We start from the raw sequence: 113,530 nt of genomic DNA, 5'->3' as shown, positions 1-113,530 counted from the left end.
TATGAATAAAAAAGTGCTTGAGGAAGAATTCTCAAGTGAACTTGGGGATTACAATGCAGGTAAGATCATCGAAACACTGGAAGTCACAAAGCCTGAAAAACAAAAATAAAAAAGACCTCTTAGGCGGGTATTCCGCTTAAGAGGTCTTTTTCTATTTTAAATAAACTTTTTTGCCCGTTCCTCTGACAAATTGCAATAAGTTGGTTATCCTCAACTCAATGAAGGGCTGTGCAACTGTTTTGATAAAATTGCTGGAGAGTACGCTTGTAAGGACTGCCGTTAATAGCAAGAGAATCACTAAGCTCTGATAGTCCGCAAGCACATCCTCAAGACCGAATTGTCTCAGCGTTTTAATAATAAACCCATGAAGCAAATACACGTAAAATGTCCGGGTCCCCCATTTTGTAAAGAAGAACCGTTTTTGCGGAACGAGCGCTAAAAAGCTGAAGGTCGCTGCAAAAGCGAGTACATACCAGCCGATGCGGGAAAGTCCGCTTACTAGTGTAACATCTCCAAATGAAGAATACGGTTTTGAACCAAACAAAATCGAATAGTCAAAATCGATGCCTGAGCAGATGACAAACACGGCCGTAAGCACTCCGAGCGCGATTTGTTTGCCTCGTTTTGATTTCAATAATTCAAAATGATGTTTATTCAAATAAAATCCGACAAGGAACATCGGTAAAAATACAAATGTCCGTGAAAGACTCAGCGTATTGCTGATAAAGTCTAAATAGCCGATTAACACGGCAATTCCGCAGCTGACAAACAGTGCTGTTAGCTTTGAAAGCTTTGAAAATGGATAAAGCAGGAGGTTCCAAAAAAATAAGCTTACGAGAAACCATAGCGACCATTGCGGATCAATCGGATTCATATTTGCCATGCTTGCATCTTGTATCATGTAATAGAAGACAGAATAGATGATTTGGAAAATTAAATACGGAATAATCAGCTTGACCGCCAGCTTTTTTACATACCCCGCGCGTTTAAAGCCTTTTGCGAAATAACCGGATACAAGAATAAAGGCAGGCATGTGGAATGTGTAAATGAACTTGTAGAGGTAGAGCATAAAGTTGTTATCGTGAATAAATGAACGAAGAATATGACCGAATACAACTAGGAATATCAATAAGAATTTTGCATTATCGAAATAACTGTCCCGCGATTTACTCATAGCATCACCTTCTCTTTCATCAGTCACTAAGAGATTATTCCCTGCTAGTATGTATTTTAAAATAAAAGATGTAATAGGAACCTGAAAAATGGCTGATTGTTAGGGCGATGTAAAGTGTCGGTAAGGATCGTCGAAAATGTCTTTGTTATGTAATCAGACTGAAATTTTCTGAAATTTATAGGGCGAATGAAGGAAGTTCCCGCATTTTGTAGAAATATTGAGGGATAGGTTTTGAAGAAGGAGTGTACACGTATGGAAACTCTTGATGTCCAGACAAGTTCGGAGCTGCGGGAAGAACTGAAGCGCCTCAAAGAAGATAATGCCCGGCTGAAAAAGGAATTGAAGCAGCATCAAGTGATTGTCAACAATACGCTCGATGCTATTTTTATATGTGATAATGAAATGCGAATTGTTCAGGCGAATGAAGCAACAGAGAGGATGCTTCAAGTGAATTCGTCAGATTTGAAAAAGCGTTCTGTTTTGGATTTCTTATTTTCAATTCCAAAGGATGAACTGAATCTTGCCGCGAAGAAATTCTTTAAAAAAGGCTTCCTGTGGAAGGAGGTCCCGATTAAGCTTGATGGAGGGGCGACAAAATATATAGAGTTCCTTGCTAAAAGAGGCATTGGCGAGAATTTATTTTTTGTTGTCATGAGAGACATATCTTCAAAGAAAATTCTGGAGCGCGAATTCTCTATGAATGAACAGCTTTTTAAGGACTTGTTTGACAGAGCTGTTGACGGAATCGTTATTTTTGATAAAGATGGCGGTTTCATTGATGCTAATTTGTCCTTTTGTAAAAGCTTTGAAATCAATCATAATGAGCTGTCTCATTTATCGTTGTATAAGTTCATAGACGGCGGCTCTCAAAAAGATCTCGACAATATCTGGAAGACGCTCAACCGCAAGGGGAAAGCGAAGGGAGAGCTGCCCGTCAAGCTTCGATCAGGAGTTCAAAAGCTATTTGAATTCACGATCACTTCTAACATTATCAGCGGATTTTATATGTCTATTATGAGGGATATTACAGAGAAGCGGTCGATGGAGTTGCAGCTCTTTAAAAGTGAGGAGCGCTTCAGAGAAATTTTTGAAAATGCGATGGATGCCATTATCATCTGGTCGGATGATGGAAGAATCGTGAAGGCGAATCAGTCAGCCTGCAAAATTTTCGAGCTGCCGATGAATTTGCTGTTGAAACGAAAGCTGTTTGATTTTCTCGTTGACTCGCAAAAGAAATACAGCATAACAAAGAAGAAATACGTAAAATACGGAGAGATCAGAGAAGAGCTGCTGTTTCAAATGGGGAATGGGCAATTTAAAGAACTTGAATTCACTTCAAAGCGGACAATATTAGAGAATCAGCACTTAACGATTTTAAGAAACGTCAGTGACAGAAAGCGGATGGAAAAGGAACTTCGTGAAAGTGAACTGAAATTCAGAAAAGTATTCAACGGCTCAATGGACGGCAATGTATTGTTCGATAATCAATACAGGATCATTGACGCCAACCCGTTAGCTAGCCATATTTTAGGCTTGTCACATGAAGAGATCAAACAGCACAGCCTGTTAGATATTATTTCTTCATATGAAATAGAAAATGTTGCATCATCGGCTAGGCAGATTCATTTTGATGAAATGGACAACGAAATTCCATTTGTGCTGAGCAGCAGTGACAACAGGAAACTCGAATTCTCTTTTAAAAAAAATATCATTCAAAATATGAACCTGGCTATTTTTAAAGATGTAACAGAGCGAAAAGAACTTGAGGAACGTCTGCGTAAGTCAGATACCCTTCATGTTGTCGGCGAACTCGCTGCCGGTATCGCTCATGAAATTAGAAATCCGATGACAGCTCTTAAAGGCTTCATTCAGCTCCTGAAGGGAAGTGTGGAGGGAGACTACGCCCTTTACTTTAACGTAATCACCTCAGAACTAAAACGCATCGAATCCATCATCACTGAATTTTTGATTTTAGCCAAACCCCAGGCTATTATGTATGAGGAAAAACACGTTACCCAAATTATGAGAGACACTATAGACCTTTTAAACGCGCAAGCCAATCTCAGCAATGTACAAATACAACTTGAGTTAATGGATGACATTCCGCCGATTTATTGTGAACCGAATCAGTTGAAACAAGTTTTTATCAATATATTAAAAAACGCGATCGAAGTGATGCCTGATGGAGGGAACATTTTTGTGAGGATAAAGGCATTGGATCAAGATCATATTCTCATTTCCTTAAAAGACGAGGGAAATGGAATGACAGAAGATAAATTAAAACGCCTTGGTGAACCTTTTTATACAACAAAAGAACGGGGAACTGGACTGGGGCTTATGGTAAGCTATAAAATTATTGAAGAACATCAAGGCGAAATTACAGTAGAGAGTGAAGAAGGGAAGGGCACTGTCTTCCATATTACGCTTCCCGTCAGACAGAATGCTGAAGAAAGAAGGATTGATGAATGAACTACTACACGACAGCTGAAACACCGCTCGGGGAACTCATCATCGCTGAAGAGGATGGCCGGATTACCCGTCTATTTCTCAATCAGGATGATTGGATGGAGTGGAATGAAACCGTTCAGAATACAGAGCGCAATGAAACGGCTTATTTGACAGAAGCGAAAAAACAGCTCCATGAATATTTCGCCGGCGAAAGAAAAACCTTCTCGCTGCCGCTGAGCCAAAAAGGAACTCCTTTTCAGCAAAAAGTTTGGGCGGCGCTAAAGATGATACCGTATGGAGAATCCCGTAGCTATGCTGATATCGCTGAAGCGATCGGCAGTCCGAAAGCGGTACGCGCAGTCGGACAGGCCAATAAACGAAACGATCTGCCAATTTTTGTCCCATGTCACAGAGTGATCGGCAAAAACAGCGCGTTAACAGGGTATGCCGGAAGTAAAACAGATCTCAAAGCCTTTTTGCTGAACATCGAGCGAATCTCCTATAAAGAAAAATAAAACATATGGCACGTTCCCTTTTTTCGCGGCCGACATATCATTTTATTAAGCTAAAAAAGTTGGTCTGATGAAAAAGGAGGACAAAGCAATTGAAGCCGAGCCGCTCTGAGAAAATAGCTGTTTTTGCCCAACTGTTTGAGAAACTGCATATCTTATCAAGCGCTCAAAAAGATGAAATCATTAATATCCATAAAAACAAACAAAAAAACCGCTGACTCGGCCCGGCATGAGCAAAGTTCAGCGGTTTTTTAATGAATTTTTTCGCCTCTAAACAGCTGTTCAATTTCTTCTGCATAGCTGCCGGTCATAATCCCTTTTTCTGTGATGATGCCTGAAATGAGATCATGGGGTGTAATGTCAAATGCGGGATTAAAGACGGGCACATCCGGTGGAGCGATTCGGACTCCGGAAATCCGCCTTACTTCCTCGGGATCACGTTCCTCTATCGGAATATCTGCACCGCATTTCACCTTCGTATCAAATGTAGATAAGGGTGCAGCAACAAAAAACGGAATATCCAATGCGTTTGCTAAAATAGCGAGACCGTATGTGCCGATTTTATTTGCTGTATCACCGTTCTTCGCAATGCGGTCGGCACCGACAATGACAGCGGAAATTTGTTTTTCCTTCATCGTATGGGCAGCCATGCTGTCTGTGATCAGAGTGACATCAATACCGCCCTGCATAAGCTCCCACGCAGTCAGGCGCGAACCTTGAAGCACAGGTCTTGTTTCGCAGGCATAGATGTGCAGCCCCAAATCCTTCTGTTTGGCCAAGTAAAATGGAGCGAGCGCCGTTCCATAGCGGCTTGTTGCGATAGATCCGGCATTGCAGATCGTCATAATCCGGTCGCCTTTTTTGAAAAGGTGTAGGGCGTTTTGGCCGATCATCCGGCACGTTTCCTCATCCTCGACCTGAATCTGGATCGCTTCGTGGACAAGGTTTGTTTTTGCTTCATTTACGGAAATGGCGTTTTCGATCGAATGACGCAGTCTCTCAAGCGCCCATGATAAATTAATGGCGGTAGGCCGCGACCTGTTTAAATACGCTTTGATATCATCGAGCTTGTGGCGGAATTCCGTGACATCATCTGTTTCGATATCTTTTGCAGCAAGCGCAAGTCCGAAGGCAGCTGTAATACCGATAGCCGGGGCGCCCCTTACTTTGAGGGTGACAATCGCGTCAAATACATCTTCCTTCGTCGTCAGCTCCAGATATTCCGTCACATCAGGCAGCTTTTGCTGATTTAAAATGGTAATGGCTGTTTCTTTCCATTCAACAGAACGTGGAACAGCAAATGAGTGGATCATGATTAGATCATTCCTTTACAAGTAACTTAAATGATTCAATAACATCCGTTATCGTTTTAAATTCCGAACGTTTTTCGATAAAGGCTGTACCGGTTTCCAGTGCGAGCCGTTTTCTGCCGATTCGTTTATCGAACGGTACAATTGCATCCAGATCAGCTACATGGGCAAGACCGATCGCGCGGCGTATCAGCTCACAGCCCGCAAATCCGATCGCCTCTTCTAAAATATGACTGAGCGTATCAGAAAGGTAACCGTCGATGTTGGCGTAAACATCCAGACTGTCCTTTTCCCAGGCTTCAGTGAATGTTTTTTGAAATGTTTCCCAAACCTGCTTGACATGTTCATATAACATCTTTCTGTCACCGCCTTCGCGGCCGAGTGCGTTCAAAAATAAGTTGGCGATAAATTGGCCTATATCAAAGCCGATCGGTCCGTAACATGCAAATTCAGGATCAATCACTTTTGTTTCATGTTTGCCTGCAAATATACTCCCTGTATGCAAATCTCCATGAATCAGCGTTTCTACCGATGTTAAAAACGACTTTTTCAGTTTTGTGGCTTCGATTTTGACGTTGTCATTATTCCAAAGCTTTTCGACATAAGGACGAAGCTCTTCTTCAAAGTCATTTGTGTCATGGTCAAAGAAAGGGTCTGTAAAGACAAGCCTTTCCGTTATGTCACACAGCTCAGGATTTGCAAACTGTTTAACAAGCTGTTTTTTCACTTTAGGTTCAAGCGCGTAATCTGATGAGTAGAAAAGTGTTTTTCCTAAAAATTCACCGATGTGCTGTGACAGCTGGGGATACTTTTCACCTTCAATGAGTCCTTTTCTTGCGATTTCCAGATGAGAAAGATCCTCCATCACAGTAACGGCCATTTCTGTATCAGAATAAAACACTTTTGGAACCAGATGCGGCACGTGCTCGCCTTGGCGGATGAGAGCGCTGCTTTCGATTCTTGCACGATCGATTGTCAGCGGCCAGCTTTCTCCGACCACTTTTGCATAAGGAACCGCTTGTTTAATAATCAATGCTCTGTCATGTTCTTGATCATAAATATGAAAAACGTAATTTAAATTGCCGTCGCCGATCTCCCGGCATGTCAGCGTGCTTTTGCTTGGAAATAAGCCAAGCTTCACCGCCAGCGCCACAGCGGAGCTTTCATTTAGCGTTTCGTATAAAGGTGTCTTTGTGACTGCCATTGTCATAACCTCCAATTATCTCATTTCTTGATATGTTTGCAGCTGAATGGCCGTAAAAAAGCCTCCTTCTCAGAGAGAAGGAGGCTTAACATGTATGTCCGCCTCTCTTATCTCTCAGATCAGATCTGATGGAATTAGCACCGTGCCTTAGAGACGAGCGTCTCGGCGCGAAAAAGATGCGCCCCATTTCACAATGGAATTACGGTCGGTTGCTGTTGGGGTCAAAAGGCCAATCCCTCGCCCAACTCTCGATAAGAGAATATATTCACTTGTTAAACAATTCTAATTTATCAGTTGATGAACATAGTAACAGGTGTTTTAGTGAGTTGTCAAACAATTTTTTAATATAAATCTTTTCTGAGATCATCAAAAACAGGTATACTCTTACGGACCTCAACGCTCTCCTGAAGGTCGATTTCCGCTCGGACAACACCTTCTTCCCGGCCGCCTTCAGCAAGTACGCGCCCCCATGGATCAATAATCAGGCTGTGTCCGGCAAATTCATTATCGGGATTTGAACCGGTGCAATTGCAGGCGGCGACAAAGCATTGATTTTCAATGGCCCGGGCAATAAGCAGGCTTTTCCAATGGTCAAGGCGGGGGAGAGGCCATTCCGCGGAAATAAACAGCACGTTGGCGCCTTTTGTCGTATGTTTTCTGATCCATTCTGGAAAACGGATGTCGTAACAGATCAGTCCGGAGCTTTTGACACCATCAAGCTCAAAGTATCCGTCATCGGTACCGGCTGATAAATAGACATGCTCATCCATCAGCTGAAAAAGATGGGCTTTTCTATACTCTTTAATGATTTGTCCTTCCTGATCCGCGATGTACATTGTATTATAAACATCAGAATGATCTCTGACAGCCACCGAGCCGGCGACAATATGAACGCCGTATTTTTTTGCTGTTTTCTTGAGCCAGCTCTGAGCAGAACGGCCGTCTTCATCAGCGAGCTCATCAAGGTTGGCCAAATCATATCCGGTCGTCCATAATTCTGGAAGAACAACAACATCAGCATGTTTGCTTTCTTTTTCAATAAAAAAATCAGCCTTTTTTATATTTTCAGAAGGTTTTCCGTATGAAATATCAAATTGAAGACAAGATACCGTCCATTTCATCTTTTTACCACCCCAAATTTTTCTTTACTTTTTTATTTTAACCATATATGATGATGGACTATCATTTCAAGATTTTTTTAGAAGGTGAGAATAGATGAATTTTGAACAGTCTCATGTATTGAAGGAATTGCCTAAGCAATTCTTTGCTTCTCTAGTGCAGAAAGTGAATCGAAAGCTCGCAGAAGGACACGATGTCATCAATCTCGGACAGGGAAATCCGGATCAGCCGACTCCGAAACATATCGTCGAAGAAATGAAACGGGCTGTTGCTGATCCTGAAAATCATAAATACTCAACTTTTCGCGGCTCACATAGTCTAAAATCAGCCGCCGCAGCATTTTATAAAAGAGAATATGGCATTGATCTTGACCCGGAAACTGAAATCGCTGTATTATTCGGCGGAAAAGCTGGTTTGGTTGAGCTCCCGCAATGTTTGTTAAACCCCGGTGATACGATTTTAGTTCCTGATCCGGGCTATCCTGATTACTGGTCAGGTGTCATGCTTGCAAAAGCGAAAATGGAAATGATGCCGCTCGTAAAAGAGAGGGCGTTTCTCCCTGATTACAGCAGCATCTCTGCTGAAGTGAGGGAACAGGCGAAATTAATGTATTTAAATTATCCGAACAATCCGACCGGGGCTGTTGCTACTTCTGCATTTTTTGAAGAAACCGTGAATTTTGCGAAAGAAAATGAAATCTGTGTCGTACACGATTTTGCTTACGGCGCTGTAGGGTTTGACGGGAACAAGCCGTTAAGCTTTTTGCAGACTGAAGGGGCAAAGGATATCGGCATTGAAATTTACACGCTGTCAAAAACGTATAATATGGCAGGATGGCGGGTCGGCTTTGCCGTCGGAAACGCTTCGGTCATTGAAGCGATCAATCTTTATCAAGACCATATGTTTGTCAGTCTTTTCAAAGCGACCCAGGAGGCAGCTGCAGCGGCGCTGCTAGCTGAACAAACATGTGTGGCGGAGCAAAATGCCCGCTATGAGAGCAGGAGAGACGCTTGGATCACAGCATGCCGGGACATCGGCTGGGAGGTGACAGCTCCGGCAGGTTCATTTTTTGCATGGCTGCCTGTACCTAAAGGCTATACGTCTGAGCAGTTCTCAGACCTTTTGCTGGAAAAAGCGAATGTGGCGGTCGCCGCTGGAAACGGCTTCGGTGAATATGGCGAGGGCTATATTAGAGTCGGACTGCTGACAAGCGAAGAAAGACTTAAGGAAGCCGCTGATCGAATTGGGAAACTGAATTTGTTTACCCGAAAAAGCATTGACAAGATTCTGTAACGGTGGGATAATTCAAAATAATTTATAAAATCTATATTTTCTTATCAAGAGCAGGCAGAGGGACGAGCCCGATGAAGCCCGGCAACCGACTTTGTAAAGCACGGTGCTAATTCTTGCAGCTGGCGGCTGAGAGATAAGATTCGGACGAGAAACGAAACCTCTTTAGACGCGGATGGCTGTTTGAAGAGGTTTTTTTATATGGATGAAAATGAAAGGAGCTCTGGCATGAGTGAGTTATTGGCAACATATCTCCTGACAGAACCGGGAGCTGAAATAGAGAAAAAAGCAGAACAAATCGCGACAGGATTGACAGTAGGCTCATGGACAGATCTGCCTCTGGTGAAACAAGAGCAAATACAAAAGCATAAGGGGCGTGTGCTGAAGGTCGAGGAAAGAGAAGGAACTCCTGCATCAGGTAAACAAGCGGTCATCACAATTGCCTATCCTGAGATCAATTTCTCACAGGACATCCCGGCTCTGCTGACAACAGTGTTTGGCAAGCTGTCGCTGGACGGAAAAATCAAATTACTTGATCTGCATTTTTCAGAAGCATTTAAGCGCACGCTGCCGGGGCCAAAGTTTGGCGTATACGGCATCCGAAAGCTGCTGGGAGAGTTTGAGAGGCCGCTGTTAATGAGCATTTTTAAAGGGGTTATCGGCAGAGATCTGAGTGACATTAAAGAACAGCTCAGACAGCAGGCGCTTGGCGGAGTTGACTTGATTAAGGACGATGAAATTTTCTTTGAAACAGGTTTGGCGCCTTTTGAAACAAGAATTACTGAGGGAAAGCAAATATTGAAAGAAACATATGAACAAACCGGACATAAAACACTGTACGCGGTGAATTTGACGGGCCGCACGGCTGATCTGAAAGACAAAGCGAGACGCGCCGCCGAATTAGGGGCGGATGCGCTTTTGTTTAATGTCTTCGCTTACGGCTTGGATGTCATGCAAAGCCTTGCGGAAGATCCTGAAATCCAGATTCCGATTATGGCACATCCAGCGGTTAGCGGGGCATTTACGTCATCTCCTTTTTACGGCTTTTCTCACGCCCTTTTGCTCGGAAAATTAAACAGGTATTGCGGTGCCGATTTTAGTCTCTTTCCGTCTCCATATGGTTCTGTTGCGCTTCCAAGAGAGGATGCGCTGGCGATTCACGAGGAATGTGTAAGAGAGGATGACTTTAATCAAACATTTGCCGTTCCGTCAGCAGGCATTCATCCCGGCATGGTGCCGCTTTTGATGCGGGATTTCGGCATAGATCATATTATTAACGCCGGAGGAGGCGTACATGGACATCCGAACGGCGCCCAAGGCGGGGGCAAAGCGTTCAGAGCCATAATTGATGCGGTTTTAGATGCACAGCTGATTGATGAAAAAGCCGAGCAATGCAAAGATCTAAAGCTCGCGCTAGATAAATGGGGGAAGGTTGAAGCTGTATGACTCAAAAGCCTTTAATTATTTGTGATTTTGACGGAACCATCACAATGAACGACAACATTATAAGCATCATGAAAACATTCGCTCCGCCAGAGTGGACGGCGTTAAAAGACGGCGTGCTTTCCAAAACACTGTCGATCAAGGAAGGTGTCGGTCGGATGTTCGGCCTTCTGCCAAGCCATTTAAAAGAAGAGATTACAAGATTTGTATTAGAAGACGCGAAAATCAGAGAAGGATTTCAGGAATTTGTTGCATTTATCAATGAGAACAAGCTGCCGTTTTATGTCGTAAGCGGAGGAATGGACTTTTTTGTATATCCATTGCTTGAAGGCATTGTGGAGAAAGACCATATTTATTGCAACCATGCGTCATTTGATAATGACTATATTCATATTGACTGGCCTCATTCCTGCGACGGAACATGCAGCAATCAATGCGGGTGCTGTAAGCCGACTGTGATACGTGAACTTTCTGAACCGAATCAATATATCATCATGATCGGTGATTCGGTTACAGATGTGGAGGCGGCAAAGCTGTCTGACCTTTGCTTTGCAAGGGATTATTTATTAAACGAATGCCGAGAACATCATTTGAATCATCTTCCGTATCAAGACTTTTATGAGATAAGAAAAAGTATTGAGAATGTAAAGGAGGTACAGGAATGGCTGCAAAACAAGAGCGTTGGAAAGAACTTGCTGAAGTAAAGCGGGAATTAGCAGAAAGAGATTGGTTTCCGGCGACGAGCGGCAATCTGTCTATTAAAGTTTCTGATGAGCCTTTCACATTTCTCGTAACCGCAAGCGGAAAAGATAAACGAAAAGAAACAGCTGATGATTTTCTGCTGGTGAATCAAAACGGAGAGCCCGCAGAAAGAGGGCATTCACTGAAGCCTTCAGCAGAAACGCTTTTGCACATACATTTGTACAATAAAACCAATGCCGGCTGCTGCCTGCATGTTCACACAGTAAACAATAATGTGATATCAGAGCTATACGGAGAACAAAAGAAAATTACATTCAAAGGCCAGGAAATCATAAAAGCGCTCGGCCTGTGGGAAGAGAATGCGGAAGTGTCTATACCGATCATTGAAAATCCGGCTCATATTCCGACGCTTGCGGCACTGTTTGCAGAAGAGATTTCAGAAGATTCAGGGGCTGTGCTGATCCGGAATCACGGTATTACAGCTTGGGGAAAAACAGCATTTGAAGCAAAGAGAATACTCGAAGCATATGAATTTTTGTTCAGCTGCCATTTGAAATTGAAAACACTCCAGCACCAGCTGGTTACATAAAAGGGAGGAACTGAAATGGCGACAATTCGAATTCATGATGAGGCAAATACAACGATTGAAAATCAAGAGGAAGTAGCAAGCTTTTTGGACAGTCAAGAGGTGATTTATGAACAATGGGATATCGCGAAGCTCCCCGACCAGCTTTCAGAGAAATATAATTTGACAGAAGAAGAAAAACAGCAAATTCTTAATACCTTTGAAGCTGAAATTAAAGATATCTCGGCCCGCCGCGGCTACAAAGCACAGGATGTTATTTCCTTGTCAGACAACAATCCAAAACTTGATGAACTGCTTGAGAACTTTAAAAGAGAGCATCACCATACAGACGATGAGGTCCGTTTTATCGTAAGCGGACACGGCATTTTTGTCATTCAAGGCAAAGACGGCATGTTTTTTGATGTTCGTTTAAATCCTGGAGATTTAATCTCCGTGCCTGAAAATATCCGCCATTACTTCACGCTTCAGGAGGACCGCAAAGTAGTCGCGGTGAGAATCTTTGTTACAACTGAAGGCTGGGTTCCGATTTATGAAAAAACAGTATGATAAGCAGAAAAAGCCCCGTTCGATGAACGGGGGCTTTTTTTAGTTATTGCAAACGCCACTTTTCATATTGTGACATTTCTTTTTTGATCAGCATCCAAATCAAACCTAAAACCGTTGCATCGTCAATGATTCCAAGACCGAGAATCATATCTGGAATGATATCGAGCGGCATGGCGATATATAAGATCGCGGCAGTTAAAAGCAAAAGGGTTTTCACCTGTGAACGAGGGTAGTCACCGTTTCTCCAATCACGCAGCATTTGAAAGAAAACAGTCATATGCTGTATGCATTTTTTTCGATTTTTTCTTTTTAAAATCGCTTTTCCGCCTGCCGCACCGAGCAGCATTGCTTTCTTTTTCTTCATATAGCATACCTCCTGCTTGGCGGCTGTGTTTAAGATTTTCTTTATTTGGGTATTATTCTTTTAATCCTATCAATATATCTATTATACCTGAAAAAATAACTTATTTAATAAAAATATGTTTACAAATAAAGTATAATCTGTAATAATGCACAATAACCCAATCAAACTTGTTTCCTATTTCTTAGCGGCGAGGGGTGAATTGAATGGGCGGTTCTTCTAAACAAGAAAGATTGTTGGTGTCTATTGATGAAAAAAGAAAGTTAATGATAGATGCCGCTAGAAAGCAAGGATTTACAGGGCATGAAACGATCAGACACAGCCAGGAGCTGGATTGCTTAATAAATGAATATCACCAGCTCGTGCATAAAAACGAATATTCCCACGGGATTCAAGGCCTTGTAAAGAAATTAGGCTTGTGGCCCCGCAGAGATGTTATGCCTGCATATGATGCAAATAAATAGCGGTGTTATCAGATGGATATATAAAGAGAGAGCTTTTTCCGAAGCGCTCTTTTTTTCTGAGAAAATACATATGTAAGAGGGGATTCGTGAAGGAGTTTACACGGTTCTAAATGAAGCAAGACAGCCTTATTCTTTATTTATACCATTTCAGTGATGATTATCATCTGAAATCAAGTGACGCGGAGAAGGAAAATGAAGTGCCTCGAAAGGGTTTTTAGTATTCTTCTGGCACTGCTGTGGGCTTTATTAACACTCTTTTCTGGGCAGGTAAAGTCGAGTGGCAATGTCCAATAAGAAAAAAAAACCTCCTGACATGGTCAGGGGGCTAAGAAGCGGAAACGGGAAGGGTGATCGTCACCTCTGTGCCTCTTCGAACTTCACTGTCGATATGAATAGAGCCTCCGTACATCAGCACAATCCGTTTACATACGACAAGGCCAAGACCGGTTCCTTTTTCTTTAGAAGTAACAAAAGGAAGGAAGATGTGGTCAAGCATTTCCTGTGAAATTCCTTCACCGTTATCCACGACTTTGATAACGGCCTTTTTATCCAAAGCTTCCAGAGAGATCGTCAGTTTTCCTCCTTCAGGCATTGATTCGAGGCCATTTTTTGCTACATTTAAAATTACTTGTTTAATATGATCTTTAGTACAGTTTACGAGTAAAGGCTGCTCAGTTAAATACTGAAGTTCGACTTCAACATTGTATAGGTTGCCCTCAGAATAGATGATCGGCATAATTTCACCGATAATATCCTGAAGCGAATTCAACTCCCATTTTTCAGCTGTCGGCTTGCCGAGAACGAGAAATTCACTCACAATTTGATTAATACGCTTGATCTCCTGTTCGATAATGGAGAAGTAAAGCTGATCTTCATCACCTTTATATTTCTTCTGCAGCAGCTGAATAAAGCCGCTTATACCGGTGAGCGGGTTGCGAATTTCGTGGGCTGTGCTGGCAGCAAGCGTCCCGATCAGTTCTAATTTTTGCGCCTCATTTTCCGAGCGCTCCAGCTGTGTCTGCCGCTTCAGCAAATAATACAGCACGAGAATAAAAAGGATATTCAGCAGGACAATACTGCATGAAAGCGGGAGCACAAGGCTTTTTGTCAATTCTTCTATTGTCACCGGGTTTGGATATACTTTCATATTCCAACTGATATCATCCAAATATCCACTGACAGGTTTCAGATCATTTGCATGGAAAGACTGACCGCTCGTAAAAATTGTTTTCCCGTCTTGGTTTACAAGTTTGATATAAACATCAGGGCTCAGTAAATTAATCAGGTTTTTTAAATAATCAATTTGAATAGCTGCGACAAGATAATCTGTCACATTTCGCTTTGAGTCCAGAATAGGGACACAAATTGTAAAAATCGGCTGGCCTGTAATTCTGCTCGAGTAACTATCTGAAATGACTGTCTTTTTTGTTTTCTTCGCTTTTGTAAAAAATGATCTGTCTGCCAGGTTTACTTTCGTTTTTAATTCTGTCGTGCTTGCAGTGACATCTCCTTTCGCATTTAGTAAATAGAGACCGGAAAATCTTGGTTCTGAATCAAAGGCTTTTTCCAAAATCGACTGCATTTTCTTTATGTCAACCGGTTTGTCAATGGCGATAGACAAGGAGGTCATTCTCGCCTTTGTTTCTCCGATTAAATAATTGATTTTGTTGCGGTGAAGGTTCAGCATTACACTCGCTTCTTGCTTATGTCTTGCAGCTATTGTATCTTTTTCTTTTTCATAGACGAAAAAGCTGATGACGATTGCCGGAATCACGACCAGGATGAGATAAAGTTTGACTCTCCCGCAGGCGTCTTTTAATATTTTCAATTTGCATCGCTCCAACATACACCTGATTAGAGGTATTATATCATTGTTTCTTCTTCTTTAATAAGAAAAAATAACCAAAAAAATTAGAAAAAGATGTTGAACAGCTTATTATATAAAAAAAGAAGAGAAATATTGGAAAGATTTTTATTGACATTTCGCTCTTTGTTTATTAATGTTTCTCTGTAATGGTTTCTAAAAGGATGATTGAGACATGACAGAAAAATCACTGAAGTTATTTATCGTGCTGTCGCGCGCATATCGGTCTATTAACGATCATATGAATAAGCATATTCATAAGCACGGACTGAATCCGACTGAATTTGCTGTGCTCGAGCTGCTGTATCATAAAGGTGATCAGCCGCTGCAGCAGATAGGAGACAAAATTCTTTTGGCTAGCGGGAGCATCACTTATGTTGTAGATAAGCTGGAACAAAAAGAACTCCTCATTCGGAAAGCGTCACCTACAGACAGACGAGTGACATTTGCACAAATCACTGAAAAAGGCACCAGTCTTTTGGATGATATTTTTCCTAGTCATGCTGCTGAAATTGCTGAAATGATCAGCGTATTAAGCGAAGAAGAGGTAGAGATGTGCACGGAAATGTTAAAAAGAGTAGGATTAAACGCAAAACAGTTTTATAATAAGTAAAAAAAGGAAGCCTGATATGTCACAAGGCTTCCTTTTTTACTATTTTTCATTTGTTTCCGCTGCGCCTCTCGGTAAGATGAGAACTTCAACGCGTCGGTTTTTGCCTCGGCCTTCCGCAGTTTTGTTGGAAGCTACCGGTTTATACTCCCCGTAGCCCTTAGCACTGAACACTTTTGCGTCGAGCTTAGGGTTTTCAATCAGAAGCCCCATAAAGTTTACCGCTCTCATGACACTTAAATGCCAGTTTGATTGGAATTCAGAGTTTTTAATTGGCATATTATCAGTATGTCCGCTGATAATGATATTTCTCGGCGGATTAATCACAAGAAGGTTGGATATCTCTTGTGCAAGCGAAACATCTTCCTTACGGATGGTTGCTTTCCCAGAATCAAAGAAGATGCTGTCTTTAATCGTAATGAGAAGGCCTTCACTAGTCATCTTTGTTTCCAGCTGATGTTCCAGCTTTTTATCTTTGATGAATTTGTCCACCTGGCTTTTTACACTTTGAAGTTCTTTTTGATCAGCAGCTTTTTCTTTTTCTTTCTTGTTTTTCTCTTTCTCTTCTTTATCCTTTTGAACTTGATCAATTCCGTCTTTCTCTTCTTCAGGAGGGGTGGCGCTGGAATAGTCCATTACACCGGTGCCGCCTGTAAAGACTTCATTAAATGATTTTGAAAGCATCTTAAATTTAGCTACGTCAATTGAGCTGCTCGCATACAGCACGATAAATAATGCCAGGAGAAGAGTTAGGATGTCGGCATATGGAACGAGCCATGATTCATCAACGTGTTCGTCCTCATGCTTCTTCTTCTTTTTTCTCGCCATTTTGCGCCTCTCCTTGTTCTGCAAATTTCAAGCGGTCCTTCGCAGGAAGATACATTAAAAGTTTTTGTTCGATGACTTTCGGTGCCTGTCCTTCTAAAACGGATAAAACACCTTCAATCATGACTTCACGCAGTTTTACTTCTTGTTTTGATTTGCGTTTTAATTTGTTTGCGAAAGGATGCCATAATACATATCCCGTAAAGATACCGAGAAGGGTGGCAACAAAGGCAGCGCTTATGGCGTGGCCAAGCTCATCTGTATTGTCCATATGAGAGAGGGCGGCAATCAATCCGATTACAGCACCGAGCACGCCAAGTGTCGGCGCGTAAGTTCCTGCCTGTGTGAAAATTGCGGCTCCGGTTTGGTGCCTGTCTTCCATCGCTTCGACTTCCTCAGTCATGATATCTCTGATAAATTCTGCACTTTGCCCGTCAACAGCCATGCTGAGCCCGTTTTTCAGGAAAGCGTCATCTACATCCTCAATGCTTGCTTCTAAAGCAAGCAGACCCTCGCGGCGTGCAAGCTGGGCCCATTCAGAGAACTTAGGAATGAGCTCCTCTATTGTGAGCTGCTTGTTTTCTTTAAATAACACTTTGAACAGCGCCGGCACTTTTTTAATTTCTTTTGTTGGGAACGCAATAACGACTGCTGAGATTGTCCCAGCGATAATAATTAAAATGGCAGCTGGGTTTGCAAGCGCGCTGAAGCTGACGCCTTTCAAAACCATCCCCACGCTCAATGCTACAAAAGCAAGAATAATACCGATTAACGAAGTTTTATCCATAGTTTTCACCAAATCCTTTTTTACTAGCTTGTCTATGGTTAATATCGGTTTTGGTGTCAGGAACTTTAGGGAGATTGTGAATTTGTTCATGAAAAATTCAAGGAAGAGGTATAGAAGGGAGAAATAAACAATAGCGGCTTTTCAAAATTGAAATTGGCAGTTTGCTTGCAAGCTGTTCTTCAGACGGTTTCTATTTAATAATAGAAATAAATATCCACTATTTAGAAACATGTGCCATCCCTCGAAGAAAAGAAATGTTTTGAGGGAACGAATAGTATGTTCCAGAAATGTACAAAAAAAGCGGCTTCCTAAACAGGAAACCGCTGCATCTTATTTTGCTTGTACTTTGATTGTACGATCTTCTGCGGTCACATGAAACCTTGTGATTTCACTATTGTCAAGCAGCAGATCGGTCATTTTATCTTCAATCCGTTCTTGGATGGTTCTTCTAAGCGGACGTGCGCCGAATGAAGGGTGGTAGCCCAGCTCAGCGATTGTTGCTTTCGCTTCGTCTGTCACGCTCAAGCTGATGCCGCGTTCTGCCAATGTTTCTTCAAGTTCTCCAAGTAGCAGGCTGACGATTTTTACCAGATGTTCTTTTTCCAGTGAGCTGAACTCAATGATGCTGTCAAAACGATTGAGAAACTCTGGTTTAAAGAACATGCTCAGTGAATCTATCAATGTTTGTTCTTCGATGACACTGTCATCTGATTGGAAACCGACTTTTGTTTGTTTTTCGCCGGTACCCGCATTGCTTGTCATAATAATCACAGTGTCTTTAAAGCTTACGGTTCTCCCTTGGCTGTCTGTCAGACGGCCGTCTTCCATAATTTGCAGGAACATATGCTGAACATCAGGGTGTGCTTTTTCAATTTCATCCAATAGCACGATGCTGTATGGGTTTCGGCGCACTTTTTCTGTTAATTGCCCAGCTTCCTCATGACCGACATATCCAGGCGGTGAACCGATGAGTTTAGATACTGCGTGTTTCTCCATGTATTCGCTCATATCAAGACGAATGATAGCATCTTTTGTACCGAATAATTCATCTGCAAGTGTTTTGGAAAGCTCTGTTTTTCCTACGCCGGTAGGACCGACAAAGAGAAAGGAGCCTACTGGTCTGTTTTTGGCTTTTAATCCGGCGCGGCTTCGTCTTACCGCTTTTGCCACTTTTTGAACAGCGGTTTCTTGTCCGATCACCCGTTCTTGAAGTTTTGCTTCAAGCTCTTTCATTTTCGTTTGTTCGTCTGCCTGCAGTTTGCCGACAGGGATGCCGGTTTTTTGCTCAACAATATCTTGAATCTGCTCAGCTTCTACAGTGACATCGGAATGAGCGGAAGAGCTGTTCCGTTTTTTCTCCAATGCGATTTCTTCATCACGGAGTTTTGCAGCCAGTTCATAATTTTCTTCTTCAAGTGCTTTTGTTTTTTCAGCTTCAATCGCTGTTAAGCGTTCAGCGGCATCTTCATCACTCACCTCATCAATTAATAGGTTAGCTTTTGAACCTGCTTCATCTAATAAGTCAATTGCTTTATCCGGCAGGTGCCTGTCCTGAATGTAGCGGGATGATAAAGTCACACATGCTTTGATTGCTTCATCACTGAATCTCACGCCATGATAGGCTTCGTATTTGTCTTTGATCCCTTGCAGAATGAGGACGGCCTGTTCAATTGAAGGCTCTTGCACCATGACAGGCTGAAAACGTCTTTCAAGTGCTGCATCTTTTTCAATTTGTCGGTACTCTTTGAGTGTTGTCGCACCGATGACTTGCAGCTCGCCTCTGGCAAGGGCAGGCTTGAGAATATTGCCCGCGTCCATTGATCCTTCTGCAGATCCTGCGCCAACGAGAAGATGAATCTCATCAATGAACAGAATGACGTTTTTTCGTTCTTTCAGCTCAGTAATCAGCTGTTTCATTCTCTCTTCAAATTGTCCTCTGATCCCTGTGTTTGCAACAAGGGAGGCAACATCAAGCAAGTACAGCTCTTTGTTTTTCAGTTTGTTTGGAACATCACCTTCAGCAATTTTCAAGGCGAGTCCTTCGGCGATGGCGGTTTTCCCTACACCGGGCTCCCCGATAAGAACCGGGTTGTTTTTGTTGCGGCGATTTAGAATTTCGATCACTCGCGCAACTTCTTCGTCACGGCCGATGACGGGGTCAATAAGACCGGCTTTTGCCCCATTTGTTATATTTTGAGCCAGCTCATCAAGCAATCCCTTTTTCTCGCTTTGTTTTGCTGCGCTTTGTTCTTTAGGCTGGAATGCCTGTTCAAACGGAAATCCGAAAGATTGAGGACCCATGCTCATTGAAGGTTTACGGGTCAATTCGTTATAGCAAGTTTCACATAGAACCATATGTTTATGAACGGAATTTATTTGCATGTTAAGGCGAATCGTCGCTTCGTTTTGATGACAATGTTGACAACGCATTTGCCAAAACCTCCTTAAAAATTTGATCTTCTTTGACCAATGATTGTGAATAAAAAGGCCGTTTGATTTTGACCTTCTTTGACTATAAGTATACGCCAAACATATTGGTTCTCAAAACAATATGCTTAGATCAGTCTGACTATTTGACTAACTCTGACCAATGGCTTTTGAAAAAAGGTTGGTTTAGTTGGCCAACTTTGATTATTAGTATACTCTGACCTTCTTTGACTTTCAAGTCTTTTGCACATCATATTTTTGATTGGTTTACACAGTAAAACATGTTTTCTTCGTCTTTTCAAGGAACTCGTCTCATAGGGTATAAAAAGGCATATATGGACAAAACTGCGGTTCGTTCGGAGGGGAGAAATGGAACAATCTAAAGGGTCTGCAAATCAGCTTGCTTTTGTGTATGTGGGCACAGTAGTCGGAGCTGGATTTGCGACCGGCAGGGAAATTGTTGAATTTTTTCTGAAGTTCGGCTGGTTCGGCTTATTTGGTATTATCGTCAGCGGCGGAATGTTTACGTTTCTTGGTGCTAAGCTGATGATTATTTCTAAGCGAATCAACGCCAAGTCCTATCAAGAAATGAACATTTTTTTATTCGGGGCGACGGCTGGGCGGATTATCAATGTATTTATGCTGTTTATTCTCCTTGGAGTAACGTCTGTCATGCTTTCTGGAGCAGGGGCGCTTTTTGAAGAACAGCTGGGAATGTCCGCTCAGATTGGGATGCTGATGACAGTCGGATTGAGCTTAATTGTAATGACGAAAGGAGTAAAAGGCATTTTTGGTGTCAATGTGTTTGTTGTTCCTCTTTTGATCATCTTTTCTTTGATTGTGGTGGCTGACTCTTTTATTTTCAGTGAATCGCGAAACGCAGCTCAGTGGGTTTGGCCGCACCGCTGGGACTGGCTGCTGTCAGCATTTTCTTACGGTGCTTTGAATTTATCGCTTGCTCAAGCGGTTTTGGTTCCGCTTGCGAATGAAATGCCATCTGAAAAATTGATCAAAAAAGGCGCTTTAATCGGAGGCATGATGCTGACGATTGTCCTATCTGCGAGTTTTCTGTCTTTGTCGACTCTCCCGAATGTATTTTTGTATGATATACCGATGGCTCAAGTGGTTTTTCTCTTTGCGCGCTCTGTCCATTTGATCTATTTGCTTATTATTTTCGGTGAAGTATTCACATCAGTGATCGGCAATCTATATGGATTGGAAAAGCAAGTACAGAGCTTTTTGCCGATAAAAAGCAAATATATCTTTGCAGCCATTATGATTACTGCTTATGTCACAAGCCAAATTGGATATGGTAAGCTGATTTCAACTATTTATCCTTTGTTTGGCTATGTGAGTCTGGCCTTTATCGGCGCCTTGATTTGTAAAAAGGCTCCCCGGCAGCGAAGTTTGTAACAGACATATATGAGGGAAGCCAGCTGCTGACTTTTGTATTGTCAAGAAAAACAACATTATGGTAAGATAGCAGAAGTGAAAAATTGAAGAAAATCCGTGCGATAGCGGGAGAGGTTCTAGCTACACCCTCTATAAAAAACTAAGGACGAGCTGTATCCTTGGATACGGCCTTTTTTATGTTTTTCTAGAGCACCTTCCGAAAGGTGTTTTTTTGTGTGAATCAGTTGTAGCGATGTCTCTCGCCGACGTTTTTATTGCGGAGAAGGAGAGGAATCATGAAAAAAGAAAAAGCAATTGTCGTATTTAGCGGCGGTCAAGACAGCACCACCTGCTTACTGTGGGCTTTGAAAGAATTTGAAGAAGTCGAAACAGTGACTTTTCATTATAATCAGCGTCATTCACAGGAAATTGACGTGGCAAAATCCATTGCGGAAAAACTTGGTGTGAAAAACCACTTGCTTGATATGTCATTGTTAAATCAGCTTGCACCGAATGCCTTGACAAGAAATGATATTGAGATAGAAGTAAAAGACGGCGAACTGCCATCTACATTTGTTCCAGGCCGCAATTTGGTATTCCTATCCTTTGCGTCTATCCTCGCGTACCAAATTGGAGCGCGCCATATTATTACAGGAGTTTGCGAAACAGACTTCAGCGGTTATCCCGACTGCCGTGATGAATTTGTGAAATCTTGCAATGTAACGGTAAACCTGGCGATGGAGAAGCCGTTTGTGATTCATACGCCTCTCATGTGGCTTAATAAGGCAGAAACGTGGAAGCTTGCAGATGAGCTTGATGCGCTTGATTTTGTAAAGAACAACACGCTGACATGCTATAACGGCATCATCGCAGACGGCTGCGGAGAATGTCCGGCATGCCATCTTCGCTCAAGAGGATATGAAGAATATATGGCGATGAAAGGAGAACGTGCTTAAATTGTTATCTCAAATTTATCCGCAGGTCCAGCATCCTTATTCATTTGAACTGAATAAGGACATGCACATCTCAGCTGCTCATTTTATTCCCCGGGAAAGTGCGGGGGCATGCAGCAGGGTTCATGGGCATACGTATACCGTAAATATCACTGTTGCCGGCGACGAACTTGACGATTCCGGCTTCCTTGTCAATTTCAGCCTGCTCAAAAAGCTTGTGCACGGAAACTATGATCATACGCTTTTAAATGATCATGAAGATTTTTCTCAGGATGACCGATATTCGCTGCCGACAACTGAAGTTGTGGCAAAAACGATTTATGACAACGTACAGGCTTATTTAGACACATTGGAGAATAAGCCGAGCTGTGTACAGGTGTTTGTCCGTGAAACACCGACAAGTTATTGTGTCTACCGTCCGAAAAAGGGTGGTTTGAATGGCTAAAGGAATTCCTGTATTAGAAATTTTCGGCCCGACGATTCAAGGGGAAGGCATGGTGATCGGACAGAAAACAATGTTCGTCCGGACTGCTGGCTGTGATTATTCATGCAGCTGGTGTGACTCCGCCTTCACTTGGGATGGGTCTGCTAAAAAAGATATTCGCTGGATGACGGCTGAGGAGATTTTGGCAGAGCTTAAAGACATCGGGGGAGAAGCGTTTTCTCACGTAACGATCTCAGGCGGCAACCCTGCGCTGTTAAAACAGCTCGATGCTTTTATCGAACTGCTGAAGGAAAACAACATCCGTGCAGCGCTTGAAACTCAAGGGACCATTTATCAGGATTGGTTTACGCTAATTGATGATCTGACAATTTCTCCAAAACCGCCAAGTTCCAAAATGGTCACGAACTTTCAAAAACTTGACCACATTTTGACTTCACTGAAAGAGAATAACAGACAGCATGCTGTCAGCTTAAAGGTTGTCATTTTTAATGATGAAGATTTGGCATTTGCCAAAACGGTGCACAAGCGTTACCCGGGAATCCCGTTTTATTTACAGGTCGGTAATGATGACGTGCATACGACAGATGACCAAACATTGATTGCACATTTGCTTGGAAAATATGAAGCGCTTGTTGATAAGGTAGCGGTTGATGCGGAACTGAACCTGGTTCGAGTGCTTCCGCAGCTGCACACCCTGTTATGGGGCAACAAACGAGGCGTATAATAGAAAGGAAGATGGATATGACGACTAGAAAAGACTCAGAATTAGAGGGTGTCACACTGCTTGGCAACCAAGGAACAAATTATTTGTTCGAATATGCGCCGGACGTGCTGGAATCCTTCCCAAATAAACATGTGAACCGTGATTACTTTGTGAAATTTAATTGTCCTGAATTTACATCTTTATGCCCGAAAACCGGTCAGCCTGATTTTGCAACAATCTACATCAGCTACATTCCTGATGAAAAAATGGTGGAAAGCAAATCATTAAAGCTGTACCTGTTCAGCTTCAGAAATCACGGTGACTTCCACGAAGACTGCATGAACATCATTATGAACGATTTGATCGAATTAATGGACCCGCGCTACATTGAAGTATGGGGCAAATTCACGCCAAGAGGCGGAATTTCCATTGATCCGTATACAAACTACGGAAAGCCGGGCACGAAGTACGAGAAGATGGCTGAGTATCGTATGATGAATCATGATTTGTATCCGGAGACGGTTGATAATCGTTAATTATTCCGTTGTGTGAAACGGAGTGAGGTCACAGTAAAAACCGAACATTCAACGTACATTTTATGCGTAAATGTGACCCGGTCACAATTTGGCGGCCCTCTTGTGACCACACCGTGACCGAAAATATACAAAAGTGTGACCACGATCCCTGTCTTTTTGACGGGGATTTTTTTTGCGCGATTCGATTCGTTAACGTCTCGGTAGCGTCTTCGTGCGTTAGTTTGTCGCATTGTTAGTGAATAGTTTCGCTCGTGTTTCGTTAAAAAATAGTATTAATTTACTGTATTACGCGGATTATGAAGATATTCGGCCATAGTTCGGAGGCGCAGACGTTAAGGTATATCGGCATTACTGCGGAGGAGATCGAGGCTGCGTATGAGGCTATCGAGGTATAGGGTCTGCACTAACGAACCGCACCTACTGCGGATGGCCGCCCGAAACTCAGGGGGTTGCGTACTGTTACGCCTGTAATACGGGCATGGGGGCACTAGGTTATAGCGTTATTACATAAGAGAGTAGTGAGTTAAACCGCGTCAGCTCAACGACTCCAGCAATATGTGAGCGTGTCATTATCGGGACACATTGCGTCCAACTGATAGATGCGTGTAACACCGACGAATTACTAATATGCAGTATCTTATACATTGCATGCGGCATATGGCGGTCGGCGGGGTGTTGGTGTGGCGCGGCTTCAACGTTGCATAAAATACATACGATTTGTTACGTAGGGTAATCGCCTGCTAACGTTGATATACCAACGTTTATAATTGTTATTGAATTTAACTCAACTTCATTATGTTAAATTCGTTATTCATAAACATGAATGAAATATACAATCGTATTTAAACGGAGAATAAATAAAAAGCCGCCGACCCCCCAAGTGCCCCCGCCAAGGCCGGCTCATCTGCTGTTCGGAACTTGCGCGCAAAATTTTGAACTCGAAGGGCGAACGAATTTCAAGACAAAAAAAGACGCCGATTATTCAGCGTCCTCTTCCGTTTCTTTTACTTCGAATAATTCTTCGTATTTGGCTCCGGTTGCTTTCATTATCGATGCGACATGCCAGTCGTAGTGTCTTTCGGAATTATCGAACCGAGAAATCGACGCCTGCGGAACGCCGGATCTACGTGATAATTCGGATTGCGACCAGTCTAATCGCGAAAGAACCGAGCCAAGACGAGGCTTTACCGTAAGTTTCATTTCGACCACCTCTGCGACAGAACTTGTCTATTGTAGCTGTTGGTTATCATCGATCATTAAGGCTGCTTTTTATCGCGTTTTAAAGCTGCTGACAAAAGTTTCACCGTCGTTCTCTGCGTTCACGATAAGCTGGGCACTTTCACTGATACGCTGAGCAATGGCCTTTTGCGCTTTTCCCTCGAAGCTGTATAAAAGAGCTGAATAAACATCGTTTAATTCTTCCTGCAGCGAATTCATTTCGAACTTTGGTTTAAGGTTTTTGCGAACCGTCTCAAGCTTGGTATTTGCCACTTTCGTCATGCCTGTTTTTAACATTTGACGCTGCAGCTGTTTTTTCATTGGATCATCTTTATGTTCTAAAAGGTTATCTAATGTCGGCATTGCTTTGTCACTCCTATAATCTCAGCCAATTGGCAAGCATCTGATCTTTTTCCTCAAAATCGTCGGCAATTTTATTCAAGAAGCCGCCTATTTCCTCAAGGTCTCTAATCGCTGTCTGTAGGGAATCTATGTATGATTGTTCAGCCTGTGTATCGTAAAATATCGGTCCTTTATCGTAAGATTGGGCGATATCCTCCAGTGTATTTGTTACATCCTGCGCATTCAGTTGATCGTAAAAGCCATATCCAACTTGACCGTAAAATTCCGTTTTTAGTTCAGCAACTTTTTCATCGTGCTCTTGATAGGCATTTTGCGCTTCTTTTTTCATCATTCTCAGATCCTCGACCATCGCGTCAACTTTTTCGGCCAGTTTTTTCGCGCTTTTGGGCGTTACTTTAATGGCATCCCCGCCGCCGATCGCACCAGCCGGCAGCATTGCGTTCAGATTTTTATCGTACACAAGCTCATCACCGTTTACGTTCGTGATATTTCCGTTTTCATCAAATATAAAGTTTGCCTCATTTAGACCGTGTGTATCTGGATTGCGAACAATAACTGTGCCTATAAAGTAGGCGAGGTTCTTAGTGATTTGGTCCCCCCATTTCCCGCTAAGTCTCTGTTCGCGACTGAATTGCGATAGTGCAGGATTTTTTGTGTAAATGGTGGTTCCATTGTGGCGATCATACTCGTTCCAATAACCAGCTCCGACCATATCATCCGGGTTGATGATAGACCTCACGTAAGGGTCGTACAAGCCATCATTTATTTCTTCTTGCTTATGATCAGTATGTAGTTTGACGACAGAAGGACTGTTAAACGCGACCGCATAAATGTCATTATTGACCGCACTGTATTCGGCTTCTGCACCGCCAAGCGAATGGCCGGTAGTTGAAACAATCGTTGAAGTTCCGTTATACTTTTTTTTAACTTCCTTAACGAGCTGATCTGCTTGGTCGATTTGCGATGTTTTCGTAATGAGTGTATAGTTCCCGGTTGTAAGCAGCGAGTCTTGAGAAGGTGTGCCATTGTATTTTCCGAGTGTTTTAGACGTGTCTTTCGCATCTTTTTTAATGATATATTGACCTTCTTTAGTAGGATCGATTCCCATAACAATGTTGCCGCCATCGGCTTTTACACCATCACTGATCGAGTCTTTTGCGAGATCGGTACCTGCGAAGGCTACGACAACATTTTGGGGATTAGCTGATTTTACCCACTTGCCGTTTTTTGTCTTTTGACCCAGCGAAAAAACAACGCCATCAAGTCCTGTATCGTTATCCCTTTTAATTTTTTCTACGTACCAATACGAATTCTTTTCGGTTTGTATTGGTTTTCCAGACTTCATTAGATCGTCCAACCGTTCGCGGTCGTAGGCCTCTCTATTAAGAATGAAATAAGTTTTATCTGATACATTTGGCACTTTTATGTCTTTGGTCATATACATCGCCTCTTTATTTTTGTAAAATTAGGGTATGAAAGGGTTGGTTTCTTTGAAAAAGAAAAAGTACATAATTATCCTTATTTTAATAATTATAGCAGTTGGAGGATTTATTATGAAGTATCTGCATGATCAAAAAGAAAAAGAGATTGCTTTTGTTAAAGAAGCTCAAGAACATATGGAGAAGTTTTTGTATGAAAATTACAAAGGCGTTAAAGATGTTAGTTTTTCTGACGACTACTACATAAGTCCGATGGGGGGTATCAGGGTAGAAGGATATTTAAACGGAGATAAGGAAAGTAAATTCCAAGGAATATATGATCCTCCGAATAAGGAGATACAGTCCTATACCATCTATGATGATGAAATCGAAAAAACTAAAATTGAAAAATAGATAGCCCGCTCAATCGAGTCGGGCTTTTGTTTTTTTTCTAATATTGTGTATTTATTTTTTATTAATGCCCTCAATAGCTTCCGCAATAGTCGACCATTTTTCAAGGCCGCGGGCTGTGTATGTACCTTTTCCAATAATCGATGCATGCACCTCATATGTAGAATTAACCTTGAATACTGGGACGTTTAACTTCCTTTCTTTAAAAAGAAGCCACTCTTGTTTTTCTTCTTCAAACATCATTTTCTTCTTCTACCTCAACTAAACTTAAAATTTCATTGATATCTTCAATGTTAAAAGTGTTGGCGATTCGCTCAATATGTCCAAAATTAATATTTTGTCTTTTCCCATTAATCAATTCGCTAAGCGCAGCGTGTCTGATTCCGCATTTGTCAGCGAGGCTTCTAAGTGAAAGGTTTTCTTTTTCCAAGATTTCTCCGATATTCACACTGACTTTTTTCATTTTTGCCCTCCAAGTGCATTTTTTTCTTGTCTTTACGTAATAGCGTACCGTATAATCCTAACTAATATGGTACTCAAAAGCGTAACAAAATCTCGAGGAGGAATACAAATGCAAATTCGTTATGTTCGAACTATTGTGGGATGGTTCAATGTGTACATTTCAGGAACAGAACAATTCGTTAACTTAAACCCAGAAGAATTCGCCGCACTCTTGCCGCAAGTGTCCCGGAGAGCATTCGCAGGCTGCACCGAAAGCGGCGTCACGGCAGCGCGAGAACTATTCGGTGAGGAGGTGCAGTCGGCATGACGGATACATTTCAACCGAAAGCAGTAAAGCTGCATTATCACGGGGAAACATTCGATACAAAACAGGAAATACACGAAATCTCTGACGCCTGGTTAATTGCGGCCGATATTATTGGAACATGCTCGGATGACGGTCTGGTGTTTTACGATACTGACCGGTTAGAAAAAAGGAGCGACGGATACCATCTTTATGAAAACAACTATCCTCGGTTTTTTATGGTAGACACGTCAAAGGTAGGCGCAGACCTCCGCAAAATCGATGTTTCTGAGCTCGCAAATATGTCGTTTACTGATTTAGTTCGAATTGGTTTTAATTTGGGGAGGGAAAACTATGGAGAAATTTAACGTTTCTAAAGCGGCAGTTAAAAAAGCAACGGTACGTCTCGGCCTATCAAAAGTGCAGGCACAAAACGTATTACCGAAATATGCGCAAGGCGCCGCGTTCGTTTGGTCTCTCGATACAACAAGCGGCAGCCAAGCCGTTTACGACAACTATAGCGAAAGAGTCCGCCTTGTAATTGCGGAAAATGGTACCGTACTAGACGTTTTCCCCATTGATTACGCGCTACAGTCACTGCACAACTTATCGGACGAGGTACGCCAATCGCTTAAGGAGTCGACTAAAGAGACTTTGATCGCGAAAAAAGACGAGACCCACCGCAAATGGTGCGAAGCTGAACTTGCTTTTCACGAAAATAGTTACGAGATCGCTAAAGTGCGCTTCGGATTAATCGACGCAAATATTGAAGAAGCCGCGACGTTAAGCAGTCGTTTAGCCGGACCTTTGCGCGGATAACAAGCGACTGCACCAAGACAGATCAGCACTCAGAAAAGAACGGACTGAATTAGAGCGTGCTTTTGTACCTTATATCTAAGACTCGAGGGGGAAACGAAATGGAAAAAGTACGGCTAGTTCGACACGGATCGACAGACTTCCTATATAAAGAAATTCATGACGCCTATCTCATCGCAGCGGATACGGTAGCATTATGCGACTTTGATGCGATGGGCGGCGGCAGGTTTGCGTTTTACGACACTGGCGGCCTATCGCGGAAGGATGACGGTTATCACTTATACGACGATGTACATCCGGCGTCATTCGCATTCGAGTTTACTAAGACGACGGCGGCCCTAAAGAAGCTCGACGGACGGGAATTAGCGAATATGAGTGTCACGCAGTTCGTGCGCCTGTTCTTCACCGGAGGCGACTGCGATTGTTTAATAGGCGAGACAGCTCAGTATTGGGGCGTTAAAGCGGACGGGCTGACGTGGCTGTCGGCGGAAGCCCTGACCGGCAGGATAATCGGCCGGCAACGCGAAGAACGGAATTATAAGATCGAAGGACAGTCGGCATCCGTCCATGACGTTCCAGAAAAGTTAATTGACGAATGTTCCGAAGTTTAAAGCCGGTTTGTCGCCGGCTTAATTTTTTTGTCCATTTTCCGAAGTTTCTACGCAACTAATAGTGAAACGGAAACTTGTGAGGTTCTTATTATACTAAGTGCAACTTAGGAATCTTAATGTAACTTTCAAAGAAAATGCAAAAAATATAGAAGATGGCTGAGTATCGTATGATGAATCATGATTTGTATCCGGAGACGGTTGATAATCGTTAATGTAGAGGCTATTCTGACCTAGACGTGTGTCATCACACGTCTGTTTTTTATTTTTAAAGTACCTCAGTTACGCGTTATTGAAATTTGTACACCCTGATTATTTTTAAAAAAAGACGAGCGAATTCGGGGGAGAATTCTGCTCGCCGCTTTCTAATGAAAAGACGGGATGCTGGATGGCAACTCGTCTGTTTTATTATAAAATATCGAACGTATGTTTGTAAAGGTGTCTTTTCTAAAGAAATGGTTCACATAACTGGTCAGAACTGATTCATTGTAAACATTCGCTAAGGTATGCTAAGATGCATGGACGATAAAGGAGTGATAAGAAAGTGAAGACTTTGCGATTAAACGATGTAACGCTAGAAATGGCTGCATATCAAGAGGAGAACGAGCCGAAGCGCAAAATTGCTCTTACGCTAAATGTGACGAGTGAGACTTACCATGATATCGCTGTCCTGTTATATGAAAAAACATTTCATGTCGAGGTTCCGGAACGAAAGCTTGACTTTCAGGGGGAAATCACAAATTATTCAACGTCATTGACCAATCTGTACGAGCCAGAGTCCGTCAGTGAATTCTATATAGAAATAACGGAAATAGACAAAAACGCCGATTCATAATCGGTGTTTTTTTGTGTGTAAAAAGCTGCCGGACGGCAGCTTTTGAGAAAGCGAATTTCATATGTAAGGTGTTTCAGTGTCTGACGTGCAGTTTTTGCGAATAAATGTGGGATGAGGAGGATTAATAGGAGTCTCTGATGATCTTATAATTTTTATGATTAACAACTGTCAATGAATCTAATTCAAGATCACGATAATTATCCATTATCGTGACATCAACGATAACAGAATTTTCATTCACTTTTTCGACAACACCGGTTAATCCGTTTTTAAATTCAATCACGTTTCCAACCTTTGCGATTTTCACAAGCTTCCTCTCCTTTAAACATAATAATGCCTTTTGAAAGTATTTTGCAGTATTTTCATTGAGAAGTAAAGCGATAAGGAGTTTTATCTCCCTAATGAATTGTCCTGGCGCTGTAAAGATGATATATTGATTTTCGTTAAAAGAAAGAAGAGGGGGGAATTTTCGTTGCGTCCCGAAGAGATAACCGAAATGATTGAGCAGCTGCGCATCGGCGCAATAAATGAACTGAGAGTCCAAAAAGAGCATTTCCTCGATTTTAGAGCCGTCTTATCTAAACAAGACGATTTTAAACATTTCCGAGGGATTGCCCAGCAAGGCGGAGATGTCATCTTTCAATACTTAGAACAGCCAAGAAGCTGAAGGTTTCTCCTCTGTGAGAAGCCTTTTTATCATATATGACAGAATACAGGCTGTTTATTACGTTCTTCCGTAATAAGTGTAAATAAAATGTAAAATATTAAAACTGGATAAACATGTTACGAATTAACAAGATTTATAGAATATCAGCCTATTTTTCTTCCATTAACCAAGTCTGTATTCCGTTATATTCCATCCAGGTGTCTCCTTGGGAGAGTTGGAAAATCTTTTCCCGTGAAATTGATTTGTTCTCTTGTTAAGGTAATGAAGTGTTTTTTGAGCACTTTAAGGAGGAAACTGTATGACAACAAAATTCACGGCCCTGGCTGTTTTTCTTCTTTGTTTCATGCCTGCTTCGAAAATTGAACATACACAAGCTTCACTGCTGAGCACGAAGAAAACAAAACATGAAGAAGTAAAGCTGCTTACACCTATAAATCAAGATACAGACACATCTTTCTCTTCACTGTCTGCTGATAAAGAGAAGAAAAACATAAAGCCGATCAGGCTATCAGCGAACACTGAAAAAAAAGACGAAAAATCGCAAACGGATGATCAGGAAGAAACATATTCGCAGTCCGAAAAAGAATTGCTTTCTCGTCTCGTGCACGCAGAGGCTAAGGGAGAATCCTATAAAGGCAAGGTCGCTGTTGCTAGCGTTGTACTGAATAGAACGGAGAAAAAAGGTTTTCCTGATACTGTAAGAGGGGTTATTTATCAAAAAAACGCCTTTGAACCGGTCGCAAACGGAAGCATCAATCAAAAGCCTGATAAAGAATCAATTGATGCTGCCAAAGAAGTGCTGTCTTCAAAAAAAAGAGAAACTGATGCTATATTCTTTTATAATCCGAAAACAGCGTCAGATCATTGGATTCGTTCGCGAAAAACTGTAGAAAAAATCGGCAGACACGTTTTTGCTATATAAGCACAGAAGAGACAATTTGTCTCAGCTGTGCTTTTTTTATATATGACGAGTAAAAATAAAATAATTTTTAAACTTGTCTCATATGATGTTGGTAGTACAAGAGACAAGGAGAGACATCATGAATCGATTTATAAAAGGGATCATTCTTTTATCCATTGCCGCCTTTTTTGCTGAATGCCTTGAATTTGTCGTGAATATGATTTTAGCGCGAGAGCTTGGCGAGCATGGGATGGGGCTTTATATGAGTATTTTGCCTACGATCTTTTTAATCATTGTCATTGCCAGCCTGGAACTGCCCATCTCAATTTCTAAATTCATTGCCGAATCAAATCCTAAGCTCCATGAAAGCATGCTGAGGCACGCATTCAAAATGACAGCCGTTTTTACAGCGTTTTCTACTGTTGCTGCCAGTATTGCGCTCCCGTTTATTCCTGTATTTGATACTTACAACCCTTTTATTAAAGGGATTGTGACCGGCTTAATCCCTGTTGTCGCCTTTACTTCAATCGCCAGGGGATACTTTATGGGTGTGCAACAAATGGGGAAGATTGCAGTCGCCAATGTCCTGAAAAAAATAATCCAGCTTTTGTGTTTGTTTCTCTTTTTTCAATGGTACTCATTTGAGTTGGACATGGCCGTGCTGATATCCTTGTTTGTCCTCGTTGTGAGTGATGTAGTCGTGCTTGTTTATTTATATTCACAATTTATTATGGCAAGGCGGGCGATATCCGGCCAGCAGCACATTCATTTGCGCGGAAAGGATGTAAGAAAAAGACTGCTTGCCGTTTCCATTCCTACAACAGGATTGCGCATTTTTCATGCGGTTGTTAACGCCATTGAACCGTTTTTAGTAAAAGGGGCGCTTTTGGCTGCGGGTGTTGCCGGGACAGCGGCGATTGATCAATACGGAATGCTGGCGGGAGTGGCTGTGACGATAGGATCGTTTCCTGCTTTTATTGCCCATTCGTTAATGATCGTTATGATACCGAGTATTTCGGAAGCTTATGCACTTTCACAGTATGATGTTGTATTAAAAAGACTGAAACAGTCGATTTTCATTACGTTTGGTTATGGCATACCGGCTGTCTGGATCATGTTTCAGTTTGCGGAACCTCTCACACATTTGTTTTTTCACTCGCCTGAAGCAAAATATTACTTACAGCTGTTATGGCCTTACTTTCTCTTTCATCTTTTTGTCATGCCGCTGCAGGCGTGCTTAATCGGGATGGGGTTTGTAAAAGAAGCTTTTTATCACAATGTGTGGAGCCACATCGTTGCGTTAAGTATGATGTATGTGCTGGGCTCAATGGAGAATTTGCAAATGCTTGGAATTATCCTTGGGATGAACACCGGCATGATTTTGCTGACGAGCCTCCACTATGCCACGATCTGCAAAGCGCTGCAGGTATCTGTCTTTCTTATGGGAGGAAGCAGGACGCCGCGAATTGAAGGATGATACAGAAAAAGCAGGGGCAGGCTAATGGAAAAGCATGAAAGGAAGATTTCCATGTTGACGAAGCGCTTGCTTATTGTATGTCTTATATCTTGGGGAATGATTGCGTCGTTTCCTGATGTGGCAGCCGCTGAAGACAAACAGCCTGCAGCTCCCGCTGTTTTCCTGATGAAAACGATAGAAGGAGAGGATATCCGGGTCCCGACTAAAGGGCAAAAAACCATCCTGCATTTTTGGACATCATGGTGTCCGCCATGTAAAAAAGAGCTTCCCCAGTTTCAATCATTTTACAATGCACATCAGTCCGGCAGCGTAAAGCTGGTAACGGTAAATTTAGTGAACTCAGAACAGAATCAGAAAGCGGTTGAAGATTATATTAAAGCAAACAAGCTCACATTTCCGATCGTTCTTGACTCAAAAGGGGAATTGATGAAGGAGTATCACATCATTACGATCCCTACATCATTTTTGCTAAATGAAAAGGGAGAAATCGAAAAAACAAAAATTGGACCGATGACAGCGGAACAACTGAAAGAATGGATGGAAGAATAGCTGGGAGCGTAGACTCTCAGCTTTTTTAATATGATGAAAAAATCGCAAGGTATTAATGATAATTATTATCAAAAAGAAATTAAAATAATTATAATTGAAATTCTCATTGCTCATGCTATAATAAAGAAGACATCAAGAAATAACGGACATAAAGCTGCCTTAAGGGCGGCAATTTTATTTTTATAAGAGAAATGAAGATGATATACATTCTCAATTAGAGGGGAGAATTTGATATGAATGAACAAGTTACCATTCAACACGAGCCAGATGAACCATTAAAGACAGAGCGGAAAGAGAAAAACTGGCTGCAGCATGCTGAGCTTATCGCGGCACTCGTGTCAGGCGCTCTCATTTTAGCTGGCTGGCTTTTATCCGGACATCAAGTATTATCGGTAACGCTTTACTTGCTGGCTTTTGTGATCGGGGGATTTGCGAAAGCAAAGGAAGGAATCGAAGATACGCTCCAATCCAAAACGCTTAATGTAGAACTTTTAATGATTTTCGCTGCCATTGGTTCTGCACTGATCGGATACTGGGCAGAGGGTGCTATTTTAATATTTATTTTTTCCTTAAGCGGCGCTTTAGAAACTTACACGATGAATAAAAGCAGCAAAGATTTAACATCATTAATGCAGCTTGAGCCTGAAGAAGCTACACTGATGGTCAATGGAGAGGCCAAAAGAATTCCGGTTTCGGACTTGCGGGCCGGTGATATGATTGTGATCAAACCTGGAGAACGAGTAGCGGCAGACGGTGTCATCGAATCGGGCTCAACAAGCATTGACGAGTCAGCATTAACAGGTGAATCAATGCCTGTAGAAAAAAACACCGGGGATGACGTATTTACGGGAACTGTGAATCGCAACAGCTCCTTGACCGTCCGTGTCACCAAAGCAAATGAAGATTCGCTATTCAGAAAAATTATCAAACTTGTTGAATCTGCGCAAAGCAGTGTTTCACCGGCACAGGCTTTCATCGAACGTTTTGAAAATGTTTATGTGAAAGGTGTGCTGATCGCAGTAGGGCTTTTGTTATTTGTGCCGCACTTTGCGCTGGGCTGGAGCTGGAGTGAAACTTTCTACCGCGCAATGGTGTTTATGGTTGTCGCTTCACCTTGCGCGCTTGTCGCCTCTATTATGCCGGCTGCGCTGTCCTTGATTTCAAATGGCGCCCGCAACGGCATGCTTGTGAAAGGGAGCGTCTTTCTTGAACAGCTGGGCTCTGTTCAAATGATCGCCTTTGATAAAACGGGTACAGTCACTAAAGGCCAGCCTGCCGTTGAGGCGATCAAAATTGCAGAAGGATTCAGTGAAAAAGAAGTGCTTGAAGCTGTCTATGCCATCGAAACGCAATCAAGCCATCCGCTTGCTCAAGCAATCACAACATACGCTGAAGGTCGTGGTGTGAATCAATCGGGCTATCTATCTATAGAAGAAACATCAGGATTTGGCGTAATGGCAGAAGTGTCAGGTGCGAAATGGAAGATCGGCAAAGCGGGATTTATCGGTGAGCAAATGGCGGCGCAATTTATAAAAGAAACGTCAGCAGATGTCATTCAAAATGGCCACACGGTTGTATTTGTGAAAAAAGATGACCAAATAGCCGGTTGTATCGCTCTGAAAGATCAAATCAGACCTGAAGCAAAAGAGGTCATGGAAGATTTAAACCGGCTTGGGATTAAAACGGCCATGCTGACAGGAGATCATGAGGACACGGCTCAAGCGATAGCGAAGGAAGCCGGAATGACAACTGTAGCGGCAGAATGCCTGCCTGATCAAAAAGTGAATGAAATCAAACGGTTAAAAGAAGAATTCGGAAAGATTGCAATGGTCGGTGACGGAATCAATGATGCGCCTGCACTCAAAGCGGCGGATGTCGGCATTGCAATGGGCGGAGGGACAGATGTCGCTCTTGAGACAGCTGATATGGTCCTCATGCAAAACGATTTGAAAAAGCTCGTCAACATGTGCCGTTTGTCACGCAAAATGAACAAGATTATCAAACAAAATATCGTGTTTTCTTTAGCGGTGATCTGTCTGCTGATTTGTGCAAACTTTTTGCAGGTAATGGAATTGCCCTTTGGCGTGATTGGTCATGAAGGCAGTACGATTTTGGTTATCTTAAACGGATTAAGACTTCTTAAATAAAACCGGCAGTCCAATAGGGCTGCTGGTTTTTTATGTATCAAACTTTTCCTTCTTTTTTGTCATGTTCCGATCTTTTCATAATAAGGATGAGAGCGAGGATACAGCAAAGGAAGCCCGCTCCACAGCCTATGATAGAACTGTAATAATAAAAACCGACCATCTTCATACCGATAAAAGGAGCGGAAATTCCCAAAACCGTTAAGAGCATCACTGCTTTTCGTCTGAAAAAATTCATCAGCAAAACGGAACAACTCCCTGCGATTGAATTCTACTGCCAGTATACAGGAAGCGGGGCAGGAAACAAAATACAATCGAAAATGGAGACGCCGTGAAAGGCAAATACCTGTAAAACCTGTTACAATAAAGACAGAACATTGCATTGCAAATGGCAGGGAGGAACAAAAAGTGAATAGAATACAACGCGTCTCTTCATGGCTGAAGGAAGCGGGGCATACTGCCGCATTTATTCATACGAAAGAAAATGTTTTTTACTTAACCGGTTTTTACACAGAGCCGCATGAAAGATTGATGGGTTTATTTATTTTTCAAGAAGAGGAGCCTTTCTTTGTTTGTCCTGGAATGGAAGCCAACCAAGCCCGCAACGCAGGCTGGAATCATGAAATCATTGGTTATGCGGATCATGAAAATCCGTGGGAGCTGATCGAGAAAGCCTTGAAAAAGCGAAACATCAGTATACATACACTTGCGGTAGAAAAGGATTCAATCTCGCTATCGCGCGCAGAACAGCTGAAGCATTCAGCCGGCGGGGCTCAATTTGTATCAGCTGAAGAAACACTTAATCAATTTCGTTTGATTAAAGATGATAAGGAGATTCGTTCGCTGAAAGAGGCGGCAAAACTTGCTGACTACGGTGTTGAAGTCGGCACAGCCGCTTTGCGGGAAGGCATCAGTGAAGTGGAAGTACTCGCTCAAATCGAATATGAATTGAAGAAAAAAGGTATTCAGGGCATGTCGTTCTCCACAATGGTTCTGTTTGGAGAAAAATCAGGCCAGCCTCACGGAAATCCGGGGACAGCTACATTGAAGAAAGGGGATCTTGTTTTATTTGATCTCGGTGTTATTCTTGATGGATACTGCTCTGATATTACAAGAACGTTTGCATACAAGAGCATTAATCCGAAGCAACAGGAGATTTATGAGACTGTGCTTCAAGCTGAAAAAGCAGCGGTTGAGGCAAGCAAACCCGGTGTCAGAATCGGTGATCTAGATTTAACGGCCCGCGGAATCATTGAAAAAGCTGGATATGGAGATTATTTTCCTCACCGGCTGGGACACGGACTCGGAATTTCTGTCCATGAGTACCCATCAATGAGCCAGGCTAACGATACGCTTCTGCAGGAAGGCATGGTCTACACGATCGAACCGGGGATTTATGTGCCTGAAATCGGCGGTGTTCGCATTGAGGATGACATTCATGTAACAAAGGACGGAGCGGTTGCTCTGACTCGATATCCAAAGGAATTAACGATACTGCCGTAGCAGGAAGTAAAAAAGGACTTTGTTCTCGACATCGTCCTTTTTTATCTGCATTAAATAAAGAAATCATCAAATGTACGGAATGGTTTCACCTCATGTTTTTGGTTGAGAGGTTTTACAGCAAGACAGCTGCTGCCGACAACAGTCAGACATAATCCAATTAAAATGAAGAAACCCATGTGTGATCTTCTCCTTTCAGCTAATAACAAACATATGTCTGGTATGTTCATATCATATTGTATGAAACGCATTCCAGAGCAAGGGGATTTAGAAAGAAGGGAATCTATGGCTAATATCAAAGACATTGCAGAAAAAGCCGGTGTCTCCGTTACAACGGTTTCCCGCGTTATAAACCATCATCCTTACGTCAGCGAAGACAAAAGAAATAGAGTGCTTGAGGCGATGGAAGCATTGGAGTATACAAGAAATATTCACGCTATGCATTTGTCGAAAGGATATTCAAACATGATTGGTGTTGTTTTGCCGACGATTAATTTGCCTTATTTTGCAGAGCTGATCGCAGGTATAGCTGACTCAGCGGCAGAATCCGGAATTCACCTCTCTTTATTCCAAACAAACTATGATGTTCAGAAAGAAATGGTTGCGCTGTCCCAATTAAAACAGCGTCAGGTGGACGGGTTGATTTTTTGTTCAAAGGCGATTGGTGATAAAAAACTCATGGAATGGAAAGGCCCAATAGTGCTTTGCCAGAATTCAGATATCGGCCGTTTTCCAACCATCAGTATTCCTCACCAAGAAGCATTCCGGAACGGCTTGGACTATTTAATTGCCAAAGGGCACAAAAAAATAGCCATCTGTTTGGCAAGAAAAAAGGGCATGAACAGCTATTTTCGAATCAAAGCCTATAAAGATGCATTGGAAGAGATTGGAGAGGTATTTCGGGAAGACTGGATAATTGAGAAAGCGATCACCATTAATGATGGAAAGGCACTTTTCCATAAGTGGAACAAGTGGAGAGAAAAGCCGACAGCTATTTTTGTTGCCAATGATCAAGTTTCAGCAGGGCTTTTGCTTGAAGCGGAAAAACAGTGGGTATCGGTACCTGGTGAACTTGCCATCTTAAGCATTGATAACCATGAAATCAGCCAATTGCTTAGTATCACAACGATCGATATTCAAACGAAAAAAATGGGCAAGCAGGCGTTTGCTATGCTGGAAAATAGAATTCAGGGACACCCGATTGAAAGGAAAGTTCTCGATTACCGTCTCATCGAAAGATCGACTGTTTAGTGAAAGCGTTGAAAAAAGGTTTGACGTGCATTCTGTTCGTTATGTACGATATGAGGTATTGAATGACAAAGGAGCTGAGGATCATGAATGGGTCCTTCACAGTGAAAAAGGTACTGAATAATAACGTCTTAATTGCTTCTCATCATAAATACAGCGAAGTCGTTTTAATCGGGAAAGGTATTGGTTTCGGAAAAAAACAAGATGATCTCATAGAAGATAAAGGCTACGAAAAAATGTTCATTTTAAAGGACGAGAAGGAACAAAAACAGTTTAAAAAGCTCCTTGACTATATTGATGAAAAACTCGTTGCTATTGCAAACGATGTCATCTATCACATCAGTAAGAGGACAAACCACTCATTAAATGAACATATTCATATTGCGCTGACAGACCATATCGCATTTGCCATCAAAAGGCAGCAGCAGGGCTTTGATATGAAAAATCCATTCCTCATGGAAACTCAGTCACTATATCCTGAAGAGTACAAAATTGCCGAAGAAGTCATAGATATGGTCAATGAAAAAGCGGGAATCTGCCTTCCAGAAGGGGAAATCGGTTTTATTGCCCTGCATATCCATTCAGCTCTGACAAATCGTCCGCTGGCCGAAGTCAATCAGCATTCGCACTTGATGGCGCAGCTTGTTGAGGTGATTGAAGACTCGTTTCAAATGAAAGTAAATAAGGAAAGTGTCAACTATTTGCGGCTGATCCGGCATATCAGGTTTATAATAGAAAGAATCAAACAAGAAGAACCAACTAAAGAACCAGAAAAATTAATGTTATTATTGAAAAATGAATATCCGCTATGCTACAATACAGCTTGGAAATTGATTAAAATCTTGCAGCAAACATTGAAGAAACCAGTTCATGAGGCGGAAGCGGTTTACTTGACGCTTCATCTGTACCGATTAACCAATAAAATTTCATAATTCAGTTTATCCTTATAACGTGTTACTGATCCGATCAGGCATGAGTGATTGAGGGAAAAAAACGGGAAGTTCATTCTCGTTCTTTTGTGCACCCCATTTTGCTCATGCCTTTTTGTTGTGTAAAGGGACAAATGTAAACGGTTAAACTGGAAAACTTGCGCCTGTGAATTCGTTGTCATGATTTTGAGCTGTAAGGTCAAACTAGTAAAAAGAGGAGGTCAATTCTTATGTTTAAAGCATTATTCGGCGTTCTTCAAAAAATAGGGCGTGCGCTTATGCTTCCAGTTGCGATCCTTCCGGCTGCGGGTATTTTGCTTGCGATTGGGAATGCGATGCAAAATAAGGACATGATACAAGTCCTGCATTTTTTGAGCAATGACAATGTTCAGCTCGTAGCAAGTGTTATGGAAAGCGCTGGGCAGATTGTTTTCGATAACCTTCCGCTTCTTTTCGCAGTAGGTGTAGCGATCGGGCTTGCCAACGGCGATGGAGTTGCAGGGATTGCAGCAATTATCGGTTATCTGGTAATGAATGTATCCATGAGTGCGGTTCTTCTTGCAAACGGAACCATTCCTTCCGATTCAATTGAAAGAGCCAAGTTCTTCACTGAAAACCATCCTGCATACGTAAACATGCTTGGTATACCTACCTTGGCGACAGGGGTATTCGGCGGCATCATTGTCGGTGTGTTAGCTGCATTATTGTTCAATAAATTTTACACAATTGAACTGCCGCAATATCTTGGTTTCTTTGCGGGCAAACGTTTTGTTCCCATAGTTACATCAATTTCCGCACTGATTCTGGGTCTTATTATGTTAGTGATCTGGCCTCCTATCCAGCATGGATTGAATGCCTTTTCAACAGGATTAGTGGAAGCGAATCCAACCCTTGCTGCATTTATCTTCGGGGTGATTGAACGTTCGCTTATTCCATTTGGTTTACATCACATTTTTTATTCGCCGTTCTGGTATGAATTCTTCAGCTATAAGAGTGCAGCAGGAGAAATTATCCGCGGAGATCAGCGTATTTTTATGGCACAGATTAAAGACGGCGTACAGTTGACAGCAGGTACGTTCATGACAGGTAAATATCCATTTATGATGTTCGGTCTGCCTGCTGCAGCGCTTGCGATTTATCATGAAGCAAAACCGCAAAACAAAAAACTCGTTGCAGGTATTATGGGGTCAGCGGCCTTGACATCCTTCTTAACAGGGATTACAGAGCCATTGGAATTCTCATTCTTATTCGTTGCTCCGATTCTGTTTGCGATTCACTGTGTGTTCGCCGGACTTTCATTCATGGTCATGCAGCTGTTGCATGTCAAGATTGGTATGACGTTCTCCGGCGGTTTAATTGACTACTTCTTATTCGGTATCTTACCGAACCGGACGGCATGGTGGCTCGTCATCCCTGTCGGCTTAGGAATTGCGGTCATTTATTACTTCGGATTCCGATTTGCGATCCGCAAATTTAATCTGAAAACACCGGGACGTGAGGATGCTGCGGCTGAAACAGCGGCATCTGGGAAAACTGGTAAAGCAGGAGACCTTCCTTATGAGATCCTTCAGGCAATGGGAGACCAGGAAAACATCAAACACCTTGATGCTTGTATCACTCGTCTTCGTGTGACTGTAAACGATCAGAAAAAGGTTGATAAAGACCGTCTGAAACAGCTCGGTGCGTCCGGGGTGCTGGAAGTCGGCAACAACATTCAAGCTATTTTCGGACCGCGTTCCGACGGTTTAAAAACACAGATGCAAGACATTATTGCGGGGCGCAAACCAAGACCGGAACCGACGGCATCTGCCCAAGATGAAGTAGGTCAACAGGTTGAGGAAGTCATTGCAGAGCCTCTGCAAAATGAAATCGGCGAGGAAGTTTTCGTTTCTCCGATTGCCGGGGAAGTTCACCCGATTACTGATGTTCCTGATCAAGTTTTCTCAGGAAAAATGATGGGTGACGGATTTGCGATTCATCCTTTTGAAGGTATTGTTGTATCACCGGTTCGAGGGAAAATTCTAAATGTGTTCCCGACAAAACATGCGATCGGCCTGCAATCGGACGGCGGAAGAGAAATTTTGATCCACTTTGGTATTGACACAGTCAGCCTAAAGGGCGAAGGATTTACGTCTTTCGTATCAGAAGGAGATCGCGTTGAGCCTGGACAAAAACTTCTTGAAGTTGATTTGGACGCAGTCAAACCGAATGTACCGTCTCTTATGACACCAATTGTATTTACAAACCTTGCTGAAGGAGAAACAGTCAGCCTTAAAGCAAGCGGCTCTGTCAATAGAGAGCAAGAAGACATTGTGAAGATTGAAAAGTAAGGGTGCTAGTACGCTGTGCTTGTCAGATGACAAGTACGGCTGTATGATATAATATTGTGAAGTAATATAGCTTTAAGTTAAAAGGAGAATGATAAAAATGGCACAAAAAACATTTAAAGTAACTGCAGATTCTGGAATCCACGCTCGTCCTGCGACAGTTCTTGTACAAACTGCAAGCAAATACGATGCTGACGTTAATTTGGAATATAACGGCAAAACAGTTAACCTTAAATCTATCATGGGTGTTATGTCTCTAGGTATCGCTAAAGGCGCTGAGATCACAATCTCTGCTGCTGGCGCTGACGAAAACGATGCTCTTAACGCTTTAGAAGAAACAATGAAAAGCGAAGGACTCGGCGAGTAATGCAAGAGTTAAAAGGGATTGGAGCTTCAGCCGGTATTGCGATTGCAAAAGCGTACCGGCTTGAAGAGCCAGATTTAACGGTTGAAAAGAAAAATATCTCAGATTCTGAAGCGGAAGTAAGCCGTTTTGATAAAGCGATTGCACGTTCAAAAGAAGAGCTCGAAAAAATTAAAGAGCATGCTCTAAAAGAACTGGGTCAAGATAAAGCTGATATTTTTTCTGCTCACCTTTTAGTCCTCAGTGACCCTGAGCTTCTAAACCCTGTGAAAGAAAAAATCAGCACTGATTCAGTGAATGCTGAGTTCGCTTTAAAAGAAACGTCTTCTATGTTTGTTACCATGTTTGAATCAATGGACAACGAATATATGAAAGAGCGTGCAGCAGATATCCGGGATGTAACAAAACGCGTAACAGGCCACCTGCTTGGCGTTGAAATTCCAAACCCAAGCATGATTTCAGAAGAGGTTGTTATTGTATCTGAAGACTTAACACCATCTGATACAGCCCAATTAAACCGTGAGTTTGTAAAAGGCTTCACAACTGATATCGGCGGACGCACATCTCACTCTGCCATCATGGCACGTTCTCTTGAGATTCCTGCTGTTGTTGGTACGAAAGCGGCTACAGGCACAATCCAAAACGGTGTGACTGTTATCGTTGACGGTATTAATGGCGACGTCATTATCGATCCATCTGCGGAAACTGTAAAAGCGTATGAAGAAAAACATAATGCTTATTTGGCTCAAAAAGCTGAATGGGCGAAGCTTGTCAATGAACCGACTGTATCAAAAGACGGGCACCATGTAGAGCTTGCAGCTAACATCGGTACTCCTGATGATGTGAAAGGCGTTCTTGAAAACGGCGGAGAAGCAGTTGGCCTTTACCGTACAGAATTCCTTTACATGGGAAGAGATCAGCTTCCTACAGAAGACGAGCAGTTTGATGCTTACAAAACGGTTCTTGAGCGTATGGAAGGAAAATCAGTTGTCGTGCGGACACTTGATATCGGCGGAGACAAAGAGCTTCCTTACCTGCAGCTTCCTAAAGAAATGAACCCGTTCTTGGGTTACAGAGCGATTCGTCTTTGTCTTGAAGAGCAAGAAATCTTCAGAACACAGCTTCGCGCGCTGCTTCGTGCAAGTACATACGGAAACTTGAAAATCATGTTCCCTATGATTGCGACAGTTAATGAATTCAAAGAAGCAAAAGCGATTCTTCTTGAAGAGAAAGAAAAGCTAGTAAAAGCGGGACAGACTGTATCTGATGAGATTGAAGTCGGTATGATGGTTGAAATTCCGTCAACTGCTGTCATCGCTGATCAGTTTGCCAAAGAAGTGGATTTCTTCAGTATCGGAACAAACGATTTGATCCAATACACAATGGCAGCTGACCGTATGAATGAACGTGTATCTTACTTGTATCAGCCATACAACCCAGCTATCCTTCGCTTAATTACACTTGTAATTGAAGCGGCACACAAAGAAGGCAAATGGGTTGGCATGTGCGGAGAAATGGCAGGAGACGAGATTGCGATTCCAATTCTTCTTGGCTTAGGCTTAGATGAGTTCTCAATGAGCGCAACTTCCATCCTTCCGGCAAGAACACAAATCAGCAAATTGTCTAAACAAGAAGCTGAGTCATTCAAAGAGAAAATCTTATCTATGAGCACGACAGAAGAAGTTGTCGCGTTCGTAAAAGAAACATTCAAGTAATATACAAAAACCAGACGGCCTCCGGCCCGTCTGGTTTTTTTCATAAGTAAGGGCGAAGAAGGGCACAATAACATGGCTAGGAGGGATAAATATGTCAAACCAATTTAACGCAGGAGATACGGTTTACGTGATCTACAGAAACCCGCACGCCGCAAATGTTGCCCACATAAAAGAAGCTGAAATTGTGCATCATCCACATCATGAAGGTGAGTTGTCATTGTTTATTTATGAAACCTATCATCCGTTTGCTGAGGACGATGCTGTATTTGCAAGTTATGAAGAAGCCACATCACTTTACAAAGAGCTATTTGACAGTGATCCGTATGAGTAACAAGGAAATCATTACAACTCATATCCTTTCCGTCTTATGAGAAAAGTAATGGTAGTAAAGGAAAAGGATGTGGCATGATGCATAACCCATTTGTTCCGCAGCTTGTGTATATTGAACCGAGAGCGCTGGAATATCCGCTTGGCCAAGAATTGCAAGAAAAATTCGAGAAAATGGGTATAGAAATTAGGGAAACGACATCCCATAACCAGGTCAGAAATATTCCTGGGAAAAACCATCTTCAACAATATCGCAACGCGAAGTCAACTTTAGTCATCGGTGTCCGGAAAACATTAAAATTTGATTCTTCAAAACCTTCGGCTGAATATGCCATTCCGTTTGCAACGGGCTGCATGGGGCATTGTCATTACTGTTACCTGCAAACCACTATGGGATCTAAACCGTATATCAGAACCTATGTAAATGTCGAAGAGATATTAGACCAAGCGGATCAGTATATGAAGGAACGCGCACCAGAGTTCACAAGATTCGAAGCCTCATGTACGTCAGATATTGTAGGAATCGATCATTTGACACACACGCTCAAACACGCCATTGAACATTTTGGACAAAGTGAGCTCGGCAAACTCCGATTTGTAACAAAATTCCATCATGTCGATCACCTATTAGACGCAAAGCATAATGGGAAAACGAGATTTCGATTCAGTATTAATGCTGACTATGTGATTAAAAACTTTGAGCCGGGAACCTCACCTCTTGATAAACGGATAGAAGCGGCAGTAAAAGTTGCAAAAGCAGGATACCCGCTAGGTTTTATTGTTGCTCCGATTTATATTCATGAAGGCTGGGAAGAAGGATACAAACATCTATTTGAAAAACTTGATAATGCTTTGCCGCAGGATGTTAGACAAGATATCACTTTTGAACTAATTCAGCACCGCTTCACAAAACCGGCCAAACGCGTGATAGAGAAAAATTATCCGAAGACGAAGCTCGAATTAGACGAAGAAAAACGACGTTATAAATGGGGCCGTTACGGAATCGGAAAATATATTTATCAAAAAGATGAAGAGCATGTCCTTCGGGAAACACTTGAATCGTATATTGATACTTATTTTCCTAACGCGAAACTCGAATATTTCACTTAAACGGGCTGTTGTGATGAACAGCTCGTTTTTTTATGAACTTGTCACCACTTTACCGTATTGGCCGGCGCTGATCTTGATAAAAAGGACATGTGCCCGATGCTTGTCAACAGTCAGCTCCTGCATTGTCTTCAATCAGCATTTTCCGATTCCAAGCTTTCAATAAGTGAATCATTCAGACTCTGATGGCCGCATCCTCAGTATTCTGCTGTTATCATATACATTTGTTTTAGGATGATCGTCACCCTCCTTGTGTGATTTATAATTGATCAGCTTGAATTTGAAAGTAAATATAATTCAAATTTCACACAATTTATTTTTTGATTATTCATTTTTAAAATAAAAGGGCCGATATAGACATTAGGAGGGGATGGGTTTGTTTAAAAAACTTCACATGAAAATTGCTGTATTTGTTTCGATTATGCTAATCGTCACAGTTGTTCTATTAATGCTGTCTTCTTACTTGACGCTAAAGCCGATGATTACAGAGGATGGAAAAAATACAACGTCAAATGTGACGCAGTCACTTGAACAAAATATTGAATTGCAATTAAAGAGTTATGCCATTTCGCTATCAAGATTTGCCACTGGGGAATTAACTCATACATTTGTTGCAAAACCAAGTAAAGAAGCTTCTCGGCTGTTTAACGATGATATGAAACAAATCAAAGATAACGATAATTATGTTGCGATGGCTTATGTAGGCACCGCAAAAAAAGAAATGTTTACATATCCGAAAGCCGATTTTACAGATGATTATGACCCAACAACAAGACCATGGTATAAGCTTGCAGCTGAAAAACCGGATCAAGTTGTTTGGACTGAACCCTATAAAGACGTCGTGACGGGAGACATGATTGTTACCGTATCAAAAGCGGTCCTTGATGGGCGAAAAGTGATCGGGGTTGCCAGCTATGACTTGAAACTCTCAGCTATCCAGAGCATGGTCAATAAACAAAAAGTGCCTTACAGTGGATTTGCCTTTTTAGCTGATGCAAGCGGCAATTTTTTAGCCCATCCGTCAAATCAAGGAAAAAATATATCAGAGGATCAAACACTGAAAACCATTGCATCTGAGAAAAAAGGGATACAGGATGAAAATGGGAAAATGGTTGTGTACCAAACGATTGGGGAAACGGGCTGGAAAGTCGGAACACAATTTGATACCGATAAGTTAATGTGGATTTCAGATAAAATGACCCGGGCGAATCTTTGGATATCAGTGGTTGCGCTTATCATCACAATGATTTTCAGCTACTTCCTGGCCAAAACGATAACCGGTCCGATTCAGCAGCTCATCGGAAAAACGAAGGCAGTTTCCGCAGGTGATTTAACAGTGCACGCGGATTCAAAATCCAAGGATGAAGTCGGTATGTTAACAAGAGACTTTAGTCAGATGGTTGAAAACATGAAAAAATTAGTTGAGCAAGTCAGGCTGTCTTCAGGGAAAGTATCTGACACCTCTGAGCAATTAACGGCTGTCTCTGCGGAAACAAATGAAACGAGCGGACAAATTGCAAAAGCGATTGAAGAAGTAGCCGCCGGAGCATCAGAACAGGCTTCTGAAGTTGAGACGATTAATGAAAAATCAGAAAGCCTGTCAATGAAAATCAGACAAATCGCTGAAGAGGCGGGCGGAATGAAAGAACGCTCAAAATTATCTGAGGATGCAAGCTATAAAGGTCTGGATGCGCTCGGCCAGCTGCTGATGAAGTCAAACGAAGCCAACATGGAAACAAAAAAGGTTGAAACGATGCTGCTTGATTTGGAAAATCAAACAAAAAATATTGAAGAAGTTGTTACAGCGATTTCGAATATTTCGGATCAGACCAACTTGCTTGCCTTAAATGCCAGCATTGAGGCAGCCAGAGCTGGTGAAAGCGGCCGCGGTTTTTCCGTCGTAGCCGATGAAGTGCGGAAGCTTGCTGAGCAATCAGCACAATCTTCAAAGCATATCAGCGAGACTGTGAAGCTTATCCAACTTGAGACAAAAGAGGCCTCTCACGCAATGGTTGAGGCAAGCAGAATGAATGATGAACAAAACAGTGCCATACATGAGACAGGAGAGGTATTAAACACGATAACCATGGAAATGCAATCACTGGTGCAGGGCATTGATCATATTTACGAGGAAATTCAAAGAATGAGTGACGAACAGTTCGCGATTTCTGAAGCCATTCAAAGCATTTCGGCCATATCACAGGAATCAGCTGCCGCAGCAGAAGAAGTAAACGCATCAACTGATGAACAGCTGATCACCCTTGATAAAGTCAAACACTCAACGGAAACCTTAAGACATGCAAGCCAAGAGCTTATGAACACAATTGCTAAATTTACATTGTAGTCCAATACTTCCCCAAAACAGAAATTGTTTTGGGGATTATTTTATTTTAGGAGTCTACAATATAAAGAAGAGATATGGTAGTCTAGAAAATGAATGGAAAATGATAAATTTTAACTAATCAAACCGAAACAGCTGGGAGGAATGACCTTGAAAAAAACAATTGGTTTTATAGGTCTTGGCGTAATGGGAAATAGCATGGCATCACATATTCTGAATGATGGTCATCCTGTATTAGTGTACACCCGGACAAAAGAAAAAGCAGACACTATACTGCAAAAAGGCGCGGTATGGAAAGAAACAGTTAAAGACCTATCCAAAGAAGCAGACGTTATCATTACAATGGTCGGCTATCCTAGTGATGTTGAGGATGTGTATTTCGGAAACGGCGGAATCATTGAAAACGCAAAAACAGGCGCATATCTCATTGATATGACGACATCTAAACCGTCGCTTGCGAAGAAGATTGCTGAAGCAGCTAAAGAAAAAGCATTGTTCGCTTTAGATGCTCCTGTTTCTGGCGGTGATATCGGTGCACAGAACGGAACACTCGCCATTATGGTCGGCGGAGAAAAAGAGGCATTTGAAGCCTGTATGCCGATATTCTCTTTAATGGGAGAAAATATTCAGTACCAAGGGCCGGCTGGAAGCGGCCAGCATACGAAGATGTGCAATCAGATTGCAATTGCAGCTGGTATGATCGGTGTTGCTGAAGCGATGGCATATGCTAAAAAATCAGGTCTGCAGCCGGAAAATGTTCTGAAAAGCATTACAACGGGCGCGGCTGGAAGCTGGTCATTGTCAAATCTGGCTCCCCGTATGCTGCAAGGAAACTTTGAACCAGGTTTTTATGTTAAGCATTTTATAAAAGATATGGGAATTGCGCTAGAGGAAGCGGAAGTAATGGGGGAAGAAATGCCAGGCTTGTCGCTTGCGAAATCTTTATATGACAAGCTTGCTGCACAAGGTGAAGAAAACAGCGGGACACAGAGTATATATAAGCTTTGGATGAAATAAAAAAGATTGCCTGTATGAAACAGGCAATCTTTTTTTTTATTATTTTCCGATGAATTGCTGTGTCCAGATGCTTCCAGACTCCACATAGCCTACACCGATGTGGGTAAAGTTAGGGTTTAGAATGTTTTTTCTGTGTCCTTCACTGTTCATCCAAGCTTTTACTACTTCTTCTGGTGTTTTTTGACCTTTAGCAATGTTTTCACCTGCTGTTTTGTAGGTGATTCCGAAAGACTTCATCATGTCAAACGGTGAGCCGTAAGTTGGACTTTGGTGATCAAAGTAGTTCTTGTCTTTCATATCCTGAGATTTTGCGTGTGCAGATTTGCTTAACGTTTCATCAATTTGAAGCGGTTTTAAGCCTTGTTTTTGTCTTTCTGCATTTGTAAGCTCAACAACTTTTTTCTCATATGCACTTACAGATGAAGGGGCAGATGCTGTTGTGTTTGCTTTTTCAGCAGCTTCAGGCGCTTTAGAAGCAGTATTTTTATCAGCAGCTTTTTCTGTCGTTTTTTGTGCCGGTTTTGCAGTTTCTGTCTTTTTAACATCCTGAATGTTCATGTTAGATTGTTTCGCATGTTTTTCAAGAAGCTGCTTGATCTCTTTTTCGTTTGCAGTGTTTAAAGTATTGATATTTGTATTAACATGCAGCTTTTTCACTACATCGTTAAGAGACATGTTTTTTACTGTGTTCCCCGTTTTCACCGTTACTACATGCTGGCAGGAGAGTTCTTTCGCTGATGCTTGCTGTACGCCCCCGAATGTGAATAATCCCACCGCAGCGGCAGCAGATAAAATAAATGCTTTTTTCATTAGTTCATAACCTCCTAGAGTTGTTTGTTTCTACAAAAAAATCATAACATAGCTTTTTTGTCATAAAGAATCCAGCACTTTCCTTTGACAACGAGAGATTGTCATTTTTGTAACCAATATGCGCTCAATTGCTGAGAATAAGGGAATCAGCGCATTTCTTAATATTATTGTAAAAGTAACATTTCTTCCTTTTATTTGAATTTATAGCTATATTTTAATGTGTTTTTATATTGACAGCTTTTTTTATCCCTTTTCGCTGTAATGAGTGTTACAAAGGTGTTACAATTAATCTCAGTATATGTAAATATATTGAATGATTTGAGAGGTGTAACCAGAAGTGACTGAAATAGGACGTGAACCGAAGAAAAAGCGCAAAGGAAGCCGGGCAATTAGAATGAACCTTTTTTTCCTTGCTGTCTTTGTTCTTTTCACTGCATTAATTTTTAAGCTTGGTGTTGTTCAAATTGTTGAAGGCGAACGGCATGAAGAGGATGCTAAGAAAGCAAATGCAAAAACAGCATACTATCCCGCACCGCGGGGAAAAATGTATGACAGAAACCAAAAGGTGGCTGTCGATAATCAAAGTGTGCCTGGACTTGTTTATGTGTCCACATCGAGCACAAAAACAGCGGATAAAATCAAAACAGCGAAGCGCCTTGCTGCTTTAATCGATATTGATACCGAATTTTTGAAGGAAAGGGATTTGCGTGATTACTGGCTCGCGTCTCACCCGAAAAAAGCTGTCGCTCTGCTTAAGGAATCTGAAAGCAATCTGAAAGGGGCAGAGGCTTACAAGCTTCAAATTGAGCGTGTGCCGGATCAAGAATTGAAGGCGATTCAGAAAGATGACGCAGAAATGAAAATCGCTGCGATATATACGAGGTTTTCAAGCGGAAATGCCTACGAACCCCAAATCGTAAAGGCGATGAATCCAAGCGAAAGCAACAGCAATGGAAAAAATGGAACCCTGCTTGATGAGAAAAAAAATTCCGCGCATCGGCCGAAGAATGACTTAACATATGATGAAATCTCAATTGTTTCTGAGCATTTAGAAGAGCTCCCGGGAATCGACATCGTAAACGATTGGACACGAAAATATCCTTACGACAAAACACTCTATTCCGTTTTCGGAGGTGTCACGACACCTGATCAGGGCCTGCTGAGCGACCGGAAAGATTTCTACTTAACAAGAGGCTATGCGAATAATGACAGAGTGGGAAAAAGTTATTTAGAATATCAATACGAGGACTACTTAAATTCGCATAAAGAAAAAGTGCAGTATGTAGAAGACAATAAAGGAAATGTCGTCAGCCAAAAAACCATTGATAAAGGAAGCAGGGGATACGATCTTCGGCTTTCATTCGATATGGAGCTTCAGGCAGAGGTAGAGAAGATCATTGAAGAAGAAGTGAGAAACAGCCGAGCACGCGGAAACTATATGCTGGACAGAGCCTTTGCCGTCATGATGGATCCGAATAACGGCGATATTTTGTCGATGGCAGGAAAAAAGATAGATTTAAAAACAAATAAAATTCAAGATTATGCGATTGGGGCGTTTACAACCCAGTATGAAATGGGTTCAGCAGTAAAGGGCGCCACCGTACTTGCCGGTTATCAAGATGGGATCCCGCATTATAAATATTTTCTCGATGCTCCAATGTATTTAGGAACAAATCTCATAAAAAAATCTTATACTAATATGGGAACGATTAATGAATTAACCGCTTTGCAAAGAAGTTCTAACGTATATATGTTTAATGTCGCCATGCATATTGCGGGTATCACATACAAGCCGCGTGGGTCTCTCCCAGCTGATCAGAAGGATTTACTGAAAATGAGAAACTACTACAGCCAGTTTGGCCTAGGCGTAAAAACCGGTATTGATCTGCCGCAGGAATCAGCCGGTATGCAAACTACGCCTGAAACGGTAGGGGGATTAATTTTAGACTTGGCAATCGGTCAATACGATACATACACACCGCTCCAAATGGCGCAGTACATTTCAGTAATTGCCAATGGAGGCTATCGGGTGCAGCCTAGAATCGTGACTAGTATTCATGAGCCAGGAAGTAAAGACCAGCTAGGCAAAGCCATTGAACATAGAAAACCTAAAGTGCTGAATAAGATTAACAATTCAGAGAGTGATTTGAAGCAAGTGCAAACAGGTATGAAATTAGTCACTTCTTCAGGAACAGCTAAAAATACATTTACAGAAGATGTATCAGGGAAAACGGGAACAGCAGAAACATTTTACTACGGCACGAATCGCAACTGGTGGGGGAAAAAAACATACAATCTGACTTTTGTAGGCTATTACCCGTCGAAAAAACCAAAAGTGGCCTTTAGTGTTGTTGTTCCATCAGTAGATGATGATGATAAGATCAATAAAATTATTGCCAAAAGAGCTATCCACGCTTACGCAGAGCTCGAAAAGAAACACAGTAAAAAATAAAAAAGCAGGGTGCACAACTGAAGGGTTGTGCACCCTTTCTTTTATTCAAAAATTGACGTTCACCATAAGAATAGAAGGAGAATACTTATTTTCTAGCGAATCATACTAGGTAAAAGTCAATCTATATAAGTCGAAACACGATGATCATGCAAAGGAGGGATTCTGTGGAACAGGATACGCAGTATGTTAAACCATTTCAAACAAAAACCGATATTCATGCAGTCTTGGCCTCTAATGGGCGAATCATTTATATATCTGCCAACTCCAAACTGCATTTAGGTTATCTTCAAGGAGAGATGATCGGATCATTCCTCAAAACGTTTCTGCATGAGGAAGACCAATTTTTAGTTGAAAGCTATTTTTATAATGAACATCATCTGATGCCGTGCACCTTTCGTTTGATTAAAAAAGACCATACAATTGTGTGGGTGGAGGCTGCGGTAGAAATTGTTACCACAAGAGCTGAGCGGACTGAACGGGAAATCATTTTAAAAATGAAGGTTCTTGAAGAGAAAACAGGCCATCAATCCCTAAACTGCGAAAAACATGAAATCGAGCCTGCAAGCTCGGAATCGACTACATATATAACGGATGATTATGAACGGTTAGTTGAAAATCTACCGAGTCCGCTATGCATCAGTGTCAAAGGCAAGGTTGTTTATGTAAACAGCGCGATGCTTTCAATGCTGGGAGCGAAAAGCAAGGATGCTATTATTGGCAAATGGTCCTATGAATTTATTGAGGAAGAATATCATGATATCGTGAAAAACAGAATAATACGCATGCAAAAAGGAATGGAAGTCGGAATGATTGAACAAACATGGAAAAGGCTTGATGGCACACCTGTTCATTTAGAAGTGAAAGCATCCCCGGCCGTCTACAAAAAACAGCAGGCTGAATTGCTGCTGCTAATCGATATTTCTTCAAGAAAAAAATTCCAAACTATACTGCAAAAAAGCCGTGAGCGCTATCAGCTGCTGATTCAAAATTCAATTGACACCATTGCGGTGATTCATAATGGTAAATGGGTATTTATGAATGAATCAGGAATTTCCCTGTTTGAAGCAGCTACTTATGAGGATTTAATCGGCAAAAACATATACGATCAGCTGCATCCTTGCGATCACGAAGATGTAAAAGAGAGAATTCACAACATCGCTGAGCAAAAAACAGAATCAGAAGTTGTCAAACAATCCTGGTTCACCTTCCAAAACCGAGTCATCTATACGGAGATGGTCTGCATTCCGACGACCTTTTTTGGTGAAGCGGCCGTTCAAGTTATTCTGCGGGATATTTCTGAAAGAAAGCAAACAGAAGAATTGATGCTGAAATCAGAAAAATTATCGATCGCAGGGCAGCTTGCCGCGGGAATTGCCCATGAGATACGCAACCCGCTGACAGCGATTAAAGGATTTTTACAGCTGATGAAACCGACAATGGAAGGAAACGATCATTACTTTGAAATTATATTTTCTGAACTCAGCCGCATCGAATTAATACTCAGTGAGCTGCTTATGCTTGCGAAACCTCAGCAAAATGCGGTGAAACAATCCTTGAATCTGAAAAAATTAATTGGTGAGGTCTCAGCCCTGTTGGAAACACAGGCAAATTTGAATGGCATTTTTATTAGAACCAGCTATGAAAAAGACAGCATTTATATAAATGGCGATCAAAACCAATTAAAGCAGGTATTTATTAACTTAATTAAAAATGCAGTTGAGTCAATGCCTGACGGAGGAACAGTAAATATTAACATCACTGAGGATGAGCATTCTGTTCATGTCACGATCAAAGATGAAGGGGAAGGCATACCTGAAAAGGTGCTGAAGCGGATTGGAGAACCATTTTTAACGACAAAAGAAAAAGGCACAGGGCTTGGACTGATGGTGACATTTAATATCATTGAAAATCATCAGGGAGTCATTCATGTAGACAGCCAGCCGAAAAAAGGCACAGCGTTTAAAATTTCATTTCCGAAAAAATAAAACAACGGCTTAAACGCCGTTGTTTATCGTCTGCATGGATTCACGTTTCTTTAATACAAATGACTCTAAACGGTCTAAGCCTTCTTTTAGTGTGTCCAGCGAGCATGCAAAAGACAGCCTCACATATCCTTCACCATACTTCGAGAACGAGCTGCCCGGCACGAGTGCCACACCAGCATCCTCCAAAAGAGCCATACTAAAATCAAATGAAGACATTCCAAATCCTTTAATAGAAGGGAAGATATAAAATGCTCCAGACGGTTTTACAACATCAAGCCCCATAGAAACAAGACGATCATACACATAATCCAGACGTTTTTTGTATTGTTCTCTCATAATCAAGGCGTCGTCAAAGCCGTTTGTCACAGCTTCAAGTGCAGCTTTTTGAGAAATGGATGATGCACACGACACGTTGTATTGATGAACTTTTAAAATGTGCTTTGCTATGTCTTTCGGTGCGAATAAAAATCCAATTCTCCAACCGGTCATGCTGTGTGATTTTGACAAGCCGTTAATGACAATCGTTTGATCTCGCAAATGGGTTGCGATCGAGTAATGCGGTCTGTCATATGTTAATTCACTATATATCTCATCAGACAATACGAAAATATTTCTGCCTTTTAAAAGGTCGGCAATGCTTTTTAACTCTTCTTCAGATAAAGTCACACCGGTGGGGTTTGATGGATAAGGAAGCACGACACACTTGGTATTAGGAGTCAGAGCATCTTCAATCAGCCGGGCAGTAAGCTTAAAGCCGTGTGACGTAGTATCTACAATGACAGGTTTCGCTCCGCATAAATTGATAATAGGTTCATAGCCTGGATAAACCGGGCCTGGCATAATGACTTCATCACCGGGAGATAAAATGGTCCGGAATGCAGCGTCAAGGGCTTGGCTTGCACCTGTTGTGATGATGATTTCAGATTCAGCATCATAGTTGAAATCCGCTTTTTTCTTCATATAAAGCTGTACAGCTTGTCTCAGCTCGAGGTAGCCGGCGTTCGGCGTATATGATGTCACATTGTCATCAATGGCTTTTTTTGCGGCAGCTTTCACGTGATGCGGCGTGAAAAAATCAGGCTGGCCGATCGTAAGTGAAATAACATCTTCGTGTTGAGCTACAAGATTTGAGAATTTGCGTATTCCTGAAATTTCAATCTCTCTTGCCTTCGGATTCAGCAAATGTTCCATAATTCATCACCTTAACAATTATAATGAGTTTATCCTATTTTACCACTAGCTGACCATTTGTCACATGTTTAGCCGATATATTTCGATTGTATGCGCCTTTTTCCCAAATATGCCTTTCAGTTCGGAAAAAAAGAAGACAACCAGCGATTTGATTGTCTTTATTGTATCACGTTCTATTATTGTTTATATGTGCCAATTTCATCAATAACCATACTCAAAATGAAGGTCTTCGTGCCAAATCAGATACGGGGGATGCTCCTCTTGAAGATCAGCTGATTCTTTCTTCATATTCAGGTAAGTTTCTTCACTGATATCTTCTAAAACAGTCATTTCATGTTCTTTACATATTACTAAGGTACCCATTATTTACACCCTTCTTTGGAAAAATCCTTGACTATTTTACCACTGTCAGTTGGAAAGTCAATGGGTATTAGGAGAAAAGTTTCTTTTTCAAGGAGAGCGGCTTATTGCCTTTGTCATTCAATTTTAAAGAGCCGCCATTCACTTTTTACAATTTACGCCGATATATACAGTACAATACTGAATGCGAATAGCGAGGGATTGAATTGTCGTTACAACAATACGAAATTTTACTAGATTCTGGTACAAATGAATTGGAAATTGTGAAGTTTGGCGTGGGTGATAATTCTTTTGGAATTAACGTCATGAAGGTAAGAGAAATTATTCAGCCTGTCGAGGTGACATCAGTGCCTCACTCACATCAGCATGTAGAAGGAATGATTAAGCTCAGAGGAGAAATCCTCCCAGTGATCAGCCTCTTTTCATTTTTTGGTGTCGAGCCAACCGGATCAAAAGACGAGAAATATATCGTGACTGAATTCAACAAAAGGAAAATTGTTTTCCATGTCGGCTCTGTTTCTCAAATTCACAGAGTATCCTGGGAAGCGATTGAAAAGCCAACCTCATTAAATCAAGGGATGGAGCGCCACCTTACTGGGATTATCAAGCTTGAAGGCCTGATGATCTTTTTGCCAGATTATGAAAAAATTATTTATGATATTGAATCAGACTCAGGTGTGGATACGTACAATATGCATACCGAGGGCTTTGATGAAAGAAGAGCTGATAAAAAACTTATTATTGTAGAGGATTCACCGCTCTTGATGCGTCTCCTGCAGGATGAATTAAAAGAAGCAGGGTACAAAAATGTGTCTTCGTTTGAAAATGGAAAAGAGGCTTATGACTACATTATGGACCTTGCTGAAAGTGGTACTGATTTGTCAAAACAGATTGATATGATCATCACTGATATTGAAATGCCAAAAATGGATGGACACAGGCTCACAAAGCTGCTGAAGGAAAACCCGAAAAGCTCAGACGTCCCGGTTATGATTTTTTCATCACTAATTACAGATGATTTGCGTCACCGCGGAGAAGTCGTCGGCGCAGATGAGCAAATCAGCAAGCCTGAGATCAGTGATTTAATTAAAAAAGTGGATACGTATGTTATCGAATAAATAAAAACAGCCGATGCCTGAAGTGGCGCGGCTGTTTTTATTTTAAAAGTAACTCTCACCAAGCTTTTTAAAGACAGGTTTATGATAAGCTGGCTGCTGGCGATTTGGCACAAGCGGTTTTTCTTTCATGCCGACATAGTCTTGCAACAGGTGTTTCGCTTTTGTTAAGGACATTTGAGCTTTAGGATTTCGGTACGATTGATTAAGTGTACCTAAATGCGGAAGATGTTCGAAGTCTTCTTTAGTTGGAGGCATGTGAAAATAGTAGTCTCCGATTGAAATAAGCACGTCCGATTGCTGCTGGCTAAACCTTGGATTTTTTGAAAAATGAAGCCCTGTTTTTTTTCCTTTACCTTCTTTGACAAGCTTTTGCAAAGCCCGTTTTTTCAGCAGATATAGGTATTTAGGGTTGGGGGCGGTTTTTGCATGGCGGTTCACAGTGTAAACTGCTTTTGAAAGATTTTCTACGGTTGGCTGCAGACCTTTCGTATATGCATGGTCGTCCATTATTTCTCTCCTTTGCTTTTATCAAATTCTATATGATTAGATTATACTTTTTTAAAGGTGAAATGCAAATATTGAATGTGAAAATGCGCTTTTTTCTAAGAAAAAAAGCGCATTTTTAAACACCGTATTTTATACAGATTTTGCTTTCTTTTTCGGCTGCTCTTGAAATGCTTCCTGAACATTTACTTCAACAGCCTGTGCACTGTATTTTGGCAGGGCAACAAAATAAAAAATAAAAACAAGCAGGATGACAACGCCCATCCCATAATAAAGATAATCAATGTTTGAAATGAACTTAGGAAATAACAACGCAACCAAGCCGAGTGTCAAAGACTGGGCAAACATCATAAAAGGGTCCTGCAAACCGCTTACACGCCCCATCAGCTTAGGATGAACAATCTTTGGCATCCATCCTCCGATTGCAATGTTGATCGGGCCGATGCACATTCCCAAAGCAAATGCTGCCGCATAAAACACCCATAAAACATTTGTATAGCCGAGAACGAAAATCAGCAAGCCTGCAATGAAAATCGGTATCGACATTAAAAAGTGCGGCTTCACTTTTTTAGAGATGACTGTGCCGACTACACTTCCCGCCAGCAGCCCAAAGCCGAGGGCAATCGTAAATAATGACGTATGCCATTCATAACGGTCAGGCGCCAACCCGTATTTCATTGTAAACATCGGTAATACGGCGAATCCTCCGTTGACAAATCCAAAAATGAAGAAACCGAAAATAAGAGATGCCAGCAGTTTGTTTTTTAAAATATAGAGAATGCCTTCTCTAAAATCATTTAGTGAATCTTTAACAGAAGCTTTTCTCCAGCTGAATGCCCCATTTGGCTGTCTGGCTTCTTTCGGAATTCGGCAGCTGCGGATCAGCAACCCGGAAATAATGAAGCTGACAAAGTCAAGGATAATGGCGCCTTCAATTCCGATGGTATTGTACATAACAGCGCCTATCCCGACTCCAAATACCATAAAAATGCTAAATAGCATCTGGTTAAGCCCTGCCGCTTTCGCATAATGCTCCTTCGGCAGGATGGCTTGTACCAAACTGTTTTCTGCCGGAAAGAAAAACTTCGTTACAGCGCTTCTAATAAATAAAATACAGAAAACAAGAGGAATATTGCCGGTAAATAAAGTGAAAAAAAGAACGACAGTCAGGCCGGCTCTGATCCAATCACAGTTTTCCGCAACCTTTTTCCTGTCAAAACGGTCCGCGACGACTCCCACGAGCAGAAATACAAATACAGTCGGGAGAGAATACATCAGCTCCGCCAATGTCGTGTAAAATGGCTGGCTGCTGAATCGGTCCAGCAAGAAAAAAGCAAACGCCATATTGCCTACAGTCGTACCCATTTGAGAAGCGAGTGCTGCGAAAAATAGTCGAACAAAATTACGATTTTTAAATATATCCATAAAAACGCTCCTTACCCTAAAGGTCCCACTTTATCATATTATAAACCGCTTGTTTTTGAAACATATAAGAAAACATTACCGGCTGATAGTGACTCTTGTTCCGTTTGGCACAATGGAAGCGAGTTCGATCACGTCTTTATTATGCATGCGAATGCAGCCTTTAGAAACAGCCTTGCCAATTGAAGCCGGATTATTCGTCCCGTGTATTCCATAGTGCTGCTTTGAAAGACTCAGCCAATAAGCGCCAAATGGCCCGCCGGGATTGCGCTGGCGATTAATGATGTGAAATTCTCCATTAGGCGTTTGCGTCAATATTTTACCGACTGCAATCGGATAGGTTTTCATGATTTGATTATGTTGGAACAACGTAAGGGTTTTCGCTCCGATTGAAACTGAAATATGATACGGAATGGTTTTAGGGTCAGGCAGGCCGGGTATGACAATGGACTGTCCTGCAGTAATCCCTGCCTGCAGTGACGGATTAAATTGGAGTAATACAGCGGGGCTGATTCGAAAATCCCCTGCAATGCTGCTCAGTGTATCACCTTGCTTCACCAGGTACGTAAGCAGTTTTCTCATCCTCTCCTTTTACCTTATAAGTATTAATTAGGAGCCCATCCTGCTACATTAATTTCCGCTTTTTAAGGTGAATATTGTGATTTCTGGCTTAGATAGAAACCGCAAAGGCAGTCTGGTCATCCCGAGGCCGCGGTTTACGTAAATATGAGTGTTTTCCGTTTGATACATTCCTTCTGTGTAGACCTTTCCATATGGAGGCGTAATAATCGGTCCGTAAAAAGGCAGCTGAATCTGGCCGCCGTGTGTATGCCCGGAAAGCTGAAGATTCACCGGATATCCTGTTGTTTTCAAGGCTGCATCAGGTTCATGGACGAGCAGGATAGAAAAAAGTCTGTCGCTTAGCTTTGATAGGGTGCCTTCATAATCTGGTTTTCCGAGCATTAAGTCATCAAGTAAGGCAATCTCGATTTCGCTGCCATCTGCAAGCGACAATATTTGATAGCCATTGCGGTATACTGTAAAACCGCCGGATGCCATCAGGTTTTTGTAAACGGCAGTGCCATAGCCTCCGTGATCATGATTACCGTAAATACAAAGCTTGCCGAAGGGAGCACGCAGTTTCCTCAGTAATGGAATGACTGCCTGGTGGTGCTGATACGTATTAGGATTATCGATAATATCGCCTGTAAAAACAATCAGATCAGGTGCACATTCATTAATTGTCAGGATGACTGTTTGCAAATCTTCAAGAGTAAAATAATCACTCAAGTGTGTATCACTGAACTGTACGATTTTAAAACCGTCAAAACCGTGCGGGATAAGAGAGCTTTTGATTGTGTGTTCGGTTGTCTCAATCATATGCGGCTCCAAATATCTGGCATAGCCGTATCCGCCGCCGGCCGCTAAAGTCCCGGCAGCAAGAGCCCCGAACGCGCCTTTCAAAAATTGTCTTCTGGACATCTTTTTCATTTCAAACCAACCTTTAGTAGAGTTTTTCTATTATAGCATCTGTATCTTGAAAAAATCTCATATCAGCATGTACTGACAGAGGATGACATATAATGATAGAATAATATTGAATGAATACTCATTCATAACAAGGGGGAGAACTATGGAAAAAAAAGCGGTTATCATTACCGGCGGTTCAAGCGGTATGGGAAAAGCAATGGCAAAAAAACAGGCTGAATCGGGCTGGTACGTCATGGTGACAGGCAGGAACAATGAGGCGCTTGAGGAAACGAAAAGAGAAATAGAGACCTTTGAGGGGCAGGTCACCTGTTTTCAAATGGATGTTCGCTCTGATTCCGCCGCTTCAGAGATGATTACAAAAGCGATAAGTGCCTTTGGCCGGCTGGATGCGCTGATCAACAATGCAGCCGGAAATTTTATGTGCCCGGCAGAAAAGCTGACGCCTAATGGATGGAAAGCAGTTATTGAGATTGTTTTAAACGGCACATTCTTTTGCAGCCAAGCCGTGGCAAAGCATTGGATCGAGAAAGAGCAAAAGGGCGTGATTTTAAATATGGCAGCCACATATGCGTGGGGAGCGGGAGCAGGGGTCGTTCATTCCGCTGCAGCCAAAGCAGGGGTATTGTCGCTGACCAGAACGCTGGCTGTTGAGTGGGGAGGCCGATACGGAATTCGCACGAACGCGATCGCACCCGGACCGATTGAACGTACAGGCGGCGCAGAGAAGCTTTTTGAATCGGAAAAAGCGAAGGCCCGCACAATGAACAGTGTCCCTCTCGGCCGGCTAGGCACACCGGAGGAAATCGCCGCTTTGGCTGCGTTTTTGCTTTCTGACGAAGCATCCTATATAAACGGGGAGTGTGTCACAATGGATGGGGGGCAATGGCTGAATCCTTATCCGTTTTAATCTGAATATTTAAATTGTTAAGAACTTTTATGTTCGAATGTCACCTCCACAATTAACCTTCTTCCTATCCAATTTGATAACATATAGAGCTTTATTTGTTTATGAGGTGTGTCATACTAAGAGGATTATAGTGAAAAGATTGGAAAAATAACAGCACAAGCATTTAGAGATTTTATTGAGAAAAAATGATTTCTGAATAAACTGCAAAACAAGCGAACGTTAAATCTGGTCGTTCGCTTGTTTTAATTTCAATTCAGAATTATGATATAATTTTTAAAGATTAAGGGGGGATTCATTGAAGAAATTGTTAAAAAAGTTAGTTGTACCATTTTTAAGCAGTTTCGTTATCATCTTTAATATTTGGTACTTTATTATTTGTGCTTTTACTCCACAGTATTATCAAAATACCAATCTTACATCTGATGAAATAATCAGATTTGAAAAGCTATATCACATCGATTTTCCTGATGAAACGAAATTGATTAAAGCCAGGGAGTATTTGAGTGGGCTCGGAGGCGATACATCGGCTGTATTATATGTGTCTCTGCCAACTAAGCTGGCGGAAACAATTTTATCTGATTATACGTATATGCCAATAAATTATACTGATCATGCCGGTTCAATGTATGGAGTTGACGTTTCCAAGAGTGTTGGTGGGTTAACAACTCTTACATTTGGCACTTTAGATAAAAAAGGAACTTTCTTTCAGTTGAAATATGAGGATGATTGGATATTTAACAGAACTGATTGGAGCCATTATTTTTGGACAGCTGCCGGTTATAATGCTCTTATATTTATACTTTTATTTGTGATTGTGAAACAAATGAACAACGTCCTTCATTAACCGGTCTAAAGAGTGATCTTAAAAATGTCCCCCCTTTTATTTTAAGCTGCTGCCATACTGCCTCCTTTTCCCCTAATCTAAACATTTGTGGTGCTGATATAATTGTGTATAATCAGACAAAGATAGAGAAGCAGGTGATAACATGTTGGACCCACTTGATATACTGACGAATATTGATGATGTCATTCCGTATTACCAAGCGATTTTTAACGCTGAGGAACAAAAAGTCGTAGGCTACGAAGTGCTTGGCCGGATTTTGGCAGATGCAGAGATTGAGAGCCTCGGGCCGTTTTTCTTAGATTCTGGCATTCCGGAAGAATATAAGCTTGAGGTCGATGACAGAGTCATCAGGCAGGCGCTGGAAAGGTTTAAAGAAGCTGATCGTGATCTGTTGATTTTTATTAATCAGGATGCGAATGTATTGATGCTTGACCACGGCGAAAGCTTTCTTGAGCTTTTGAAAGAATACGAAGAGCAGGGCATTGAATTGAACCGTATTGTGCTTGAGATCACAGAGTACAATTTCGAAGGCGACATTGAACAGCTGTACCATATGCTTGCCTACTATCGTACATACGGCATTAAAATCGCGGTGGACAATATAGGTAAGGAGAGCAGCAACCTGGACAGAATCGCGCTCCTTTCACCGGACCTTCTGAAAATAGATTTGCAGGCGCTGAAAGTATCTCAGCCGTCACCATCGTATGAGCATGTGCTGTACAGCATTTCATTGCTGGCGAGAAAAATCGGCGCCGCGCTGCTGTATGAAGATATAGAAGCTGATTTTCAGCTCCAGTACGCATGGAGAAACGGAGGCAGATTTTTTCAAGGCTATTATCTGCAGGCGCCGCGCGGTGATTTTATAGACCGGAGCCTGTTAAAAGCACGCTTGAAAACGGAGTTTCAGCAATTTATCACGAGAGAAAAAAAGAAGCTGGAGACAGTATACGAACACTCTGAGAATTTTTATAAGCGGGTCAATCAGGCAGTGTCCGAGCTAAAGAAAAACCATCAGGCGGATGATGAGTTTATTAAGAAACTGGCGGAAAACCTGACAGACTGCTGTTTTAGAATTTATATGTGTGATGAAGAAGGCTATCAGCTGACGGGAAATGTGTTCAAGCAATCCGGCGAATGGCTTTATCAGCCTGAATACAGAGAGAAAAACTGGAGCTGGCGTCCGTACTTTTTAGAAAACATCATGAAGATGCGTAATTCGAGAAAAGGATTTTTTAGTGACCTGTACAGTGATATTGAAACGGGTGAGATGATCAGAACCTTTTCATACCCGATGGATGACAATATGTATTTATTTATCGATCTGCCTTACTCTTATTTGTATGAACAGGACGGATTACTTTAAAAGCGGCTGCTGTAAGCCGCTTTTTTTATAAATGTGAAAAAGTTTTAAAAAACAATTGACAATGATACTGATAATCATTATCATTTAATTATGGAGAGAAGCTACTCTCTGTTCCCCAACCCCTCTATCAGATCAAGATTCGAAAAAACTTGGCGCTACCCCCGCCAAGTTTTTTATTTGAAAAGCATAAGACAATCCACTAAAACAATAAACCTTATTAGTGGAAAAACGTTGAGCGCTGGGGGAACAAAAAAATCTCTCGGCTTCACGTGACAGCGGGTCCGCAAGAGCTATTAGACAGCAAATGCAGCGTGATATCAGCTCTGAATCATGATGTGTTCTAAAGGGGAATTTTGTAAAAAGTCTTTTTGTCTATCAGGCATATCAAAAAAATCATAATTCTGTGCATGACATTCAAAAAAAGCTTCAAACTAATAAAAAATCGTTTTTTTTCACTTTTTTTCTTTGCTTAAATTGAAAAGTGAAAATGCCATCCTAACCGACTTTATGGTATGATGCTCAATAGAACTTGTATTATAATAAATACTTGTTGATTTGAAGTTGCTTTTTGAAAGGAGTCTTTTTTTAGAATGTCACAATTAATGGGTATCATCACACGGCTGCAAAGCCTGCAAGAAACGGCAGAAGCGGCTAACGAGCCAATGCAGCGCTATTTCGAAGTAAATGGTGAGAAAATATGCAGTGTTAAATATTTCGAAAAAAATCAAACGTTTGAATTGACGGTTTTCCAAAAAGGTGAAAAACCGAACACATACCCGTTTGATAATATCGACATGATTTCCATTGAAATCTTTGAACTTCTTCAGTAAGATTCCTGAAATAATGGGCACAAGCTTTCGTTTTTGCAACAGTAATCGAAATAAACGATAAGGAACATACTTGTTTCATGATTGTGGATCTTGAAAAGGAGTGTCGTGATGGCTGATTCTTTTCTGTTTTATAATCTTTCAGAAGCACAGATGACCTTTCAAGACGTGATGGAACGGCTTAAAGCCTTTGTTCGCAAGGATCCCCGTTCTTCCTATGTGTTATCTATCGGAACCGATTCTCAAGTGTACCGCGATTACACAAAGTTTATTACCGCATTACATTTGCATCGTACAGGCAAGGGAGCTTGGGGCTGCTTGAAAAATCATACAGTCAACAGACCCATACATAGCCTTCGGGAGAAGATTTCGTTAGAAACGGCGTACAGCCAAGAAACGGCCGCCCATATTCTTGATGGACACTTAATGGATATTACCGATCTGCTCCTGCCCTTTTCCGGCGAGGGGGCGGATCTCACCTTTGAGGTTCACTTGGATATTGGAAAAAAAGGGCTTACAAAAGAACTAATTCAAGAAATGACAGGACGCATCACTTCCATGGGGATAGAGGCAAAAATAAAACCAGATTCATACACTGCCTTCAGCTATGCAAATCGTTTCACAAAATAATTCCGGCTGAAAAGCCAAGGGAAATGTCGAATTATGCGGTTGACGTTTGTTTTCTGATTACTTATTCTAGCGGTAGAGCTGAAAGTAAGTTGTCTTTGCTTTCAGAGGTATTCAGTATAAAACAGGGGGCCTGATTGCGAATGAGTCTTATCGGTGAACGATTTACAGAAGAAGAACAAAAACTTCTGCTGAATATCCTGATCAGCCATGAGTATGCCATCGAGCTTTTAAGCAGTGAAATCAACGATATAGAGACAGGAACGAAAAACGTTGACGGAACCACCTACAAAAAACTAGTAACGCTATACGACCGATTTCGATTTGAAAACTAACGGAACGCCTTATATGATACTCACACAAAGAGTATCTTTTTTATTGGTAGGAAACTTTTCGACAAATACTGATAAAGTTTATATTATTGTACAATAGGGAATGTAATGTTGACGAAAATGAAAAGGGGTCGAAAACATGATAAGCTTACAATCAGACCAGCTTCTTGAGGCAACTGTCGGACAATTTATGATTGAGGCGGATAAAGTAGCGCACGTTCAAGTCGGCAACAACCTGGAGCACGCATTATTAGTGCTGACAAAAACCGGATACACAGCCATCCCGGTTCTTGATCCTTCCTATCGATTACATGGGTTAATCGGTACAAATATGATCATGAACAGCATCTTTGGGCTTGAGCGAATTGAATTTGAAAAGCTTGACCAGATTACTGTCGAAGAAGTCATGCTGACCGATATTCCGCGCCTCCATATCAATGATCCGATTATGAAGGGATTCGGAATGGTAATTAATAATGGTTTTGTCTGTGTTGAAAATGACGAACAGGTGTTTGAAGGGATTTTTACGAGAAGAGTGGTTTTAAAGGAATTAAATCAGCATATACGATCGTTGAACAAGTAGGCTGCACGGCCTATTTTTATTGTAATGAACGATCTGAAAAGAAAGCGCATACATAATTTAAATCGGAATAGGGGTTGAATCAGAAACCAAGAAATGATTAGAATAGGAGATAAGAAAAACTTATAGTTCGTATAAAGGAGGACGACATGCAGCTTCAAGAGCTTCATATGCTCGTAGTTTTAGCTGAGGAGTTAAATATGAGAAAGGCGGCGGAACGGCTTTTTGTATCGCAGCCGGCTCTATCTCAGCGCTTACAAACAATTGAAAAGGCGTGGGGCACAAAAATCTTTTTAAGATCCCAAAAAGGATTAACGGTAACGCCGGCCGGAGAGAAAATCATCCAGTTTGCGAATGATGCGACGTTAGAGCAGGAAAGAATAAGAGAAAACATTGATGAGCTTGAAGGTGAAATTCACGGCACATTGAAGCTTGCCGTCGCTTCCATAATCGGCCAGCATTGGCTTCCTAAAGTTTTGAAGACGTATGTAGAAAAGTATCCGAATGCAAAGATCTCGCTCATTACTGGATGGAGCAGCGAAATGTTGAAAAGCTTATATGAGGATCACGTTCATATCGGCATTATAAGAGGCAACCCAGAGTGGAAAGGCCGTAAAGATTATTTAATGACAGACCACCTGTATTTAGTGGACACTGAAATTTCCTGCATCGAAGATATCGCCTATACAGAACGACCGTTTATCCAATTTAAAAGCGATAGTACTTATTTTCAGGAAATTCAGCATTGGTGGCACCAAAAATTTAAAACCTCTCCAAAACAAACGATATTGGTTGATCAGATTGAGACGTGCAAACAGATGGCGCTGCACGGAATCGGTTATGCCATTTTGCCGTCTGTTACCCTTCAGAATGAAGATAAGGTCAATAAAATGCCTTTGTTAGATACAAAAGGGCAGCCGATTGGAAGGGATACGTGGCTGTTAGGCTATGAACCTGCCTTTGAGCTGAAGCAAGTTCAGGCTTTTGTTCAAGTGATAAAGGATATGCTTGATCAGGAAAATCCATTTTAAGACAGCGATATGTGCTGTCTTTTTTATTTTCATATTGACAATGAAAATCATTATCATTTAAAGTGGTTTATATGATATTGAAAATCATTATCAATTGATGGGGTGATAACATGGCTAAAGCCTTGATTACATATGCCAGCATGTCAGGAAATACAGAAGACATTGCTGTGATTATAAGAGATACACTTCAAGAAAATGAGTTGGACATTGACTGTATCGAGATTGATGATGTAGATGTAACTGCTTTGACATCCTACGATTATGTGCTGATTGGCACCTATACATGGGGAGATGGAGATTTGCCTTACGAAGCGGAGGATTTTTTTGAAGAGGTCAAACAGCTTCAGCTTAATGGCTTAAAAACAGCCTGCTTCGGCTCTGGAGATTATTCATATCCAAAGTTTTGTGAAGCGGTCAATTTGTTCAGTTCCATGCTGCAAGAGGCGGGAGCTGCTGTTTACCAGGAAACATTGAAAATCGAACTGGCGCCTGAAACAGATGAAGATATAGAAAGCTGCCGAGCGTTTGCGAAAGGTTTTCTTGCTTGGGCTGATTATATAAACAAGGAAAAAAGCCATGTTTCATAAAGGTGCGACTGCTGTCACGGCATCTGCATTTTCCGGTTATTTTGTGGCGGTACAAAGAGAAGGCATTTTTCATTATTCTTTGGAACAGGGCTGGAAAAAGCTTTTTCGTTTGAAAAGCAAAATACATTGCATCAGCTACATAGGGCCTTACTTATTCGGGGTCGGTGAAAAAGGTGCGGTCATACGTTCGTCTGACGAAGGGAAAACCTGGACGATGTCGAGCTTTCCCACAAATGCAGCAGTGTGGACGATTACCGGCCGAAACGACGGGTTTGCGCCCATGGCAAGCACTGCATTTATGTATCGGATGATTTTGGGGTTACATGGCGCGTAGCCAAACCTTTTGCGGATTTCATAACCCGCCTGTTATCCGTTCGCTGTGCCTGCATGGCGGCAGTCTTTTCATCGGAACGCAAATACACGAAAATTTTGGAGGCATTTGGGCTTATGACCTTACCCATGATACTGTCCAAATTGTTAAGAAAGAGGAAACTCGAATGACGGCATCTATGCTCGTATTTCATGAAAAATGGCTGGTGGCGGCGATGGGTTCTGTGAAAGGAAAGCACGGTGCTGTCACTGTACGCAATATGCTGACTGATGAAGAGTTTAACATGCAATCCAGCATGATTAGAAAAGAAGAATCGTTTCTTGATCTTTCAGAGGATGATGGAATTATATATGTCTCTACAACGCAAGATGAAAATGGTTATTCAAGAATTTACCGGGCTGATCTCGAAGCCCGGTCGTTAAAATGGTTCGATACCATTAAGGGACATGGATGGAGAGTGGCCAATCAGAAAGAGAATTTCTTTTGTGCGGGCTTATATGAATGTAAATTTGTCCAGCCGTACGAAGTTTCTGCAATGATTCATTAGAGGAGGCATCAAGAATTGGCGAAGATTTTGCTCGTTTATGCAACAATGTCAGGTAACACTGAAGCGATGGCAGATTTGATTGAAAAAGGGCTTCAGGAGGCTGAAGCGGAAGCGGACCGTTTCGAAGCGATGGATATTAAGGATGCACAGCTGTTTAACGACTATGATTATATTATAATGGGGACTTATACATGGGGAGACGGAGATCTGCCTGATGAATTTTTAGACCTTGCTGAAGATATGGATGAGATTGATTTTTCCGGTAAAACATGCGCTGTATTCGGTTCTGGTGATACAGCATATGAATTTTTCTGCGGAGCCGTTGATACACTCGAAGCAAAAATAAAAGAATGCGGAGGCGAAATTGTGCTGCCTTCAGTAAAAATCGAAAATAATCCGGAAGGTGAAGAAGAGGAAGAATTAATGGAGTTCGGGAGACAATTCGCAAAGAAAAGCGGCTACGCTGTCTGACCACCACTAGGAACTGCTCAAGCGGCTGTTCCTTTTTTTCTTGTCTTTGCATCTTTCCTTTGATACAGTAATGAGGTAGAAAATCAGGAGGAGGACTATACATATGAAAATGATGGACGCAAATGAAATTATTTCATTTATTCAAAATAGTACAAAATCTACACCTGTAAAAGTTTACGTGAAAGGTGAGCTGGAAGGAATCAATTTCGGAGAATCTGCTAAAGCTTTTATCAACGGAAGCACTGGTGTTGTTTTCGGTGAATGGAGCGAAATCCAAACAGCAATTGAAGAAAATCAAAGCAAAATCGAAGACTATGTGGTTGAAAATGATCGCCGCAATTCTGCGATTCCAATGCTTGATCTCAAAAATATTAAAGCGCGTATCGAGCCTGGTGCAATCATCCGCGACCAAGTTGAAATCGGCGATAATGCAGTCATCATGATGGGTGCTTCTATCAATATTGGTTCAGTCATCGGTGAAGGAACAATGATTGATATGAACGTGGTCCTTGGCGGACGAGCTACAGTTGGTAAGAACTGCCACATTGGAGCTGGCTCTGTTCTTGCGGGCGTTATTGAGCCGCCATCCGCTAAACCGGTTGTCATCGAAGACGATGTTGTGATCGGCGCAAATGCTGTTGTGCTTGAAGGCGTAACAGTAGGAAAAGGAGCCGTTGTTGCCGCGGGAGCGATCGTAGTGAACGATGTTGAGCCGTACACTGTCGTTGCAGGTACACCTGCTAAAAAAATCAAAGAAATTGATGAAAAAACAAAAGGCAAAACTGAAATCAAGCAGGAATTACGCCAGCTGTAAGGAATGGTTTGATAAAAAAGGCGTGGATAATATATCCACGCCTTATTCGTATAGGCAGGAGGAATAAAGATGAAGAAAAAGGAGCTCATCGCAATCCGCAGGGATCTGCACCGTATACCGGAGCTTGGATTTCAGGAGTTCAAAACCCAGCAGTATTTATTAAATGTTTTAGAAAAATATCCCCAAGACAGAATTGAAATTGAGAAATGGAGAACGGGGCTTTTTGTAAAGGTGAATGGGACGGCGCCGGAAAAAATGCTGGCGTACAGAGCGGATATCGATGCGCTTTCCATTGAAGAGCAAACCGGTCTTCCGTTCGCATCAGAGCATCATGGACATATGCACGCCTGCGGACACGATCTGCATATGACGATTGCACTCGGCATTATTGACCACTTTGTCCATCATCCGGTCAAACATGATTTGCTCTTTCTGTTCCAGCCGGCAGAAGAAGGGCCTGGCGGCGCAGAACCTATGCTTGAGAGCGATATATTAAAAAAGTGGCAGCCTGATTTGATCACAGCCTTACATATTGCCCCAGAGCTGCCTGTGGGCACTATTTCGACAAAAAGCGGACTCCTTTTTGCGAATACATCAGAGCTTGTCATCGATCTGGAAGGAAAAGGCGGACATGCCGCATATCCTCACTTAGCCGAGGACATGGTTGTAGCGGCAAGCACACTTGTCACCCAGCTACAAACGATCATTTCTAGAAACACAGATCCACTGGACAGTGCCGTTATTACAGTTGGTACGATTACCGGCGGCTCAGCGCAAAATATTATCGCTCAAACAGCGCACTTGGAGGGCACGATCCGCACGCTTTCTGAAGAATCGATGAAGCAGGTAAAGGAACGGATTGAAGATTTGGTAAAAGGAATCGAAATTGGGTTCCGCTGCAAAGGAAAAGTGACCTATCCTTCTGTGTATCACCAAGTTTATAATACGAGCGGACTGACAGAAGAATTTATGTCTTTTGTTGCTGAACGTCAGCTGGCAACAGTAATCGAAGCAAAAGAAGCAATGACCGGAGAAGATTTCGGCTACATGCTGAAAAAATATCCCGGATTTATGTTCTGGCTCGGTGCTGACTCTGAACATGGGCTTCATCATGCAAAGCTGGACCCCGATGAAAATGCGATAGAAACAGCGGTTAACGTCATGACAGGCTATTTTTCTGTTTATGCCAATTAAGTATAAATGAAAGAATAAAATTCCATAAAATGAGCACTCTAGTAAACGGAGGTGTTCAAAGATGTCTAAAAAAATTGGAATTGAACAATCGTTATCAGACGTAGAAGCTGCATTGAAAGAAAAAGGTTATGACGTTGTCATGATGAAAAGTCCTGCTGATGCAAAAGGCTGTGACTGCTGTGTCGTAACAGGACTTGATAATAATGTGCAAGGGATAGCGGATACGGTAACACAAGCACCAGTTATTACAGCTTCCGGGATGACTGCTGAAGAAGTTTGCAGTGCAGTAGAAAATAGAATGCAGTAAATAAAAACCGAAGCAAAAAGCTTCGGTTTTTTACTCTGCTTCTTTAGGAAACGCACGGTCAAGCGCGTTTTTTATATCCTTTCTAAGCATTCGTTCGACCCGCCATTGTTCCATATTTTCTGTTTTGGCAATGACTCTGATTACAATTTCAGAAGTGCCCAGTTCTTGAACTCCGATGACATCAGGGCCTTCTTTTATTTGCGGGAGATCGGCAGCTGTCTCATCACATACTTGCTGTAAAATACGAATCGTTTCATCAATGTTTCTTTCAGCTGGCACTGTGATATCAACCAGAGCCTGCATTGTTCCCCGCGAATGATTGCTCACATTTGTAATGTTTCTGTTTGGGATATAATGAAGCGTTCCGTCAAAGCTACGGATTTGAGTTGTTCTTAAGCCAACTTGCTCGACAATTCCATCAAATCCGGAAACGGTAATATAGTCACCGACATCTAATTGTTTTTCAAGCAAAATAAAAAAACCTGTTACGACGTCGCTGACAAGGCCTTGGGCGCCAAATCCAACAGCGAGTCCTACAACTCCCGCTCCCGCTAAAAGAGCGCTTGGGTTGTAATGGAACAAATCGAGAACCATGACACAAAATATAAAAATCAATATGTAAGAAAATATATTAAGAGTCAAGCTTCGTAGTGTATGGGCACGCCCGATAGACAAGCTGTGCTGCTCCTCGAATTTTGCAAACAGATGTTTAATAATTTTCATGCCTATCGATCGAACGATAAAATAGATCAATACCATAATGATAAGTTTAATGAGCAGTATACCGGTATTTGTAATCAGTCCTGCCCAATCATATTGTTTCATGAAATTCATTTTAGAGCCTCTTTTCTGAATGGATTGCTGCATATTGACCTTACCCTTTATTCGGATATGTTAAACACTTTATTCAAACATATTGATTCCAAAGATAAACTTTATTTGGTGAAAATTCTCTTGTGGATTCCGTTTCTATATAATGGATATTGTAATGATATGAAAGAAATTTAGACAAATACCCTTTGGAGGGATACATATGCCAGAACGGATGCTAGGTAAACAAGCTCCTCGTTTTGAAATGGAAGCAGTCCTTGCAAGTAAAGAATTTGGCAAAGTAAGTCCTGAGGAAAACATAAAATAGTAACAAATGGACAGTGCTGTTCTTCTATCCAATGGATTTCACTTTTGTTTGTCCGACAGAAATTACAGCCATCTCTGACCGCTATGACGAGTTTGAAGAGCTTGATTCAGAGGTTATCGGAGTTTCTACTGATATAATCCATACCCATTTGGCATGGATAAACACGGGCCGCAAAGAAAACGGTCTTGGCCAGCTGAATGATCCTCTTGCTGCCGATACAAATCACGAAGTATCCCGTGAATATGGAATTTTAATCAAAGAAGAAGGTGTTGCCTTGCGCGGATTGTTTATTATCAATCCTGAAGGCGAACTCCAATATCAAACTGTTTTCCATAACAATATTGGCCGCGATGTTGATGAGACGCTTCGTGTTCTACAGGCGCTGCAAACTGGCGGATTAAGCCCGGCGAATTGGAAACCAGGCCAAAAAATACTTTAATACTTTCAAAGCGCAAAAAAAGGTCTAACTATTCGTTAGGCCTTTTTGATTAAGCGATGGTATGATGACAGCCAATGCCTGAGTGACTGGGGGAAAAGCTTGGTTTAATGTTGAAGTAACGAGAGAGCAATTGATCGGGGGGAAAACCGACAATCCATTTTTGCTCCATCAGCTGCCATCTGTGCAAAGAAGCGATACCGCAAGTAAATGACTTTCGTGCTAACTATCAAGATAAATCGAATGTTGCAGCTGTACATATGCCTCGTTCCGAAGATGATCTTGATCTGAGTAAAATGAAACTGTTGCACATGACATACTCAGCCGATTTTTATCGATAGTAATCATGTCTTAACCCTATGTGTTTGACCAAATAGGACAGATCCGTCACTACCAAACTGACGGAAGGGGGATGAAGACGCTTGAAAAACGTATGAACCGCGTTCTAGCTGAAAAAGATCAGACATCTAAATCGTTGTATTTGTGCGAGAAAGCAATCGAAGAAGAGTAAGAAGATTTTTTTTCCAAATTTGGGTGTAGGAAAAGATGATTTACATTGATGAATATGCCAATAAAATAGCTGTTTTTTGATGTTTTTCCTCAATTTTAGATAAATTCATATTTTAATGACTCGAAAATTGTAGGTATTACACTAAAATTCATTAAAGAAGTAAGTAAAATATATATTTTCAACATTATACCAAATGGGTTAATAGAGCTTTAAACCCTTGAGAATAAAGGCCTCGATTTAAAAGTTAAACTTTTCTGAAAATAAGGAGTTTTTCATAGAGTAAATTTAATAGTAAAATGATAAAATAATAGTTGATAAAATTACTTTTGTAATCTAATATCTTAATTAAAGATGTTAATTTTGATAGGGGGTACATTGAGGAATGTTTAATGAAAGAGAAGCTTTGCGCTTACGGTTAGAACAATTAAATGAAGCTGAAGTGAAAGTCATTCGTGAATATCAAATTGAACGTGATAAAATATATGCAAAATTAAGAGAGCTGGACAGAAATGGAAGCCCTTCCGACATGAAAAAGGATTTCCGTTCTGAAAAAAAACCTGATTCCTTGCCAGTTCTCGCCGAGCTTGCGGCTCAGGAAATCAGAAGCTATCAGCCGCAGTCGCAGCAGCAGTCTGTTCAGCCTCAGCTTCAACCTATTTCCTCTCTTCCTGCCGGCATACCAGACGGAACAACACGAAGAAGAAGAGGGACGGCAAGACCGGGATCAAAAGCAGCCAAGCTGCGTGAAGCTGCTATTAAAACATTAAAACGCCACAACGCGGCGATTAAGAGTTCCGAGCTTCAAAAGGAGATTGAAAAAGAAAGCGGTCTTGAAATCCCTAATATGACAACGTTTATGCAAAGCTTAATTAAAATGTACCCGGAAGTGAAAAAACCGTATCGCGGTCAATACATTTTAGAAGGCGAAATTGAATCAACTGAATCAGCTGATTCAGTAAATGAATAAACACTCAGAAAAACTGCTTGGCATGGATCAAGCAGTTTTTTATTGATTTTTTTTCTGTGAAGGTTTGTTTTCTTTTTCGAGATTAAGCTTATAAACCCACTTTTGATAAGGCTTTTCCTCAGCGGCTTTGCTTTTGAGTTCTTCAATTGTCTGGCTCATGTCCTGATCTGATGATTGGGCGCGGGAAAGCTGTTTTTGAAGGACGTATATCTGTTTGGTGACATTTTCAAGTATGTTTTCTACATGATCTGGCTGCGCGTAGACTGCTAAAGCTGCTTCTTCCGTTTTTTCTGTTTGTTGCGTGCCGCCATCAATATCGGCAAAATGAGAAGCAATCCAGGCATCGCTTTCATCAAGCTGCCGTTTATACGATATAATAGTTTCGTGAAATAATTTTTCTTTCGTTTTTTCTATTTCGAGCAGTCTTTCTTTCGTTTCTATAATTCGATCTTTTATATGATCGACTTCTACTTTAATATGTTTTAGCTGGTATTCTTTTTCTGCCATTTGCTCTTTTAGACGGCTGTTTTCGTCTTGTACCGATTCAGTTTGCTGTTTTGCCTGCTGCAGTGCGCTCTGCTCCTGCTTAACAGAGGCGTGAAGTTGGCTGATTCGTTTATGAAGATTTTTATTTTCTTCTTCAATTTTGATGTTCGTAATATGAAGTTTATGTTTTTCTTCTATTTCGGCTTTGCGTTTATAGGTTTCAGCAGAAAGAAGTTCCTGTAAAACAACGATTTTATGAAGCAGTTCAGCTCTTATTTGATGCAGGGTTTGGCTGGTGTGAGAGGTGTGTTTTTCTTTCGTTGACATTTGGGTTAACTCGGCAGACAGCTGTTGAAGTTTTTCTTTCATCACATTATTTTCTTTGAGAAGTTTGTTATGTTTCTGATGGAAGTAGCTTGCTTCAAATTCGGAAATCAGCTTATGGCATCTGGAAAGCTCTGATTTTAAATATAGGTTCTCCTGAGACACGTCGTGGAAAAAAGGACCTGATCTTTTCATTCGAACCATCTCCCTCATGATGTTAACACTACAATATGCAAATACTTAACGGCTATTCCTCTTTAATAAACAGACAAGCAGTAGCGTTGAAGCTTTGCTTTTGCTATGCTTTTAACGAAATAGAGGTGAGAGGTTTGAAGCAAATAAACGTACTTTTGGCAGGGGGAGCCTCACGGCGCTTTGGAGAGCCGAAGGCATTTGTAAAATGGAGAGGCCATATGTTTTACGAATGGGCTAAAAAAGCGCTTGGAGAACATACGGTTATCATCAGCCGTTCCGAGTTTATTAATAGATTTCAAGAAAACGGTGAGAGCGAAGTGTATGAAGATGCTGAGCCGTTTCAAGGTATGGGGCCATTGGCTGGTATATATACTGCTTTTAAAAAGACAGACGGTGATCTTTATACTGTTCTTTCTTGTGACGCGCCGTTGGTACAAAGAAGAACGATACTGAAGCTCAAGCGTCTGATGACTGCCGGTACAGACGCTGTCGTTCCAATTTCAAATGGCCGGGAGCAGCCATTGATTGCAGTGTACCATAAACGAATTATGCCCATTCTATATCATCAGCTATCTGAGAAGAAATTAAAAATATCAGATTTGTTAGACCGAATTTCGGTTTGTTATGTACAGGCTGAAGAGCTCGATGCAAACCCATCGGAGTTTATTAACGTTAACACCCGTGATGATTTTAAGTATATGGAAGAAACAACGAACTCCTTCAGGCAGGACTGAGGGGACAAATACATGTTAAAATACCATAAAAGATAAGGAGAACAGGTTTGATGGAGGAGCGTTATTCACGGCAAATCAGATTTAAGCAAATAGGGGAAAAAGGACAGAAAAGACTGACAGACAGCCATGTGCTGGTTGTCGGGGCTGGAGCGCTCGGGACAGCAGGAGCTGAAGGGCTTGCGAGGGCGGGAGTCGGCACTATGACCATTATTGATCGTGACTATGTAGAGTGGAGCAATCTTCAAAGGCAGCAGCTTTATACAGAAAGCGATGCCAAGCTCCGTATGCCGAAAGCTATGGCTGCCAAAGAGCATCTGTCAGCGATTAACAGCAAAATACATATTGAAGCATATGTAACTGAAGGAACAGCTGAAACGCTTACACCGCTGATTGAAAAAGCAGATATCGTGATCGACGCGACAGATAACTTTGAAACCCGCATGCTGATCAATGACCTTGCCCAGAAAACAAAGACACCGTGGGTCTATGGCGCCTGTGTGAGCAGCCAAGGAATGTTCATGACGATCATTCCGGGAGAAACCCCTTGTCTGTCTTGTTTGTTTGAGCAAATTCCTGTCGGCGGGGCGACATGTGATACAGCCGGCATCATTCCGCCCGCTGTGCATATTGTATCTGCCTATCAGCAGGCTGAGGCTTTAAAGCTGTTAACTGGTCAACCAGAAGCGATACAGCACGGTTTTGTGACATTCGATGTCTGGAACAATTCACATATGAAAATTAATGTTGATCATGTGCGCCGTGAGGATTGCCCATCTTGCGGAGCACATGCAATTTATCCTTATCTCCTAGACTGGAACACACCAAAAGCCGCTGTGCTGTGCGGCCGTGATACGGTTCAAGTAAGGTCGGAGTCATTAAAAAGAATTCCGAAACAGGAACTCATCAATCGGCTGAAAGCCATTGGCAAGGTAGAGGCCAATGCGTTTTTGCTGCATATTTTTTACGAAAATTTCAGGATCGTTATTTTCAATGACGGACGGGCACTGGTGCATGGAACAAATGATGCGAAAGAAGCGAATTCCGTGTTGGCAAGAATAATTGGATTGTAACAACAGGAGGGGTCAGAATGCTGGAGAAAAGAACACCTATACCGGTAGACGAGGCAGTTCGGCGTGTCAGCCACTTTCAAAAACAAGGGGAAACAGAGTGGGTGGCGCTTGAAGAAAGCCTGCATCGATTTTTGGCTGAAGATGTAACAGCGGATCACCACGTACCCGCATTTGATCGTTCACCTTACGATGGTTTTGCTGTCAGAGCGTGTGATACAGAAGAAGCTTCACGTGAAAATCCAGTTCGGTTTGATGTCGTTGACCATATAGGAGCGGGAGCTGTATCTGAAAAAAAACTTGCCCCGTTTCAGGCCGTTCGAATTATGACTGGCGCGCAAATCCCTGAGGAGGCAGATGCAGTCGTTATGATTGAGCTTACTCAAACCTTTGAGGAGAATGGGAAGGCGTTTATGTCTTTAAAACGCCGCTTTCAGCCGGGGGATAATATTTCAAAAACAGGCGAAGATGCTCAAAAAGGGAGCATTTTATTAAGAAAGGGCACCCGAGTGACACCAGGAGTCACTGCGCTTCTGGCAACCTTTGGTTATGCATCTGTGCCTGTGGTGAGAAAGCCTGTTGTTGGAATTATCGCGACCGGTACTGAATTGTTGAATGTCAGTGATCCGCTAGAGCCAGGGAAAATCCGCAACAGCAATGCGAGTATGGTGTATGCGCAGGTAGTGGAAGCAGGCGGATTACCGCTTTATTTAGGGAAAATTTCTGATGATATGCATAAAAGCTTCACTGCCGTCAAAGATGCGATGGAAAAGGTTGATTTTCTGATTACAACTGGCGGCGTGTCAGTGGGTGATTTTGATTTTTTGCCTGCAATCTATGAAAAACTCGGAGCGGATGTCTTATTTAATAAAGTTGCCATGCGCCCGGGCAGTGTGACAACGGTGGCACATGCAAACGATAAACTGCTGTTTGGGTTGTCAGGCAACCCGTCGGCATGTTATGTCGGCTTTGAACTGTTTGTTAAACCGTTGATCAAGATGTGGCTGCTCAATGAAACACCGCATTCGAATTGTGCGGAAGCTATTTTGGCTAAGGATTTTCCGAAGCCAAACCCATTTACCCGATTTGTTCGTGCATTCGTGTACCATCAGGAAGGGAAACTGCAAGCGGCTCCCGTCGGATTAGATAAGTCGAGCTCTGTCACATCACTTGCAGAAGCAAATGCGTTTATTATTCTGCCGGGCGGCACGAGAGGATATGAATCTGGCCGAACGGTTCAAGTGCTGCTCATCAGAGAAGAGAATGGAAGTGAGTGGCCTTGGTCCGTCCTTTCCCGATCGTCCAAGTTGTAGGATTTCAAAACAGCGGGAAAACAACATTTATTGAACGCGTTCTTAAAAAAGCCTCTGAACAGGGTCTTCATTTGGGCTGCCTGAAGCACCACGGTCATGGTGGTGAGCCGCAAACGTTCACTGAAGGAAAAGACACTGACCGTTACCAAGCCGCAGGGGCTGAGGTGACATCAGTAGAGGGTGCTGGTGTATTACAGCTGACAGCCCGCCAAAGTTGGGATTTGCCGCGGCTGATCGAATTATATCGGTTTCTTGAAACAGACTGTCTTCTGATTGAAGGCTTTAAAAAAGCTCCTTATCCTAAAGTGGTTATACTAAGGAGAAAGGAAGATTTAGAAGCGCTGCAGGCAGCAAATACAATCGCCATCATCTATAGAAAAAAAGAGCATATGACAGAGCATCAGGGATTACCCGTTTTTCATGCGGATGATCCGGTTGCTGTGGATTTTGTGCTTTCACAGCTGAAGGGAGAATCTGCATAATGGAAAGGTTTGAGATTACGAAAACACCCATTGTTACTGAGGACATCATCAAAAAAGTAGAGAAACGGGAAGCTGGGGCGATTACCACATTTATTGGCACGGTTCGGGAATGGACAAATGGAAAAAGAACAGTCCGGCTGGAATATGAGGCATATGAACCGATGGCCGTGCAAATGCTGGCTCAAATTGGTGCTGAAATTGAAGAAAAATGGGAAGGTGCCCAAGCCGCAATCACGCACCGTATAGGTGTGCTGGATATCGGTGAAGCAGCAGTTGTGATCGCTGTAGCTTCTCCCCATCGAAAAGCCGCCTATGAAGCCAATGAGTATGCGATCGAACGAATTAAACAGATTGTGCCAATTTGGAAAAAAGAAATTTGGGAAGATGGTGAGCAATGGATCGGCGACCAGCTTGAAACAACAGCTTACCCAAACGGAAAACCAAATGTAAGCGAGGGAGAGTAGCATGATTAAAATTCTTTTATTTGCAGGGCTTGCTGAACAGGCAGGCACACAAGTGGTGGAAATAGATAGGGAACAGGCAACGACAGACGAAATAAAAGCGAGTTTAAAAGAACAATACGGCCTTGAATCCATTGATACTGCTATGCTTGCCGTTAATGAAAGCTATGTAAAAGAAAACACCCCCATATCTTCAGGTGACACGGTAGCTATCATTCCGCCGGTCAGCGGCGGATGAAAACCGGACGGCATTAGCCATCCGGTTTTTTGTTATTCGCATATCCCCACGTATCTACAGCATACAATGATTTTCTGTAAGTGTTTATTCTGCATATGGAACTTTCTAAAAGCAAGGGAATCTGCGCGCTCAAATCCCCATTGTGAGATAAGAAACATTTATTTTCTGTAGGACCATCATGGGAAAATATTCATTTTAGACACAAGAATGCTTCAGACGAAGAGATGATGAAAGCCCCGAGCGGCCGGATATAAAAGGCAGAAAAAAACGGAAACAACTGCTCACGAAAGAAGGCATCAATGCCGGCTTTGAGAAAGCGCAATCCGGTACAGGGATAGAACAATATAAAATGCGTTCAGTTCTATATTGAAGGCTTTTGGAAATTTATTAGAAAAACATGAAACTTTTTAAGGACCTTTCCCGTATTAGCTGTTAGATATTCTCAAGGAGGTCTTGAAATGGAAACAAATGTAGAAAAAAACAGCGGAACGGCGACTGAAAAGCCGTCATTTTTTGGAGTAATCACAAATCCGGCTATACAGTTTAAAAGGATAAGAGAAAGACCAGTTGTATGGGGCCCGCTGCTTATTGTTGCAGTGATGATTATCGTTGGGGCTGTGCTGCAATCACTCGGTACGAATTATATTGAATTGTTGAAAAACACCGCAAATACTAACGGGTTAACAGCCGAAGAAATTGCAACTGTTGCAGCTATCACCAAATTTGGAGCGCTGGCAGGAAGTATTTTCGGCGGTATCGCAGCATTATTTATTGCTCCTCTCATTTATTGGCTCTGTGTCAAAATATCAGGCGGGGTTACGACATACAAAAAAATGCTTTCTCTCGGTCTATTTGTTTCTTTGATTAGCAGTCTTGGATTACTGATCAACGGAATCGTTAATTTTACGACGAATGCAAATCCGCTTTACAGCGTGACGTCACTGGCAGGACTTATTAATCCGGCTAACGGGGCTCTTGCCAACGTGTTAAATACCTTGGAGATATTCAATATTTGGAGCTATGTATTGCTGGCCATTGGACTCCACAAAACAGGCGGCATCTCAAAAAAAGCAGGATGGATTTCAGCGATTATTCTTTTCGTTATTGTGGTCGCATTTTCATTCTTTGCAGGTTTAATCAATTCTGTGGCAGGTGCATAAACTCATGAAAAAAGTCTGGATCGGAATTGGAATTGCCGTTTTAGTCGCTCTTTTTATTGGAATTAATATTTACCGGTCTGCCGCTCCGGCAAGCGGCAGCGCCGAACAGAAGGTACTGACAGGAAGCCTCGAAGAAAAAGAAATGTCGACAACGGTGATGGTTCCCGGCGCACTTAAATTTTCAAATGAACAGTATGTCTTTTACGAAGCGGATAAAGGGACATTAGGAGACATAAAAGTGAAGGAAGGCGACAAAGTTAAAAAGGGCACGCCTTTAGTCACCTATACAAATGAGCAGCTGAGCCTGGAAAAAGAACAGAATCAGCTGACCGCTGAATCGAACCAGCTTCAAATTGACCAAACTCAAGAAAAGATAAAAGCGTTGGACAGCAAACAAAAAGAACTGGAAAAACAAGTTGGAAAGAAAGAAGCAGAAAAACAAATGAACTCTGAGCGTACGGAGCTTCAAATGCAGAAAAAAACCGCTGAGATCGAATTAAAACAAACCGAGCTTCAGCGGCAGTCACTTGCCAATCGGGTATCAGACCTTCAAGTGAAAAGCGAAATTGAAGGCACTGTTATTTCTGTCAACCAGGAAGCAGCATCCAAAAAATCAGATATGCAAGAGCCCGTCATACATATTGGCAACCCGAAAGATCTTATCGTCTCAGGAAAATTGTCTGAATACGACACTCTGAAAGTCAAAAAAGGCCAGAAGGTCACACTTACTTCAGATGTTATCCAGGATAAAACTTGGAAAGGCACGGTTTCAGCAGTCGGACTTGTTCCGGATCAGCAGGAAAGCACTGGGGCACAAGGAACAGAACAAGCAGTTCAATACCCGCTTCAAGTGAAAATAAAGGGAAATCTCCCAGAAGGAAAGCCTGGATTTAAGTTCATAATGAACATTGAAACAGATAAGCGAAAAGCAAATACACTTCCTTCAAAGGCAGTTAAAAAAGAAGATAATCAATATTATGTATATACAGTAAAAGACGGAAAAGCAAATCGAGTTGATGTCAAAATCGGTGAAGTAACTGATGGTCAAACAGAAATTAAAGAAGGAATTTCTCAAGACGATCAAGTCATTTTGAATCCTTCTGATCAAGTGACCGATGGAACGGAAGTGAAAGCATAAATGATTCAGCTTTCAAATGTGCGAAAAAGCTATCAGATCGGCAGGGAAACGTTTGATGTTCTCCATTCCATTCATCTTGACATTCAACAAGGGGAGTATGTGTCCATTATGGGGCCGTCAGGATCAGGGAAATCGACGATCATGAATATCATCGGCTGTCTTGATCGGCCGACTTCGGGCATGTATAAATTAGACGGCGAAGATATTTCCTCATATAAAGAGAAAGAACTAGCCGCAGTCCGTAACCAGTCCATCGGTTTTGTATTTCAGCAGTTTCAGCTTCTTCCGCGGCTGAATGCCAAAAAAAATGTTGAGCTGCCGATGATTTATTCCGGTATAAGCAAAAAAGAACGTCAAGAGCGGGCTGAGAGAGCGTTGGAAAAGGTCGGATTAGCCGATCGCATGCTTCACATGCCCAATGAGCTGTCGGGCGGTCAGAAACAGCGGGTGGCGATTGCAAGGGCGATCGTGAATGAACCAAAATTGATTTTAGCTGATGAACCGACCGGCGCGCTGGATACGAAAACAAGCGTGGCAATTATGGATCAATTTACAGCATTAAATGCAGAGGGAACGACAATCGTTCTTGTTACTCACGAGCCAGAAGTTGCAGATTGTACGAATCGTATCGTCATGGTGCGTGACGGCCGCATTGTTCCTGCCAGCTCCGGACAAAGGAGCGTGGGAGAATGAGCCTGCTAGAGAACATCAGAATGGCTCTAAGTTCTGTCCTTGCTCATAAAATGCGTTCGATCTTAACGATGCTCGGCATAATCATCGGTGTGGGCTCTGTCATTGTGGTCGTTGCGGTAGGACAGGGCGGCGAGCAAATGCTGAAGCAGTCGATCAGCGGCCCGGGAAATACCGTGGAGCTGTACTATATGCCAAGTGATGAGGAACTTGCAAGCAATCCGAACGCTGTAGCGGAATCTACTTTTACAGAAAACGATATTAAAGGTTTAAAAGAGATAGAGGGCATCAAACAAGTCGTTGCCTCAACTTCTGAAAGTATGACAGCGCGTTATCATGAGGAAGAAACCGATGTTACGATTAATGGAATAAACGATGGATACATGAAGGTCAATTCTTTAGAAATCGAAAGAGGCAGAACATTTACCGATAATGATTTTCTCGCGGGGAAAAGAGCAGGAGTTATTTCCCAAAAGATGGCTGAAGAGCTGTTTGATAAAACTTCTCCTCTCGGTGAAGTAGTCTGGATTAACGGACAGCCCGTTGAAATTATCGGAGTGCTGAAAAAAGAAACTGGCTTGCTTTCTTTCGGTTTAAGTGAAATGTATGTGCCATTTAATATGATGAAATCCTCTTTTGGATCAAATGATTTCAGTAACGTATCATTGCAAGTCGAATCAGCAGACGACATAAAATCAGCTGGGAAAGAAGCGGCACAGCTGGTCAATGACAATCATGGCACAGAGGATTCGTATCAAGTGATGAATATGGAAGAGATTGCGGCCGGAATTGGCAAAATAACGGCGATTATGACGACGATTATCGGTTCGATTGCTGGCATTTCTCTTCTGGTCGGCGGAATCGGTGTCATGAATATTATGCTCGTATCGGTTACAGAACGGACACGAGAGATTGGAATCAGAAAATCACTCGGTGCGACAAGGGGGCAGATTCTGACTCAGTTTTTAATTGAATCAGTCGTATTAACGCTTATCGGCGGTCTCATTGGGATTGCAATCGGATATGGAGGAGCCTCGCTTGTTTCTGCCATCGCGGGCTGGCCGTCCCTCATATCCTGGCAGGTTGTAGCCGGAGGTGTGCTGTTCAGTATGCTTATTGGTGTTATTTTCGGCATGCTTCCCGCAAATAAAGCCGCAAAGCTTGATCCGATCGAAGCGCTGCGTTACGAGTAACCTCATGCGACATGCATGAGGTTTTTTATGCGCGTTTTTTTACTATGAATATAAAAGACTTTTTTCATCAAAATAAGAAGAAAATGTCATACAATTGTCCTTAGTTTTGTCGAATTTACAGTTTACAAACCCTATAGACATACGTTAATATGGAGAAACGTGAAAGATTTTGATAGTTATTGAATGAATTTGAATGATTTTAGTTGCGTAAATTGAAAAAAGCGTTTACAATGAAATTGTATTCAAAATGAATACGTTTTCATTAGGAGGTGAAGCATGCTAACTCCTGAACGGCATCATTTGATTATTGATCAAATAGAAAAGCACGATGTAGTGAAAATTCAAGAGCTCATAAATCTGACAAATGCTTCTGAGTCAACAATCAGGAGAGATTTATCGACACTTGAAGAACGCGGCTTTTTAAAGCGTGTTCATGGGGGAGCAGCCAAGCTTTCCGATATCAGACTTGAACCCGATATGCTTGAAAAATCCTCCAAAAACCTTCGCGATAAATTGAGGATTGCTGAAAAAGCAGCTTCGCTTGTAGAAGAAGGGGATTGCATTTACCTTGATGCAGGCACGACGACTTTGCACATGATTGATTTTTTAGATAAAAGCAAAGATGTTGTTGTGGTCACAAACGGGGTGATGCATATTGATGTATTAATAAGGAAAGAAATTTCTTTTTATCTGCTTGGAGGATACGTAAAGCACAGAACGGGCGCTGTTATTGGAGGCGCTTCACTGATTGCCATGAATCAGTACAGGTTCGACAAGAGTTTCCTGGGGGCAAACGGTGTCCATATAGAGGCTGGCTTCACCACGCCGGACCCTGATGAAGCCCTTTTAAAACAAAAAGCTGTTAAACAGGCAAAACACGCTTATGTCTTAGCAGACCCTTCGAAATTCGGAGAAATCTCATTTTCGGCATTCGCCGGAATAGGCGACGCAACAATCATTACGACTGACGCTGAAGAGCTTACATTCGATAATTACCAAGAAAAAACTGTCGTAAAGGTAGTGAAACCATGATTTACACTGTAACACTTAATCCATCTGTCGATTATATTGTTCACGTTGAAGATTTTACTGTAGGAGGCCTGAACCGATCCGCATACGATACAAAGTATCCTGGAGGAAAAGGCATCAACGTATCGAGACTGTTGAAAAGACACCATGTACAGTCTAAAGCACTCGGATTTGTCGGCGGGTTTACCGGAGAATATATCAAATCATTTTTGCGGGAAGAACAACTTGAAACAGCTTTTTCTGAAGTGAAAGAAGATACCCGTATCAACGTAAAGCTGAAAACTGGTGATGAAACTGAAATTAACGGACAGGGACCTACAATTTCTGATGAGGATTTCCAATCCTTTTTAGAACAGTTCCAATCCTTGCAAAAGGGAGATATTGTTGTTCTTGCGGGAAGCATTCCATCATCCCTGCCTCACGATACTTATGAAAAAATAGCAGAAGCCTGCAAAAAGCAGGGCGCACGAGTTGTTTTGGATATCTCTGGCGAGGCGCTTTTAAAGGCGACAGAAATGAAACCGTTTTTGATGAAACCAAACCATCATGAGCTTGGAGAAATGTTCGGCACGACAATTACGTCTGTTGAAGAAGCTGTTCCATATGGGAAAAAGCTTGTAGAACAAGGCGCTGAACATGTAATCGTATCCATGGCCGGAGACGGAGCGCTTCTGTTTGCGAACGAAGCTGTTTGTTTTGCTAATGTGCCAAAGGGGAAATTGGTAAACTCAGTCGGAGCGGGGGATTCCGTTGTTGCAGGTTTTCTTGCCGGTATTTCCAAACAGCTGCCGCTTGAAGAAGCATTCCGCTTAGGAGTTACATCAGGCAGTGCTACCGCGTTTTCTGAAGAGCTTGGAACAGAAGAACTTGTCCAGCAGCTTCTTCCTGAAGTTAAAGTCACACGTCTATAGAGGAGGAAACAAAAGTGAAAATAACTGAGCTTTTAACGAAGCATACAATAAAGCTTAACATTGAGAGCAAAGAAAAAGAAAACGTTATTGACGAAATGGTCACTGTTCTTGATAAGGCTGGAAAGTTAAATGACCGACAAGCCTATAAAGAAGCCATTTTAAACCGCGAAAGCCAAAGCTCAACGGGTATCGGTGAAGGAATCGCTATCCCCCATGCGAAAACGGCAAGCGTTATCAATCCGGCAATTGCGTTCGGACGTTCAAAAGACGGTGTCGATTATGAATCGTTAGACGCCCAGCCAGCTCACTTAATCTTTATGATTGCGGCGACTGAAGGCGCAAACAACACTCACCTTGAAGCATTGTCAAGACTCTCAACGCTGTTAATGCGTGAAGAAATCCGCAAGCAGCTCCTTGAAGCTGAGTCAGAAGACGCTATCATCGATATTATTAATCAGCACGATAAAGATGATGACGAAGAGGACGAGGAAGAAGAAGCGGCACCAGCACCTGCCGGAAAAGGGAAAATCCTAGCGGTGACGGCATGTCCGACAGGTATTGCCCACACATTTATGGCTGCGGATGCCCTTAAAGAAAAAGCAAAAGAGCTTGGTGTGGACATTAAGGTCGAAACAAATGGTTCAAGCGGTATTAAACATAAGCTGACTGCTCAAGAAATTGAAGAAGCACCTGCAATCATTGTCGCAGCGGACAAGCAGGTTGAAATGGAACGCTTTAAAGGCAAGCGTGTGCTTCAAGTACCTGTTACAGCAGGGATTAGACGCCCGCAGGAGCTTATCGAAAAAGCGATGAATCAAGATGCGCCGGTTTATCAAGGCAGCGGCGGCGGTTCTTCAGCTTCAGGCGACGAAGATGAAGCGAAAGGCAAGTCTGGCAGCGGCATCGGAAGCACATTTTATAAGCATTTGATGAGCGGTGTCAGCAACATGCTTCCGTTCGTAGTCGGCGGCGGTATCCTCGTTGCGATTTCATTCTTCTGGGGAATTAATTCATCCAATCCGGATGATCCTACTTATAACACGTTTGCTGCAGCCCTTAAGTTTATCGGCGGTGACAACGCGTTAGGATTAATTGTGGCTGTTCTTGCCGGATTCATCGCAATGAGCATTGCAGACCGTCCTGGTTTTGCGCCTGGTATGGTCGGCGGATTTATGGCAACTCAAGCAAATGCTGGATTCTTAGGCGGATTAATTGCCGGATTCCTGGCTGGTTATATCGTTGTTCTTTTGAAAAAAGCTTTTGTCTTTATTCCGCAGTCACTTGACGGACTGAAACCTGTATTAATTTATCCGTTGCTTGGTATTTTCTTGACTGGTATTATCATGCGTTTTATCGTGAATACACCTGTAGCGGCATTTATGGATTTCTTAACGAACTGGCTTGAAAGCCTTGGTACTGGAAACCTTGTATTAATGGGTATTATCTTGGGCGGTATGATGGCAATTGATATGGGAGGCCCGCTTAACAAAGCTGCCTTTACGTTCGGTATTGCGATGATCGATGCAGGCAACTATGCGCCTCATGCAGCGATCATGGCCGGCGGTATGGTGCCTCCGCTTGGTATCGCACTTGCAACAACAATATTCCGAAGCAAGTTTTCTAAGCGTGACCGTGAAGCAGGTATTACATGCTACTTCATGGGTGCTGCTTTCGTAACAGAGGGAGCGATCCCGTTTGCTGCAGCTGACCCGCTTCGCGTCATTCCAGCTGCTGTCGTTGGTGCAGCTGTTACCGGCGGATTAACTGAATTCTTCCGTGTAACGCTTCCGGCCCCTCACGGAGGAGTGTTCGTAGCCTTCATCACAAACCATCCGTTGCTTTATCTATTAAGTATTTTGATCGGTGCTGTTGTAATGGCGGTTATTCTCGGCATCATTAAAAAACCAGTAACAGAGAAATAAGAAAAAAGCGTCCTTGATTCAAAAGGACGCTTTTTCTTTGTATGCTCGCTGGAGCGCGGTTAAGTTATGTATTTTATTATCTTTTATGATAAAGTAAAAGAAGAAAAACAACTGACATAGCAATCGTCTAGGAGGAAACGCGTTGACCGAGGAAAAAAACTTGAAAACTGAAAAAACGGCGCAGAAAAAAACGAATACGTACTTGGAATGGGGAAAGGCGATTGTCATCGCGGTTTTGCTGGCTCTCTTAATCCGTCACTTTTTGTTTGAACCTTATTTAGTTGAAGGTTCATCTATGTCTCCTACATTACATAACGGAGAAAGGCTGTTTGTGAATAAAACTGTCAACTATATCGGCGAACTAAAGCGCGGAGATATCGTCATTATCAACGGTGAAACCTCGAAAATCCATTACGTTAAAAGATTGATCGGAAAGCCTGGTGAAACTGTTCAAATGAAGGATGACACGCTTTATATAAACGGAAAAAAATCAGCCGAGCCTTACTTGTCTCAAAACAAAAAGGATGCAGAAAAACTTGGTGTCAGTCTGACAGGTGATTTTGGACCGGTTAAGGTTCCGAAGGGCAAATATTTTGTCATGGGTGATAATCGCCTGAATTCAATGGACAGCCGAAATGGCTTGGGACTGATTGCGGAAGATCGGATTGTCGGCACCTCAAAGTTTGTCTTTTTCCCATTTAACGAAATGCGTCAAACAAAATAAAAACGCCTTGCTGGCCTTTGGACAGCAGGCGTTTTTATTTTGAAAAAGAAGCGACCAATGCAATACATAATACAGTAATGAACACTGAACCGATAATGGCCAGCACACTGAAGAAAAGGTGAATCTGTTTGTTCTCTTTTCCGCGCTTTTTTAAAAGTCGTTTTGAAAAAACGTGTGAGAATATGTAAATCAGGGCAATGCCGATATACAAGCCGATATCTTTGGCGGTAAAGCCTGTCACGGCAAGATAAAAGCCCGTAAAAAAGATCAATAAGCAGTATTCAGTAAGTGTTAGAAGCCTCAATGTGTTCCTCCAAGAGAGTTTGTCATTTTCCAGTTGGATGTATTTTCTCTGCTTTATTGTAACATAGCTGGCAGGTATGGGTGTAAGTGTTTTCTCTCTGTTTGATCAGGAATTATTTCTCTTGCCCTGTATTCATGTTATACTTTTATTGATGATAGACATGATGGAGGATAATAAATGATTGCTGTTAATAATGTAAGTTTGCGGTTCGCAGATCGCAAGTTATTTGAAGAGGTTAATATTAAATTTACCCCGGGCAACTGCTATGGGTTAATTGGTGCAAATGGTGCTGGTAAATCAACGTTTCTGAAAGTGCTCTCTGGTGAAATTGAGCCTCAGACAGGCGATGTTCATATGAGTCCAGGGGAGCGTCTTGCGATCTTGAAGCAGAACCATTTTGAGTACGAAGAGTATGAAGTGCTGAAAGTGGTTATTATGGGCCATAAACGCTTGTATGAAGTGATGCAGGAGAAAGACGCCATTTACATGAAGCCTGATTTCTCAGATGAGGATGGTATACGTGCTGCTGAGCTCGAAGGTGAATTTGCGGAGCTGAACGGATGGGAAGCGGAAAGTGAAGCCGCAATCCTTTTAAAAGGCCTTGGAATCTCAGAAGATCTTCATACGAAGAAGATGGAGGACCTTGGCGGTTCGGAGAAAGTAAAGGTGCTTTTGGCCCAGGCGTTATTCGGCAAGCCGGATGTTCTTTTGCTCGATGAGCCGACGAACCATTTGGATCTTCAAGCGATTCAATGGCTGGAAGAGTTTCTGATTAACTTTGAAAACACTGTTATTGTCGTATCTCATGACCGTCACTTTCTAAATAAAGTGTGTACGCACATTGCTGATCTTGATTTTAATAAAATCCAAATCTATGTCGGAAACTATGACTTCTGGTACGAATCAAGCCAACTGGCGTTAAAGCTTTCTCAAGAAGCGAACAAGAAAAAAGAGGAGCAAATTAAACAGCTTCAAGAGTTCGTTGCTAGATTCAGCGCTAATGCATCTAAATCTAAACAGGCAACATCGAGAAAGAAATTACTCGAAAAAATTTCGCTGGATGATATTAAACCGTCTTCCCGGCGCTATCCTTACGTTAACTTTACGCCGGAACGGGAAATTGGTAATGACGTTCTTCAGGTGGAAGGCTTAACGAAAACAATCGATGGTGTAAAAGTACTCGATAATGTCAGCTTCATTATGAATAGAGAAGATAAAATTGCTTTTACTGGCCGCAATGAATTGGCTGTTACTACGCTGTTTAAAATCATTTCCGGGGAAATGGAAGCTGACAGCGGAACGTTTAAATGGGGTGTTACGACATCACAAGCATTTTTCCCAAAAGACAACAGTGAATATTTCGAAGGCAGTGATCTGAATCTTGTAGACTGGCTTCGCCAATATTCTCCTCATGACCAAAGTGAGAGCTTTTTACGCGGTTTCTTAGGACGCATGCTATTCTCTGGCGAAGAAGTCCACAAAAAAGCAAATGTACTATCTGGTGGAGAAAAGGTTCGCTGTATGCTGTCGAAAGCGATGCTTTCTGGCGCCAATATTTTAATTTTGGATGAGCCGACCAACCACTTAGACTTAGAATCCATTACAGCGCTCAATAACGGCTTAATCAGTTTCAAAGGCGCTATGCTGTTCACATCACATGACCATCAGTTTGTACAGACGATTGCCAACAGAATTATCGAAATTACACCTAAGGGCATTGTTGATAAGCAAATGAGCTATGATGAGTTCCTTGAAAATGCTGATGTGCAGAAAAAGCTGGCTGAATTATACGCGTAATAAAAAGCAGAGATATCTCTGCTTTTTTTTGATACATAGAACTGAGAGGGGACTATACAATGAAATTTTTAGTTGTCGGAGCAGGAGGAGTAGGCGGATATATTGGCGGCCGGCTTGCAGAAAAGGGTAATGATGTGACATTTCTCGTACGCCAAAAAAGAGCGGAGCAATTAAAAGAAACCGGTCTTGTCATCCATAGTGAGAAAGGGAAAGTATCATTTCAGCCCTCATTAATCAGTGCCGGAGAATCAGGGTATTTTGACGTCGTGATCATCGCTTCTAAAGCATATTCACTTGGTCAGGTGATAGACGACGTCAAACCGTTTATTGACCGCGAATCTATCATAATCCCTTTCTTAAACGGATACCAGCATTATGAGCAGCTGTTTGAAGCGTTTTCAAAAGAACAGGTGTTAGGCGGTTTGTGTTTTATCGAAAGTGCCTTAGACAGCAGGGGAGAAATTCATCATACGAGCGTATCGCATCGTTTTGTATTCGGCGAATGGAACGGTGGGCGTACGGAACGAATAATATCGCTTGAAGAGGCGTTTTCAGGGGTGAAGGCAGAAGTCATTATCAGCGGGCAGATCGAGAAGGATATTTGGAAAAAGTATCTCTTTATTGCAGCACAAGCGGGGATTACAACATTATTCCAAAGACCGCTAGGCCCGATCCTCGAAACGGAAGGTGGACGTCATACGGCCCAAACTCTTATTGGAGAGATTGGCGCTATTTTGCGAAAAGAAGACGTTCCGGCTGACCCAGATCTTGAAGAAGAGAGCTTTCGCACGATGATGAGCATGGCTTATCATATGAAATCCTCCATGCTTCGGGATATGGAAAACGGACAAACAACTGAAGGCCACCACCTGCACGGCTATTTGCTGACAAAAGCAAAGCATTTATCACTCGCAGCCCCGATATTAGAAACGGTTTATGCCAATCTGCAAATGTATGAAGCAGAAAAATAAAAAGGAGGCGAAAAGCCTCCTTTTGTTGATTAAAAAGCCCAATTCCCGTTTCTGAAGATAGGCTCTCTTTTCCCGTCTGCTGTAATTCCGTCAATATTCATATCTTTAGAACCAACCATAAAGTCCACATGTGTAATGCTTTCATTTAAGCCTTCCTTAACAAGTTCTTCACGGGACATCTGTTTTCCGCCTTCAATGTTAAAGGCATAGGCACTGCCGATCGCCAAATGATTTGACGCGTTTTCATCAAACAATGTGTTGTAGAAAAGAATATTTGATTGTGAAATGGGCGAATTGTAAGGTACGAGTGCTACTTCACCTAAATAGTGAGAACCCTCATCTGTTTCCACAAGTTCTTTTAGAATGTCCTCGCCTTTTTCGGCTTTAACGTCGACTATGCGGCCATTTTTAAAAGTGAGGGTGAAGTTTTCAATGATATTCCCCCCGTAGCTTAACGGTTTTGTACTCGACACGACTCCGTCGACCCCGTCTTTTTGGGGTAGTGTAAATACTTCTTCTGTCGGCATATTAGCCATAAACTCATGGCCGCTCTCATTTACACTGCCCGCGCCTGCCCAAACATGCTTTTTCGGCAGCTTAATGGTTAAATCAGTTCCTTTTGCTTGGTAATGTAAAGCAGCGTAATGTCTCTCATTCAAATGGTCAACTTTTTCATGAAGATTTTGATCATGTTTGATCCAAGCTTGAACAGGGTTATCTTCGTTTACCCGTGTTGCTTTAAAAATTTCTTCCCACAGCAGCTGAATCGCTTCCTCCTCTGGTTTATCAGGAAACACTTTTTGAGCCCAGCCTGACGATGCCGCGCCTACGACAGTCCAGCTGACTTTGTCAGATTGAATATATTGTCTGTATGTATGTAGCGCTTTGCCTGCTGCTTTTTGGAATGCCGCAATACGTTTGGAATCTGCGCCTTTAAGTAAGTCAGGATTTGATGACATAACAGAGATGAAAGCAGCACCTTTTTTAGCGAGTTCTTCTTTGCCCTTTGCTTCCCATTCAGGGTATTCTTCAAATGTTTCAAATGGCGCGAGTTCATATTTTAATTTGGTGACTTCGTCATCCTGCCAATTCACCGTGACATTTTTAGCGCCTTTTTCATATGCATGCTTTACAATTAAGCGGACAAAATCCTGTACGTTTGTTGAAGCATTTATGACTACATACTGGCCTTTTTGGACGTTAACGCCGACCTCTACCGCCAGCTGTGCATATGTATTTAATTTCTGTGAAAATGAATCCATAAACCATACCTCCTCAAGCTTTTTTCTCATCATATCAAATATGATCCTATAAAGGAAAGAAAGGAGGTTAATGTAAAAACCCAAAACAGTATGTCTTGGGTTTTTCGATACTACGGATGATTCAGTTTTACAGTGCTGCCTGCAGGCGAATGGGGCATATTTGCTAAAGAAATGCTCATGCCTCCAAGAATGATTCCGCTTAAAATGGCTGCGATTGCTACTCTTCTCCCTAAATCTCTCAGCATCTGTTTCCTCCTTAATGTTTCTCCATTTCCCACAATATGAGGGGAGTGAGGAAAAAAGAAGCAAGAAATTTGCTGATTGTGTGATTTTTGCAGGTAAAGCCTATTTAATTGCCTTTTGAAGCTTATCAATCACTTCTAAAGAACGGCCTGTGCCGATCGCTACAGATTCAAGCGGATTTTGCGCTACGTGTACAGGCACAACAATTTCTTCTGTAAGCCATTCTTTTATTCCGTTAAGCAGGGCCCCGCCGCCTGTTAAAATGACGCCGCGGTCAACAATATCTCCGCTCAGTTCAGGAGGACAGTCTTCAAGTGTAGCTCTGATCGCTTCAAGAATATGCAGGAGAGATTCACGCATAGCATCTTGAATTTCGTTAGATTGAAGCATAATGGTTTTTGGGAGGCCTGTTACGAGATCCCGTCCCCGAATTTCCATTGCGTCTGGCACATGCTCAATTAGGGCATGGCCGATTTCCATTTTCACCTGCTCAGCTGTGCGTTCGCCGATAAGCAAATTGTATTTTTTACGGATAAAAGATACGATATCTTCATCAAGCTGATCTCCGCCGATTCTGATAGAGTGGCAGGAAACAACGCCGCCGAAGGAGATGATGGCGACCTCTGTCGTCCCTCCGCCGATATCTACTACTACGTTGGCAACAGGCTCATCGACCGGCAAATCTGCTCCGATGGCAGCTGCTACTGGCTCTTCAATTAAATGGACGTTTTTTGCTCCGCAATTTTTCACCGCATCACTGATGGCGCGGCGCTCTACTGCTGTTGATCCAGAAGGTGTGCAAACGACCACGTTCGGTTTTCTGAACGACATGCCGATACTTTTTGCGGCTTTTTTCATAATGTGCTTCAGCAGATCTGTTGTCATATCATAGTCTGCGATAACGCCATCTTTCATTGGTCTGACAGCAACAATTTTCCCCGGTGTTTTCCCGATCATGTTTTTCGCGTCAGTCCCGATTGCGAGGACTGCTTTTGTCGTTGTATCCACTGCAACTACAGATGGTTCATTTAAGATAATCCCTTTATTTTTGCTGTAAACTAGTATATTAGCTGTTCCTAAGTCAATACCGATTTCAGTTGATTGAAACATGTTTTCACCCAATCTCTATCCTAATTTTATATCATCCTACAATTAAAGTTTCTAAGAAATGAAGCGATTTTTGGGGGTGTGTGTCGGTAAAGAAATGTTTTTGTAAAAAACCATGGGACTGTGTAACAGAAGTAATACATTTATCGGTTTTATGGAAAAAATATCTTGTGATTCTTATAGAAAACGGGAAACTTTTTCTAAGTTTTGTACGTCTACGATATATTGGGGTGCATTCTTAAACATTACATTAGAAAAGAAACATTTAAAGGAAGAAGGGTTTTTATGAAATCGATAGGTGTTGTAAGAAAAGTAGATGAATTAGGACGTATTGTCATGCCAATAGAATTAAGACGGGCGCTGGACATTGCGATAAAAGACAGCATTGAGTTTTTTGTTGACGGAGATAAAATTATTTTGAAAAAATACAAACCTCACGGCGTCTGTTTAATGACTGGAGAAATCACGTCAGATAATAAAGAATATGGCAACGGTAAAATTACGTTAAGCCCAGAGGGTGCACAGCTGCTTCTCGAAGAAATTCAAGCCGCTTTAAAAGAATAATATATTATGTTTTAAAAAGGCGGAGTGGTCCAATCTCCGTCTTTTTGCATCTTGATTTCTGACTTTTTCGTCTAAGAAGATACGATATCATGAACAGTAGGTAATGAATGATTTGGGTAAGTTTACATATTTTACTCAATTTTTTGTCGAAGAATGGTACAATAAATAGAGAAACACAAGCGGCAGGTGGTCATATGAGAAAATATCAAGCACGTGTCATTTCCATCATCTTGGCAATGATTTTTATTATGTTCTGGGATTATTTATTTTATTTTATAGGCAAAAACCCAATTAATTGGCCTGTTGATATTGTGTATACTGCAGTCACGGTAGGAAGCGTCTGGATGCTGGCTTATTATATTGATGAGAAAAAGCAGCTAGTTAAGAAAATGAAGGATAATGAATGGAAGTATAAACAGCTGTCAGAAGAAAAAAACCGCATCATGGATAATTTGCAGGAAATCGTATTTCAAATAAATGCAAAAGGCGAAATTACATATTTAAACCAAGCGTGGGCATCAATAACCGGCTTTTCAATCAGTGAATGTATGGGAACGCTTTATAATGATTATTTCATAAAAGATAAGCACGTGGCCGACCATATTAACACCCAAATTCAGAATAAAGCGTCTTCTGGCATGTTTACGGCAAAATACGTAACAAAGAGCGGCGCGATTTTTTGGGGAGAAGTTCATTATAAACTTTATTACGACCGTGATGGACAATTTACAGGAAGTCTAGGTACAATGTCAGATATTACAGAGCGGAAAGAGGCTGAAAATGAGCTTATTGAGATTAATGAGCGGCTGGCGAGAGAATCCCAAAAACTGTCTATCACCAGTGAGCTTGCCGCAGGTATTGCACATGAGGTCAGGAACCCGTTAACATCTGTCAGCGGCTTCCTTCAGATTATGAAAACTCAATATCCGGACAGAAAAGGCTATTTTGACATCATTTTTTCAGAGATTAAAAGAATTGATTTAGTGCTCAGTGAGCTGTTGCTTCTGGCAAAACCTCAGGCTGTCACATTTAAAATGCATGAGCTCAATGAGATACTGAAACAAGTCACGACATTGCTTGACACCAATGCAATTCTGTCTAATATCGTCATAGAAAAACATTTCAAGAAGACAGATGGCTGTATCATTAACGGAGACGAAAATCAGCTTAAGCAAGTCTTTATCAATATCATTAAAAATGGGATTGAGGCAATGCCAAAAGGCGGTGTTGTAACCATTTCGACTGCTAAGACAGCCTCTCATGCAGTAATAAGCGTCAAAGATGAAGGAAACGGCATGCCGCAGGAAAAGCTTAAGCAGATTGGAAAACCTTTTTATTCAACAAAAGAAAAAGGCACCGGACTCGGGCTTGCCATTTGCTTGAGAATTTTGAAGGAACACGACGGAGAATTAAAAATTGAAAGTGAAGATGGGAAAGGCAGTGTCTTTCACGTTGTTTTGCCTTTGACATCAGACAGCTGAGAGGAGGAACATAAAGATGAACTCGCTTCTGTTTGTATATGGGACATTAAGAAAACATGATATAAGCCACCATCTGCTTGTACAATCGGAATGTATCAATGAGCAGGCCAGAACAAAGGGAAGTCTATTTGCTGTAAAAGGGGAGCCCGCAGCCGTTTTAGAAGAAGATGAGGGCTATATATACGGCGAAGTATATGAAGCAGATGAATTGTGCATACATAAACTCGATCAATTTTATCAAGGCTATGATAAACAAACCGTGCTTATAGAAACGGACACCGGGATCAAAAAAGCGCTTGTTTATTTTATGAACATAGAGGAGTGCGGCGATTGTCCGAAAATAAGCAGCGGCGACTGGAAAGAACATCAGATAATCAGCAAATCGCAACATCCTATTTATTATCTTGCCTATGGGTCCTGCATGGACAATGCCCGTTTTCTAAAGGCGGGAGTTGACCACTATTTTCAAGATCCGGTTGGAAGAGCTGTGTTAAACGGATATACAACCCGCTTCACGCTAAAAAGGGAAGATGGTTCACGAGCGGATATGATTGAAGACGGGGGAACAACAGAAGGTGTTTTATATCGTATCCCTTTTTCTGCCCTCTCCTATCTATATAAAAGAGAGGGAGTTGAATCTCTTACATATCGCCCGGCATTTGTAGATGTTGAGGCAGGAGGCAGGCGATACCCAGACTGTCTAACCTTTCTCGTCCTCCAAAAATCAGCGGAAATTGCACCGCCTCAGCACTATCAGATCGAAATTGAACGCGGAGCAGAGATGTATTTGTCAAAGGGGTTTGCTGAAAAGCTCAAGCGGCATATGAATTCACTCCCAAAAGGATAACGATTGAGCAATGTTATATGATAAAATGTGAGCAATATCATGTTAGATAAAGGAGCACCACTATGAAAAAAGAATTTGCGGTAATTGGCCTAGGCCGTTTTGGCGGCAGTATTTGCAAAGCATTAAGCGAAGAAGGCGTCGAGGTAATGGCAATGGATATAGATGAAGATAAAGTCAACGAATATGCCAAGATCGCATCTCATGCTGTTATCGGAGATTCTACTGACGAATCTGTACTCAAAAATTTAGGTTTGCGGAACTTTGACCACGTAATTGTCGCAATCGGTGAAAATATTCAAGCGAGTATTTTGACGACTCTCATTCTGAAAGAACTTGGCGTTCATACCATTACAGTTAAGGCACAGAACGATTATCATGAAAAAGTGCTGTCTAAAATCGGTGCGGATCACATCGTCCACCCAGAACGCGATATGGCGAAACGAATCGCACATAACATCGTGTCTAACAACGTACTTGATTATTTGGAGCTGTCTGAAGAGCATAGTCTTGTTGAAATCGTAGCCAACAGCCGCTTGGCAGGAAATACGCTTCTTGATTTAGATATCCGTGCGAAATACGGGATTAACATTGTAGCCATTAAAAGAGGCAAGGAAGTCATCGTGTCGCCGCTTGCGACAGAAGTTATACATCAAGAAGATATTCTCATCGTCATTGGCTCAATTACAGACATTTCTCGTTTTGAAAAAAGAGTTCTGCATACGAAATAGTAAGCGAAATAAGCCGCCCAAAGGGTGGTTTTTTTACTATTATCAGAAAATAAAAACTTTAATGAAATAAGTGCAAGTTCATAAAATTTTATTGACTAAGTTTAGGTGTTCCGATACCATATTGAACCATATGATAAAAAGAGGAGGGGCCTATTTGAATAAAGAAGCGCTTGTCAATAGGTTGAATGCTTCAGCCCGAAGACAAAAAGCTGATATCGTCATCAAGAATGGAAAAATTATGGACATGTTTAATCAAGAGTGGATCTATGATGATATTGCGATTACAGATGGAGTCATTGTAGGCCTCGGCGAATATGAAGGCGAAAATATCATTGATGCAGAGGGGCAAATGATCGTCCCGGGTTTTATTGATGGACATGTACATATTGAGTCATCAATGGTTACGCCGATTGAGTTCGCTAAAGCGGTACTTCCGCATGGCGTGACAACCGTTATTACTGATCCGCATGAAATCGCAAATGTGTCTGGCGAAAAAGGGATTGCATTTATGATTGAACAGGCTCGGAAAACATCGCTGAATATCCATTTTATGCTCCCCTCAAGTGTGCCTGCCGCAAGCTTTGAGCGATCAGGCGCAGTGCTCAAAGCTGCCGATTTAAAGCCCTTTTACGAGGAGGAAGAAGTATTAGGGCTGGCTGAAGTCATGGATTATGTATCGGTTCAGCAGGCAGAAGAAGATATGATTCAAAAACTTCTCGATGCCCGTGTGGCAGGTAAGCGGATTGACGGTCATTTAGCGGGTTTATCAACAGACCTCATTAACATTTATCGAACTGCATCTGTCTTAAACGATCATGAAGTAACGACGAAGGAAGAAGCCCTTGATCGTATCAGAAGAGGAATGTATGTCATGATGCGTGAAGGGTCGGTCGCCAAAAATACTCTCAATGTGCTGCCTGCAGTGAATGAAAAAAACGCACGCCGTTTCTTTTTCTGTACGGACGATAAGCATGTGGATGATTTGCTGGCAGAGGGAAGTGTAAACCATCAGGTGAAAATGGCGATGTCCGCCGGACTTGACCCTTTTTTAGCCTATCAATTAGGAAGCCTTAACGCAGCCGAATGCTATGGGCTAGATACAAAAGGAGCGATTGCACCCGGTTTTGACGCTGATTTGCTTTTTGTATCTGATCTGGAAGACGTCACTGTCACAATGACGATGATAAAAGGAGAGACTGTTGCTGAAGGCAGCAAAGCAATTGACCAAGATAGCGTTTCAACAGTTGTACCGGAACCATCACTGCTTAATTCTGTTAAGCTTACTGCTCCTCTTAACAAACAGAATTTTTATATGCCGATTGATTCAAAACGGCATATAAATGTGATTCAAATCATTCCAAACCATCTTGAAACACGTTTGATACATATAGAGGCTCCGGATGCTTGCGCTTTTGAATCTGACGCTTCTCTTGATTTGTTGAAAATTGTAGTCGTAGAGCGGCATCAAGGTTTAAAAGAAATCGGGCTTGGCGTAGTGAATGGGTTTGGATTCAAGAGCGGAGCGATTGCGACAACCATTTCGCACGATTCCCATAATATTATTGCCGTCGGAACAAATGATGCGGATCTCGCGGTTGCAGTTAATAAGCTGCGGGATATTGGCGGCGGGTTAACGATCATAAAAAATGGAGAAGAGCTTCACTCCGTACCGCTGCCAATTGCGGGGTTATTGTCCGACCAATCTGCAGAGCAGGTGAATCAAAGCCTACTAACGCTGCATGATAAATTGTCGTTAGTTGGTTTCGCAGGCGGGTTTAATCCATTTTTGACGCTGTCATTTTTAGCTTTGCCTGTTATTCCTGACATTAAAATGACGACAACAGGATTATTTAATGTAAAGACATTTCAGCATATGGCATTGCAATAAAATAAAAAAGATGCACTCCAAAGCGAGTGCATCTTTTTTTAAACCTCCATAATGATCGGCAGGATCATCGGACGGCGTTTGGTTTTTTCATATAAGAACGGCGCAAGCGTGTCTGTAATCTCGTTTTTGATTTCAGACCATTGAGTTGTTTTTCGTTCCATTACTTTTTGTAAGTGGTTTGAAATAAGCTCTTGCGCGTCATTGATCAAATCGCCAGATTCTCTCATATACACAAATCCTCTGGAGATCAAATCAGGCCCGGCTGAAATATTAAAGCTGTCCATGTCAATGCTCACAACCACGATGACAAGGCCTTCTTCAGAAAGAATTCTGCGGTCGCGGAGCACGATATTGCCAATATCACCGATACCGCTTCCGTCAATATAAACTGAACCAGACGGGATTTTGCCGGCGACTGAAGCTTCATCGCCTTTAAGCGCTAATACTTCACCATTATCCATGATAAAACAGTTTTCTTCAGGGATACCGCAATCAGTTGCAAGTTTGACGTGCATCTTTTGCATTCTGTACTCACCGTGAATCGGCATGAAGAATTTAGGTTTGATTAAACGAAGCATCAGCTTTTGTTCTTCTTGTCCGCCGTGACCGGATGTATGGATATCATTAAGAGGTCCGTGAATGACCTCGGCACCCGCGCGATACAGCTGGTTGATCGTCCGGCTCACACTGATCGTGTTTCCTGGGATAGGAGATGAAGAAAATACAACAGTATCCCCGGGATTGATTGAAATCTGACGGTGTGTGCCGTTTGCAATTCTTGATAATGCTGCCATCGGCTCCCCTTGGCTTCCTGTACATAAAATCGTTACTTTATTAGCAGGTATACGATTGATTTCATTATGCTCAATAAAGGTATTTTTAGGACAGTTAATGTATCCGAGAGTTTGTCCGATTTCAATAGCCGATTCCATACTGCGTCCAAATACGGCAACTTTTCTTCCGTTTAATACAGCGGCCTCGATTACCTGTTGCAAACGGTGAATATTCGACGCAAATGTAGCGAAGATAACTCGGCCGTCTACTTTGCGGAAAATGTCATGAATGCTTTCTCCGACTCGGCGCTCAGACATGGTGAAGTCAGGGTTTTCACTGTTTGTGCTGTCTGAGAGGAGACACAGAACGCCTTCTTTTCCGATTTCGGCCATTTTCGTCAAGTTTGCCGGCTCGCCGACTGGAGTAAAGTCGAATTTAAAATCTCCAGTATGTACAATGTTTCCTGGCGGTGTTTTTACAACAATACCGTAGGAATCAGGAATACTATGTGTTGTTCTGAAGAATGACACAGCCGTTTTTCGGAACTTTACGATATCATCTTCACCGATAATATTCAGTTTCGTCTGTCTTAATAATCCATGTTCTTCAAGTTTATTCCGAAGTAAGCCGATCGCGAGTTTACCGCCGTAAACAGGAATATTCACTTGTCTGAGCAGGTATGGAATACCACCGATGTGGTCTTCGTGCCCATGGGTAATAAAAAGCCCTTTAATTTTATCTTCGTTTTTAACTAAATACGTATAATCAGGAATAACGTAGTCAATACCGAGCAGTTCATCCTCGGGAAACTTAATCCCTGCATCAATCAGCACAATTTCATCCTGAAATTGAACTGCGTACGTATTTTTACCGATTTCGCCCAAACCTCCGAGGGCGAAAACAGCAGTTTGATCATTTTTTACAAATTTCATACCGCTCATAACTCCAATACTTTAAAATTTTCGCTCTGTTGTTCATATTCTAAATATGCACCATCAACAGGTGTGATAAACTCAATATTAAATTTCTTTTCTTTCAGTTTTGTTCTGACGTCACGTTCAGATGCGCCTTCAATAAAAAGTGAATCTGTTTTTTCCCGAACAGGTACTTCCTCAGCTTTTTTTTGATAAAATACCTTATAAATCATCCAAATCTCTCCTTAAATGCCGTATGTTAGACTCGCTTATTCTATTATATTCGAAAACGGAATATAAGGAAAGCCTCGAGCAAAATAAGGACCTCTCGAAAAGTGAAAGATCCCTTGTCAGGCAATGACTTTCTTGCGGAGCATTCCGTTCCATTGTCTTCTGAGTTTTTTTCTTAATTTGCGTAGCATTTGTCAGTCCCCCTTCATAAATATTTGTCCAGCGTTCTTTATACAAATAGTATACGGAGGTTGCGGAAGACTTTTCGTGGTTATTATTGGGATTTCATATGTTTTTACAACGAAATAGTTTGCTGAATGGCAATCTTTTTGTATCATGAGGATGGGGATTGCAGACCAAGACGATAAAGGGGAAGTTGCGATGGATCCAAAGTTAATCTTTTTTGATATTGATGGTACGATATATGATCATGATAAGAATATACCGAAAAGCACGAGAAATACGGTGGCGGAGCTGCAGCGCCAAGGGCATCATGTGTTTATCGCCAGCGGCAGGTCTCCGTTTCTGGTTAAACCAATTTTGGAGGAACTGGGTATACATTCATTTATTTCCTACAATGGGCAGTATGTTGTCTTTGACAATCAAGTGATTTATAAAAAACCGCTGCCTGAAGTGGCAATCAGACGATTATTAAAGCAGGCGGAAGAAGGGAAACATCCTGTTGTTTTTATGGCAGAGGATACGATGAAAGCGACTGTTGCGGATCACCCTCATGTTATGGAAGGAATCGGCAGTCTTAAAACCGATTATCCAGAAACTGATGATCTTTTCTATGAAGGTAAAGAAATATTTCAGCTCCTTTTATTTTGTCAGGATGAAGAAGAAAAATCTTATGCTGCATTTCCTGAATTTGATCTCGTGCGCTGGCATGAGCTTTCGACTGATGTTCTGCCTCGCGGAGGTTCGAAGGCAGAAGGAATTAAAAAAGTCATCGAGCGTCTTCCGTTTGATATCAGCGATACATATGCTTTTGGCGACGGGTTAAACGATCTGCAAATGATTGAGTATGTCGGAACGGGTATAGCAATGGGAAATGCTGTTCCTGAATTGAAAGAAATCGCAGACTTTGTAACAAAGCCGGTGGACGAGAATGGAATTGCATACGCTGTCAAAGAACTGGGCCTTTTAAAATAAAGAATCGGCTGGCATTGAGCCAGCCGTTTTTCTTTTAGCGTTCAATCGCAATTGCATTTTCAGGTTCTTTGAAGGGATTTTCCTTATCGATATGATCATAGAACATAACGCCGTTTAAATGATCAATCTCGTGCTGAAACACAATAGCCGGAAATCCTTTTAAACGAATATCAATCTTTTCGCCTTCCAGGGTTGTTGCTTTGACTCTGATGCGAGCATAGCGGGGAACGTAACCTGGAATGGCTTCGTCAACAGACAGACAGCCCTCCCCGCTTGTTAAGTAGCTTTTTTCAACTGAGTGGCTGACGATCTTAGGATTAAACAAAGCATAGCTGTATAACTTACCGGAAGCGTCTTCCGCATGAACAGCGATCATTCGTTTTTTAATATTCATTTGAGGAGCAGCGAGTCCTACGCCAGGACGCAGCTTATATTTTTCGGCTAATTCTGGATTTTGACTGTTCTTAACGAATTCGATCATATCTGCAAGCTGCTGTTTTTCTGTATCAGTCGGAGGCAGCTCAACAGGTTCAGCTGTCTCTCTGAGGGCAGGATGACCGTCACGTATGATGTTTTCCATAGTAATCAAGAAACTTCACTCCTAATGCTTAATATGTAAATTATATCGGATTTCTTCACAAAGGTGCAACGAAACAAACGACCAGCCATTTCCGGCTGGTCAAGTTTATGCTGTTGAATTAGCAACAGCCTCCGCCTAAATAAGCAGCTCCTACAATGATTAACAAAATGAATAAAACAACGATTAGCGCGAAGGTGCGGCCATACCCGTATCCGCCATATCCATAACCATAACCGCAGCAGCCTCCGCCGTAACCATATCCATACATATTGAAAAACCTCCTCTTTGAATTACGCCAGAGCCTTTTGAAGTAGGCATAGCGTCTACTATAACCTATGTAAAAACAAAAAATATGTATGGTCATTTGTCCTGATTTGGATTTTTTAATTCGATTTCATAGCTGTATCCGTACAGTACAGCTATTGCCAAATGTCCCAATGGATTCTATAGTAGAACTTGTCAAGATTGGGGGATTTAACATGAAAGACGCAATAAGACGGCGGCTCGGAATAAAAATCGGAACTTTTTGTATGATGTCACTGATATTCACAGGATGCATGGGGCAGGACCCGGTTGATTTATTCCATCATTCATTAGAAAAAGCTGCTGAATCGGAAAAGCCGTTTCAAGAAGAACAGAAAACGCTCAAAGAATTAGAGAGCAGTGAAAATCAGCTTTACAATGATGCTATGAAGCTCAATATGGATGACTATAAAAAAATTGCTGCTTTATCTGAAGAGGCGCTAAAAAACGTCAGCAAGCGCGAAGAACATCTGAAAATTGAAGGTGACAGCATCAAAAAATCCAAAGCTGAATTTGAAGAAGCAAAAACATATGCTGAACAAATGAAAGATGATCAAATAAAAGAAAAGGCTGATGCTGCAGCAACCCATATGAAGCAACGATATACATCATATGACGCCATGTATAAAGAGTATAAAAAATCGCTTCAGCTTAATAAAAAGCTTTATATGCAGCTGAAAGATAAAGACTTGACACGAAATGATTTGGACAAGCAGATCGATAAAGTCAATGCTTCTTATGAAAAAGTCCTTAAATATAGCGGGGAATTTAATGAACAAACAGAAAAATATAATAAGGCCCGGGAAGATCTATATGATGCCGCAGGCTATCACGTAAAAAAGAGCTGACTTTGAACAGCTCTTTTTTTAATAAACACGACGCCAATTTTGCTCAAAATTCACATTTCTATTGTAGTACAGTATAAAGAGGTATACTAGTACAGTTATAGGTAAGGGTGCCATCTGTTTTTTTATCGAAAATGTAAAGCGAATACATTTATTAAAAATCAACAATGAAAACGATTGACGGTTCTTCTTTATTTAGTGTAAACTAATCCATGTTAAGCGGTGTTGTATTAGTTTTTTTACAAATCCGCAATAATACAGTTCAAAGCAGAGTGTAACTATCCTACATAAAAGGTTTTGGCAAACTGGGGATCGGCTAAAATATAACGACTTACTGCTGATACTTTAGGGTACCCTAAGTTTGTATGTATAAAGGGAATGCACGTCTAATGACTGTTTAAAAGAAAGGAAGAGGTGACTTAGTATGGCTGCAAAAACGAAAAAAGCTATCGTTGACAGTAAGAAGCAATTTGATGCCATTAAAAAGCAGTTCGAAACGTTCCAAGTTTTAAATGAAAAGGGAGAAGTCGTAAATGAAGCGGCGATGCCTAATTTAACTGATGATCAATTAAAAGAGCTTATGCGCCGTATGGTATTTACGCGTGTGCTTGATCAGCGCTCTATCTCATTAAACCGTCAAGGACGTCTCGGATTTTACGCTCCTACTGCGGGTCAAGAAGCTTCTCAAATTGCAACGCATTTCGCGCTTGAAAAAGAAGACTTTGTACTTCCTGGATACCGTGATGTACCTCAGTTAATCTGGCACGGTCTTCCATTATATCAAGCGTTTCTATTCTCTCGCGGACATTTCAGAGGAAACCAAATGCCTGACGATGTGAATGCCCTTTCTCCACAAATCATTATCGGTGCTCAATACATTCAAACTGCTGGTGTTGCGCTAGGTCTTAAAAAACGCGGTAAGAAAGCCGTTGCAATCACTTACACTGGTGATGGCGGTGCTTCACAAGGGGACTTCTACGAAGGAATTAACTTTGCCGGCGCTTATAAAGCACCTGCGATCTTCGTCGTGCAAAACAACCGCTACGCGATTTCAACTCCGGTCGAAAAACAATCAGCGGCTGAAACAATTGCACAAAAAGCTGTAGCTGCAGGTATTGCCGGCGTACAAGTAGACGGAATGGATGCGCTTGCTGTATACGCTGCAACTGCTGAAGCACGGGAGCGCGCTATCAACGGCGAAGGCCCGACACTGATTGAAACACTTACATTCCGTTATGGCCCGCATACAATGGCTGGTGACGATCCGACTAAATATCGTACAAAAGAAATTGAAAATGAGTGGGAACAAAAAGATCCGCTTGTACGCTTCCGTGCGTTCCTTGAAAACAAAGGCTTATGGTCTGAAGAAGAAGAAGCAAAAGTAATTGAGGATGCAAAAGAAGAAATTAAGCAAGCAATCAAAAAAGCTGACGCTGAGCCGAAGCAAAAAGTAACTGATTTAATGAAAATCATGTACGAAAAAATGCCTCACAACCTTGAGGAGCAATTTGAAATTTATACACAGAAGGAGTCGAAGTAAGCCATGGCGCAAATGACAATGATTCAAGCAATCACGGATGCGTTACGCACAGAACTGAAAAATGACGAAAATGTCTTAGTTTTCGGAGAAGACGTTGGTGTTAACGGCGGCGTATTCCGTGCGACAGAAGGATTGCAAAAAGAATTCGGTGAAGACCGTGTGTTTGACACGCCACTTGCTGAATCTGGTATCGGCGGTCTTGCCCTTGGTTTAGGCTTAAACGGCTTCCGTCCGGTAATGGAAATCCAATTCTTCGGATTTGTTTACGAAGTAATGGACTCAGTTTCCGGCCAAATGGCTCGTCTGCGTTACCGTTCTGGCGGACGCTGGACTTCACCTGTAACAATTCGTTCTCCATTCGGCGGCGGCGTTCACACTCCAGAGCTTCACGCTGACAGTTTAGAAGGTCTTGTTGCACAACAGCCTGGTATCAAAGTTGTTATTCCATCAACTCCTTATGATGCAAAAGGGCTTTTAATTTCTGCGATCAGAGACAATGATCCTGTTGTTTTCTTAGAGCATATGAAACTTTATCGTTCTTTCCGTCAGGAAGTTCCTGAAGAAGAATACACAATTGAGCTTGGCAAAGCTGACGTGAAACGTGAAGGTGCTGATCTTTCAATCATCACTTACGGGGCAATGGTTCATGAGTCATTAAAAGCTGCCGAAGAGCTTGAAAAAGACGGTATTTCTGCTGAAGTTGTCGACCTTCGCACTGTAAGCCCGCTTGACATTGATACAATCATCGCATCTGTAGAAAAAACAGGGCGTGCGATTGTTGTTCAAGAGGCACAAAAACAAGCCGGTATTGCTGCAAACGTAGTTGCTGAAATTAATGACCGTGCGATCTTGAGCTTGGAAGCACCTGTACTTCGCGTAGCTGCGCCTGATACAGTTTTTCCTTTCTCACAAGCGGAGAGCGTATGGCTTCCAAACCATAAAGACGTTCTTGAAACAGCAAGAAAAGTACTTGAATTTTAATCAAACTGCATAATTGAGAGGGAAGATGATATTTTCCCTCTATTATATATCTGTTTTCAATGCATACGTTGTAAACTTTAAAATTGCTTAATCAACTAGGAGGTCGAAAACTGTGGCATTTGAATTTAAACTTCCGGATATCGGGGAAGGTATCCACGAAGGCGAAATCGTAAAATGGTTTGTCAAGCCTAACGATGAGGTAGACGAAGATGATGTACTGGCTGAAGTCCAAAATGATAAAGCGGTAGTAGAAATTCCTTCACCTGTTAAAGGAAAAGTATTAGAATTAAAAGTTGAAGAGGGAACGGTTGCAACTGTTGGGCAAACGATCATTACGTTTGATGCACCAGGTTACGAAGACCTTCAATTTAAAGGCAGCGATGAGTCAAGTGATGCGAAAACTGAAGCTCAAGTTCAGTCTACAGCAGAAGCTGGACAAGATGTTGCGAAAGAAGAGCAGCCTCAAGAGCCTGCAAAAACAACTGGCGCAGGGCAGCAGGATCAAGCTGAAGTTGACCCGAACAAACGCGTGATCGCTATGCCTTCTGTACGTAAATATGCTCGTGAAAAAGGCGTAGATATCCGTAAAGTAACTGGTTCCGGCAACAACGGACGTGTTGTAAAAGAAGATATCGACAGCTTTGCAAACGGAGGAGCGCAAGAAGCTGCACCGCAAGAAACGGCTGCACCGCAAGAAACAGCTGCTAAACCAGCTGCAGCAGCAGTTCCAGAGGGCGAGCTTCCAGAAACACGCGAAAAAATGAGCGGTATCCGTAAAGCAATTGCGAAAGCGATGGTTAATTCTAAACACACAGCTCCTCACGTAACGTTAATGGATGAAGTGGACGTAACAAACCTTGTTGCACATCGTAAACAGTTCAAACAGGTTGCTGCTGATCAAGGAATCAAGCTGACTTACTTGCCTTACGTTGTAAAAGCTCTTACATCTGCACTGAAAAAATTCCCTGTTTTAAACACGTCAATTGACGACAAAACAGAAGAAGTAGTTCAAAAACATTACTTTAACATTGGTATCGCTGCTGATACTGAAAAAGGCTTGCTTGTACCGGTTGTGAAAAATGCAGATCGTAAATCTGTCTTTGAAATTTCTGATGAGATCAATGGCCTTGCAACAAAAGCTCGTGAAGGCAAGCTTGCTCCAGCTGAAATGAAAGGCGCATCTTGCACAATTACAAACATCGGTTCTGCCGGCGGACAATGGTTCACTCCGGTTATCAACCATCCAGAAGTTGCAATTCTTGGTATCGGACGCATTGCAGAAAAAGCGATTGTTCGTGATGGCGAAATTGTGGCAGCTCCAGTCTTAGCTCTTTCTCTCAGCTTCGACCACCGTATGATCGATGGAGCAACTGCGCAAAACGCATTAAATCACATCAAACGTTTACTGAACGATCCACAATTAATTTTAATGGAGGCGTAATGTTATGGTAGTAGGAGATTTCCCTATTGAAACAGATACTCTTGTAATTGGTGCGGGACCTGGCGGCTATGTAGCTGCCATCCGCGCTGCACAGCTTGGACAAAAAGTAACAGTTGTTGAAAAAGCAACACTTGGAGGCGTTTGTCTAAACGTTGGATGTATCCCTTCAAAAGCGCTGATCAATGCAGGCCACCGTTATGAAAATGCAAAGCATTCTGACGACATGGGAATCACTGCTGAGAACGTATCAGTTGATTTCACAAAAGTTCAAGAATGGAAAACTTCTGTTGTAAACAAACTTACTGGCGGTGTAGCAGGCCTTCTTAAAGGAAATAAAGTAGATGTTGTAAAAGGTGAAGCTTACTTTGTAGACAGCAATTCAGTTCGTGTAATGGATGAGAACTCTGCTCAAACATACACGTTCAAAAACGCCATTCTTGCAACTGGTTCTCGCCCTATCGAATTGCCAAACTTTAAATATACTGAGCGTGTTTTAAATTCAACAGGTGCTTTGGCTCTTAAAGAAATTCCTAAAAAGCTTGTTGTTATCGGCGGCGGATACATCGGAACTGAGCTTGGAACTGCGTATGCTAACTTCGGCACTGAACTTGTTATTCTTGAAGGCGGAGATGAAATTCTTCCTGGCTTCGAAAAACAAATGAGTACGCTTGTTACACGCAGATTGAAGAAAAAAGGCAACGTTGAAATCCATACAAATGCAATGGCTAAAGGCGTTGAAGAAAGACCAGACGGCGTAACAGTTACGTTTGAAGTAAAAGGCGAAGAAAAAACTGTTGATGCTGATTATGTACTGATTACAGTTGGACGCCGTCCAAATACTGATGAGCTTGGTCTTGAGCAAGTTGGTATTGAAATGACGGACCGCGGTGTCGTGAAAACTGACAAACAGTGTCGCACAAATGTACCTAACATTTATGCAATCGGTGATATCATCGAAGGGCCTCCGCTTGCTCACAAAGCATCTTACGAAGGTAAAATCGCAGCAGAAGCTATTGCTGGAGAGCCTGCAGAAATCGATTACCTTGGTATTCCTGCGGTTGTCTTCTCTGAGCCTGAACTTGCATCAGTTGGTTACACTGAGGCACAGGCGAAAGAAGAAGGTCTTGACATTGTTGCTGCTAAATTCCCATTTGCAGCCAATGGCCGTGCGCTTTCTCTTAACGAAACAGATGGCTTCATGAAGCTGATTACTCGGAAAGAGGACGGTCTTGTGATTGGTGCGCAAATTGCCGGCGCAAGTGCTTCTGATATGATTTCTGAATTAAGCTTAGCGATCGAAGGCGGCATGACTGCTGAAGATATCGCGATGACAATTCATGCTCACCCAACATTGGGCGAAATCACAATGGAAGCAGCTGAAGTGGCAATCGGAAGCCCGATTCACATTGTAAAATAATGCTCATCAAAAACAGCCCTCGCTTTACGCGGGGCTGTTTTTTTAGTTTGACAGCGCATGCTGCAATGGATTAATGATATCTTCTTTCTTTTTCACACAGCCCTCGATTTTCACCACGACATGGCGTCGATCAACAACCATGAGAGTAGGGACGGTTTCAATCTCATCTTCCCAGCCTTTTTTGTTATCATAAACCTTCATTTTGTCTATTTGTTCCGGATAATCTTTTTCTAAATCAAGCAGTGCATCGTAATATGGCGCTTCCTGGTCAATTTGCTTCTCGTCAGAAAAAAACAAGATTTGTGTATGATGAATGTTGTCAATCCGGCTTTTTTTCATCGGATTAATGGTGGAAATCGTACAGCCCGCTAAAGCAAATACTATTATCAGTATGGGGAATACCGCACGATATCGCATCTATCTTCTCCTCTATATAAACAATAGTAATCTAGCTTTATTTTATCATGAAGGGCAGCTTAATCTGCTCCTTGTTACCTAATTGTTATATAATTGAAACCGTTTTTAAAATGAGATGACATACCTAAATAGCTAGGGGCATATAGAATGTATGGCTGGGTTCTTTCATAAAAGTTCAAGAAAAGATGAAATCATTCGATATCTTATTGCATATGTATCGATTATCACTGCTGTACGAAGAAAATATTGCCTGATGAAGACAAAAAAGCGTTACATGTAATGATTTATAAGTAAAATGTGTTATACAATTTATTGTTGACATTTTGAATGTGACATAATAATATAATAACAACAAATGAAATTAAGCGTTTTCAAATTTCAAAGAAATGGGGAATGAGAGATGGGTACGATTGTTTGCCAAGATTGCAACGAAACCATTCATTACTTTGAAGATGAGAAAGTGACTACATTATACGGAACATGCTGCGGACAGTGTCAATATCCTGTTGAAGAAGAGTAAAAAAGCATGCGGCCCAAGCCGCATGCTTTTTAATTTATTGAATCGCTTTTTGTTCTTTGATGACCCGGACCATGTTTAAAGTTGAGTCTTCTGGTCCTTGAACAGGGAGACCTGCATCAAGATTTTTGAAAATGTAGCTGATATTGTCTTCTGTAATAATTTCCCCTGGAATAAAGATTGGGATACCAGGAGGATATACCATGACAAATTCAGCGATAATCCGTCCGGATGCTTCTTTTAATGGTATGACTTCTGTATTTGCATAGAAAGCATCACGAGGAGTCATTGCTAATAAAGGAATTTCCGGTAAAAGAACTTCGATTTGCTGATGGGTCGCATCTTGTTCTGACATTTGATGTGCGATCTCTGTTATAGCCTCTATAAGCCGGTCTGCATCATTTTGGCTGTCACCAGGAGTGAAAATACATAAAATATTGTAGAGATCAGAAAGCTCAACTTCAATATTAAAGGATTCACGAAGCCATTTTTCAACATCATGCCCTGTGAGTCCGAGATTTTTAACAGAAATAATTAATTTTGTCGGGTCATAGCTGTAAGCTGCTTTTGAACCAAGAATCTCAGAACCGACACAATATATGCCCTCGATTTGATTGAGACGGTTTCTTGTCTCGCTGGCAAGCTTCAGTGTGTCCTCCGCAAGCTGATGGCCTTCTGTCGCAAGGCGTTTTCTGGCAACATCCAGTGAGGCGAGAAGCAAGTAAGAAGTAGATGTTGTTGTCAGCATGCTTAGGATCGATTGCACTCTGTCTTTAGATACAAGGCCCTCTCTCATGTTTAAAATGGAGCTTTGCGTCAGTGATCCGCCCAGCTTGTGTACACTAGTCGCTGCTATGTCCGCTCCTGCCTGCATGGCTGAAAGAGGCAATTGATCGTGAAAGTGAATGTGAACACCGTGTGCCTCATCAACAAGCACCGGTACATCAAATGAATGGGCCAGCTCTACGATGCTTTTTAAGTCGGCTGCAACACCGAAATAGGTGGGGTTGATGACGAGAAGCCCTTTTGCATCTGGATGCTCGGCAAGCGCCCGTTTAGCAGATTCAAGTGTAATACCATGGGAGATACCCAGCTCATTGTCAATTTCAGGATGAATAAAGATGGGGATCGCTCCAGAAAATACAATGGCTGTCATAATTGATTTGTGCACATTTCTTGGAATAATAATTTTATCTCCAGGTCCGCAAACAGCCATTACCATTGTCATAATGGCGCCGCTTGTTCCTTGAACAGAAAAAAAGGTATGGTCTGCGCCAAATGCTTCAGCAGCCAGATCCTGCGCCTGTTTAATAATGCCTTTTGGCGCGTGCAGGTCGTCTAATGGTTCAATATTGATTAAATCTATACTTAACGCGTTTTCACCGATAAATTGTCTGAATTCTGGGTCCATTCCTGCCCCTTTTTTATGGCCGGGAATGTGGAATTGAACAGGCTGTTTGCTTGCATGCTTTTTCAGTCCTGTGTATAAGGGTGTTTCATGTTGCGACAATTGTTTTCCCACCTTTGTAATCATACCTATGCATAATAGTGTGTATTAAAATCAGTTTCTCAACCGTTTTTTAGACGTAAAACAAATGAATTATATTATGAACTTGAAAGAATGTAAAGAACAATTTATGATCGAATGAAGATGCTTTCTGTTTAGGGAAGCAAATCTATAAGGAGTGAAGAAAATGGAATACCAATATCCGATGAATGAAGATTGGACAACTGAAGAAGCAGTTGATGTGATTGTGTTTTTTCAGCAGGTTGAGTTTGCATATGAAAAAGGTGCAGATCGTGAAGAGCTGCTAAAAGCTTACCGCCGTTTCAAGGAAATTGTACCGGGGAAGGCTGAAGAAAAAAAGCTATGCAGTGAGTTTGAAGAACAAAGTACATACTCTCCTTATCGCACAGTCAAACAAGCGAGAGAATCTGACCAAGCGAAGATTAAGATGTAAGAAAACAGAGCCGGAATCTCATCCGGCTCTGTTTTTATGCTTGTGATATATTTTGGGTGAAACGGTACAGGAAAGTAAGCTTGCGAAAGGCATCATCGATATGCTGAAGGAATTCCTGGTTATTCATATTCAGCACTTCTTCTTTTTGCAGCTGTATGCCGCATAACAGCTCTGCTTTTTTAACAGTCTGCAAACGCTCGAACAGCGTCTTCAGCTGTTCCTTGTCCATTTCAGACTGCTTATGTACGCCCGGTTTTGTATGATCTGCGGACCAAACAAAACTGTCAGGAATATTTTTAGTAATGGTTTCTTGGTTCGCTTCAAGCCATTTCCCGTATTCTTCTTTAATAGGGGATTCGTAAATAATTGCGAACCATACAAATACGTGGCTTTCCCATAACCCAATCTGAAAATGCGGCAGTTTTTTATAGCCTCTTTTGCTGTTTGCGAATGCCACCCAGCTGTCATCTGGGGGATTAACAGACCTTCTGGCATGTTTGGCCACATGAGGAAACATTTCATCTCCGGTTAAAGCTGATAAAGTTGGGGCATAATGTTCGCCTAAAGCTGTAAGTTTCGGACGTACCGTCTCTTTTAATACCTCCATGCGCGCATCTAAGCCTTCTATTGTAAATGTATGAAAGTCTTCTTCCGTAAAACGCATTTGAGCCATGATTTTCCTCCTTCATGCTAAGTAAACATATTTTATCACAGTTCACATGAGCGTCAAAAAGATTGAGTGCGTTTGAGGGAAGGGGAAATGTGGTAATAAATGAATAGGTAAACACACAATTTTCAGAATGATGTTACGCGTAAATAGAACAATCATACGATATAAAAAGTAATCATTGTTGAATGGCAAAATGGGATGCTTTTTTACAAACAAATGATCTCTGGAAGGGGAGAAAGACAATGAGGCAAGTTGTAAAAGAGGGATTTAAGAAAGAGAAAGACAATCGTGTAGCTGTCTGGAGACTGCAGGTTGATTATGAATTGGCAACCCTATATGAAGCAATGCAAAAAGAAAATGAGGAACAGATGGAACAAAGTAAAAACAAACTTGAGCGACTCAGAAAAGAATGGATTCGTCTTAACGGGTAAAAAGCGATAGTAAAAACGAACCGCATGAATGGTTCGTTTTTACATGAGAAGGGATATTTTTCATTTTTCTTGCTTTTACACCAGCGTTATCAGTATCCTATAAAATAAAGATCTACATAGAAGAGAGGTACGCCTGAATGACAAATTGGACGGAAATTGATGAGACTGCAAAGAAATGGATAAGAGAAGCAGGCACGAGAATTAAACAATCTATGAATG

The 113,530-nt window shown here is 41.8% G+C and carries 122 protein-coding genes, 5 pseudogenes and 3 riboswitches (2 of these 130 only partly in view); of the genes and pseudogenes, 90 read left to right on the top strand and 37 right to left on the bottom strand.

The window, feature by feature from the left end:
- Nucleotides 1-109, top strand: the 3' portion of a protein-coding gene (locus AAGG74_RS07005) for a hypothetical protein (RefSeq protein ID WP_429674903.1). Its footprint begins 47 nt before the window's first position; the window shows 109 of its 156 coding nt (coding positions 48-156); its start codon lies off the left edge, out of view; its stop codon occupies nt 107-109.
- A gap of 42 nt (nt 110-151) precedes the next feature.
- On the opposite strand, the gene AAGG74_RS07000 is transcribed toward AAGG74_RS07005, so the two are convergent.
- Entirely contained in the window at nt 152-1,174 is a 1,023-nt protein-coding gene (locus tag AAGG74_RS07000) for an acyltransferase family protein (RefSeq protein ID WP_225494127.1), read from the bottom strand.
- 252 nt (nt 1,175-1,426) lie between these two features.
- On the opposite strand from AAGG74_RS07000, the gene kinE reads away from it, so the two are divergent.
- The 3 genes from kinE to AAGG74_RS06985 all read left to right on the top strand — a co-directional run bounded on the left by kinE (nt 1,427) and on the right by AAGG74_RS06985 (nt 4,352).
- The gene (gene kinE / locus AAGG74_RS06995) at nt 1,427-3,643 is read left to right on the top strand and encodes a sporulation two-component system sensor histidine kinase KinE (RefSeq protein WP_429674902.1); all 2,217 of its coding nucleotides are present in this window, start codon (nt 1,427-1,429) and stop codon (nt 3,641-3,643) included.
- Nucleotides 3,640-4,137: a methylated-DNA--[protein]-cysteine S-methyltransferase gene (locus tag AAGG74_RS06990; protein ID WP_162101351.1), complete on the top strand. Its 498-nt coding sequence runs from the start codon at nt 3,640-3,642 to the stop codon at nt 4,135-4,137. The genes kinE and AAGG74_RS06990 overlap by 4 nt, the downstream gene beginning before the upstream one ends.
- Nucleotides 4,138-4,226: 89 nt before the next feature.
- The gene (locus tag AAGG74_RS06985) at nt 4,227-4,352 is read left to right on the top strand and encodes a hypothetical protein (RefSeq protein WP_162101352.1); all 126 of its coding nucleotides are present in this window, start codon (nt 4,227-4,229) and stop codon (nt 4,350-4,352) included.
- Between the two features lie 33 nt (nt 4,353-4,385).
- On the opposite strand, the gene mtnA is transcribed toward AAGG74_RS06985, so the two are convergent.
- From mtnA to AAGG74_RS06970, 3 genes are all read right to left on the bottom strand, one after another.
- Nucleotides 4,386-5,447, bottom strand: coding sequence for an S-methyl-5-thioribose-1-phosphate isomerase (mtnA, locus tag AAGG74_RS06980; RefSeq protein ID WP_429674901.1), 1,062 nt, complete (start codon nt 5,445-5,447; stop codon nt 4,386-4,388).
- A 7-nt stretch (nt 5,448-5,454) separates the two neighbouring features.
- Nucleotides 5,455-6,648, bottom strand: a complete 1,194-nt coding sequence (mtnK, locus tag AAGG74_RS06975; RefSeq protein ID WP_429674900.1) for an S-methyl-5-thioribose kinase — start codon at nt 6,646-6,648, stop codon at nt 5,455-5,457.
- A gap of 104 nt (nt 6,649-6,752) precedes the next feature.
- Nucleotides 6,753-6,906: riboswitch (SAM riboswitch) on the bottom strand.
- An 83-nt stretch (nt 6,907-6,989) separates the two neighbouring features.
- Entirely contained in the window at nt 6,990-7,769 is a 780-nt protein-coding gene (locus AAGG74_RS06970; RefSeq protein ID WP_429674899.1) for a carbon-nitrogen family hydrolase, read from the bottom strand.
- Nucleotides 7,770-7,863: 94 nt separating this feature from the next.
- Here AAGG74_RS06970 and AAGG74_RS06965 point away from each other — a divergent pair, with 94 nt between their 5' ends.
- The 5 genes from AAGG74_RS06965 (at nt 7,864) to AAGG74_RS06945 (ending at nt 12,334) form a co-directional block, all read left to right on the top strand.
- The gene (locus AAGG74_RS06965) at nt 7,864-9,060 is read left to right on the top strand and encodes a pyridoxal phosphate-dependent aminotransferase (protein ID WP_429674897.1); all 1,197 of its coding nucleotides are present in this window, start codon (nt 7,864-7,866) and stop codon (nt 9,058-9,060) included.
- Between the two features lie 38 nt (nt 9,061-9,098).
- Nucleotides 9,099-9,200: riboswitch (SAM riboswitch) on the top strand.
- Nucleotides 9,201-9,285: 85 nt separating this feature from the next.
- The gene (gene mtnW, locus AAGG74_RS06960; protein WP_429674896.1) at nt 9,286-10,503 is read left to right on the top strand and encodes a 2,3-diketo-5-methylthiopentyl-1-phosphate enolase; all 1,218 of its coding nucleotides are present in this window, start codon (nt 9,286-9,288) and stop codon (nt 10,501-10,503) included.
- A complete protein-coding gene (mtnX, locus tag AAGG74_RS06955) occupies nt 10,500-11,204 on the top strand; it encodes a 2-hydroxy-3-keto-5-methylthiopentenyl-1-phosphate phosphatase (protein WP_429674895.1) in 705 nt (234 codons plus the stop codon). Before mtnW ends, mtnX begins: the two co-directional genes overlap by 4 nt.
- Nucleotides 11,162-11,791, top strand: coding sequence for a methylthioribulose 1-phosphate dehydratase (locus AAGG74_RS06950; RefSeq protein ID WP_162101359.1), 630 nt, complete (start codon nt 11,162-11,164; stop codon nt 11,789-11,791). The genes mtnX and AAGG74_RS06950 overlap by 43 nt, the downstream gene beginning before the upstream one ends.
- Nucleotides 11,792-11,806: 15 nt before the next feature.
- Nucleotides 11,807-12,334 (top strand): 1,2-dihydroxy-3-keto-5-methylthiopentene dioxygenase, encoded by a 528-nt coding sequence (locus AAGG74_RS06945; RefSeq protein WP_429674894.1) that lies wholly within the window; start codon nt 11,807-11,809, stop codon nt 12,332-12,334.
- A 43-nt stretch (nt 12,335-12,377) separates the two neighbouring features.
- Here AAGG74_RS06945 and AAGG74_RS06940 read toward each other — a convergent pair whose 3' ends face one another.
- Nucleotides 12,378-12,698, bottom strand: coding sequence for a YkvA family protein (locus tag AAGG74_RS06940; RefSeq protein ID WP_225494120.1), 321 nt, complete (start codon nt 12,696-12,698; stop codon nt 12,378-12,380).
- A gap of 203 nt (nt 12,699-12,901) precedes the next feature.
- On the opposite strand from AAGG74_RS06940, the gene spo0E reads away from it, so the two are divergent.
- The gene (gene spo0E / locus AAGG74_RS06935; RefSeq protein ID WP_162101362.1) at nt 12,902-13,159 is read left to right on the top strand and encodes an aspartyl-phosphate phosphatase Spo0E; all 258 of its coding nucleotides are present in this window, start codon (nt 12,902-12,904) and stop codon (nt 13,157-13,159) included.
- Between the two features lie 325 nt (nt 13,160-13,484).
- Here spo0E and kinD read toward each other — a convergent pair whose 3' ends face one another.
- The gene (kinD, locus tag AAGG74_RS06930; protein WP_429674893.1) at nt 13,485-15,005 is read right to left on the bottom strand and encodes a sporulation kinase KinD; all 1,521 of its coding nucleotides are present in this window, start codon (nt 15,003-15,005) and stop codon (nt 13,485-13,487) included.
- 193 nt (nt 15,006-15,198) lie between these two features.
- Here kinD and mhqR point away from each other — a divergent pair, with 193 nt between their 5' ends.
- Nucleotides 15,199-15,636, top strand: coding sequence for a MarR family transcriptional regulator MhqR (gene mhqR / locus AAGG74_RS06925; RefSeq protein ID WP_162101364.1), 438 nt, complete (start codon nt 15,199-15,201; stop codon nt 15,634-15,636).
- Nucleotides 15,637-15,675: 39 nt separating this feature from the next.
- Here the strand turns inward: mhqR and motB are convergent, their stop codons facing one another.
- The 3 genes from motB to clpE all read right to left on the bottom strand — a co-directional run bounded on the left by motB (nt 15,676) and on the right by clpE (nt 19,675).
- On the bottom strand, nt 15,676-16,461 hold the full coding sequence (motB, locus tag AAGG74_RS06920; RefSeq protein ID WP_225494117.1) for a flagellar motor protein MotB: 786 nt from the start codon (nt 16,459-16,461) through the stop codon (nt 15,676-15,678).
- Entirely contained in the window at nt 16,433-17,245 is an 813-nt protein-coding gene (gene motA / locus AAGG74_RS06915) for a flagellar motor stator protein MotA (protein ID WP_162101366.1), read from the bottom strand. Before motA ends, motB begins: the two co-directional genes overlap by 29 nt.
- Nucleotides 17,246-17,575: 330 nt before the next feature.
- The gene (clpE, locus tag AAGG74_RS06910; RefSeq protein ID WP_429674891.1) at nt 17,576-19,675 is read right to left on the bottom strand and encodes an ATP-dependent protease ATP-binding subunit ClpE; all 2,100 of its coding nucleotides are present in this window, start codon (nt 19,673-19,675) and stop codon (nt 17,576-17,578) included.
- A 366-nt stretch (nt 19,676-20,041) separates the two neighbouring features.
- On the opposite strand from clpE, the gene AAGG74_RS06905 reads away from it, so the two are divergent.
- From AAGG74_RS06905 to queF, 5 genes are all read left to right on the top strand, one after another.
- The gene (locus tag AAGG74_RS06905; RefSeq protein WP_162101368.1) at nt 20,042-21,085 is read left to right on the top strand and encodes a YkvI family membrane protein; all 1,044 of its coding nucleotides are present in this window, start codon (nt 20,042-20,044) and stop codon (nt 21,083-21,085) included.
- A gap of 104 nt (nt 21,086-21,189) precedes the next feature.
- Nucleotides 21,190-21,234: riboswitch (PreQ1 riboswitch) on the top strand.
- A gap of 126 nt (nt 21,235-21,360) precedes the next feature.
- Nucleotides 21,361-22,020 carry a 7-cyano-7-deazaguanine synthase QueC gene (gene queC, locus AAGG74_RS06900; RefSeq protein WP_162101369.1) on the top strand — a complete coding sequence of 220 codons (660 nt, stop codon included), beginning with the start codon at nt 21,361-21,363 and terminating at the stop codon, nt 22,018-22,020.
- Nucleotides 22,013-22,462: a 6-carboxytetrahydropterin synthase QueD gene (gene queD, locus AAGG74_RS06895; protein WP_162101370.1), complete on the top strand. Its 450-nt coding sequence runs from the start codon at nt 22,013-22,015 to the stop codon at nt 22,460-22,462. The genes queC and queD overlap by 8 nt, the downstream gene beginning before the upstream one ends.
- The gene (gene queE, locus AAGG74_RS06890; RefSeq protein WP_225494115.1) at nt 22,455-23,186 is read left to right on the top strand and encodes a 7-carboxy-7-deazaguanine synthase QueE; all 732 of its coding nucleotides are present in this window, start codon (nt 22,455-22,457) and stop codon (nt 23,184-23,186) included. Before queD ends, queE begins: the two co-directional genes overlap by 8 nt.
- A gap of 17 nt (nt 23,187-23,203) precedes the next feature.
- Nucleotides 23,204-23,701 carry a preQ(1) synthase gene (gene queF, locus AAGG74_RS06885; RefSeq protein ID WP_225494114.1) on the top strand — a complete coding sequence of 166 codons (498 nt, stop codon included), beginning with the start codon at nt 23,204-23,206 and terminating at the stop codon, nt 23,699-23,701.
- 978 nt (nt 23,702-24,679) lie between these two features.
- On the opposite strand, the gene AAGG74_RS06880 is transcribed toward queF, so the two are convergent.
- The 3 genes from AAGG74_RS06880 to AAGG74_RS06870 form a co-directional block, all read right to left on the bottom strand.
- Entirely contained in the window at nt 24,680-24,901 is a 222-nt protein-coding gene (locus AAGG74_RS06880; protein ID WP_225494111.1) for an XRE family transcriptional regulator, read from the bottom strand.
- A 69-nt stretch (nt 24,902-24,970) separates the two neighbouring features.
- The gene (locus AAGG74_RS06875; RefSeq protein ID WP_429674890.1) at nt 24,971-25,282 is read right to left on the bottom strand and encodes a hypothetical protein; all 312 of its coding nucleotides are present in this window, start codon (nt 25,280-25,282) and stop codon (nt 24,971-24,973) included.
- A gap of 13 nt (nt 25,283-25,295) precedes the next feature.
- On the bottom strand, nt 25,296-26,720 hold the full coding sequence (locus AAGG74_RS06870; protein WP_429674889.1) for a lipase: 1,425 nt from the start codon (nt 26,718-26,720) through the stop codon (nt 25,296-25,298).
- A gap of 52 nt (nt 26,721-26,772) precedes the next feature.
- On the opposite strand from AAGG74_RS06870, the gene AAGG74_RS06865 reads away from it, so the two are divergent.
- Complete coding sequence (locus tag AAGG74_RS06865; protein WP_429674888.1) at nt 26,773-27,114, top strand: DUF1433 domain-containing protein; 342 nt, start codon at nt 26,773-26,775, stop codon at nt 27,112-27,114.
- 51 nt (nt 27,115-27,165) lie between these two features.
- Here AAGG74_RS06865 and AAGG74_RS06860 read toward each other — a convergent pair whose 3' ends face one another.
- Nucleotides 27,166-27,351, bottom strand: coding sequence for a hypothetical protein (locus tag AAGG74_RS06860; RefSeq protein ID WP_429674887.1), 186 nt, complete (start codon nt 27,349-27,351; stop codon nt 27,166-27,168).
- Entirely contained in the window at nt 27,344-27,574 is a 231-nt protein-coding gene (locus AAGG74_RS06855; RefSeq protein ID WP_048350433.1) for a helix-turn-helix domain-containing protein, read from the bottom strand. The genes AAGG74_RS06860 and AAGG74_RS06855 overlap by 8 nt, the downstream gene beginning before the upstream one ends.
- Nucleotides 27,575-27,682: 108 nt before the next feature.
- Here AAGG74_RS06855 and AAGG74_RS06850 point away from each other — a divergent pair, with 108 nt between their 5' ends.
- The 6 genes and pseudogenes from AAGG74_RS06850 (at nt 27,683) to AAGG74_RS06825 (ending at nt 30,115) form a co-directional block, all read left to right on the top strand.
- On the top strand, nt 27,683-27,880 hold the full coding sequence (locus AAGG74_RS06850; protein ID WP_429674885.1) for a hypothetical protein: 198 nt from the start codon (nt 27,683-27,685) through the stop codon (nt 27,878-27,880).
- Entirely contained in the window at nt 27,877-28,224 is a 348-nt protein-coding gene (locus AAGG74_RS06845) for a hypothetical protein (RefSeq protein WP_429674884.1), read from the top strand. Before AAGG74_RS06850 ends, AAGG74_RS06845 begins: the two co-directional genes overlap by 4 nt.
- Nucleotides 28,211-28,675 (top strand): hypothetical protein, encoded by a 465-nt coding sequence (locus AAGG74_RS06840; RefSeq protein ID WP_429674883.1) that lies wholly within the window; start codon nt 28,211-28,213, stop codon nt 28,673-28,675. Before AAGG74_RS06845 ends, AAGG74_RS06840 begins: the two co-directional genes overlap by 14 nt.
- A 98-nt stretch (nt 28,676-28,773) precedes the next feature.
- Complete coding sequence (locus tag AAGG74_RS06835; protein ID WP_429674882.1) at nt 28,774-29,283, top strand: hypothetical protein; 510 nt, start codon at nt 28,774-28,776, stop codon at nt 29,281-29,283.
- Between the two features lie 135 nt (nt 29,284-29,418).
- Nucleotides 29,419-29,495: pseudogene (locus AAGG74_RS06830) on the top strand (preQ(1) synthase); the annotation flags it as partial.
- Nucleotides 29,496-29,824: 329 nt separating this feature from the next.
- Entirely contained in the window at nt 29,825-30,115 is a 291-nt protein-coding gene (locus AAGG74_RS06825; protein WP_225494103.1) for a DUF3219 family protein, read from the top strand.
- A gap of 121 nt (nt 30,116-30,236) precedes the next feature.
- Here AAGG74_RS06825 and AAGG74_RS06820 read toward each other — a convergent pair whose 3' ends face one another.
- Nucleotides 30,237-30,422 (bottom strand): YkvS family protein, encoded by a 186-nt coding sequence (locus AAGG74_RS06820; RefSeq protein ID WP_003232446.1) that lies wholly within the window; start codon nt 30,420-30,422, stop codon nt 30,237-30,239.
- A gap of 165 nt (nt 30,423-30,587) precedes the next feature.
- Between AAGG74_RS06820 and AAGG74_RS06815 the strand changes: the two genes are divergently transcribed.
- The 5 genes from AAGG74_RS06815 to AAGG74_RS06795 all read left to right on the top strand — a co-directional run bounded on the left by AAGG74_RS06815 (nt 30,588) and on the right by AAGG74_RS06795 (nt 35,856).
- Nucleotides 30,588-30,782 (top strand): hypothetical protein, encoded by a 195-nt coding sequence (locus AAGG74_RS06815; protein WP_162101374.1) that lies wholly within the window; start codon nt 30,588-30,590, stop codon nt 30,780-30,782.
- Nucleotides 30,783-31,080: 298 nt separating this feature from the next.
- Complete coding sequence (locus AAGG74_RS06810; RefSeq protein WP_162101375.1) at nt 31,081-31,704, top strand: cell wall hydrolase; 624 nt, start codon at nt 31,081-31,083, stop codon at nt 31,702-31,704.
- A gap of 118 nt (nt 31,705-31,822) precedes the next feature.
- Nucleotides 31,823-33,160: a sporulation protein YkvU gene (ykvU, locus tag AAGG74_RS06805; RefSeq protein ID WP_429674881.1), complete on the top strand. Its 1,338-nt coding sequence runs from the start codon at nt 31,823-31,825 to the stop codon at nt 33,158-33,160.
- A 51-nt stretch (nt 33,161-33,211) separates the two neighbouring features.
- The gene (stoA, locus tag AAGG74_RS06800) at nt 33,212-33,709 is read left to right on the top strand and encodes an endospore biogenesis thiol-disulfide oxidoreductase StoA (protein WP_429675243.1); all 498 of its coding nucleotides are present in this window, start codon (nt 33,212-33,214) and stop codon (nt 33,707-33,709) included.
- Between the two features lie 233 nt (nt 33,710-33,942).
- A complete protein-coding gene (locus AAGG74_RS06795; protein WP_429674880.1) occupies nt 33,943-35,856 on the top strand; it encodes a heavy metal translocating P-type ATPase in 1,914 nt (637 codons plus the stop codon).
- Between the two features lie 37 nt (nt 35,857-35,893).
- Here the strand turns inward: AAGG74_RS06795 and AAGG74_RS06790 are convergent, their stop codons facing one another.
- Nucleotides 35,894-36,097, bottom strand: a complete 204-nt coding sequence (locus AAGG74_RS06790; RefSeq protein ID WP_429674879.1) for a hypothetical protein — start codon at nt 36,095-36,097, stop codon at nt 35,894-35,896.
- A 164-nt stretch (nt 36,098-36,261) separates the two neighbouring features.
- Between AAGG74_RS06790 and papB the strand changes: the two genes are divergently transcribed.
- Nucleotides 36,262-37,356 carry a di/tri-peptidase gene (gene papB, locus AAGG74_RS06785; protein ID WP_429674878.1) on the top strand — a complete coding sequence of 365 codons (1,095 nt, stop codon included), beginning with the start codon at nt 36,262-36,264 and terminating at the stop codon, nt 37,354-37,356.
- Nucleotides 37,357-37,406: 50 nt separating this feature from the next.
- Here papB and AAGG74_RS06780 read toward each other — a convergent pair whose 3' ends face one another.
- A complete protein-coding gene (locus AAGG74_RS06780) occupies nt 37,407-37,532 on the bottom strand; it encodes a hypothetical protein (RefSeq protein WP_258894737.1) in 126 nt (41 codons plus the stop codon).
- A 106-nt stretch (nt 37,533-37,638) separates the two neighbouring features.
- Here AAGG74_RS06780 and AAGG74_RS06775 point away from each other — a divergent pair, with 106 nt between their 5' ends.
- The 9 genes from AAGG74_RS06775 (at nt 37,639) to AAGG74_RS06735 (ending at nt 48,728) form a co-directional block, all read left to right on the top strand.
- A complete protein-coding gene (locus tag AAGG74_RS06775; RefSeq protein ID WP_429674877.1) occupies nt 37,639-38,604 on the top strand; it encodes a LacI family DNA-binding transcriptional regulator in 966 nt (321 codons plus the stop codon).
- Nucleotides 38,605-38,666: 62 nt separating this feature from the next.
- Nucleotides 38,667-39,533: a glucose PTS transporter transcription antiterminator GlcT gene (gene glcT, locus AAGG74_RS06770; RefSeq protein WP_162101381.1), complete on the top strand. Its 867-nt coding sequence runs from the start codon at nt 38,667-38,669 to the stop codon at nt 39,531-39,533.
- A 227-nt stretch (nt 39,534-39,760) separates the two neighbouring features.
- Nucleotides 39,761-41,860 (top strand): PTS glucose transporter subunit IIABC, encoded by a 2,100-nt coding sequence (gene ptsG / locus AAGG74_RS06765; RefSeq protein ID WP_429674876.1) that lies wholly within the window; start codon nt 39,761-39,763, stop codon nt 41,858-41,860.
- Between the two features lie 97 nt (nt 41,861-41,957).
- A complete protein-coding gene (locus AAGG74_RS06760; RefSeq protein ID WP_010334034.1) occupies nt 41,958-42,224 on the top strand; it encodes a phosphocarrier protein HPr in 267 nt (88 codons plus the stop codon).
- Nucleotides 42,224-43,936, top strand: a complete 1,713-nt coding sequence (gene ptsP / locus AAGG74_RS06755; RefSeq protein WP_162101383.1) for a phosphoenolpyruvate--protein phosphotransferase — start codon at nt 42,224-42,226, stop codon at nt 43,934-43,936. Before AAGG74_RS06760 ends, ptsP begins: the two co-directional genes overlap by 1 nt.
- A 91-nt stretch (nt 43,937-44,027) precedes the next feature.
- A complete protein-coding gene (gene splA / locus AAGG74_RS06750) occupies nt 44,028-44,267 on the top strand; it encodes a splAB operon transcriptional regulator SplA (protein WP_162101384.1) in 240 nt (79 codons plus the stop codon).
- 77 nt (nt 44,268-44,344) lie between these two features.
- A complete protein-coding gene (gene splB, locus AAGG74_RS06745; protein ID WP_162101385.1) occupies nt 44,345-45,373 on the top strand; it encodes a spore photoproduct lyase in 1,029 nt (342 codons plus the stop codon).
- A gap of 373 nt (nt 45,374-45,746) precedes the next feature.
- Nucleotides 45,747-47,714, top strand: coding sequence for a methyl-accepting chemotaxis protein (locus AAGG74_RS06740; protein WP_429674875.1), 1,968 nt, complete (start codon nt 45,747-45,749; stop codon nt 47,712-47,714).
- Nucleotides 47,715-47,861: 147 nt separating this feature from the next.
- Complete coding sequence (locus AAGG74_RS06735) at nt 47,862-48,728, top strand: NAD(P)-dependent oxidoreductase (protein WP_429674874.1); 867 nt, start codon at nt 47,862-47,864, stop codon at nt 48,726-48,728.
- Nucleotides 48,729-48,767: 39 nt separating this feature from the next.
- On the opposite strand, the gene AAGG74_RS06730 is transcribed toward AAGG74_RS06735, so the two are convergent.
- Nucleotides 48,768-49,538 carry a CAP domain-containing protein gene (locus AAGG74_RS06730; protein WP_429674873.1) on the bottom strand — a complete coding sequence of 257 codons (771 nt, stop codon included), beginning with the start codon at nt 49,536-49,538 and terminating at the stop codon, nt 48,768-48,770.
- A gap of 337 nt (nt 49,539-49,875) precedes the next feature.
- On the opposite strand from AAGG74_RS06730, the gene AAGG74_RS06725 reads away from it, so the two are divergent.
- Together AAGG74_RS06725 and kinA are read left to right on the top strand one after the other, a co-directional pair.
- The gene (locus tag AAGG74_RS06725; protein ID WP_225494096.1) at nt 49,876-51,990 is read left to right on the top strand and encodes a peptidoglycan D,D-transpeptidase FtsI family protein; all 2,115 of its coding nucleotides are present in this window, start codon (nt 49,876-49,878) and stop codon (nt 51,988-51,990) included.
- A 164-nt stretch (nt 51,991-52,154) separates the two neighbouring features.
- On the top strand, nt 52,155-53,975 hold the full coding sequence (gene kinA / locus AAGG74_RS06720) for a sporulation histidine kinase KinA (RefSeq protein WP_429674872.1): 1,821 nt from the start codon (nt 52,155-52,157) through the stop codon (nt 53,973-53,975).
- 9 nt (nt 53,976-53,984) lie between these two features.
- Here the strand turns inward: kinA and AAGG74_RS06715 are convergent, their stop codons facing one another.
- A complete protein-coding gene (locus tag AAGG74_RS06715) occupies nt 53,985-55,166 on the bottom strand; it encodes an aminotransferase A (protein ID WP_162101391.1) in 1,182 nt (393 codons plus the stop codon).
- 201 nt (nt 55,167-55,367) lie between these two features.
- Complete coding sequence (locus tag AAGG74_RS06710; protein WP_162101392.1) at nt 55,368-55,529, bottom strand: hypothetical protein; 162 nt, start codon at nt 55,527-55,529, stop codon at nt 55,368-55,370.
- 203 nt (nt 55,530-55,732) lie between these two features.
- Here AAGG74_RS06710 and cheV point away from each other — a divergent pair, with 203 nt between their 5' ends.
- Complete coding sequence (gene cheV / locus AAGG74_RS06705) at nt 55,733-56,644, top strand: chemotaxis protein CheV (RefSeq protein WP_429674870.1); 912 nt, start codon at nt 55,733-55,735, stop codon at nt 56,642-56,644.
- 42 nt (nt 56,645-56,686) lie between these two features.
- Here cheV and AAGG74_RS06700 read toward each other — a convergent pair whose 3' ends face one another.
- The 4 genes from AAGG74_RS06700 to AAGG74_RS06685 form a co-directional block, all read right to left on the bottom strand.
- Nucleotides 56,687-57,151 carry a YkyB family protein gene (locus AAGG74_RS06700; protein ID WP_429674869.1) on the bottom strand — a complete coding sequence of 155 codons (465 nt, stop codon included), beginning with the start codon at nt 57,149-57,151 and terminating at the stop codon, nt 56,687-56,689.
- Nucleotides 57,152-57,280: 129 nt separating this feature from the next.
- Nucleotides 57,281-58,573, bottom strand: coding sequence for an MFS transporter (locus tag AAGG74_RS06695; RefSeq protein WP_429674868.1), 1,293 nt, complete (start codon nt 58,571-58,573; stop codon nt 57,281-57,283).
- 75 nt (nt 58,574-58,648) lie between these two features.
- On the bottom strand, nt 58,649-59,143 hold the full coding sequence (locus tag AAGG74_RS06690) for a L,D-transpeptidase family protein (protein ID WP_162101791.1): 495 nt from the start codon (nt 59,141-59,143) through the stop codon (nt 58,649-58,651).
- A 57-nt stretch (nt 59,144-59,200) separates the two neighbouring features.
- Entirely contained in the window at nt 59,201-60,061 is an 861-nt protein-coding gene (locus AAGG74_RS06685) for a metallophosphoesterase (RefSeq protein ID WP_429674867.1), read from the bottom strand.
- A gap of 142 nt (nt 60,062-60,203) precedes the next feature.
- Between AAGG74_RS06685 and fadH the strand changes: the two genes are divergently transcribed.
- The 15 genes and pseudogenes from fadH (at nt 60,204) to AAGG74_RS06610 (ending at nt 70,823) form a co-directional block, all read left to right on the top strand.
- Complete coding sequence (fadH, locus tag AAGG74_RS06680; RefSeq protein WP_429674866.1) at nt 60,204-60,968, top strand: 2,4-dienoyl-CoA reductase; 765 nt, start codon at nt 60,204-60,206, stop codon at nt 60,966-60,968.
- A 120-nt stretch (nt 60,969-61,088) separates the two neighbouring features.
- Nucleotides 61,089-61,157 (top strand): annotated as a pseudogene (locus AAGG74_RS06675) (hypothetical protein); the annotation flags it as partial.
- 106 nt (nt 61,158-61,263) lie between these two features.
- Nucleotides 61,264-61,812 carry a hypothetical protein gene (locus tag AAGG74_RS06670; protein WP_162101398.1) on the top strand — a complete coding sequence of 183 codons (549 nt, stop codon included), beginning with the start codon at nt 61,264-61,266 and terminating at the stop codon, nt 61,810-61,812.
- A gap of 142 nt (nt 61,813-61,954) precedes the next feature.
- Nucleotides 61,955-63,175 carry an EAL domain-containing protein gene (locus AAGG74_RS06665; protein ID WP_429674865.1) on the top strand — a complete coding sequence of 407 codons (1,221 nt, stop codon included), beginning with the start codon at nt 61,955-61,957 and terminating at the stop codon, nt 63,173-63,175.
- 590 nt (nt 63,176-63,765) lie between these two features.
- Nucleotides 63,766-64,005 carry a YkuJ family protein gene (locus AAGG74_RS06660; RefSeq protein ID WP_003154613.1) on the top strand — a complete coding sequence of 80 codons (240 nt, stop codon included), beginning with the start codon at nt 63,766-63,768 and terminating at the stop codon, nt 64,003-64,005.
- Between the two features lie 108 nt (nt 64,006-64,113).
- Nucleotides 64,114-64,632: a ribonuclease H-like YkuK family protein gene (locus AAGG74_RS06655; RefSeq protein WP_429674864.1), complete on the top strand. Its 519-nt coding sequence runs from the start codon at nt 64,114-64,116 to the stop codon at nt 64,630-64,632.
- Nucleotides 64,633-64,766: 134 nt separating this feature from the next.
- A complete protein-coding gene (gene abbA, locus AAGG74_RS06650; protein WP_162101400.1) occupies nt 64,767-64,964 on the top strand; it encodes an AbrB antirepressor AbbA in 198 nt (65 codons plus the stop codon).
- Nucleotides 64,965-65,100: 136 nt separating this feature from the next.
- Complete coding sequence (gene cbpB, locus AAGG74_RS06645; RefSeq protein ID WP_429674862.1) at nt 65,101-65,544, top strand: cyclic-di-AMP-binding protein CbpB; 444 nt, start codon at nt 65,101-65,103, stop codon at nt 65,542-65,544.
- A gap of 146 nt (nt 65,545-65,690) precedes the next feature.
- The gene (gene ccpC, locus AAGG74_RS06640; protein WP_162101402.1) at nt 65,691-66,572 is read left to right on the top strand and encodes a transcriptional regulator CcpC; all 882 of its coding nucleotides are present in this window, start codon (nt 65,691-65,693) and stop codon (nt 66,570-66,572) included.
- Nucleotides 66,573-66,682: 110 nt separating this feature from the next.
- The gene (locus AAGG74_RS06635; RefSeq protein ID WP_429674861.1) at nt 66,683-67,159 is read left to right on the top strand and encodes a flavodoxin; all 477 of its coding nucleotides are present in this window, start codon (nt 66,683-66,685) and stop codon (nt 67,157-67,159) included.
- A pseudogene (locus AAGG74_RS06630) lies at nt 67,149-68,037 on the top strand (WD40/YVTN/BNR-like repeat-containing protein). The gene AAGG74_RS06635 and the pseudogene AAGG74_RS06630 overlap by 11 nt, the downstream one beginning before the upstream one ends.
- A 15-nt stretch (nt 68,038-68,052) precedes the next feature.
- Nucleotides 68,053-68,508 carry a flavodoxin gene (locus tag AAGG74_RS06625; protein WP_429674860.1) on the top strand — a complete coding sequence of 152 codons (456 nt, stop codon included), beginning with the start codon at nt 68,053-68,055 and terminating at the stop codon, nt 68,506-68,508.
- Nucleotides 68,509-68,611: 103 nt separating this feature from the next.
- The gene (gene dapD, locus AAGG74_RS06620) at nt 68,612-69,322 is read left to right on the top strand and encodes a 2,3,4,5-tetrahydropyridine-2,6-dicarboxylate N-acetyltransferase (RefSeq protein WP_429674859.1); all 711 of its coding nucleotides are present in this window, start codon (nt 68,612-68,614) and stop codon (nt 69,320-69,322) included.
- Nucleotides 69,323-69,391: 69 nt separating this feature from the next.
- Nucleotides 69,392-70,516: an N-acetyldiaminopimelate deacetylase gene (locus AAGG74_RS06615; protein ID WP_162101407.1), complete on the top strand. Its 1,125-nt coding sequence runs from the start codon at nt 69,392-69,394 to the stop codon at nt 70,514-70,516.
- A 61-nt stretch (nt 70,517-70,577) separates the two neighbouring features.
- Nucleotides 70,578-70,823, top strand: coding sequence for a YkuS family protein (locus tag AAGG74_RS06610; RefSeq protein WP_162101408.1), 246 nt, complete (start codon nt 70,578-70,580; stop codon nt 70,821-70,823).
- A gap of 30 nt (nt 70,824-70,853) precedes the next feature.
- Here AAGG74_RS06610 and AAGG74_RS06605 read toward each other — a convergent pair whose 3' ends face one another.
- Entirely contained in the window at nt 70,854-71,657 is an 804-nt protein-coding gene (locus AAGG74_RS06605; protein ID WP_162101409.1) for a mechanosensitive ion channel family protein, read from the bottom strand.
- Nucleotides 71,658-71,856: 199 nt separating this feature from the next.
- On the opposite strand from AAGG74_RS06605, the pseudogene AAGG74_RS06600 reads away from it, so the two are divergent.
- The 3 genes and pseudogenes from AAGG74_RS06600 (at nt 71,857) to rok (ending at nt 73,875) form a co-directional block, all read left to right on the top strand.
- Nucleotides 71,857-72,400: pseudogene (locus AAGG74_RS06600) on the top strand (peroxiredoxin).
- Between the two features lie 74 nt (nt 72,401-72,474).
- A pseudogene (locus tag AAGG74_RS06595) lies at nt 72,475-72,908 on the top strand (thioredoxin domain-containing protein).
- A gap of 382 nt (nt 72,909-73,290) precedes the next feature.
- Nucleotides 73,291-73,875 (top strand): transcriptional regulator Rok, encoded by a 585-nt coding sequence (rok, locus tag AAGG74_RS06590; protein WP_162101410.1) that lies wholly within the window; start codon nt 73,291-73,293, stop codon nt 73,873-73,875.
- 39 nt (nt 73,876-73,914) lie between these two features.
- Here the strand turns inward: rok and AAGG74_RS06585 are convergent, their stop codons facing one another.
- Entirely contained in the window at nt 73,915-74,880 is a 966-nt protein-coding gene (locus AAGG74_RS06585; protein WP_429674858.1) for a coiled-coil domain-containing protein, read from the bottom strand.
- A 134-nt stretch (nt 74,881-75,014) separates the two neighbouring features.
- Here AAGG74_RS06585 and AAGG74_RS06580 point away from each other — a divergent pair, with 134 nt between their 5' ends.
- From AAGG74_RS06580 to sipT, 14 genes are all read left to right on the top strand, one after another.
- The gene (locus tag AAGG74_RS06580; protein WP_429674857.1) at nt 75,015-75,614 is read left to right on the top strand and encodes a molybdenum cofactor guanylyltransferase; all 600 of its coding nucleotides are present in this window, start codon (nt 75,015-75,017) and stop codon (nt 75,612-75,614) included.
- A 50-nt stretch (nt 75,615-75,664) separates the two neighbouring features.
- Entirely contained in the window at nt 75,665-76,684 is a 1,020-nt protein-coding gene (locus tag AAGG74_RS06575) for a MoeB/ThiF family adenylyltransferase (RefSeq protein WP_162101413.1), read from the top strand.
- Between the two features lie 17 nt (nt 76,685-76,701).
- Nucleotides 76,702-77,994 (top strand): molybdopterin molybdotransferase MoeA, encoded by a 1,293-nt coding sequence (locus AAGG74_RS06570; RefSeq protein ID WP_429674856.1) that lies wholly within the window; start codon nt 76,702-76,704, stop codon nt 77,992-77,994.
- Complete coding sequence (mobB, locus tag AAGG74_RS06565; RefSeq protein ID WP_429674855.1) at nt 77,955-78,476, top strand: molybdopterin-guanine dinucleotide biosynthesis protein B; 522 nt, start codon at nt 77,955-77,957, stop codon at nt 78,474-78,476. The genes AAGG74_RS06570 and mobB overlap by 40 nt, the downstream gene beginning before the upstream one ends.
- Entirely contained in the window at nt 78,476-78,940 is a 465-nt protein-coding gene (locus AAGG74_RS06560; RefSeq protein WP_429674854.1) for a molybdenum cofactor biosynthesis protein MoaE, read from the top strand. Before mobB ends, AAGG74_RS06560 begins: the two co-directional genes overlap by 1 nt.
- 1 nt (nt 78,941) lies before the next feature.
- The gene (gene moaD, locus AAGG74_RS06555; RefSeq protein ID WP_429674853.1) at nt 78,942-79,175 is read left to right on the top strand and encodes a molybdopterin converting factor subunit 1; all 234 of its coding nucleotides are present in this window, start codon (nt 78,942-78,944) and stop codon (nt 79,173-79,175) included.
- 458 nt (nt 79,176-79,633) lie between these two features.
- Nucleotides 79,634-80,335 carry a YknW family membrane protein gene (gene yknW, locus AAGG74_RS06550; RefSeq protein ID WP_162101418.1) on the top strand — a complete coding sequence of 234 codons (702 nt, stop codon included), beginning with the start codon at nt 79,634-79,636 and terminating at the stop codon, nt 80,333-80,335.
- A 4-nt stretch (nt 80,336-80,339) separates the two neighbouring features.
- Nucleotides 80,340-81,473 (top strand): efflux RND transporter periplasmic adaptor subunit, encoded by a 1,134-nt coding sequence (locus tag AAGG74_RS06545; RefSeq protein ID WP_429674852.1) that lies wholly within the window; start codon nt 80,340-80,342, stop codon nt 81,471-81,473.
- On the top strand, nt 81,474-82,166 hold the full coding sequence (gene yknY, locus AAGG74_RS06540) for an ABC transporter ATP-binding protein YknY (protein WP_162101420.1): 693 nt from the start codon (nt 81,474-81,476) through the stop codon (nt 82,164-82,166).
- Complete coding sequence (gene skiZ / locus AAGG74_RS06535) at nt 82,163-83,356, top strand: sporulation-delaying-protein transporter subunit SkiZ (protein WP_429674851.1); 1,194 nt, start codon at nt 82,163-82,165, stop codon at nt 83,354-83,356. Before yknY ends, skiZ begins: the two co-directional genes overlap by 4 nt.
- Nucleotides 83,357-83,632: 276 nt before the next feature.
- On the top strand, nt 83,633-84,388 hold the full coding sequence (locus tag AAGG74_RS06530; RefSeq protein WP_429674850.1) for a DeoR/GlpR family DNA-binding transcription regulator: 756 nt from the start codon (nt 83,633-83,635) through the stop codon (nt 84,386-84,388).
- Nucleotides 84,385-85,296 (top strand): 1-phosphofructokinase, encoded by a 912-nt coding sequence (pfkB, locus tag AAGG74_RS06525; protein WP_429674849.1) that lies wholly within the window; start codon nt 84,385-84,387, stop codon nt 85,294-85,296. Before AAGG74_RS06530 ends, pfkB begins: the two co-directional genes overlap by 4 nt.
- A 14-nt stretch (nt 85,297-85,310) precedes the next feature.
- Nucleotides 85,311-87,218, top strand: coding sequence for a PTS fructose transporter subunit IIABC (locus tag AAGG74_RS06520; RefSeq protein ID WP_429674848.1), 1,908 nt, complete (start codon nt 85,311-85,313; stop codon nt 87,216-87,218).
- 142 nt (nt 87,219-87,360) lie between these two features.
- Nucleotides 87,361-87,942 carry a signal peptidase I sipT gene (sipT, locus tag AAGG74_RS06515; protein WP_162101425.1) on the top strand — a complete coding sequence of 194 codons (582 nt, stop codon included), beginning with the start codon at nt 87,361-87,363 and terminating at the stop codon, nt 87,940-87,942.
- A gap of 34 nt (nt 87,943-87,976) precedes the next feature.
- On the opposite strand, the gene AAGG74_RS06510 is transcribed toward sipT, so the two are convergent.
- The gene (locus tag AAGG74_RS06510) at nt 87,977-88,246 is read right to left on the bottom strand and encodes a hypothetical protein (protein WP_162101426.1); all 270 of its coding nucleotides are present in this window, start codon (nt 88,244-88,246) and stop codon (nt 87,977-87,979) included.
- 177 nt (nt 88,247-88,423) lie between these two features.
- Here AAGG74_RS06510 and AAGG74_RS06505 point away from each other — a divergent pair, with 177 nt between their 5' ends.
- Both AAGG74_RS06505 and AAGG74_RS06500 read left to right on the top strand, forming a co-directional pair.
- On the top strand, nt 88,424-90,043 hold the full coding sequence (locus AAGG74_RS06505) for an ABC-F family ATP-binding cassette domain-containing protein (RefSeq protein ID WP_162101427.1): 1,620 nt from the start codon (nt 88,424-88,426) through the stop codon (nt 90,041-90,043).
- Between the two features lie 59 nt (nt 90,044-90,102).
- Nucleotides 90,103-91,014 (top strand): ketopantoate reductase family protein, encoded by a 912-nt coding sequence (locus tag AAGG74_RS06500; RefSeq protein WP_429674847.1) that lies wholly within the window; start codon nt 90,103-90,105, stop codon nt 91,012-91,014.
- Between the two features lie 29 nt (nt 91,015-91,043).
- On the opposite strand, the gene AAGG74_RS06495 is transcribed toward AAGG74_RS06500, so the two are convergent.
- The 3 genes from AAGG74_RS06495 to mreBH all read right to left on the bottom strand — a co-directional run bounded on the left by AAGG74_RS06495 (nt 91,044) and on the right by mreBH (nt 93,629).
- Nucleotides 91,044-92,276, bottom strand: coding sequence for an aminopeptidase (locus tag AAGG74_RS06495; protein ID WP_429674846.1), 1,233 nt, complete (start codon nt 92,274-92,276; stop codon nt 91,044-91,046).
- Nucleotides 92,277-92,386: 110 nt separating this feature from the next.
- Nucleotides 92,387-92,521: a protein YkpC gene (locus AAGG74_RS06490; protein WP_032682172.1), complete on the bottom strand. Its 135-nt coding sequence runs from the start codon at nt 92,519-92,521 to the stop codon at nt 92,387-92,389.
- 100 nt (nt 92,522-92,621) lie between these two features.
- Nucleotides 92,622-93,629 carry a cell shape-determining protein MreBH gene (gene mreBH / locus AAGG74_RS06485; RefSeq protein WP_162101431.1) on the bottom strand — a complete coding sequence of 336 codons (1,008 nt, stop codon included), beginning with the start codon at nt 93,627-93,629 and terminating at the stop codon, nt 92,622-92,624.
- Between the two features lie 282 nt (nt 93,630-93,911).
- Here mreBH and abhA point away from each other — a divergent pair, with 282 nt between their 5' ends.
- The 5 genes from abhA to ade all read left to right on the top strand — a co-directional run bounded on the left by abhA (nt 93,912) and on the right by ade (nt 99,134).
- Entirely contained in the window at nt 93,912-94,190 is a 279-nt protein-coding gene (gene abhA, locus AAGG74_RS06480) for a transcriptional regulator AbhA (RefSeq protein ID WP_003238863.1), read from the top strand.
- Between the two features lie 194 nt (nt 94,191-94,384).
- Complete coding sequence (gene kinC / locus AAGG74_RS06475) at nt 94,385-95,671, top strand: two-component sensor histidine kinase KinC (RefSeq protein WP_429674845.1); 1,287 nt, start codon at nt 94,385-94,387, stop codon at nt 95,669-95,671.
- A gap of 16 nt (nt 95,672-95,687) precedes the next feature.
- Nucleotides 95,688-96,518 carry a gamma-glutamylcyclotransferase family protein gene (locus AAGG74_RS06470; RefSeq protein ID WP_429674843.1) on the top strand — a complete coding sequence of 277 codons (831 nt, stop codon included), beginning with the start codon at nt 95,688-95,690 and terminating at the stop codon, nt 96,516-96,518.
- A 62-nt stretch (nt 96,519-96,580) separates the two neighbouring features.
- Nucleotides 96,581-97,246 (top strand): Ktr system potassium transporter KtrC, encoded by a 666-nt coding sequence (gene ktrC, locus AAGG74_RS06465; protein WP_162101434.1) that lies wholly within the window; start codon nt 96,581-96,583, stop codon nt 97,244-97,246.
- 154 nt (nt 97,247-97,400) lie between these two features.
- Nucleotides 97,401-99,134 carry an adenine deaminase gene (gene ade / locus AAGG74_RS06460; RefSeq protein WP_429674842.1) on the top strand — a complete coding sequence of 578 codons (1,734 nt, stop codon included), beginning with the start codon at nt 97,401-97,403 and terminating at the stop codon, nt 99,132-99,134.
- A 38-nt stretch (nt 99,135-99,172) separates the two neighbouring features.
- On the opposite strand, the gene rnjA is transcribed toward ade, so the two are convergent.
- Nucleotides 99,173-100,840 carry a ribonuclease J1 gene (rnjA, locus tag AAGG74_RS06455; RefSeq protein ID WP_429674841.1) on the bottom strand — a complete coding sequence of 556 codons (1,668 nt, stop codon included), beginning with the start codon at nt 100,838-100,840 and terminating at the stop codon, nt 99,173-99,175.
- Nucleotides 100,841-100,845: 5 nt separating this feature from the next.
- Nucleotides 100,846-101,055 (bottom strand): DNA-dependent RNA polymerase subunit epsilon, encoded by a 210-nt coding sequence (locus AAGG74_RS06450; RefSeq protein WP_162101437.1) that lies wholly within the window; start codon nt 101,053-101,055, stop codon nt 100,846-100,848.
- 379 nt (nt 101,056-101,434) lie between these two features.
- Between AAGG74_RS06450 and AAGG74_RS06445 the strand changes: the two genes are divergently transcribed.
- Nucleotides 101,435-102,208 carry a Cof-type HAD-IIB family hydrolase gene (locus AAGG74_RS06445; RefSeq protein WP_429674840.1) on the top strand — a complete coding sequence of 258 codons (774 nt, stop codon included), beginning with the start codon at nt 101,435-101,437 and terminating at the stop codon, nt 102,206-102,208.
- Between the two features lie 34 nt (nt 102,209-102,242).
- On the opposite strand, the gene def is transcribed toward AAGG74_RS06445, so the two are convergent.
- A complete protein-coding gene (gene def, locus AAGG74_RS06440; RefSeq protein WP_162101439.1) occupies nt 102,243-102,797 on the bottom strand; it encodes a peptide deformylase in 555 nt (184 codons plus the stop codon).
- Nucleotides 102,798-102,906: 109 nt separating this feature from the next.
- The gene (locus tag AAGG74_RS06435; protein WP_162101440.1) at nt 102,907-103,056 is read right to left on the bottom strand and encodes a YjcZ family sporulation protein; all 150 of its coding nucleotides are present in this window, start codon (nt 103,054-103,056) and stop codon (nt 102,907-102,909) included.
- Between the two features lie 211 nt (nt 103,057-103,267).
- Between AAGG74_RS06435 and AAGG74_RS06430 the strand changes: the two genes are divergently transcribed.
- The 5 genes from AAGG74_RS06430 (at nt 103,268) to lpdA (ending at nt 109,315) form a co-directional block, all read left to right on the top strand.
- A complete protein-coding gene (locus tag AAGG74_RS06430) occupies nt 103,268-103,939 on the top strand; it encodes a YkyA family protein (RefSeq protein ID WP_429674839.1) in 672 nt (223 codons plus the stop codon).
- A gap of 421 nt (nt 103,940-104,360) precedes the next feature.
- On the top strand, nt 104,361-105,476 hold the full coding sequence (pdhA, locus tag AAGG74_RS06425; protein WP_162101442.1) for a pyruvate dehydrogenase (acetyl-transferring) E1 component subunit alpha: 1,116 nt from the start codon (nt 104,361-104,363) through the stop codon (nt 105,474-105,476).
- Between the two features lie 3 nt (nt 105,477-105,479).
- On the top strand, nt 105,480-106,457 hold the full coding sequence (gene pdhB / locus AAGG74_RS06420; RefSeq protein WP_429674838.1) for a pyruvate dehydrogenase complex E1 component subunit beta: 978 nt from the start codon (nt 105,480-105,482) through the stop codon (nt 106,455-106,457).
- A 112-nt stretch (nt 106,458-106,569) separates the two neighbouring features.
- Nucleotides 106,570-107,898, top strand: a complete 1,329-nt coding sequence (gene pdhC / locus AAGG74_RS06415) for a pyruvate dehydrogenase complex dihydrolipoyllysine-residue acetyltransferase (RefSeq protein ID WP_162101444.1) — start codon at nt 106,570-106,572, stop codon at nt 107,896-107,898.
- Between the two features lie 4 nt (nt 107,899-107,902).
- Nucleotides 107,903-109,315, top strand: coding sequence for a dihydrolipoyl dehydrogenase (gene lpdA / locus AAGG74_RS06410; RefSeq protein WP_162101445.1), 1,413 nt, complete (start codon nt 107,903-107,905; stop codon nt 109,313-109,315).
- 42 nt (nt 109,316-109,357) lie between these two features.
- On the opposite strand, the gene slp is transcribed toward lpdA, so the two are convergent.
- The gene (gene slp / locus AAGG74_RS06405; RefSeq protein WP_429674837.1) at nt 109,358-109,732 is read right to left on the bottom strand and encodes a peptidoglycan-associated lipoprotein Slp; all 375 of its coding nucleotides are present in this window, start codon (nt 109,730-109,732) and stop codon (nt 109,358-109,360) included.
- 400 nt (nt 109,733-110,132) lie between these two features.
- Between slp and AAGG74_RS06400 the strand changes: the two genes are divergently transcribed.
- Nucleotides 110,133-110,252, top strand: coding sequence for a GapA-binding peptide SR1P (locus tag AAGG74_RS06400; RefSeq protein WP_162101447.1), 120 nt, complete (start codon nt 110,133-110,135; stop codon nt 110,250-110,252).
- A 34-nt stretch (nt 110,253-110,286) separates the two neighbouring features.
- Here AAGG74_RS06400 and speA read toward each other — a convergent pair whose 3' ends face one another.
- Complete coding sequence (speA, locus tag AAGG74_RS06395) at nt 110,287-111,759, bottom strand: arginine decarboxylase (RefSeq protein WP_162101448.1); 1,473 nt, start codon at nt 111,757-111,759, stop codon at nt 110,287-110,289.
- A 184-nt stretch (nt 111,760-111,943) separates the two neighbouring features.
- On the opposite strand from speA, the gene AAGG74_RS06390 reads away from it, so the two are divergent.
- Nucleotides 111,944-112,210, top strand: a complete 267-nt coding sequence (locus AAGG74_RS06390) for a UPF0223 family protein (protein WP_429674836.1) — start codon at nt 111,944-111,946, stop codon at nt 112,208-112,210.
- A 34-nt stretch (nt 112,211-112,244) separates the two neighbouring features.
- Here AAGG74_RS06390 and AAGG74_RS06385 read toward each other — a convergent pair whose 3' ends face one another.
- Complete coding sequence (locus tag AAGG74_RS06385; protein ID WP_429674835.1) at nt 112,245-112,883, bottom strand: YktB family protein; 639 nt, start codon at nt 112,881-112,883, stop codon at nt 112,245-112,247.
- A 239-nt stretch (nt 112,884-113,122) separates the two neighbouring features.
- Here AAGG74_RS06385 and AAGG74_RS06380 point away from each other — a divergent pair, with 239 nt between their 5' ends.
- Both AAGG74_RS06380 and suhB read left to right on the top strand, forming a co-directional pair.
- Entirely contained in the window at nt 113,123-113,311 is a 189-nt protein-coding gene (locus tag AAGG74_RS06380) for a hypothetical protein (RefSeq protein WP_162101451.1), read from the top strand.
- A 137-nt stretch (nt 113,312-113,448) separates the two neighbouring features.
- Nucleotides 113,449-113,530 carry the 5' portion of an inositol-1-monophosphatase gene (suhB, locus tag AAGG74_RS06375; RefSeq protein WP_429674834.1) on the top strand. 716 nt of this gene lie beyond the right edge of the window, so the window shows 82 of its 798 coding nt (coding positions 1-82); its start codon is at nt 113,449-113,451; its stop codon lies beyond the right edge, outside the window.

The organism is Bacillus mexicanus, from assembly GCF_050445615.1.
Taxonomy (GTDB): domain Bacteria; phylum Bacillota; class Bacilli; order Bacillales; family Bacillaceae; genus Bacillus; species Bacillus mexicanus.
Note: the sequence above shows the minus strand (reverse complement) of the source record. Positions and strands in the feature narration are given on the sequence as shown.

What these genes read in the sequence shown, in the direction of transcription:
- AAGG74_RS06560 (WP_429674854.1), top strand. Translation starts at nt 78,476, where the DNA reads ATGGAAAGGTTTGAGATTACGAAAACACCCATTGTTACTGAGGACATC.
- mhqR (WP_162101364.1), top strand. Translation starts at nt 15,199, where the DNA reads ATGACAGAAAAATCACTGAAGTTATTTATCGTGCTGTCGCGCGCATAT.
- AAGG74_RS06965 (WP_429674897.1), top strand. Translation starts at nt 7,864, where the DNA reads ATGAATTTTGAACAGTCTCATGTATTGAAGGAATTGCCTAAGCAATTC.
- AAGG74_RS06490 (WP_032682172.1), bottom strand. Translation starts at nt 92,521, where the DNA reads ATGCTGAGAGATTTAGGGAGAAGAGTAGCAATCGCAGCCATTTTAAGC.
- AAGG74_RS06430 (WP_429674839.1), top strand. Translation starts at nt 103,268, where the DNA reads ATGAAAGACGCAATAAGACGGCGGCTCGGAATAAAAATCGGAACTTTT.
- AAGG74_RS06685 (WP_429674867.1), bottom strand. Translation starts at nt 60,061, where the DNA reads ATGAAAAAGATGTCCAGAAGACAATTTTTGAAAGGCGCGTTCGGGGCT.
- AAGG74_RS06445 (WP_429674840.1), top strand. Translation starts at nt 101,435, where the DNA reads ATGGATCCAAAGTTAATCTTTTTTGATATTGATGGTACGATATATGAT.
- AAGG74_RS06880 (WP_225494111.1), bottom strand. Translation starts at nt 24,901, where the DNA reads ATGAAACTTACGGTAAAGCCTCGTCTTGGCTCGGTTCTTTCGCGATTA.
- queE (WP_225494115.1), top strand. Translation starts at nt 22,455, where the DNA reads ATGGCTAAAGGAATTCCTGTATTAGAAATTTTCGGCCCGACGATTCAA.
- pdhA (WP_162101442.1), top strand. Translation starts at nt 104,361, where the DNA reads ATGGCTGCAAAAACGAAAAAAGCTATCGTTGACAGTAAGAAGCAATTT.
- AAGG74_RS06710 (WP_162101392.1), bottom strand. Translation starts at nt 55,529, where the DNA reads ATGGGTACCTTAGTAATATGTAAAGAACATGAAATGACTGTTTTAGAA.
- AAGG74_RS06970 (WP_429674899.1), bottom strand. Translation starts at nt 7,769, where the DNA reads ATGAAATGGACGGTATCTTGTCTTCAATTTGATATTTCATACGGAAAA.
- splA (WP_162101384.1), top strand. Translation starts at nt 44,028, where the DNA reads ATGTCAAACCAATTTAACGCAGGAGATACGGTTTACGTGATCTACAGA.
- skiZ (WP_429674851.1), top strand. Translation starts at nt 82,163, where the DNA reads ATGAGCCTGCTAGAGAACATCAGAATGGCTCTAAGTTCTGTCCTTGCT.
- AAGG74_RS06870 (WP_429674889.1), bottom strand. Translation starts at nt 26,720, where the DNA reads ATGACCAAAGACATAAAAGTGCCAAATGTATCAGATAAAACTTATTTC.
- AAGG74_RS06655 (WP_429674864.1), top strand. Translation starts at nt 64,114, where the DNA reads ATGGCTGATTCTTTTCTGTTTTATAATCTTTCAGAAGCACAGATGACC.
- ptsP (WP_162101383.1), top strand. Translation starts at nt 42,224, where the DNA reads ATGCAAGAGTTAAAAGGGATTGGAGCTTCAGCCGGTATTGCGATTGCA.
- mtnA (WP_429674901.1), bottom strand. Translation starts at nt 5,447, where the DNA reads ATGATCCACTCATTTGCTGTTCCACGTTCTGTTGAATGGAAAGAAACA.
- AAGG74_RS06385 (WP_429674835.1), bottom strand. Translation starts at nt 112,883, where the DNA reads ATGGCTCAAATGCGTTTTACGGAAGAAGACTTTCATACATTTACAATA.
- AAGG74_RS06450 (WP_162101437.1), bottom strand. Translation starts at nt 101,055, where the DNA reads ATGATTTATAAGGTATTTTATCAAAAAAAAGCTGAGGAAGTACCTGTT.
- AAGG74_RS06615 (WP_162101407.1), top strand. Translation starts at nt 69,392, where the DNA reads ATGAAGAAAAAGGAGCTCATCGCAATCCGCAGGGATCTGCACCGTATA.
- queC (WP_162101369.1), top strand. Translation starts at nt 21,361, where the DNA reads ATGAAAAAAGAAAAAGCAATTGTCGTATTTAGCGGCGGTCAAGACAGC.
- abhA (WP_003238863.1), top strand. Translation starts at nt 93,912, where the DNA reads ATGAAATCGATAGGTGTTGTAAGAAAAGTAGATGAATTAGGACGTATT.
- AAGG74_RS06695 (WP_429674868.1), bottom strand. Translation starts at nt 58,573, where the DNA reads ATGGATATATTTAAAAATCGTAATTTTGTTCGACTATTTTTCGCAGCA.
- stoA (WP_429675243.1), top strand. Translation starts at nt 33,212, where the DNA reads ATGTTGACGAAGCGCTTGCTTATTGTATGTCTTATATCTTGGGGAATG.
- AAGG74_RS06780 (WP_258894737.1), bottom strand. Translation starts at nt 37,532, where the DNA reads ATGGGTTTCTTCATTTTAATTGGATTATGTCTGACTGTTGTCGGCAGC.
- AAGG74_RS06760 (WP_010334034.1), top strand. Translation starts at nt 41,958, where the DNA reads ATGGCACAAAAAACATTTAAAGTAACTGCAGATTCTGGAATCCACGCT.
- rok (WP_162101410.1), top strand. Translation starts at nt 73,291, where the DNA reads ATGTTTAATGAAAGAGAAGCTTTGCGCTTACGGTTAGAACAATTAAAT.
- AAGG74_RS06585 (WP_429674858.1), bottom strand. Translation starts at nt 74,880, where the DNA reads ATGAAAAGATCAGGTCCTTTTTTCCACGACGTGTCTCAGGAGAACCTA.
- AAGG74_RS06635 (WP_429674861.1), top strand. Translation starts at nt 66,683, where the DNA reads ATGGCTAAAGCCTTGATTACATATGCCAGCATGTCAGGAAATACAGAA.
- mtnX (WP_429674895.1), top strand. Translation starts at nt 10,500, where the DNA reads ATGACTCAAAAGCCTTTAATTATTTGTGATTTTGACGGAACCATCACA.
- AAGG74_RS07000 (WP_225494127.1), bottom strand. Translation starts at nt 1,174, where the DNA reads ATGAGTAAATCGCGGGACAGTTATTTCGATAATGCAAAATTCTTATTG.
- AAGG74_RS06990 (WP_162101351.1), top strand. Translation starts at nt 3,640, where the DNA reads ATGAACTACTACACGACAGCTGAAACACCGCTCGGGGAACTCATCATC.
- clpE (WP_429674891.1), bottom strand. Translation starts at nt 19,675, where the DNA reads ATGCGTTGTCAACATTGTCATCAAAACGAAGCGACGATTCGCCTTAAC.
- AAGG74_RS06505 (WP_162101427.1), top strand. Translation starts at nt 88,424, where the DNA reads ATGATTGCTGTTAATAATGTAAGTTTGCGGTTCGCAGATCGCAAGTTA.
- AAGG74_RS06400 (WP_162101447.1), top strand. Translation starts at nt 110,133, where the DNA reads ATGGGTACGATTGTTTGCCAAGATTGCAACGAAACCATTCATTACTTT.
- AAGG74_RS06530 (WP_429674850.1), top strand. Translation starts at nt 83,633, where the DNA reads ATGCTAACTCCTGAACGGCATCATTTGATTATTGATCAAATAGAAAAG.
- AAGG74_RS06470 (WP_429674843.1), top strand. Translation starts at nt 95,688, where the DNA reads ATGAACTCGCTTCTGTTTGTATATGGGACATTAAGAAAACATGATATA.
- kinD (WP_429674893.1), bottom strand. Translation starts at nt 15,005, where the DNA reads ATGTTGGAGCGATGCAAATTGAAAATATTAAAAGACGCCTGCGGGAGA.
- queF (WP_225494114.1), top strand. Translation starts at nt 23,204, where the DNA reads ATGACGACTAGAAAAGACTCAGAATTAGAGGGTGTCACACTGCTTGGC.
- ptsG (WP_429674876.1), top strand. Translation starts at nt 39,761, where the DNA reads ATGTTTAAAGCATTATTCGGCGTTCTTCAAAAAATAGGGCGTGCGCTT.
- pfkB (WP_429674849.1), top strand. Translation starts at nt 84,385, where the DNA reads ATGATTTACACTGTAACACTTAATCCATCTGTCGATTATATTGTTCAC.
- AAGG74_RS06810 (WP_162101375.1), top strand. Translation starts at nt 31,081, where the DNA reads ATGACAACAAAATTCACGGCCCTGGCTGTTTTTCTTCTTTGTTTCATG.
- yknY (WP_162101420.1), top strand. Translation starts at nt 81,474, where the DNA reads ATGATTCAGCTTTCAAATGTGCGAAAAAGCTATCAGATCGGCAGGGAA.
- moaD (WP_429674853.1), top strand. Translation starts at nt 78,942, where the DNA reads ATGATTAAAATTCTTTTATTTGCAGGGCTTGCTGAACAGGCAGGCACA.
- AAGG74_RS06860 (WP_429674887.1), bottom strand. Translation starts at nt 27,351, where the DNA reads ATGTTTGAAGAAGAAAAACAAGAGTGGCTTCTTTTTAAAGAAAGGAAG.
- slp (WP_429674837.1), bottom strand. Translation starts at nt 109,732, where the DNA reads ATGCGATATCGTGCGGTATTCCCCATACTGATAATAGTATTTGCTTTA.
- AAGG74_RS06840 (WP_429674883.1), top strand. Translation starts at nt 28,211, where the DNA reads ATGGAGAAATTTAACGTTTCTAAAGCGGCAGTTAAAAAAGCAACGGTA.
- AAGG74_RS06575 (WP_162101413.1), top strand. Translation starts at nt 75,665, where the DNA reads ATGGAGGAGCGTTATTCACGGCAAATCAGATTTAAGCAAATAGGGGAA.
- AAGG74_RS06390 (WP_429674836.1), top strand. Translation starts at nt 111,944, where the DNA reads ATGGAATACCAATATCCGATGAATGAAGATTGGACAACTGAAGAAGCA.
- ktrC (WP_162101434.1), top strand. Translation starts at nt 96,581, where the DNA reads ATGAAAAAAGAATTTGCGGTAATTGGCCTAGGCCGTTTTGGCGGCAGT.
- motA (WP_162101366.1), bottom strand. Translation starts at nt 17,245, where the DNA reads ATGGATAAAACTTCGTTAATCGGTATTATTCTTGCTTTTGTAGCATTG.
- AAGG74_RS06660 (WP_003154613.1), top strand. Translation starts at nt 63,766, where the DNA reads ATGTCACAATTAATGGGTATCATCACACGGCTGCAAAGCCTGCAAGAA.
- AAGG74_RS06950 (WP_162101359.1), top strand. Translation starts at nt 11,162, where the DNA reads ATGGCTGCAAAACAAGAGCGTTGGAAAGAACTTGCTGAAGTAAAGCGG.
- yknW (WP_162101418.1), top strand. Translation starts at nt 79,634, where the DNA reads ATGGAAACAAATGTAGAAAAAAACAGCGGAACGGCGACTGAAAAGCCG.
- AAGG74_RS06665 (WP_429674865.1), top strand. Translation starts at nt 61,955, where the DNA reads ATGTTGGACCCACTTGATATACTGACGAATATTGATGATGTCATTCCG.
- mtnK (WP_429674900.1), bottom strand. Translation starts at nt 6,648, where the DNA reads ATGGCAGTCACAAAGACACCTTTATACGAAACGCTAAATGAAAGCTCC.
- AAGG74_RS06945 (WP_429674894.1), top strand. Translation starts at nt 11,807, where the DNA reads ATGGCGACAATTCGAATTCATGATGAGGCAAATACAACGATTGAAAAT.
- cbpB (WP_429674862.1), top strand. Translation starts at nt 65,101, where the DNA reads ATGATAAGCTTACAATCAGACCAGCTTCTTGAGGCAACTGTCGGACAA.
- AAGG74_RS06435 (WP_162101440.1), bottom strand. Translation starts at nt 103,056, where the DNA reads ATGTATGGATATGGTTACGGCGGAGGCTGCTGCGGTTATGGTTATGGA.
- splB (WP_162101385.1), top strand. Translation starts at nt 44,345, where the DNA reads ATGCATAACCCATTTGTTCCGCAGCTTGTGTATATTGAACCGAGAGCG.
- AAGG74_RS06835 (WP_429674882.1), top strand. Translation starts at nt 28,774, where the DNA reads ATGGAAAAAGTACGGCTAGTTCGACACGGATCGACAGACTTCCTATAT.
- AAGG74_RS06610 (WP_162101408.1), top strand. Translation starts at nt 70,578, where the DNA reads ATGTCTAAAAAAATTGGAATTGAACAATCGTTATCAGACGTAGAAGCT.
- kinE (WP_429674902.1), top strand. Translation starts at nt 1,427, where the DNA reads ATGGAAACTCTTGATGTCCAGACAAGTTCGGAGCTGCGGGAAGAACTG.
- mreBH (WP_162101431.1), bottom strand. Translation starts at nt 93,629, where the DNA reads ATGTTTCAATCAACTGAAATCGGTATTGACTTAGGAACAGCTAATATA.
- AAGG74_RS06775 (WP_429674877.1), top strand. Translation starts at nt 37,639, where the DNA reads ATGGCTAATATCAAAGACATTGCAGAAAAAGCCGGTGTCTCCGTTACA.
- ykvU (WP_429674881.1), top strand. Translation starts at nt 31,823, where the DNA reads ATGAATCGATTTATAAAAGGGATCATTCTTTTATCCATTGCCGCCTTT.
- AAGG74_RS06715 (WP_162101391.1), bottom strand. Translation starts at nt 55,166, where the DNA reads ATGGAACATTTGCTGAATCCGAAGGCAAGAGAGATTGAAATTTCAGGA.
- pdhB (WP_429674838.1), top strand. Translation starts at nt 105,480, where the DNA reads ATGGCGCAAATGACAATGATTCAAGCAATCACGGATGCGTTACGCACA.
- motB (WP_225494117.1), bottom strand. Translation starts at nt 16,461, where the DNA reads ATGGCGAGAAAAAAGAAGAAGAAGCATGAGGACGAACACGTTGATGAA.
- ccpC (WP_162101402.1), top strand. Translation starts at nt 65,691, where the DNA reads ATGCAGCTTCAAGAGCTTCATATGCTCGTAGTTTTAGCTGAGGAGTTA.
- kinC (WP_429674845.1), top strand. Translation starts at nt 94,385, where the DNA reads ATGAGAAAATATCAAGCACGTGTCATTTCCATCATCTTGGCAATGATT.
- spo0E (WP_162101362.1), top strand. Translation starts at nt 12,902, where the DNA reads ATGGGCGGTTCTTCTAAACAAGAAAGATTGTTGGTGTCTATTGATGAA.
- AAGG74_RS06545 (WP_429674852.1), top strand. Translation starts at nt 80,340, where the DNA reads ATGAAAAAAGTCTGGATCGGAATTGGAATTGCCGTTTTAGTCGCTCTT.
- AAGG74_RS06845 (WP_429674884.1), top strand. Translation starts at nt 27,877, where the DNA reads ATGACGGATACATTTCAACCGAAAGCAGTAAAGCTGCATTATCACGGG.
- AAGG74_RS06380 (WP_162101451.1), top strand. Translation starts at nt 113,123, where the DNA reads ATGAGGCAAGTTGTAAAAGAGGGATTTAAGAAAGAGAAAGACAATCGT.
- AAGG74_RS06855 (WP_048350433.1), bottom strand. Translation starts at nt 27,574, where the DNA reads ATGAAAAAAGTCAGTGTGAATATCGGAGAAATCTTGGAAAAAGAAAAC.
- AAGG74_RS06940 (WP_225494120.1), bottom strand. Translation starts at nt 12,698, where the DNA reads ATGAAGAAAAAGAAAGCAATGCTGCTCGGTGCGGCAGGCGGAAAAGCG.
- AAGG74_RS06905 (WP_162101368.1), top strand. Translation starts at nt 20,042, where the DNA reads ATGGAACAATCTAAAGGGTCTGCAAATCAGCTTGCTTTTGTGTATGTG.
- AAGG74_RS06700 (WP_429674869.1), bottom strand. Translation starts at nt 57,151, where the DNA reads ATGGACGACCATGCATATACGAAAGGTCTGCAGCCAACCGTAGAAAAT.
- AAGG74_RS06730 (WP_429674873.1), bottom strand. Translation starts at nt 49,538, where the DNA reads ATGAAAAAAGCATTTATTTTATCTGCTGCCGCTGCGGTGGGATTATTC.
- fadH (WP_429674866.1), top strand. Translation starts at nt 60,204, where the DNA reads ATGGAAAAAAAAGCGGTTATCATTACCGGCGGTTCAAGCGGTATGGGA.
- AAGG74_RS06875 (WP_429674890.1), bottom strand. Translation starts at nt 25,282, where the DNA reads ATGCCGACATTAGATAACCTTTTAGAACATAAAGATGATCCAATGAAA.
- AAGG74_RS06570 (WP_429674856.1), top strand. Translation starts at nt 76,702, where the DNA reads ATGCTGGAGAAAAGAACACCTATACCGGTAGACGAGGCAGTTCGGCGT.
- glcT (WP_162101381.1), top strand. Translation starts at nt 38,667, where the DNA reads ATGACAAAGGAGCTGAGGATCATGAATGGGTCCTTCACAGTGAAAAAG.
- rnjA (WP_429674841.1), bottom strand. Translation starts at nt 100,840, where the DNA reads ATGAAATTTGTAAAAAATGATCAAACTGCTGTTTTCGCCCTCGGAGGT.
- AAGG74_RS06495 (WP_429674846.1), bottom strand. Translation starts at nt 92,276, where the DNA reads ATGGATTCATTTTCACAGAAATTAAATACATATGCACAGCTGGCGGTA.
- AAGG74_RS06605 (WP_162101409.1), bottom strand. Translation starts at nt 71,657, where the DNA reads ATGAATTTCATGAAACAATATGATTGGGCAGGACTGATTACAAATACC.
- AAGG74_RS06795 (WP_429674880.1), top strand. Translation starts at nt 33,943, where the DNA reads ATGAATGAACAAGTTACCATTCAACACGAGCCAGATGAACCATTAAAG.
- AAGG74_RS06500 (WP_429674847.1), top strand. Translation starts at nt 90,103, where the DNA reads ATGAAATTTTTAGTTGTCGGAGCAGGAGGAGTAGGCGGATATATTGGC.
- mtnW (WP_429674896.1), top strand. Translation starts at nt 9,286, where the DNA reads ATGAGTGAGTTATTGGCAACATATCTCCTGACAGAACCGGGAGCTGAA.
- dapD (WP_429674859.1), top strand. Translation starts at nt 68,612, where the DNA reads ATGAAAATGATGGACGCAAATGAAATTATTTCATTTATTCAAAATAGT.
- lpdA (WP_162101445.1), top strand. Translation starts at nt 107,903, where the DNA reads ATGGTAGTAGGAGATTTCCCTATTGAAACAGATACTCTTGTAATTGGT.
- AAGG74_RS06850 (WP_429674885.1), top strand. Translation starts at nt 27,683, where the DNA reads ATGCAAATTCGTTATGTTCGAACTATTGTGGGATGGTTCAATGTGTAC.